This window comes from Allosphingosinicella sp., from assembly GCF_036387615.1.
GTDB lineage: Bacteria > Pseudomonadota > Alphaproteobacteria > Sphingomonadales > Sphingomonadaceae > Allosphingosinicella.
The window spans coordinates 1-114,656 of record NZ_DASVTH010000041.1; the positions used below are offsets into that span (position 1 = coordinate 1).

Here is a 114,656-nt window from a genome sequence, read left to right on the forward strand (position 1 = left end):
CGCCTGCCGCCCGAAGCCGCGTGGCACCACGGGGGTGGACGCAGCAATCGGCACGGCTTCAGTCAAATGGCAGGCCTAGGTTCGTGCGGCGTTTCCGCTGGTGGCTTACCGCGTCCGCAGCCGAATGCCGACCCGGAAAGCCCGCCCGAGCAGATCGCTGTAGGTGCTGTTCGCCGCGAGGCCGGTTTCGGGAAGAATGATCGGGTCCGCGTCGAACACATTGGTGACGTTGACGAAGAACTCCCCGTCGCCGCGACCGAGCGCGTTGAACTTCGAGGTCAGGTTCAGATCGACGTAGAACGCACCGGACACGGTGTTGTCGTCAGTCGTCGGGCGCTGCGTTGTCGAAACCGGGCAGCCGGTCTGACATTCGATCTGGTCGGCCCGATATCTGCCCGCGCTCACGCCGCGTGCCACTCCGGTGATCGAGAAGCTTGGCGCGTCGTAGGTTGCGCTGAAGCGATAGATCCACTTGGGCGTGCTGGACTGGCCGCCATTCACGCCGACCGTATTGAGCGGCACGACGTTCGCGATACCGGTGTCGATGATGTTGTCGATGTAGCGTGTGGCCACGCCGCGCAGCGCGATGCTGCCATCGGCGCCGGCAAAGAAGGTTTCCAGCGGCCGGCGGTAGGACGCGTCGAAGTCTACCCCGCGCACGAGCCGGCTGGCGAAGTTGAACGGCTGATTGCGCAAAAGGATACGCGCCGAACTGTTCGGATCAGGGGTGATGGCGTCGCAATATTCCTGGATGCCCTCGAAGCACCGATCGACGATGTCCTGCGCGGTGAGGAAGTCGATGACGTCCTCCATCTCGATGCGGAAATAATCGACCGAGGCACTGAAGCCGGGCAGGAAACGCGGCGAGACGACGGCGCCGACGTTGAATGAGTCGGCCTTTTCCGGGCGAAGGTTCGGATTTCCCGTAGCGGTTGCCGAAAAGGAAATGCTCGAGCCATAAACGAGGGAACCCGGCCCCGGGTTCTGCTGGCCTTGAACGAAGAACGGGTTGCGTACCGCGTCGGTGTTCGACGAACCCGCCTGGAACAGCTCGTTGAGGTTCGGAGCACGAACGTCCCGCGAGCGAGTGACCCGGAACCGGATGTCGTCGATCGGCTGCCACGTGGCGCCGGCCCGCCAGGTGGTGACATAGCCGGACGTCGAATATTCCGTGGCGCGTACTGCACCGTTGAATTCAAGCCCGAAGCCCAGCGGCACGACCGTCTCGAGATAAGCTTCCTTTACGTCGTATCGGCCCTTGCTCGGCAGGTAATTGCCGACCGACCAGGCGTTCAGGGTCGTGATACCTCCGGTCGGATTGGGTGTGATCACCGGCTGAAACTCGGCGGGAACGAAGCCCCTGATCTTCTCCTCGCGATATTCGCCGCCGACCGCGACGCTCACGTCGCCAGCCCAAGTTGCGAACGGCGTGAACGACAGGTTCGCGCCCGTAACGAACTGCTCGATAACCTGGTCGCGAAAGGGATCGCCGAGAATGTAGTCGATCGCCGCCGGATTCGCGACGCCAATCCCCAGCCGATTGAGCGGCACGCAATTGGGATCATTGTTGCTGGGGTTTGCGTCGGCATTGATGCGACAGACGATCGGGCTGGAGGTATTGCCCGGCACCGAGAACACGGCGTCAACCGCTTGCGCGGTCCGCTGTGTATGCATGATGTTGCGCAGCTGCTCGTGCAGATCGGCACGTCCATATTGTCCGAATACGTCCCATCGCGCCGGACCACGGAACAGGTCGAACTCGCCTTGGGCGCCGAGAACATAGCGCTGCACCTTGCGCACGTTGTTCGCGACACGGAATGGAAGGTCGGCCGCGGTGGTGCCGATCGTGACGGCGGTGATCCCGGCAAGCTGTTGCGGCCCGAGCGCCAGCAGGAGGTAAGCGTTATCGGGCGCGAGCGTGCTGGCCCCCGCAGCACCGGTACCGACATTGTTGCGGTTCGGCGTGGTCGTGGTCGACGCGAGATTTGGGCCAGAATTGAAGAACACCTCCTGCCAATTGTACGAGGCCTCGGCGAACAGCTCGACGTCGTCAGTGACTTCGAAGCTGAGCCGTCCGAAGACGCCATGACGATCATCTTCCGGGTCAAGGCCGATGCGGCGCCCGGAATCGTTGATCCGCCAATCGCCGCCCTGCGTGAGCGTCGGCGGGGAGGCGCCGGTGGGGGATGGAAAGGTCAGCGCGCCGTACTGGAACTGGTTCACCGACCCGCCCTGGCCGAAGTAAATGCCGCGCAGGCGGTTCGCGGTGCCGCCGGCGGAATTCAGAATGATGCTGCCTGGGGTGGAGTTGGTCGGCCCGACCTCGCTCCGGACCAGGAATTGCGGGACGGTGTTGTTCGTCGTCGCATTATAGGCCGGGTTCGTGATCCGGACGATCCCTCGCTGGTTCCACTCGCGGTCCACCTGGAAGATGCCGTCGCGGTGCGCGATCTCGCCGCTGACGATGAAGTGTCCGCGGCCATCCGCAAAGGACAGGCCTGCAGCCACGCCGGCCGAGTAATTGAACGCATCGCCATAAGTGGTGATGCCGCTGTCGGCCTGAACCGTCAGGCCCGTGAATTTCTTGTTGAGGATGAAGTTGACGACGCCGCCGACGGCGTCCGAGCCGTAGCTTGCCGAAGCGCCGCCCGTGACCACCTCGACGCGGTCAATGAGCAATTGCGGGATCGTGTTGACGTCGACCAGCCCGGTGATCGTCGAGGCGACCGAACGCCGCCCGTCGAGCAGGACCAGCGTGCGGACCTCGCCCAGGTTGCGCAGGTTGAGCGCGTTGATGCCCGCTTGGCCGCTGCTTAGGTTGAGCCGCGAGTTGGACGGCCGGGTCGATCCGGCGAGCGCGGGCAATTGATTGACGAAATCGGCAACGTTGTTGCTGGGCGACGTATTCTCGATGTCCTCGCGCGTCAGCACGGTGAGCGGGGTCGGGGCCTGGTAGCCGTCGCGAACGATGCGCGTGCCGGTGACCACGATGCTCTGATCGGCATCCTCGGCGGGCGCCTGGCCTGCGTCCGCGGCGACCGTCTCGGCTGGCTCATCTGCATCGGCCGGCACCGTTTGCGCCAAAGCGCCGCTGGCCATTCCAAGCGCAGCCAGGCTGGAGAAGGCCAGGAACGCGCTCTTGCCGCGTCCAAGCGTCGATCGATTGTTCATGTTGGTCCCCTTACGTGGCCCGGCCTCCTGCTTGCTTGGATGCCCGCCGCCCTCTCGCTTGTTATTGCATGCCCGGCATCTTTCGCGCCGGTTTTTTTCGCATGGTCTCAGCGGAACGTGCCGGGCCGCGCCGATGACCGTCAATGGCTCCTGCGGTACCATTGCTTTGCTAGGTCATAGACGCAGATTATGGCGTGGCCATAGCCTGTATCTATGGCCGGTCGAGCGGTTCAATGGAGCGCATCCTTCGGCGCAAAGGTAGCTTGTCGCCGCACCCCAGGGGAATATGCCGATGCTCAGCCGCCGATCGTTCCTGCTAGGCTCGGCCGCCACCCTGGCGCTCCCGACCACGGGCTGCCGCCAAGCAGGGCACACGGCGCTATCGCCTACGCTCCAGGTATCCGCCGCTGGCCTGTCCGCTCCCGTGGAGATCGTCGACGACCCCTATGGCGTTCCCCACATCCGCGCCGCCTCGATCCCGGATGCCTTCTTCGGTCAGGGGTACGTTGTCGCCCGCGATCGGCTGTTCCAGATCGACTTCTCGTACCGGCGCGAAATGGGCCGGATGGCGGAAGCCTTCGGAGCCGATTTCGCCAGCCACGACGCGCGGGCGCGGCTGCTCCATTTTCGCGGCGATCTGGACGCGGAGTTGGCAGTCGTGCCCGAGAACATCCTGGCCTGCGCGCGCGCTTATGTGGCCGGGATCAATGCGCGCATCGACGAGGTGCTCGCCGAACCTGCGCTGTTGCCCCTGGAATACGGCATTCTGCGCGTCGCACCCCTCAGGTGGGACCTGCGGGACCTGGTTCGCTCGCGTGGCTCCGTAATCGGCGGGACCGTCGAGGACGAGGTCCGCCGCGCCCAGTTAGCGGCCATCGGGCTGCTCGAACTCGACCAGGTCATGGCGCCGCTTCGCCCGGCATGGACGATGCGAGTGCCCGAGGGACTGGACCCTAAAAGCGTGTCGGAGGCCGATCTGGGCGTGCTGGCGCTTGGCGGCATGCCGCTCGAACTGCTTGCCCCGCGCGATCCGGTCGCACGCATGAACGCGCGCGCAAATGCCGGCAGCAACGCATGGACGATCGCGCCGAATCGAACCGCAACCGGCCGGCCGATCCTCGCCAACGATCCGCATCTCGGCATCGGCGGTTTCGGCCCGCGTCACGTCGCGCATCTCAGCGCGCCCGGCCTCGACGTGATCGGCGGCGGCGCGCCGGGACTGCCGGGGATCATGCAGGGGCATACGGACCGCTTCGCGTTCGGCCGAACGAACTTCCATATCGACCAGGAGGACCTCTTCATCCTGGAGCTGCATCCGGAGGATCCCGAGCGTTATCGACACGCCGGCGGTTGGCGGCGTTTCGAGAAGATCGACGTCTCGATACCGGTGAAAGGGAAGGCGCCGACGATCGCCACCTTGCGCTACGCCGTTCAGGGGCCGGTGATCTCCCACGATCCGGCAAAGCGACGCGCCACCGCCCTTGCCGCAGTAGAGTTGCAGCCCGGCGCCAGCGGCGCCTTCGCGATGATCGCGATCAATTTGGCGCGGGATTGGGCAAGCCTGCGCGACGCCTTCCGCTTCCACCCATCGCCGACCAACTTCCATTATGCCGACGTGGAGGGCAATCATGGCTGGCAGGTGATCGGCTTCATTCCGGTTCGGCGCCGGGGCGAGGGGCTGCTGCCTGTGCCCGGCGATGGCCGCTACGACTGGACCGGGATGCGCGACTTTCGCGCGCTGCCGAGCGAGTATAATCCCGCCAAGGGCTGGTTCGCCTCCGCCAATCAGAACAATCTTCCGGCAGGCTGGCCGCGAGAGCGGATACCCGCTTTCTCGTTTCGCGAGCCATATCGTTACAACCGGATCGTCGACGTGCTGTCGGCGCAGCGCAAGCACAGCCTGGCCGACAGCGTCGCGCTTCAACACGATACCCTGTCGACGCCGGCGCGGCAGCTGATTGCGTTACTCCCCATGCGCGGTTCGCAGGGCGCACAGCCGGCGATCGCGATGCTGCGTGGATGGGATGCGCGGATCGAGGCCGGCAGCGCGCCCGCCGCCCTGTTCGAGCTGCTGTGGCGTGAGCTCGGCGACCGCATGCTCGCCGCGATCGTGCCGGAACGGGCGCGCCCGCTCGTCACCGACATCGCGCCGTCGGTGCTGCTTGAGCTGCTCGCCCGCCCTGACAGGCGGCTGGGCGCCGACCCGGCCCGGACCCGCGACGCCATCTTCGATGCTGCCCTGGTCGCCGCCTGGAACGGCGCGCGCGAGCGGCTCGGTCCCGAGCCCGCCGCCTGGCGCTGGGGCACGCTGCATCAGGTGCGCATCGCGCATCCGCTGTCACGTATTCCCGCCATCGCCGCGGCCTTTCCGGCGATCGAGGGCGAAGGATCGGGGGGCGACGCCTACACCGTCATGGCGCGCGGTCTCCGCGAGGGGGCGAGTTGGCAGACGACGAGCGGCGCCAGCTACCTTCAGGTGATCGACGTCGGAGCGTGGGACAATTCGCTGATGCTCAATCTTCCCGGCCAGTCCAACGATCCGCGCTCGCCGCACTATCGCGACCATTACCGCCCTTGGGCCCGCGGCGAGATGCAGCCGCTGCTGTTCAGCCGCCGCGCCGTCGACGCGGCCGTTATCCGTCGCACCACTCTGCGGCCGGCGCGAAGCCTGTCATGACCTGCAGCCGTTCTCAGCCCCCAAAGCTTCTGACCTCCGCGCGAGGCTGGCCAGCCTGTTTCCGATAGCGCACACGCAGCGCGTATTTCACTTCCGTCCCGATGTTCCGGCACATATCAGCCGACTATCGGCAGGCGTCGTCGGCGAGGGACAATGGTAGGGTGAAGTGAAGCGTTCCCGAGCTTCAGGATATGTGGGCGCGGTCCTCGTTGCCGGCGCCGCGGTCGGGCTTCGCCTGGCGATCGATGACTATGTCACCGGTATCCAGTTCATCACCTTCTTCCCGGCGGCCATCCTGGTCGCGTTCATGTGGGGCACCAGGCCCGGGCTGCTGACCGCTCTGCTATGCGGAATCGCGGGATGGTATCTGTTCCTGGAACCGCTGCGCTCGTTTCGCATACAAAGAAGCCGCGAGATCATCAGTCTCCTGACCTATTTCGGCATCAGCGGCTTCATGGCGATCGCCACGGGAGGCCTGGTTGCCGCCCGAGAGCGGGAGCGGCAGACGGCCAAGACCCTGAAGGAAAGCGAGGAGCGCTTTCGCGCTGTCGTCGAGCAGATGCCGATCGGCGTCATTATCGCGAAGGTCTCGGACGGAGAAATCGTCACCTACAATCGCGCTGCCGAAGATCTGATGGGGCATCCGGTGCTGGGAGCGAGGATCGAGGAATATGGATCCTATGGGGCGATCCACGCGGAAGGCGCCCCGTACAACCCTGAGGATTACCCGACCGCGCGGGCCCTGCGGGGAGAAACCGTCTGCGCGGAAGAGATCAGCTATCGGCGCGGTGACGGAACGCTGACCTTCCTGTCCGTGGCCGCCACGCCCGTGATGGGCTCCGATGGTTCGACCGAACTCGCCGTCTGCACGTTCACCGACGTGTCCGAGCGCAAGCGCCAGGAGGAGCATCAACGACTCCTCATCCATGAACTCAACCACCGAGTGAAGAACACCCTCGCCATCATCCAGGCGCTGGCGCAGCAAACGTTCAAGCAGGATGCCGACGTGGCGCAGGCGCGCAGTGCCTTCGAGGGACGGCTTGCTGCATTGTCCAGCGCTCACGATGTGCTGACGGAGCAGCGGTGGGAGGCGGCGTCGCTGGACGAAATCGTGGAACATGCCGTGCGCCCGGTCAGCGTGAGCAACGATCGAGTGGAGATCGCCGGCCCTCGGGTGCTGCTTCCCCCGAAGACCGCAGTTTCGCTGACGATGGCCATACACGAACTCGCCACGAACGCTCTCAAATATGGGAGCCTCTCGACAGCAAAGGGCAGGGTTTCGGTCCGTTGGAATGTCGATCGGGATGTACTCCGGATCGAGTGGCGCGAACGTGGGGGTCCGCAAGTAAAGCCGCCTACGAATCGCGGTTTCGGGACCCGGCTACTTGAGAGCGGACTGGCGTCCGAGCTTCGCGGCACCGTCCGCATGTCGTTCGAACCGGCCGGGCTCGTATGCACCCTGGAAGCTTGCATTCCCGAAGTGACGGAGTGAACCTGCTGGCGGCATGAACAGCCGGCGCCGCTTCATTCGCCCGGCCGGAACCAGCCGGTGATCGACAGGCGCGGCTGCGGGCAGAACGGCGCAACCAGGCTGACGCTGTGGTCCTGCGGGACAGCGAACAGGCTGAGGCTGTTCATGCGGGGGATAAGGCCGCGCGATACGTCGCCGTTCTTGTGGAACAGGAGGAGACCACCCCATTCCGGCCGCCAGGTCTCGGTAAGCCCGAGCACATAAGCCGCGATTCGGCGGCTCCCTTCGCGCTTGTCGTGATGCTCGGTAAGAAAGTGCCCGGCGCGGTAGCGGGTCGCCTGCACGTCGGCGAAGTCGATCTCCGAACTCCCGGTGAGTGCCCGGAATAAGCTGATGACCGGCGCGCTGGACATGAACGCGGAGAATGCTCCCAGCACGGTGTCGCGCTCGGCAATCTGGTCCTGGTGAACGACGGCTTTGATCCGGTCGTAGGCGTATCGAAACCCTTCCGTGTCGAAGGGCTCGGCCGATTTGCTGAACCCCGCGATCTTTGCGCGCCGAGCTTGGCTTGCGCATTTTGGTCGAAGCTCAACTCGGCCTTTGCCGCCGTTCGAAGGGCGAGCGTCCAGTCTTCCCGGCCCAGCAGGTGGTCTCGTAGCGCGAGGGCTGACTCGGAATGGAGGAACGGCTGCAACTGAACGAAACCGTCGGCCTCGTACTTCCTGCGAGCCTGCGCAGGATCGATGTCGGGGTGCAGTCGAAAGTCCACACCGCTTCGTAGCGCGGGCGAACGGCTCCGGCGAGACCCACGGGGCATCCCGAAGCGGCTGCCAGGCAGGCTATACCCCCAATTCCGGCGCCCGCCGCCGATCCCGATAGCTGCCATTGGTTAGCAACAGTCTGGACGTGGGACTGGCTCACGTCGGAGCCGTGCCTTCATAGGGGCGCCCTTTTCGAGTGGGTGAATCTCGGTATGTCGCTGCTGGGGGCTGAGAGGCGCCCTAATCAGGTTGCCTCTCGGCGGAGCGCCTCCGAACTCAGCTTCCGGGGCGCTCTTTCTTTGGAACTTTCCTTGAGGATCAAGGGTATACCCGCACCCCCCCCCGGTGGTCAGCCCCCCCCCCCGCTGATCACCACCAAGCCCCGGCCGGAAACGGCTGGGGCTTTTCAATTTGCGACATGCGTGCTTCGGGACCGCTATGACCGAAGAAGACTTTTTAGCTCAGGCCGCTGCTCATCGTGCCGCAGCGGCCGACACCAGCCTCGCCAATCGTCGCGAGATGCACGAGAGATCGGCAACGTCCTGGGAGGCAATGGCCCGGGGCGCAGCCGATACGGCTGAACGAGCGCTCGTGAATGAGAACGCAAAGGCGCAGGTGAAGAAGGGTGCCGTCTAGAGCTCGCAGGGAGGTCCGTCGGGCCGCCATACGCGAGCAATGCGCTCCAACATCGGCTATCCCGTGTAGGACGGACGAGCTAGGGAAAACGAATGGCTGACCTGTACATGAAGGCGCTTGAATCCGAGCGAAAAAGTCTGTGGGCCGCGTGTCGGCTGAAGGGCCTCGCGCGGGACACGCCAGAACGGCTACGGATAGCCGAGATCGATGTCTTGCTCGCTGATCACAAGCGAAAGAAGAGCGGCTCAGCCGGCGATCAGGGGCGCTAGATCAGGTCGCTGCGATATCAGTCAGAACCTTTCCGGCGCCCGAGCCAATGCGCTGTCTCATCAGCGTTGCTTCTTCGCCGTGGCGGCGGTGAAATCGGGCTCCTTTTTCGCCACCCAATCGACGAATTTGCGCACGTTGGGGTTGGCCAGTAGGCCATCCACATCCATTCCATGGCGTTGCAGCTCGGAATTGCTGAAATTAGCGATCAGCGTCTGCTGGCAAATGGAGTGCATGGGAACAACATCACTCCCGCCCCGGCTTTTTGGCACGGGATGATGCCATATTGTGGTCTTGCCAGTAGGCCGGCCACAGAGCCAGCAGAGGATCACCGCCTCCGGCGCGTCATCCTGCTGATGCGAGCCTTCGTACGGACCATGTCTTGGATGTTTTCGGGCCATGCGTCGATCTGAATGCCTAAACGTGCGGAGACCACCTATAGCCGTGGCGTCAACATGAAATCACCCAGTTCGACCCTTCTCCAGCTCGGCTGGAAGCCGTTTTTCAGCAATCAATTATCTGCCGAGGAGGACGGCAGGTACCGACCTGTGCGCGTGATGTCCGTCCATCGCGGGATGGTGACCGTCCAGGGTGAAGGGCTCGAGGAATCACTGTCGTCCAGCCTACCTGTGTCCAAGGGGGCTGAAGACCGACCCACCGTGGGGGACTGGTTACTGGTGGACCGGGAGAGCCGGAACCTTGTGCGTATTCTGGACCGGACGAGCTTGTTCAAGCGGCCGGCCCCTGGTGACGACCGCAGGCTCCAGCTCATTGCCGCAAATGTCGATACACTTTTCGTCGTCACATCGTGCAACCGGGATTTCAACGTCGCCCGCATCGAGCGCTACCTCGTCGTTGCACGTGAGGTTGGGGTGCGTCCTGTTCTCGTGCTCACTAAAGCCGACCTAACGACGGACCCCAGGAGCTTTCTCGAGACGGCGCGCGCACTTCAGCCAGGGCTGCAGGTCGAACTGATCAATGGGCGCGAGCCTGAGAGCGTGGCTCGCCTGGCTGCCTACTGCGGCGTCGGCGACACCGTCGCGCTGGTTGGATCATCGGGTGTTGGCAAGTCGACTCTCGTCAATACGATGAGGGGGTCCGATAGCATCGCAACGCAGGCTGTCCGCGAAGATGACGGCAAAGGCCTTCACACCACCACCGTTCGAGAAATGCACCGCCTTGGATTCGGCCCAGAAGGAGGCGGCTGGCTGGTGGATACTCCCGGCATGCGGGAACTGCAGATGTCGGAAGTCACCGCTGGCGTTGCAGAGGTGTTCGAGGACATTGTCGCGATCACTCTTCAGTGCCGGTTTACCAACTGCACCCATGCTGACGAGCCGGGCTGCGCAATCAAAGGCGCCGTTGCACAAGGAACGCTTGAACCTGCGCGCCTAGACCGGTGGCGCAAGCTAGCCTTCGAGGATGGGCTGAACACGTCGGTGGCGGAGAGCCGCCGTGCCCGCCCCAAAAAGGTCGCCAAAAAGAAATAAGGGTGGCTGATGCGGCGCGTTCAGGCAGCGCCTGGCCGGGCAGAGCCTAGCGGCAGGTGGAAAATCGGTTTAGGTGTTTCCATCGGACATTCACGGGCTCGGACCATCATGTCCAAACCAACCTTTCGGAGCAACCGTCACGGCACGCAAACCAAATTACGACTTCGAGCGCCGCGAGCGCGAAAGAAGCAAGGCAGCCGATGCCGCTAAGAAGGCGCAGGCGAAGGCAGACAAGAAGGCATCCGGGCAAGGAGAGCCCGGCACTGAACCTGATTCTTGAAGTCTCAACTATTTGCCGGACTTTTGAGATCTCGCGCACGAACCTGTGTGGGTCGGATCGGAACTCCCATGACTAGCGGCCGCCCCCTTTTCCATCTTCGGGACGAGACAGCGAATCAAAGGTTTGTGGAACATCGATCGCACCGCGCTCTTCCTTCGAGCACAGGAGCATGATGACCCCACAATTCCGAGCAAATGCCGACCCGAAACTCAAGGCGCGGGTCACTGGGAGCCGGGCCATGATCTACGAGGAGGGAGCTTCGATCCAAGAGGATCGGCCTGCTCATGTGCGAGCTGCTTCAGGAATGAGCGCTTTCAGGGAGTATCTCGCCGTCATCCAGGATGACGCCAACTGGCTGGCGTTGATCGATGGCGACCAGCGGGTGGTGGCAGTCCCGCTCCCCCCAAGCCCCCACGGAGCCCGGGTGTTCAGCGAGCAGCGGGGAAACAAGCAAGAAAAGTATGACCTCGAAGCCTGCATCACGGTACCCTTCGAAGGAGGGCACGAGTTGATCGGATTCTCGTCCGGATCGCGCAGGGGATGCGAATGGATCCTCCGGGTCAGCGATTCAGGACCATCTACCGACCGCAAAGGTGACGAGGTGCCGGAGAATGCCTTAGCCGGTGATCTGCAAGCGTCATTCCTTGAAGCCGCGCCTTTCTATGATTCGATGAGGGCGAACGCCGCCTTCTGCGGTGCGGGGCTCAATATCGAGGGTGCCCTAACGCTCGACGATGACCGGATCGTGCTCTTCCAGCGTGGAAATGCGCAACCACGGGATGGCTTGCTACCGGTAGACGCGACTGCCGAAGTCTCCTGGGCTGCCCTGGGCCGGCACTTGGCAGATCCGCAGAAAGTCCCGCCGCCGTTGCTTCGGAACATCCGCACCTATGATTTGGGACGGCTGGAGGATGTGCGGCTCACGTTCTCAGACGCCGAGCACCTGGGCGAAGGTCGCGTCCTCTACTCCGCGTCCGCCGAGGACGCGGACAGCGACCGCATTGCTGGGTCGGTTCTGGGCGTGATCGAGGCTGATGGGGCTGCGCGGTGGGCCGAACTCATAGACCTGGACGGCAGCCCCTTCGAAGGCAAGATAGAGGGCCTCACGAGGGACATACGGGACGGGCGCAAGATCCATTTCGTCATCGATGATGACGACGAGGCGGTGCCATCGAAGATCTATGAAGCTCTGCTAAGCGAAACCTTCTTCAGCAGCCGCGGCGCGCAAGTTGCAACAGGATAGCTGCCTTCGAAGTCGCCGAGGCAAAGGCAGGTGGGCCAGAGTGTTAAGGCTCGGTGATCCCACACAAACGCCGACGGGTCAGATCCGATGACAGCGATGTTCGAAGAGATCGATCACCGTGACACGCGGATCGGCGTGCTGAGTTTGCGGAGGCGCCGGCTGACCCGCGACAGCAAGGACATCTGGGAGATCAAGCTCGACGAGGGCTATTTGATGTCGAGCCAGTTCGTTGAAGGGGAAATAGCACTTGCGACACTTGCCCTGAGCATGGTCGCCGGTGACCGGCTCAGGATCGTCGTTGGGGGCTTGGGCTTGGGTTACACAGCCAAGGCTGCCTTGGACGACCCCAGGGTCGCCCATCTTTCGGTGATCGAGTTGATCCCCGAGGTGATTGGTTGGCATCGTGAGCACTTGCTGCCGCTCGGCCAAGCTTTGACGAGCGATCCTCGCTGTACGCTCAAGGAGGGCGACTTCTTTGCGCTGTCACAAGCGGATGAAGGTTTCGGCGATGAGGCGGGACAACTCCAGGATGCGATCCTCGTCGATATCGATCACTCGACGACACATCTGATCCACGAGGCGAGTGCCGCCTTTTACCAGACATCCGCGATCGCATCGATGATCCGCAAGCTTAGGCCGGGTGGCGTCTTCGCGCTCTGGTCATCGGACGAGATCAGCCAGGAGTTCCTGGCCACGATGCGTGCCGCGCTTACGGATGTCCGGGCTGAACGGGTCGAATTCTACAATCCGTATCGCGATGAACCCGGGTTCAACATAATCTACATCGGGCGTAGGGCTTGAGGTCGCAGGTCCACCGGGCCAAGCTTGGATATCTTTGTCATCGGCGCGCAATGACCCCATGAAGGCTCGATCCGACTTTTTTGCAGCCTACTCGGGAGAGCAACGAGAGTGACTTCCGCTACGTCCCAGCCTCATCGCTGGCCCTCCCAGGATCTTCGTCGTGCCGTCGAGGCGGCCGGAATCGCGCTTTGGACGTGGGACGTCGATGACGACAGCTTCACCATGGACGAGCGCGGCTTCGAACTGTGGGGGCTGCCATGGAGAGATCGGGTCACCTTCGAAGAGCTGTCTGCGCATATTCATCCGGCAGATCGAGACCGCGTGCGCGCGGCCTTCTCGGCAACGCGAGGAATAGCGGGGGGTTATGAAACCGACTTCCGCATCATGCTTGGAAGCGAGGCACGCTGGATTGCTTCTCGAGGCCGTGGCGAAGACGTCGGCATCGTCGGAAGGAGCATGTTCGGGATTTTCTTGGACGTGACCGGCCGCAAGCAAGCGGAGGAAGGCCACGAACTGCTCGCCGGTGAGATGAGCCACCGAGTCAAGAACCTGTTGGCAATCGCGACTGGGCTTACTCACATCACCTCGAGGTCAACCTCGACCACGGCCGACATGGCGCGCGAGTTGACGCAAAGGCTGAGCGCGTTGGGCAGAGCTCATGACCTCGTCCGCCCGTTGCCGGGCGGACAGGGCACGGCCGCACTATTGGGTGATCTCCTTTCGGTACTGCTCGCCCCTTATGATGATCTCGGGGCCTTCAGCGGCCGGATCAGAGTCGCCGTCGAACGGATGGGGGTTGGGGAGGCCACGGCAACCAGTCTGGCTCTCGTCATTCATGAACTTGCTACCAATTCCCTCAAATACGGTGCGTTGTCGTCGGGTACCGGGACGTTGGATGTGACCACGGAAACAACGGACACTGAGCTCGCCCTGATCTGGATGGAGCGTGGCGGACCTCCGGTCGAGGCGCCACCTGCGCCAAATGGCTTTGGCAGCAAACTTGTACACCGGAGCGTATCGAAGCAGCTCGGTGGAGCCATAGAGTATGACTGGTCCGTCGATGGACTGATTGCCACGCTTCGGCTCGACCGGGAAAGGCTAGCCTTATAAAGACGGCCCCAGCTGAGCACAAAGCCGCCCCTCGAAACGTAGCGCAGAATTGCCCGTCTTCATGCCACCTGGGCGGACGGGCTACCTTCGATTTGTCTCAGCTCAGATTTGGCTGTCTTCACGGCCAGAGAGTACGGGCGGGAACTCAGTGCGTCGAAAAGCCACTCCGTTCGATTGCGTCCTGCAAAGTCGCTGCCGAGACTGGTTTGCCGAGCATTATCGCGCCTGGCGCCGCCTCTAGAGCGCGCTTTGCTGTGGTTGGGTCAGCATAAGCTGTGATGAAGATGATTTTGGGCGCCTGCTTTGCTCTGAGCTGGCTCGCTGTTTCAATGCCGTCAATTCCCTTGCCCAAATTGATGTCCATGCAGACGACGTCCAGTTCCTGATCTGCGAGACCGGCAAGTGCGTCCTCGCCGTTGGAAAACATGCCGATCACTTCGTGGCCGGCGTCCTCGAGCAGGGCCTCCAGCGTCCAAGCCACGAGAAGTTCGTCCTCAACGATGGCTACTCGCCTGCTTCGAGACGCCGCATGCACGACCCGCCCCGGGCTCGATCGCGATTTCGATGGGTCCTCAGCATTCGTCATCAGGTGCAGAGGGATCCCGGCCGTCCCACTGAGCACAGCCGAGATCATGATTTTGGCTCTTCTGCGGGGAACTCAAGCGTGAAGCAAAGGCCATCACTTTCCCAGTCCAGGCCAGCGGTGCCCGATAGTTCGTGGCCCGCACTCAAGGCGATCATCTTCAGCCCAAAGCCTTTGCGACTTGGCGGTTCGACCCCAGTCATCCCAAGCTCCTTCCAGGTCAGGCGAAGCAAGCCGGGCCCTTCCGCCGTGCTCCAGTTCCAGCTCACCGCCACTTTGCCCGCGGCATGGGCGAAGGCCCCATGTTTAGTGGCGTTAGTGATAAGCTCGTGAAGAACCATGCTGAGGCTCAAGACCTGTTTCGCATTCAAAGCAACGGGCGGCCCGCCAAAGCTTGCCCGCATGTCCCCGGGGAGCGCGTACGGTCCGAGCAGGGCCTCTACCAGGTCCGGGAGGGCCGCGCCCTCCCAGCTGCTGATCGTGAGCATATCGTGACCTCTGGCAAGAGCCTGGAGCCTTCCGGAAAAGGCGACGCCGAAGTCTTCCAGGGAAGAAGACGCTCGCGCAGTCTGGTGAGCCATCCCGGCGACCACCGCCAGCATGTTCTTCACCCGGTGGCTGAGCTCCGCGAGAAGCAACTCTTGCCGCCGGTGAGCCGCCTGTCTTTCGCTGATGTCCCTCAAGAAGCCGAGGAACATGGGTTCGTCGAATTGGCGCGTGAACGTGATGGAGAGTTCGATCGGCACTTCTTCTCCGTCTCGCCTCAATGCGGTGATCTCAAAATGCCTGTCCAGGACGGGCCCTTCGCCGGTGGCTAGGAAGTGGGTGAGACCGCGCTCGTGAGCTTCCCGATGCTGAACGGGAATGATCATCTCACTCATTCGACGCCCGTGTGCCTCATCGAAGGACCAGCCGAAAGTCCGTTCCGCCACGTCATTCCATGCAGCGATGGTGCCGTCAGTCCGCATCACAACAACGGCGTCCAGTGCCGTTTTGAGCACCGCGTTCAGATCAGCCCGTTTGGCAACCTTGGTGTCGGCCATGCCCGGCGCTTAGCTGTGTTAAACTGGTCCTGCCAGCAAAGTCCTTATACCCGCTCGCGCTGATTGCGGCCTACGGCTTGAAAAGACTAGGCAGTAGGACGACGCTGCTGACCTGAGCCGCCCACAGAAACGCAGTTCTCCGACCTCGCGTTTCGGTGTGTCTCTCCGCTCGGTTCGCTCGCGTTGTCGGCTTCTACCATTGCGAGGCGCAAAGCAGATGATCCTCTTACGGCGAGCTCCGGCTGTTCCGCTAAGGCGGAAAGCGACATAGCGGCGGAACATCTGGCGATGGGCCACGCCCCGCGTCAGCCGGGACCCGCCTCCTCGTTGGCGGCAGCCGCGGCGGCGCGGCCACTTCTGTTCGGCGCCGGTTCACGCCATATGCTGAAAACAAGATGTTTCGGAGGACCTATGGCGCGCAGAAAGCCTCTGGTTGTGCCCGGCGGAGAGGCTAACAAACGACGCCGCACCAGGGTGATGTTGCGTAATGGCGAGTATAATGCTGACAAGGTACGGCCGATGATGCGCCTTTTGCGTTTGCTGTTGCTCCTGGGGGGCAGCGCTGCACCGGCGCCGGCCTTGCAAGCGCAGCCCAGCCTGGCCGAGAGCTGCCCCAAGCTGACCAAGGAAGAGATTGCCGGGATCGAGAACTACAAGGGCCAGTTCGCCGAGAATGCGCTTTACGCGCGCGCTTATTGCGTGCCGGTCGAGGAGGCGGAGCGGCGGATGGCGATCCAGCTGCGCGACGCCGTCGGGTCTAAGACGGAACCGGGACCTCCGCCGGCGCCTCCGCAGGACAGTATCGGCGCCGTTGCTCAGGCGCTTGGCGAGAAAGAGGCCGCCACATTCGCCGGGCTGTGGATCCAGCATCAGCCGCGCTATCGTGTCGTCGTTGCCTTCACCAGCAATGCCGCGAAGACCCTTGCAAAATACACGCGCGACGCGCTGTTCGAGCCGCTGGATCGACCGGGCCCAACGCTTGCCGAGCTGACCGAGACTCAGGAGCGGCTTACCAGGATCTTCACGGAGCGGGGGTTCCGCTGGGCCTCGGCCGCCCGGATGGAGCAGCATGGGCAAGTGGTATTCGAGCTGGCTCAGGAGGCAGCGCCGATACGCGCCGCAGCGACTCGCGGCGAGTTCGTCCTGCCGACCTGGGTCGAGCTGAAGGAGCCTCGACCCTTTCCCTATCCAGCACCGCCGTCGCGGCGTCCTGATGACGAGCGGGTAAAGGCGTTCCCGCAGCTCAAACACCGCACCGACATGCAGATAAGCACGCTCGTCGGTGTACCGCCGATTTCCGCGACGCTGGAGCTTCGCAACGGCTGCCTCGTCCTTACCACTGCGACGGATTCGCGGGTCGCGCTGTGGGGCGCGGAGGTGGCTCTCGACCTGTCCGACCCGGCGCGGGCATCGCTCCTGGACCGCCTGAGCGGAGTGCGGATCAGTGTCGGCGAGCGCGTGAGCCTGAGGGGCTTGCAGCCGGGAGTGGAAGAGGCGCGCAACAAGGCGGAGAAAGTAGGGGAGTCTCCAGGCTGTCCCGGCCCGTACCGGGTGGTGAACGGCTTCGAGCCGCAGGCCGCTTACGACGCTCAACGGCGGGAAAGTCGTATCCTGGCGCTGATGAACCAGCATCGGCTAAGCCGCGCCGCGGCGCAGACGCGCTATGCCGAGGAGCGCAGGCGCGTGCCCCTGCTGCAGGCGCTGCGCACGCAGCTTCTGGCAGAGCATGGCGACCTGATCGGCGGGATGTGGATCAACGAAGAGGAAGCCAGCGCGCACCTCTTCCTCCTGCCGCAAGGGCGTTTGGCGAGCCTCGTTCCGGCCGAACTGCGGCCGCACGTGACGAGCCAGACGGTGCCGCGAAGCGGGCGCGAGCTCGAAACCGCCAAGGCAGCTCTGGAAGCGCAACTGGACGCAGCAGGTATTCAGGGGAGCGTGCAGAGCGAAGTCATTGGCGGGCACCTGCTCGTCACCGGCGTCGCCGATCCGCGTGCGCTCTCCGCGGCTGCGGTCGCGGGCAAGGTGACCTTCCCGGCGTTCGCTCGGCTGCAACTGCAGAACGCCATGCTCCTCGGCGGCTATAGCGGCATCGGCATGGAGCAGTTGATGCAGCGCTACGAGCAAAGGCCGGGATTTGATCGGCTTCGCGAGCTGGTCGCGGCGACGCCGGTACTCGGCTATCCGGACCCGAACAACGCTAACATGCGGCCGGCGAACAAGCCGACGCGCGCCCAGTCGCTCGACATCGCCCATTGGCTGGTGGCTTATGGCATCGACGATGCCGATCTGGTGGCGGCGCTGCAGCGGGCGGGCGCGGATCCGATCGACGCGTGGGTCCGACAGAACGGGCTGTCGACGCCCGGCAATCGCGCCATCATCGCCGAACAGGTGGTGGTCGCCGAGCCTGTCGACATCGACATGAAGGATCCAGCCAAGGACGGCTACCGTTCCACCGTCACTTGGCGTGTCGTGGAAACCCTGAAGGGCAGCGCGCGCGTCGGAGACACCTTGAAGCAGCGGCTGATCTCCGGAGAGGATCCGGACGGCAACCTCTCCTTCGGCATGGATGAGCCGCTGCTTCTGCCCGGCTTCCCGGACTCGCTGGAGAAAGGAAGCCGATGGTTGCTCCATTTCTCCCCCGGCCTCTACCGGCATCATTCGCTGCTGGTCGGCGGTCAAGGCGTGGCGCGGCCGGAGATGTTCGTCTCGTGGCAAGCGCCGGCAAGGATCAGCGACGGCAAGGTTCATGCTTCATCGGACCAGCAGCCGGTCACGCTCGACGTGCTCCGGGCCAAGATCGCCCCGGTGCAGCGCGCATTCCAGCACGCGGGCGCCTATCGCAGTGATGCAAGGGCGGGACGCTGATGCACCGCTGGTGATGGGTTGCTGCCCCGCTCGCGATCTTCAAGGCCGCGCCCGGTCAAGGTCAGGCTCGACCGGACGGTTCTTAAGGCAATCCACGGCGAATGGCGGCGCGGGCGAGAATGCTCTGGGCATCGCCTTCAGCGGCTATTCGATCGCCGAGATCGGTCGGATGCGGGGCGCGGGTATCCACTCCAGGCAGGGGGCCGCTCTCCGACCTTGAGCTGGTCCGGAGACTAGCATGAAGCCGCGTGAACTACTTGCAAAAGCCACTGTGCCGGGCGGGGGATATCTCAGCCTGTTTAGGCGCGGGGAGGACTTTATGATCGTGCTCGGCCGCAACGAGCTCATGAACAGTCGGATGAGCGGATCGGAAGAAGCGCTCGCCACGATGACGCTTGAACGTCTGCCCTGGCGAGGAGCGCCCCATCTCCTTATCGGCGGATATGGCATGGGCTTCACCCTGCGCGCGGCACTGGCGGCGCTCCCGACCGACTCGCGGGTTACGGTCGCGGAACTCGTGCCCGAGATCATCGAATGGGCGCGGGGACCGATGGCCAATTTAGCGGCAGGCTGTCTGGATGATCCACGCGTAAGTCTTGTCGAGAGCGATGTCGCAACCCTGATTCGCGAGGCAGACGGATGCTTCGACGCCATCCTACTCGACGTAGACAACGGCCCGGATGGGCTCTCCCGGGTGGCGAATGACGGGCTCTATTCGCCTCAGGGCTTAGCGGAGGCTATGGCGGCCCTCAAGACGGGAGGCACACTGGCCATCTGGTCGGCGGCACCTGACGACCGCTTCACCCGCCGTTTGGTCCAAGCCGGCTTCGCAGTTGAGCAAGCAGCCGTCCGCGCGAGAAGCAACGGAAAGGGGCCACGGCATTTCATCTGGTTAGCCATTCGCCGCTGACAGCGTCTCGGCTCCGTCTCCGAAATTCGTCGCGAAGCCTATAGAAAGCGAGCTTGTCAGGCTCCGGGTGCAAACCAAATCGCTCGAAAAATGGTGCTACGTAGTCCCTCCCGATATTGCCATCGGAGGGGTTTGCACCTCCAGAACCTCGTCCCACTAGTTCACGTCGTCGGGCGGGCTGATCGGCGGGCCTGGGCGTTCGATCTCTCCACCTCGCGAGCGGGAGGCGAATGAGAGACCCGAGTCGGACATGATCCAGTCCGCCTCGCCAGGTTATGCTGCCGACCAGGCCCTCGGAGCAGGTCCACCGCTCGGCAAGCCTAGCCACCGAGAACATGCCTGGAGCGAGGCGTTCCCGACTCGTTTGTACCTCAGCGTTATCGTCGCCTAGGCCAGGTAAGCAGGAATAGCGATAAACTGGCGCGCCCGGCAGGACTCGAACCTGCGACCCCAAGCTTAGAAGGCTCGTGCTCTATCCAGCTGAGCTACGGGCGCCCGTGCGCGATCTTAACGCGGATCGGGCAACGGCGAAACCTCGCGGCGCTTACACCTCCACCCCGTTGAGCAGGGCCCAGATTGCCGCAACGATCTCGTCGACCGAGAAAGGCTTTTGCACAACGATGCTGTTGGGTACGCCGCGCGCGGTCCAATCGCGGCTGGCGAACCCTGTCGTGTAGACGATGGGAAGATTGGGTTTCAGCTCCCGCGCCCGTTGCGCCACGCGCCAGCCGTCCAGTTCCGCGCCCAGATTAACGTCTGTGATCAGCCCCGCGAAATCATGTTTGCCGGCCTCCAGTAGCGCAATGGCTTCGTCGCCGCTCCGTGCGCGAACCACGGTATAGCCGCCTTCTTCCAGAGAATGCTCCGTCATCTTGAGCACAATCTCCTCGTCGTCCACCACGAGAAGTGTCGCATCCTGCTTCAAAACTGGTCTCCTGTTGGAATCCGACGCGCAACTTTTTTGGAGTTTGCGGTCAAAGCGGCGTCCAGCGAATTGCGCAACACCCACTTGTGCGGAGGATCGCGACCGAATGAGGGGCCATGAACGACTTCAGCCGACGCTTTCGAGCAGACCCTCGAAGATTCTGCGCCCGTCGGTGCGTCCATGCGCCGGCTCTACGGCGCGCTCGGGATGCGGCATCATTCCAAGCACATTGCCGGCTTCGTTGACGATACCTGCGATGTCGCGGGCAGAGCCGTTTACTTCGCCCGAATAGCGAAACACGATCCGGCCTTCTCCTTCCAGGCGATCGAGCGTTTCCGGATCGGCCTGGTAGTTGCCGTCATGATGGGCGACAGGAATCGTGATCCGCTCGCCGGCCTCGTAGCGACTTGTGAAAGCAAGCTGGCTGTTCTCCACGCTCAGAGAGACGTCCCGGCAGACGAAACTGATCGTCGAATTGCGCATCAGGGCGCCGGGCAGCATCCCCGCTTCGGCCAGGATTTGAAAACCGTTGCAGATGCCGAGCACCGACACGCCCCGTTCCGCTGCCCGAGCGACCTCGCGCATCACCCGCGATTGTGCCGCCATCGCGCCCGAGCGCAGATAGTCGCCATAAGAAAAGCCCCCCGGGACACCGATCAGGTCAAGGCCCTCCGGCAGATCGGCTTCGCGGTGCCAGACCATGACCGGCTCACGCCCCGTAACCTCGCGAAGCGCAACTGCCAGGTCCCGGTCGCAATTGGAGCCGGGAAAAACCACGACCGCGCTTTTCACGCCCGTTCGATCCGGAAGTTCTCGATGACCATGTTGGCAAGCAGGCGCCGGCACATCGCCTCGATGTCCCCATCCGCGACTCCTTCGTCCAGATCGAGTTCGATCAGCTTCCCCGCACGGACATCCCTGACGCCGTTGAAGCCGAGCCCCTCCAAGGCGTGGTGAATGGCCTTGCCCTGCGGATCGAGGACGCCGTTCTTCAAGGTCACGTAGACGCGGGCTTTCATGGGGCTCCCGTTGCGGTGGAAGGCTGGCGAGCCTATGGCCGGTAGCTGCAAAACGCACAAGCTTCACGGCCCGTTTACTACTCTGGTGGCATGCCTCTGTTCCTGTCGGAGGATCGAAGGCAATGGTGCCGCTCGCGCTTGGCTGTTTCCTGGGAGTGTTCCTGTTCGGCGGGCAGCTGCTCGGCTGGCACGATCCCGACGGCAAGATCAAGCTCGGGCTGTTCATGGTCTTCGTGTTCGGCCTTATCTGCGGCTATCGCGCCCGCTGACGCCAAGCCTTGCCCGGAAGCTCTCCGACGCTTACCTTTCCGGAATGACCGAAGCCCAGGAGATCGCGCTCACCCCCGCCGCTGCGGCCCGGGTCGCCGCCATCGCAACGCGACAGGGCAAGGCGCCGATCCTTCGGCTCTCGGTCGAGGGCGGCGGCTGCGCTGGCTTTCAGTATCGGTTCGGTCTGGCCGACGGCATCGAAGCCGACGATCGTTCAACCAGCCAAGACGGCGTGACCCTGGTGGTCGACGAGATCAGCCTGGATCTGGTCCGCGGCTCGGCCGTCGACTTCGTCGAATCCCTTGGCGGAGCCGCATTCCAGGTCACGAATCCGAATGCCGCCTCAGGGTGCGGCTGCGGAACCAGCTTCTCCGTCTAGCCAATCCGCATCGTCCTCGGCTTTACCGGATCGACCCCGCCGATCGGGCGTTAACCAGGCCGGGCGCACTGCCTTGTTCTGTGGGGACGCGCGATGAAAGGGAGATTGCTGACCTTGGGCCTCTGCGCGGTGCTGCTCGGCAGCGCGACCGTGCCCGATGCAGCACCTGCCGATGTCCACACCTCGGCCGAGCGGCCATCGCAGCCTCAGCTGCCGTACGAGTTCGCTGCGCTCGCCTGGCCTGCGGTCGTTTCCACCCCGAAGGTCGAGCCCGCTTCCACGGCAGCTGCAGAGCCACCGCCAGCTGATCGCGGCGTGCGGATCCTGGTGAGCCTGCCCCAGCAGAAAGCCTGGGTTTTCGACGATGGCAAGCTGGTCGATTCCTCGCCGGTCTCCACGGGTAAGCGTGGATACGCGACCCCTGCGGGAACCTTCCCGATCCTTCAGAAGAAGGTGCATCACCGTTCCAACAAGTACAGCAACGCGCCGATGCCTTACATGCAGCGGCTCACGTGGAGCGGCGTTGCGCTTCACGCAGGGCATGTACCCGGCTACCCCGCCTCGCACGGCTGCATCCGGTTTCCTCGCAAGTTCGCCAAGCGGCTTTATGGCCTGACGGACTTTGGAACGAAGGTCATCATTACGCGCCAGAGCGCCCGCAGCGCGCAAGCGGCGCTGGCGCTGATCGGCGACCATCCGCCGAAACTCCGGCATGACGTGGCCCTGGCCGCGCGCTAAGCGCAGCGGATGAAGATCGTTACCTACAATCTGAACGGTATTCGCGCCCGCCTGCCGCGGCTCATCGAATATCTGGAAGAGCAGAAGCCCGATCTCCTGTGTCTCCAGGAGATCAAGTGCGCCGACGAATTGGTCCCGAACAAGGATATCGAAGCGGCGGGCTATCAGGCGCTCTGGCATGGTCAGAAGGGCTTCAACGGCGTCGCTATACTCGCCCGTGAAACGCCGAAGCTCCGACGCATTGGCTTGCCCGGAGATCCGGACGACCTTCAGAGCCGCTATATCGAGGCCGAGCTCGGCGACGTGGTGATCGCCTCCATCTATCTGCCAAACGGCAATCCGGTCGGGACGGAGAAATTCAGCTACAAGCTCGCCTGGTTTGATCGACTGACCGCCCATAGCCGCGAGCTGCTGGCCGAGGAGCGTCCGGTGGTGCTCGCCGGCGATTGGAACGTGATCCCCACGGATGAGCCTGACGACGTATTCTCGGCAAAGGCGATGGCTCATGACGCGCTGATGCAGCCGGAGAGCCGCGCTGCGTTTCGTCGGCTCTCAAATCTCGGCTGGACCGACGCGATCCGCGCCCGCTACCCGGAAGGCGCGATCTATACCTTCTGGGACTACACGGCCGGCTGCTGGCAGCGCGACGCAGGCTTCCGGATCGATCATTTCATGTTGAGCCCGCAGGCTGCGGATCGCTTGCTCGATGCCGGCGTCCACAAGGATTATCGCGGCCGCGAGAAAGCCAGCGATCATGCCCCGACCTGGGTCAGTCTTGCCGATACAGAGGGCTGACCGGAGCTCCTGCACCGCTTTCTCACAAATTGACCACGGGCGGCGCGATTTCAGATGCATGTGGCTGGATTAGCTGAATGCTCATGCAACTCCGACCCTTGGCGCCGCCCCCGAAAGCGGCCGCTTTCAAGAACCGCAGCTTCCTTGACCGGCTCGGCTATGCCGTTGCTGGCATAACCATCGTCTTCAGCCGCGAGCGGAGCTTTCGGACCCAATCCGCTTTCGCCGCTGGTGTTTTGGTGGTCGGAGCGCTTTTGCCTATCGGTCCGCTCTGGGCGGCATTGGCCGCTCTGTGCGTCGGCATGGTCCTGGCGCTCGAGATGATCAACGCGTCGCTCGAATATTTGATGGACCTGCTGCACCCGGAGGTCGCCGAGGAGATCAAGCATGCCAAGGATGCTGCAGCAGGAGCGGTGCTGATCGCGAGTTGCGCGACGGTGGCTGTGGGGTTGCTGATGCTAGTTGCGTGGTTGCAACTCTCCTGAGCCGCCGATTATTGCGGCTGCGCATCCACCTTGGGTGGCGGCACGGGATCGCCTGGCGCATGCGGCTTTGCTCCCTTGCTGCTGTCGGCCGGGGCTTGTGGGCCGCTCACCGTACCTGCCTGGGCATTGCCGCCGGCCGCTAGCGCCTCCTGGGGGCTTGCGCCGTTGTCGATCGCCTGCTCGACCGCTTGCGCCGCCGCCGGGTCCATCTCAGTCGTCGCTTCCTCGACATCCTCGATCGAGTTGGTGGGGGCGTCCTGGCCGCCGCCGCACCCGGCGAGCAGGAGCAGGAATGGGAAGGCAAAGCCGGCTTTCATGACGCGTGCTCCTGTTCTGGCCGCACCTGAACGAGAAAGCCCGCCAAGGGTTGCCTAAAGCGCCTTCTCGTAGATTCGGTAGACTTTGTTGATCTTGCTCTCGATCGTCTCCGCGATCGAACGCATGCCTTGGTTATCCTCCAGGATCCAGCCGATCTCGCTCCGGGTGGCCCCGTATCGGGCGACAGAGTCGCGGCGAATATATTCTATCATCATGAAAGCGAGCTGACTTGCGAGTCGCGTCGCCTGCAGCCGCTTCACAACCCCCATCAGCGGCACCCGCATCGTCCGGACTTTGGGGTTGCGCAGACGAAGCAGCAGCTTCGCCCAGCCGAACGGGAACAGCCGCCCGTTCAGGTCGCGGGTGAATTCGTTCAGGTCCGGCAGGGTGATCATGAAGGCGACCGGCTCGCCATCCACCTCGGCCACTCGGATCAGGTCCTCGAAAACGATCGGCTTCAACTTCTTGCCGGCATAGGCGATCTCTTCGTCCGACAAGGGGACGAAGCCCCAATTGTCCGACCAGGCATCGTTCAGGATACCGAGGATCAGCGCCGCTTCCTCTTCGAACCTTTTCTTGTCGACATGCCGGATCCGGATGCGCTCATTGCGCTCGCCGCTGGATACGATGCGCTGGATGAGCGGCGGCAGCGGCTGCGTTATCTGCAGCTCGTAGGTGTAGAGATCCTTGACCCCGCTATAGCCGGCAGCCTCGATCCAGTCCTGATAATCCGGCTTGTTGTGCCCCATCATCACCGTCGGAGGATGATCGAAACCGCTGACCAGCAAACCCGGCTCGTCCCAGATCGACAGGCTGTACGGTCCGATCGCGCGGTGGCAGCGTCGCCCGCGCAGGAAATCCTCAGCCCGGGCGATCAGTTCGGCCGCGACTCGGGCGTCTGCCGCCTCGAACATTCCCCAATTGCCGGTTCCAGGTCCGCCCCCTTGCTCCACCGGCATGGCAATCACTTCTTGGTCGATCTGGGCCGAAATGCGCCCGACCACCTGTCCATCCCGCTCGGCAAGGAACAGTCGCGCCTCGGCATGCTCGAACCAGGGGTTGGTACGCGGGTCGATCAGACCATGCACTTCGGTCTTGAGCGGCGGTATCCAGTTCGGGTCGGCTTGGTTGAGCGTCCAGGCGAGATCGACGAACGCTTTTCGATCGGCGGCCTCCTCGACCGGGCGGATGGTCACCGGCGAAGCGGACAGGGCAGGGGACGCGCTCATGTCGCCATCACTAACCGGTCCATCCCGGACAAGTCGAGTAGGCGGCACCGGCTGGTGGCGCACTCCATCCGCCGTGCAACACCTTTTGAGCCGTTTCTCACTTGCGCTTTTCACGTTCAGATGCGTTGAAAGCGACATGCCATCCGGACTTGCAGCCCTGCTCGACGACATCGCCGGTATCACCAAGCTCGCCGCCGCCTCGATCGACGACATCGGCGCCGCCGCCGGCAAGGCCGGGACCAAGGCGGCCGGCGTGGTGATCGACGATACCGCCGTCACCCCCAGCTACGTCACCGGCTTCCATCCGGAGCGCGAACTGCCGATCATCTGGCGGATTGCGCGCGGCTCGCTCAAGAACAAGCTTCTTTACCTTCTGCCGGCAGCGCTGCTGCTTTCAGCCTTCGCGCCTTGGGCGATTACCCCGATCCTGATGATCGGAGGCGCCTATCTCTGCTTCGAAGGTGTGGAGAAGCTCGCTCACCGGCTTCAAGGTCACCATGGCGGCGATGAGGCGGTTCACGCGGCCGAGACCGGCCCGATCGACCATGCCGTAATCGAGGAGCAGAAGATCGGCGGCGCGATCCGGACCGATCTTATCCTCTCGGCCGAGATCATGGCGATCGCCTTGGCCGACCTCACCACGGCGTCAGGCGGTCCGCAAGGCGCGGCCGAAGCGGGCCAGCGCGTCGCCATCACCAGCGCGAATGTCCTGCCGCTGACTGCCAGCCTGGCGCTGGTCGCCTTCGCGGTGACCGTCGGCGTTTACGGCGTGGTCGCTCTCATCGTCAAAATGGACGATATCGGCCTTCATCTCGCGCAGCGCCGGAGCAGTGCTTCGGCCGCTTTGGGTCGCAGCATGGTCCGCCTGATGCCGGTGCTGCTCGGGGCGCTGTCCGCGATTGGCACGGCTGCGATGATCTGGGTCGGCGGCGGCATCATCGTGCACGGCGCGGAAGAATATCACCTAACCCGCTTTCCCGAGTGGCTGCACCATCTCTCGGTGGATGCCGGGACGGCAGCCCCGTTCGCAGGCGGCTTCGTTGAGTGGCTGGTGTTCGCCATCGGTGCCGGCATTGTGGGCCTGGTGGTCGGCGCGTTGATCGTAGCCGCCCTGCACCTGTTCAAACGCGGCAAATCCGGCCACCATTCCCCGGGGAAAGCAGAGACGACATGACACGGTCCGCCACAGATGTGATGCAGGACATCCTGTTCGCCGCCGTGATCGATGGGGTTGTCGCGCTGAAAGCGGCCTCCAAGGGGCTTCCGAACACGCTCCTGCGTGACCTCAATGCTATTCACGCCAATACCACTCTGGCGGACCTGCCGCCGGAACTCCAGGCCAGCATTCAGGCGAGCTTGCGCGCGGCGTTCACGCGTTTGCTGAAGGAAGGCTACAGCGTTTCACCCGGCCAGCCCGCGCCAACGCGCTCGCCTCCCGGCCCGCGGGATGGGCCCCGGGACGGGCCACGTCCCGCGACCCGGGAAGGACCGCGCGACAATCGGCGGCCGCCGCCCCGCCGGGAGCCGGGGGGGCCCAATCGGCCGCAGCGCCCAGGGCCGCGCGGCGGCCGCCCGCCTCGCAAGCCGACTTCCTGAACAGTTTCGAGAGCTTGGCTCAGGCGCCGCTCACGTCCTGAAAACCGACACGTTTCCCGCGCCGTCGAACGCGATCACCTGAAATGATTGAATGGTCCCGTCCGGCACTTCCATGCCGGGCGATCCGATCGGCATGCCGGGGACAGCGATACCCTTCACGCCTGCGGGCCGCTCTCGGATCAGCCGCGCGACCTCCTCCAGGGGTACGTGGCCTTCGATGACAAGCCCGTCGACCTCGGCGGTGTGGCAGGAGGCCAGCGCTTCCGGAACCCCGAGCCGTCTTTTCACTCCAGGCATGTCCTGGTCGTCGCGAACCGACACCTGATAACCCGCGTCGCGCGCGATCTTCGCCCAGTTCTGGCAGCATCCGCAGCTCGGATCCCGGTATACGGTCATCGCCAGACGGGAAGTTGAAGTGCGTGGGGAGTTGTTCTTCGCTTGCTCCTCTTCCGCCTCTGGAGCGCCGGAGGGGGAGCAGCCAAGGAACGTCAGCGCCCCGGATGCGAGCGCCCCCGCGAGCACAAGCCTTCGCGACAGGGACGGCTCGGACCCGGAACCGGCAACTTCCATCATGATGCTCCTCAACCAGCGGGCACGTGCGCCGAAGGTTCAATGGCGGCTGCCTACCTTACCGCCAGAGCTGCAGCGAGCGAATGGCGTTCGGCACCTGCGGATTGTCTTCCGGCCGGGAGAGGACGCGCTCGATCATCCGCCAGCCGCGCCGAACCCCGGTCTTGCGCCAAAGGTCCGTGACCCACAGGCGCCCGGACCAGTCATGGCCGTCCATCGTCGCCTGAACCTCGAGCTCGGATGCAAACAGAGCGACCGAACCCAGATCGCGCGCGTACACGTCGCCGAACCGATAGGATGTGCAAAGGTAGCGGGTCGTCGCGGCTTCGACCCAGCTTGCCGCGTCGAGGATCACGCACGGCTTCGATCCGATGAGCAGCATGAACTTCCGGGAGGTCAATCCCTTCAGGGTGCGGAGGTCACGGCCCACCCACGCCCGCATCCAGCGGTTTTCCATTGTCTCGAGGATGGGGAGGAGATCGGCCATTCTGGAAGCTCGGCACTACAGGAGGCGTGCCGACATGCAAGCACGGGCGGCCCGTTCTACTGCGCGTCGCGCTTCCTTGGGTGTCCGGTTGCCACTCCGCCCGACAGCCGTGCCACATGCGGCCACTTCTCCGCCACCTGGGGCGTGTAGCCGAGGTTGAACACGGTCGGGCTCTTGGTTGGCCGCTCCGCGCGGTCGTAATGGGTCCCGAACAGCTTGTCCCAGAAGAAGGTGGTGATCCCGAAATTGCCGGTCTCGTCGTGGAAATGATGCGCCATGTGGCGCTTCTTCATTTCGGCCAGCCACTTGGACTTGGGCTTGTACGCCAGATGCTGAATGCAATGGCAGAACTCGTAAAAACAGGTGGTGAGCAGCCCGGTCGCGAACGCGATCGCGGCTCCCCCGAAGCCCCCAATGGCATAGCCGATCGGGGCCGTTGCGATCGCGATCGTCGGGAGCGTCGTGTGGAGCGCGCCGAACAGCACTTCCAGGTGATTCGGATCCTGGTGATGATCGTAGTGGATGCGCTTCCAGGTCGATGCCAGCAGCGGCATCTTGAACATCCAGCGGCTGTGCAGCACCCAGCGATGGAGCACGTACCAGACAAGCGGATAGACCAAAGTCGCTACCGTGATCGCGGCAAGCGTGTTCACCAGGGGCGCCGGACGCCAAGCGTAGAGCCCAATCGCCACGGCCGAGAGCGCCAGATAGGCGATAATGGCCGGATAGCTGAAATAGGCCCCGATCAGCTCTTTCAGCGTCATCTTGTCGAGATGATGCGAGCGATTCCAAAAGCCTGTGGATGTCGTGCTCTTCACTGATATTCCTCGACTTTTCCGCCCCGGTGCGGTTCGAGACCGCTGCTGAATATATGGCTCGTCGTCATGAAATCGCAATAAGGCGCTTTTTGGGCCGCTTACCGGAAGAGTGGCGGGCTCAGACGAGCCGCAACCGCCGCGACAACCCGCCCAGCGCTTCCCGATCCCCGCGGGCGAGCCCATGTCGCAGCGCAAGCCAGCTCGTGACCGCCCACACCACCAGCACGGACCCGAACCGGACGGGGCCGCCCGTCAGTGACTCGGCGCTCGCCATGAGAGCGACGCCAACCAGCCCGATTGCAAGGCCGGCGGCAAGGCGGCGGTCGAACGGGGACAGCCCGTCGCTGATCCGCAGTTCGAGCGTCGCGGCATAAGCGATTGCGATGGTTGCCGCCGAAACGGCCAGGCCCATTCCAAGCGGACCCAGCTTCGGGACCAGCAGCCATGCCAGACATGCCCACAATCCCGCGCCGAGGAGGCTGTTGAGTAGCGGCAGCATTCGATGCCCGGTCATCTCCACGATCGGCGTCGCGGGGCCGACCACCGCTTCGGCGGCGCGGGCGGCGACCAGCAGGGTGAGGATGGGCAGCGCGGCCGCGGCTTCGGGGCGGTAGAGGCTCAGGATGTCTGCGCCGGCGAAGACGAGGAGCCCGGAGAGCGGTATCACGAGAGCGGTCGAGACGCGGCTGGCGAAACGATAAAGCGGGGCGATCTGGGCCCGGTCGACCTGGGCCTGCGCCGAGGACAGCGGCGCCATCACATATTGGAAAGCCTGACGGACGATGAGCGGGATGGTGGAGATTTTGCGCGCGATTTCGAACAGGCCGGCCGCGACCGCGCCGCGGGTTCCTGGAAGCATCAGGTTCAGGACGAGCGGCGGAGCATCGATCAAGAGACGCCTGGCGAGCGCAGCGGGCAGGAGCGCCACCCCTGTGCCGAGCAGATGGCGGGCAAGCGGCGCCGAGATCGGTGCACGCAAGAGCAGCTCGAGGTTATAATAGCGCGCCAGCAAAGGGACGCAGAGCAAGGCGGTGAGGGCGAGCGAGCAAAGATGGGCCGCGACAAGCCCGGTGCTGCCCAGGCCAACCGCGAAGAAGCCCAGGGCGAAGCCGATCCGGGCGACCTGCTCCCACAGGATGCGCAACCGGATCTCCGGACCGAACGCGCGGCGGGCGCGGGCGGCGGAGGTCGCAACCTCGACGAACACCCAGAGCGGCAGCGCCGGCGCGAACAGCGCGATCGTGAAGGGCAGGGTCGCGCGATCCTCCGGCGCGGCAGAGATTAGCGGCGCGATCGCGTCCGCCATGACGAAGATGCTTAGAGCCGCGACGGTGGAGGGGATCAGGGCTCCAAGCATCGCGATCTTGACCGCGCCATGCGCCTCGGCCTCGTCCCTTGCCGCTGGCACGACGCGCTGGAGGGCGGCGGTCATGGACAGGTCAAGCAGGTTTGAGAGAAGATTGATCGCGCCCCACAGCACGACATAAAGGCCGTAGCCGGCGAGTCCGAATAGCCAGGTGAAGAGCGGTTGCGCGAGCGCCTCGATCAGCGCGCCGGCCCGGGCGAGTCCTGCCAAGCCGGCGCCTCGGGCCACGTCGCTTCGGCTGACGCTCACTCTTCGGTTCGGATCAGGACCGTCTCTCCAATCAGCAGAAACAGTACGAACGGAGCCCAGGCGGCAAGCAGGGGGGGGTAGGCGCCGAAATTACCCATCGCGAGGGCGAAATTGTCCGCCACGAAATAGGCGAAGCCCAGAGCCATCCCGATTACCGCGCGAAGGGCGAGTTGGCCGGAACGGGCAAGGCCGAAGGCCGCCACTGCCGCCAGCAGCGGCATTAGCACGGCCGAAAGCGGCCCGGAGAATTTGTGCCAAAGCCCTGCCTGCAGCGGCCCGGTGGCGCGGCCCGCCGCCTCCATCTGCCGGATGGAATCCTGCAAGGTCCGAAAATCCTGCTCGTCAGGGTCGACATTGGCCAGCGTGAACTGCGTCGGATCGACGCCTCGCGCGACGAGGAGCGACGGCAGGGCGCGCTCGGCTGTGGTCGAGACGTCGAACAACACGGCCTTCTCCATCAGCCACCCGCCGTCGGCCGCCCTGGCCTGCGGAGCCTCGATCATCCTGACCAGGGTGCCACCCTCCCGATCATATACTTTGACGTTGCTCAGGCGGGTCGCCGGACCACGGCCTGCAACCGTCGCCGCGAAGATCAGGTCATCGCCGTTGCGGACCCAGACATTGTTCGCGACGCCGCTGTTCGGCGGGATCGGCCCGTACTCGACCGCTTGCCAGGCCGCGAGCGTCGCGCTTGCCCGAGTCACGACCCGTTCCTGGAAGACGAAGGTGACAGCTGCGATCAACAGGCTTGCCAAAACAAGCGGGGCGATAATCTGGTGCGCCGAGATTCCGGCCGCCTTCATGCTCACGATCTCGCTATTCTGGTTCAGCGTCGCCAGCGTGATCAGCGTCCCCAGCAGCACGGAAAAGGGGAGGAAGCGCGCGATGAGCTGGGGAATGCGCAATGACACATAGTGCCAGAGCTCAGCATCTCCATTGCCCGCGACCCGCAGGATCTTGCCCGATTCTCCGAGCAGATCCAGCGTCTGGAGGACGATGACCAAGGCTGCAAGAACGGCCAGACTGCGCAATACGAACAGTTTCGCCATGTAAAGGGCGATGCGCCTGGACGGGAAGAATCGCAGGTTCATCATTCGGCGGGAGCAAGCGTATCGCGCCGGCCGAACGGGAGCAGCCGGCCGACCGCCTTGCCCGCCTTGGCGAAGACGCGCTCCAACGCGCCGATCGGCTGGCCGCCCGGTTTGTGCGCCAGTGTCCAGTACATCCACAGGATCAACAGGGCGAACAGCGCGAATGGAGTCCAAAGCGCGATCACCGGATCGAACCGGTCCTGCGCGGCCATTTGCTCGGCATACTGATTGACCTTGTGATAGGTCACCACCATTACGATCGACAGGAAGATGCCGAGGCCGGAGGTGCTGCGTTTGGGCGGGACAGCGAGCGCCACGGCAAGAAGCGGCAGCAGCAGCATCATTGCGACTTCCACCATCCGGAAGTGGAAGTTGGCGCGGGCGGAGTCGCGCAGCTTCTCGGGCGTCGCATCGGATCCGCCAAGCTGGATGAGTTCGGGCAAGGTGAACTCGTCGTTGCCGTCGCCACGCCCGCGGAAGGCCTCGATCGCGGGCAGGTCGATCGGCAGGTCGTGCTGCTCGAAGCTCAGCACTCGCGGCGCCTTGTAGCTGGGCGCGTCATGGACAAGCCGCCCGCGTAGCAGCCTCAGCACGATGGTTTCATCATCCCTGGTGGCGAGAAAGGTACCGAGATCCGCTGTAGCGGCCAGCGAGCGGCCGTCCCGGGTTTCCGCACGCACGAAGACGTTGTGCAGATGCCGGCCGTCCTGGTCGCTGCGTTCGACCCGGAGCACCATGCGCCGGCCGAGCCGGTTGAACTCGCCGACCTTGATGGTCGCACCCAGCGCGCCCGAACGAAGCTCGAAACGCAGTTCCTCGTAGGCGTACCGGGCCTTTGGCTGGACGAACCCGACGATTGCGAGGTTCAGCGCCGCCAGTGCGACCGCATACATGTATGGCACGCGCAGCAACCGTCCGTAGCCGAGCCCGACGGCCCGCAGCGTGTCCAGCTCAGATGAAAGCGCCAGCTTCCGAAAGGCGATCAGGATGCCGAGTATGAGTCCGATCGGAATGCCGAGCCCGAGATATTCCGGGATGAGATTGGCGAGCATCTGCCAGACGATGTTGACCGGCCCGCCCTCGCTGACCACGAAGTCGAACAGGCGAAGCATCTTGTCCAGCAGCAGCAGCATGGCCGCCAGCGTCAGCGTCGCGAGCAGCGGCACGAAGATCAGCCGAGCAAGATAGCGGTCGACGCGAGTCAGCAATCTCAACTTCTTGACGCTCCATGACCATAATTTGGCCGCAACAGCTTCCTAGATGGATGTCATGGGGGCGAACACCACCATGCTGCGCCTAGGCTGGCGTGGCATAGCTCCAGGAGCGTGAAAGGTCATGTCGAAACTGATGCTACCGATCGCAGCCGCCGGGCTTGCGTTCGTCGCGCCGGCGACGCCCGCTCAGGCTGCGCTCGGCCCCGATGCGGCTTCGTGCCGGGCCGGCTCGAGCCAGCCGGCGGTGCTGGTCAATGTGAGCGGGTTCAAGTCGCGCAGCGGCCGCGTGCGCGTGCAGATTTACAATAGCTCGAATTTCCTCGTGAAGGGCCAGCGGGTCCGCCGCATCGATCTTCCGGTCACCGGCGGGTCCATGCCGATCTGCGTCGCTCTGCCCGGCCCGAGCACCTATGCCATCGCCGTGCGCCACGACACGGACGGTGACAACAAGTCGGGCGACTGGTCGGATGGCGGCGGTTTCTCGCGCAATCCGAAGCTGAGCCTGCTCAAGCTCAAGCCGAGCTTCAGCCAGGTCGCGGTTCCGGTCGGCAACGGAGTTCGTTCGCTGAATGTCGTTTTAAACTACCGGCAGGGTTTCTCGGTCGGACCGGTGGCTAAGAGCTGATCGGATGGCCCGGGTCGCGCTTCTTTCAAATCCGCGATCAACCGGGAACAGGTCATTGCTTCCACGGGTGAGGAGCTTTTGCGCCGAGCACCGCGACATCTTCCACTATGAAGTGGAGCAGGTGGATCAGATCGGTCAGGCGCTGAGGACGATCGCCCGGGTCAAGCCGAAGGTGCTGGTGATCAATGGCGGCGACGGCACCGTCCAGGCGGCGCTGACCGAACTCTATCATGGCGGCCATTTCGGCGCGAACCCGCCTCCCGTCGCCGTTCTGCCGAACGGCAAGACGAACCTCATTGCACTCGATCTCGGCGCGGGCGGCGATCCTATTGCCGCGCTCGAGCGGGTTCTGGAGCTCGCGCGCACCGACATGGTTCCGCACATCGTCAGCCGGGAGTTGATCTCCCTTACCCACGGCAGCGCGAGCGGCAGGCCAGTGCTCGGCATGTTCCTGGGCGGCGCCGGCCTTGCCGACACCATCCTCTTTTGCCGGCACAAGATCTACCCGCTCGGCCTGCCTAACGGCTTCAGCCACTTGCTGACTGCGCTCGCGACCCTGATCTCCCTCCTTCTGGGCATCAAGGGCGCTTTCCTGCCGCCCAGTCCGCGGCCGGTTCGCGTTTCCGTCCTGAAGCATGGCGAACACCAGGGCCGCTTCTCGCTGCTGATGGTGACTACTCTGGAGCGGCTGCTGCTCGGGAGCCACATGCCCGACCGCGCGGCCCTTGGCGGCGGCGCTCTACAATTGATCATGGTGGAGCGCAGCCCGATGGCGCTCCTTCGCGCGGTGGTCGCGGCTGTCCTGGGCAAGCTTGGACGCGACAAACTCACTGGCGTCTTCTTCGAACGCGGTGACGAAATCCGCATCGAGGGCGACCGGTCAAGCGTGATCCTGGACGGCGAGTTGTTCGAGGCGAACGTCGACAGGCCGATCGTCCTGAAGCCGACCGCGCCGGTGCCATTCCTGAGGCTTGCGGCTTGAATTGACTTCAGCCGCTTTCGCCGGTCGCTTTGGTGACGAAGCGGGCAACTGCGATAGCCCGTAGCAATGCAAATCGATAAAGTCGCTCCACGTCGGGTTCTTCCAGACCCGTTGTTGGCCAGTTTGCAACCGCGTCGCGCATCCTTCCCACGTCAAGGAGGCCCGCAATCGCCGTGCTGGTCGCCATCTCCTCAAGCCGCGCCGCGAGTTCCTCTCGCGCGGAATCCAGCCCCACATACCACAAAAACGGCCATGTCTGCTCCCCTTGTTCGCAATCCCGCCTAAGTCTCGGGCACGACTTCATTTGAGTTAAAAGTTAATCTGGGCCTCCGGCCCGCGTCAACGGCAAAGACGCGGCCTTCGAAGATCAGCCGAGCGCGTGCCGGAGCGAGGCGGCGGCCGAAGCGGCGCTACTCGCGTCGACATGGGCGTGAATCCAACTCTCGTCCCTGTCGGTGAGCTCCATCAGGAATCCTCCCAGGCCCCGGGCGGAGCGGTCCAGCTGCATCAACAGCTCGACTTGGGAGCCGCGCTGGTTTTCGAACACGATCTCCACTTCATCGAAGCGGAACTGGCCGTGATGAGTGGGTCGGAACTCGAATTCCTGCACCCATTTGCGGCCGAACCAGCTGGAGCGCGGCTCGATGTCCACCTTGGCGAGGCGAAAGCCGAGGCTTTCCATTGCGTGCAGCACATTGGCCTGGGCCTGGTTCGGGAACACTTCGAGCCCGTCGGTGTCGCTGGGGTCGATCGCCCAGGGCACGTCCAGGCCTGAGCGGAGCCAGACGAAATTCTGGCCGCCGATGCTGGTCACAGGCGCGTGCAGCGGCAGCTCGATGCTGAACGGCACTTCATGGTCCCGGCCGAGGGGGAAGGGACCGGGAATTTGAACACCGGCGATGGCCTCGTCGACATGATGCTCGTCGTCGCCCATCCTGTGGACCACGCGGGCGACGATCTCGATCACCGCGCGGCTGGCCGTCTTGCCATCCTCGCCCCCGCGGATGTGGAGCGTGCCGGAAACGGTGTCGCCCGGCTCGATCTGATGGTCGTCGAGGATGGCATCGATCTGCGCGCCGCCGAGCCCGAGCCGCCCCAGAATGGATTTGAGCGCCATCTGATCTCCCCCTCAAGGTGCACGTGCCTTATGGGCCTTCGCGCCCGGGTCTCGCAAGGGCGGAGCGGAAGCGGTTGACGCCCGTTCTCGCGCCATGCTGCTTCGCATCGCCGCGTTCGAACTTCGCCAGCAGCGCACCAGCCACGTCTTCTGGATCGTGTTCGCGATATCGACGCTGATGGTGGTCGGCGCGCTCTCGAACGAGCAGTTGCGGGTCGGCATCGGCGCGGAGCGCGGAGGCGCACTGGTCGTGCGCACGCACCTTCTGTGGTCGCTTTTCTACATGTTCACCGCCGCCGCCTTCGTCGCCGATGCCGTGCTGCGCGACGACATGACCGGGTTCGCGCCGATTATCCGGTCGGCCCCGGTGCGGCGGCGCGACTATCTGCTCGGCCGATTTCTGGGGGGCTATCTCGCGACCGTCCTATGCTATCTCAGCGTGCCGGCGGCCCTGATCGCCAGCCCCTTCCTGCCCTGGACGGACCCGGCATTGACGACAGGGTTCGACGGCGGGAGCTATGTCCGAGGCCTGCTCGTCCTGGCTCTGCCCAATCTGCTGATCAGCGCGGCCTTCTTCTTCGGACTGGCCACGGCGACGCGGTCGATGAATGGCACCCTGATCGGCGCGGTGGTGCTGCTGATCCTTTACGGGGCCGGTCGGGACGGCGGCGTGCCTGCCCTGGCGGAGCCGTTCGGCTTTGCAGCGCTGGAGCAAGGTGAGGGCACGCTGCTCCTGAACCGCGCGATCTGGCTGATGCTGAGCGCCGCACTGATCGCGGCGGCGGCCCTGCGCTTCCGGCCCCGCCAGTCGACGCATCGGCCAGTGCTTGCGGAAGTGTCAGCGGCGCCAGCGCAGGCCGGGCGGCTCCCGGCCCGGCGCTTCGGGCGGACAACCAGGCTCGCGCAATATCGGGCGCGGACGCGGCTGGAGCTCAGGCAGCTGACTGGCAGCCCCGTATTGGCCATCCTGCTCGCCCTGGGCCTTGCCCATGCCGCGCGGACGCTCTGGACCGCACCGGCCGGCGATCCGCTCCGCAACCTCATCGAGGCCTTCCTGCTGGTGCCGACGGTGGTCGCAATCTTCTTCGCGGGCGAATTGTGGTGGAGCGAGCGCGAGCACCGGGTCGAGCCGCTGATCGGCACGACGCCGCTGCCGCGCGCGGCGCTGCTGCTGCCGAAGCTGCTGGCCTTGTCGCTCGTGCTGATCGGACTCGCCGCGGCGAGCGGGGTGGCGGCGCTGATCGTGCCGGCGCTGGCGGGTAGGCCGGCTCCTGGTCTTGGCGCCCTGTTGCTCGGTTATGTGCTGCCCAAGGCGTTCGATTGGATCCTGGTCGGCGTGCTGGCGCTGTTTCTGCAATCGATCAGTGCCAACAAGCTCGCCGGCTGGGGGCTGATGGTGCTGTGGCTGATCGCGAGCCTGGCCATGGAATATACCGGCTATACGGACCCGTTGTATCGGTATGGCGAGACGCCCGTATACCCGCAGACGGAATGGACGGCGGGGGAGAGCTTCTCGCTGTACCGGCTCTATTGGGGCGCGATAGCGATCCTTCTGGTTGCGCTCACTTTGGCGCCACCCTGGGCAAGGGTTCCCCGCCACTCGTCGCCCCGGACATGATCCGGGGCAGGGCTGCTGTCCCGAGCTTCACAACAGTCCTGGCGTCGAGATCAGGCAGCCTCGGCGAGTCCACCTTCATCGACGTCCGGGTCGGTCTCGGCCGCGACACCCTGGTCCAGCTTTCTCTCAGCTGCTTCCAGTTCCGCCGCATCTTCCGGGAAGATACCGAACCGCGCCGCCACATCGGGCGCGAAGCGGAGCAGGTCCGGCTTTAGCTTGAGCAGGCTGAGATCCTTGGACTTCCCTTCCATCATGACGTCGAATTCCAGCCCTTCGGCCATGCGCATGAAGGTCGCGAATTCGAACGGGTTGGTGAAATCGGCGTGGCCGGTCCAGATCGGCGGCAGCAGCACGGTCTTGACCCTTGCGCTTGCCTTGACCGGCGCCTTTGTGACCTCGCCCTTGCGGCCTTTGACCTTGCCCACCTTGGCCGCGGCGCGCTGCTTCGCCGTGATCGCGCGCTTCACCTCGCGCATTTCCGTTCGCGGCGAGGAGAAGTGAATCTTGGGCCGGACGCCTTGGGGCCAGCTGGCGAGGAATTTCTCCAACGTCGGACGCATCTCCAGCCGCTCCGGGTTCAAGCACCAGAAATGCTGGTAGTCGAACACGCAGCGCACCCCGGTCCGCTCATGAATCCAGAGCACGTCGGCGGCCGAGAAGCGGACGTCGTCATTCTCCAGCACTAGCCGCCGCTGCACATGGTCAGGGCATTGCTCCCAGCCCTCGATCCAGCGCGCGCGGCTCGCCTCCCGATCGTCGTAGACGCCGCCTACATGGGTGACGAGCACGCCTTCCGGCCCCATGCCCATCCGGTCCAGCATCTCGGCCTGACTCGATAGGTCCCAGATGCTCTTGCGCGTGAGCTCCGGGTTGGGTGCATTCAGCAACACATATTGCGACGGATGAAAGCCCAGCCGAATGTCGTATTCGCGCGCCTTGGCGCCGAAGGCGGCCAGCTCGGCATCGCTCTCGGCGACCATGTTGTGGAATTGCGGCATGTCCGGATGGGTGGCGTAAGGCGCCAGGTCCGACGACAAGCGGTAGAAGTCGATCCCGACCTTGGCCAGATAGTCGAGAATCCTGTCGACATGCTCGAGCGAGCATTTGAGGTGCGGATTCTTGCGCCAGCCGCGCGTGTCGTTGGACTTGAGGTCCGGCCGGCCCATCACCTTGACGGGGAAGCCGAGCCGGAGCGGGCGGGCAGGGACGGCGTCGGTCATAATTGCTCCTCGGGAAAGCCGAGCTCGCGGACGAACTGGTTCCAGTCGTCCGGGCGCAGCGCGCCGCCTGTCGCCTGAGCGTGGCCGCTGCCGTAATTCTCGTCGGCCCCGCTGGGGCGGCGCTTCGCGAGGAAGTCGATCAGGTTGCGATCGGTGGCCGTGCGGGCGGCAAAGTGGACCCAGCCAGGCCGGTAACCGGTATTGGCGGCGAGCACGACCTTGTCCTTGAGCCGCCCGCGCCATTGCTGCGCAATCAGGGGGTGGATCTGGCAAGGCGAGTGGAACCGGATCAGCGCCACCTCGTCGCGGACCTTGGGTCCGACCCGCTTGGCGATGTCGAGCTCGCCTTTCACCTCTTCCTTGGCGGCCAAGAGGGCGGCCGTTTCCGGATACCTGCCGGAGGTGACGTCCTTGGGGCCGTCGCCCTTCAGCAGCAGCTCAAGCGCCGGGCCGGCATCGGCGGCGGCTGCTCGGCGCGGCGCATTGATCAGCGACACCGCATCGCGAAGCGCCGTCTTGCCGTAGCGCTGCTGCGCTTGCGCCATCTCCGGGAAGCCGGCGGCCTCGGCCATGTCGCCGATCAGCCCGAGCCCCGCGAGCCAGACGAGGTCGTGCGCATCGCCAAGCGCTTGCGCGCACCAGTATGCGAGGAGGGCGGAGGTCGGCTCCGGCTCAAGGCGGTTGCCGCTGATCACGACCGCGTCGCCCGGCGTTCCGCTCGGAACATGATGATCGATGATTATCGTTGGAACACCAGGGGCGATCGCGCCCTCGCGCACGCCTAAATCCACGACGATCAGCCCGCCGGGTCTGCGCTCCTCCAGCTCGCGTCGGATCACGGGCGACCAGGGGTTCTCGCCCTTGCCGACTAGGCGGATGTCGGAGTCGCGCCTGGCGTGGTCGAGCGCCCGCTTCAGGATCGCGACTGCAGAAAGACCGTCCGCATCGAAATGGCCCAGGATCAGGGCCGGACGATTCAAGTCGAAGCGCTCCAACGCGAAACGGAACGCGTCGCGCACAAGCGGTCGCGGGTCGGAAGCTTGTGATAGGTCGGGGCGCATGTCGCCCTAACCGCTAGCGCCGGAAAGGGTTCACCGGCTCAAATCGCTCCGACGAGGGGGAAAACCTCAGCGCTGATCCACCGGCACATAGTCCCGCTGCGTCGGGCCCGTGTAGAGCTGGCGGGGGCGGCCGATCTTCTGGTCGGGGTCCGAGATCATCTCGTTCCACTGCGCGACCCAGCCGACGGTGCGGGCGAGCGCGAACAAGGCGGTGAACATCGAGGTCGGGAAGCCGATCGCGGAGAGGATCACGCCCGAATAGAAGTCGACGTTCGGGTAGAGCTTCTTCTCGATGAAATAATCGTCGCTGAGCGCGATCTGCTCGAGCTCGCGGGCGACGTCGAAGATCGGATCGGTGATGCCGAGCTCGTTCAGCACCTCCTCGGCGGTCCGCTGCATCACCTTCGCACGCGGATCGAAGTTCTTGTAGACGCGGTGGCCGAAGCCCATCAGCCGGAACGGATCGTCCTTGTCCTTGGCGCGCGCGATATAGTGCGGAATGCGGTTGGGCGTCTTGATCTCGCGCAGCATGTTGAGCGCGGCTTCGTTGGCGCCGCCATGGGCCGGGCCCCACAGGCAGGCGATGCCGGCCGCGATGCAGGCGAACGGGTTGGCGCCCGAGGAGCCGGCCAGCCGCACCGTCGAGGTCGAGGCATTCTGCTCATGGTCGGCATGGAGGATGAAGATGCGCCGCATCGCCTGTTCGACGACCGGGTTGACCTCATAGGGCTCGGCGGGAACGCCGAAGGTCATGCGCAGGAAGTTGCCGGTGTAGGACAGGTTGTTCTGCGGATACATGAAAGGCTGGCCGACCGAATATTTGTAAGCCGCGGCGGCGATCGTCGGCATCTTGGCGATCAGTCTGTGACTGGCGATCATGCGCTGCTTGGGATCGGTGATGTCGGTCGAGTCATGATAGAAAGCGGAGAGCGCCCCGACCACGCCGCACATCACCGCCATCGGGTGCGCGTCACGCCGAAAGCCGCGGTAAAAGCCGAGCAGCTGCTCGTGCAGCATCGTATGCCGCGTGATCGTGTAGGTGAAGTTGTCCAGCTCCTGCTTGTCGGGCAATTCGCCGTTCAGCAGCAGGTAGGCGACTTCGGTGAAGGTCGAATGCTCGGCAAGCTGGTCAATCGGGTAGCCGCGGTGGAGCAGGATGCCCTCATCGCCATCGATATAGGTGATCGCGCTCTCGCAGCTTCCCGTCGAGGTATAGCCCGGATCGTAGGTGAACAGCCCCGTCTGTCCGTAGAGCTTGCGAACGTCGATCACGTCGGGCCCGACGGACCCTGACAGGAGCGGGAAGCTGTAGTCCTTTCCTCCGACCTTGAGGCTTGCGCTGTCCGCCATCCTATTGCTCCCCTTTGTTCATATGGTCCGCGATGCGGGCGAGGCTTTCCTCCCGCCCGAGCAGCACCAGCACATCGAAAATGCCCGGCGAGGTCGCTCGGCCGGTGAGCGCCGCGCGGAGCGGCTGCGCCACCTGGCCGAGCTTGACGCCGGCACCAACAGACACCCCACGCACGGCCTGCTCCGTCGCCTCCAGGCTCCATTCGGGCGCTTGGCCAAGCGCCGTATGAAGAAGGGCGAGCAGGTCCCTGGCTGGACCCTGTAGCAGGGCGGCGGCCTTCTCGTCCACGTCCAAGGGGCGTGGCTTGAACAGGAATGAAGCGGCCTCGGCGAGCTCGTTCAGGTCCTTCGCGCGCGGCTTCAGCTCCGGCATCGCCCGGGTGAGGAGCGCGAGGTCTCCGTTCGAGAGCTGTTGGCCCAGCGCGGCCTCGATCCGCGGCGCGACGAGGTCGGCCAGGCGGTCATCCGAAGCCTCGCGTATATAGTGGCCGTTGAGATTCTCGAGCTTCTTCTGGTCGAAGCGGGAAGGGGAGCGGCCCACGCCCGCCAGATCGAACCAGCGCACCGCGTCATCACGCGCGATGATTTCGTCGTCGCCATGCCCCCAGCCGAGCCGGAGCAGGTAGTTGGATAAAGCCTCGGGCAGGACGCCGAGCTCGTCATAGTCCATCACGCCGGTTGCGCCGTGGCGCTTGGACATCTTGGCGCCGTCCGCCCCGTGGATCAGCGGGACGTGCGCATAAGTGGGCTTTGGCCAGCCCATCGCATCGATGATGCCGAGCTGGCGGAAGGCGTTGTTGAGATGGTCGTCGCCGCGGATCACGTGGGTAACGCCCATGTCGTGATCGTCGACAACAACCGCCAGCATGTAGGTCGGGCTTCCATCGGATCGCAGCAGGATCATGTCGTCCAGCTCGCTATTCTGGACGACGACGCGGCCCTGCACGGCATCCTCGATCACCGTTTCGCCCTCACGCGGGGCTTTCAGCCGTACCGCGAACGGCAGCCCTTCCTGTTCCGGCCCGCATTCCCGCTCGCGCCAGCGGCCGTCATATCGCTGCGGCTGCTTGTTGGCGCGCTGTTCGGCCCGCATCGCCTGCAACTCTTCGGAGGTCGCATAGCAACGATAGCCGTTGCCGCTGGCGAGCAACTGGTGTGCGACCTCGGCGTGACGCGTGGCGCGAGTGGATTGGAAGACCGTGTCGCCGTCCCAATCCAGCTCCAGCCAGCGCATCCCTTCCAGGATCGCGTCAATCGCCGCCTGCGTGGAGCGCGCCTTGTCGGTGTCCTCGATCCGCAACAGGAACTTGCCGCCGTGGTGGCGCGCGAACAGCCAGTTGAAGAGCGCAGTCCGCGCGCCGCCGATATGAAGGAAGCCGGTCGGCGAGGGCGCGAAGCGGGTGACAACGGGGGGAATACTTGCGCTCAAGCGCGAACTCTCCAAGGATGGACAGGTGTCGGGTTGCAGCGCCCCTAGCACAGCGGTTCAAGCGGGCAACAGCCGCAGGCCGAGTCGCACCGGCCGGCCTTTCGGAAGGCAAACCGTCGAAGCGGTCTCGCGACGAGAGCCTCGCCGGCCTGACGCAAGAACAATGCGGTGATGGCCACGGCCGCGCAGCCCGGTCTGCCCGCATCCGGCGTAACGTCCGGTATCGTGCGGTGGTGGTCCGGGCTCGTGCCCCGTATCGAGACTCTTTTCGAGGCGGAGCGCGATCAGCTTCCATTGTGGCTTCCGGTCGGCCTCGGTACGGGCGTCGCCGCATGGTTCGCGCTCCCGGACCAGGCGGCCTGGATCGGTTTCCTGCTCACCTGCACAGCGCTGGCCGCCGTTGCCGTTGCGCTCGCCCCCGAAACGCGCTTCGCCCGAGCGTCGGCTGTCTTTTTCCTTGTCGCTTGCCTTGGCTGTGGCCTCGTCTGGTTCAAAGCCGAACGCGCGGACGCACCTCGGATCGAGCGCGCGCGCATGGCCGCGTTCGAGGCCCGGATCGAGACTGTCCAGAAACTGCCCTCGAGAAAGGCCGTGCGCCTGCTTCTCGCGCCCTCGGATTCGGAATTGCCGCCGCGGGTGCGCGTCAACGTCGACGAGAAGAACGCCAGTCCCGCTCTCCAGCCCGGCGCCAGGATACGCCTCCGCACCTGGCTGATGCCGCCCGCGCCGATGGCCGTGCCGGGCGCGTTCGACTTCGCCCAGCATGCCTGGTTCCAGCGGATCGGCGGCACCGGACGCGTTCTTGGCGGGGTCGAGATCGTCTCGCCCGCCGCCGAGCAGGGCTGGCGCGCGCGACTTGCCGCCACCCGCCAGCGCCTCGCCGATCATGTGCGCGAGCAGCTCGGCGGCGGTGAAGGAGCAATCGCCGCTGCCCTCGCCACGGGCGATCAGGGCGCGATCAGCGAGGCGGATGCGGAGGCGATGCGCGCGTCGGGACTCGCCCACTTGCTCTCGGTAAGTGGCCTTCACCTGACCGCCGTCGTCGGGGCGGTCATGCTGCTCGTGCTCAAGCTGCTGGCCCTCAGCCCCACTTTGGCGCTGCGCGCGCCCTTGGTGCTGATCGCAGCCGGTGCGGGGGCGCTTGCCGGGATCGCCTATACATTGCTCACCGGGGCGGAGGTGCCGACGGTGCGCGCCTGCATAGCGGCATTGCTCGTGCTTGCCGGTATCGCGCTCGGGCGGGAGGCGCTCACCTTGCGCCTGGTTGCGGTCGGCGCGCTCGTCGTGCTGCTCTTCTGGCCGGAGTCGCTGGCCGGCGCGGGCTTCCAGCTGAGCTTCGCCGCCATAACAGCGATCGTCGCTCTCCACGAACATCCACGCATCAAGATCCTGCTGTCCCGTCGGGAGGAGGGGCTGGCCCAGCGGCTTGGCCGAGTCCTCCTGGGCCTGGTGCTGACCGGGCTGGTCGTCGAGGCCGCGCTGATGCCGATCGCGCTGTTCCACTTCCACAAGGCCGGCTTCTATGGCGCGCTCGCAAACGTTGTCGCGATCCCGCTCACCACCTTCGTCATCATGCCGCTCGAAGCGCTGGCGCTGTTGCTCGACACCGCTGGCCTGGGGGCGCCGCTTTGGTGGCTCTCCGGGTTGGCGCTGAAGCTCCTGCTCAGCCTGGCTCACGCTGTGGCCGCCGCGCCGGGCGCCGTCGCCACCATGCCAACCATGCCACGCGCCGCCTTCGCCATGATCGTCGCCGGCGGGCTTTGGGTCGCGCTTTGGCGGACGCGGTGGCGCCGGTGGGGGCTGGTTCCGATCGTCGCCGGCACCGCCTGGGCCCTCGCCACACCGGCGCCCGATCTGCTGGTGACGGGGGACGGCCGGCACCTCGCACTGCGCTCGCCCGACGGGACAATGGCCATTTTGCGCGACCGGGCCGGCGATTATGTCCGCGACATGCTCGGCGAAACCGCCGGGGAACAGGCTGAGCTCGGGGCCTTGGAAAACCTGCCAAGCGCCGCGTGCAGCGACGATCTGTGCACCGCACTGGTACAGCGGGACGGCCGAAGCTGGCGCCTGCTTGCTACGCGCTCGCCGCGCCTGGTTCCCTGGCGCGACATGATCCGAGCCTGCGCCGAAGCGGACATCGTCGTCTCCGACCGGCGACTCCCTCCGGGCTGTCGTCCTCGTTGGCTCAAGGCCGATCGCGTCCTGCTCAGCCGGACCGGCGGCCTCGCGATGCGCTTTTCCGATCCGCCGCAGGTCGAAACGGTCGCGGGCCGGGTCGCGCAGCACCCCTGGTCCGCGCAGTCGCCCTGATCAGCCGCTCCGCTGCGCGACAAGCATGTCGATCTCGCGCTCCAGCATGGTGAGGGGACGCGAGCCGCCGCCTACGACGAGGTCGTTGAAGGCGCGCAGGTCGAAGCGATCGCCAAGCGCCTTCTTTGCGCGGTCTCGCTGCCGGTTGATCTCCGTATGACCGACCTTGTAGCCGCAGGCTTGACCGGGCCAGACGGCGTAGCGGTCGATCTCGCCCGCCACGCTCTCGATCGTGCCGCCGGTCGCCTCGGCGAACCAGCTCAGCGCCCGGTCGCGGGTCCAGCGCTTGGAATGAATGCCGGTGTCGACCACCAGCCGGGCGGCGCGGAAGGCCATCGATTGCAAGTAGCCGAGCTGGCCCTCCGGGTTGTCCGCGTAGACGCCCAGCTCGCCCGCCAGCTGTTCAGCATAGAGGCCCCAGCCCTCGCCAAAGGCGCTGAAGCCGCCCCGCGTCACGGTGCGGATCAGCGGCAGGCGCAGCACATATTCGCCCTGCCAGACATGGCCGGGCAGCGCCTCGTGGTAGGTGAGGCTGGGCAGATCGATGCGGCTGTGCATGTCCGGGCTGCGCAGGTTGATCCAGAAGCGGCCGGGGATGGTGCCGTCGATCGAGCCGGCGCCGCCATAAGCGCCTGGCGCGCCCAGTTCCTCGGCCGGCGGGATGCGCCGCACTTCGACATCGCCCTTGACCGGCGTCGCGAAGGCGCGCGGCAGCCGCGGCCGCAGCTCGGCGATCTGCGCCTCGATGAAGGCCATGATCTCGGCCCGTCCCTTGTCGCCCTCGGCAAAGGCGTAACGAGGGTCCTTGACCATCGCCCGGAAGCGCTCGCCGACGCTGCCGTTGGCAAAGCCGAGCTGCCGCATCACCCTGTCCATCTGGGCGGTGAAGCTTGCCAGTTCCTCCAGGCCTTGTTGATGGATTTCGTCCGGCGTCCGCCGGGTCGTCGTCGCGGCCCTCAACGCCCAAGCGTAATAAGCCTCTCCCTTCGGGAGCTTCCAAACGCCGAAATCGTCGCTCGCCCGCCGCCGGTGCAGGGCAAGTTCCGCGATCTGCCGGTCCAGCGCCGGCGCGACTTGCGCGGCGGCGATCCGTTCCGCCCGGGCCCCCCATTCGCCGGGAATGTCCTTGGCTCGCCGGGCAAGCGAGGTCACGATCAGCCATTCGCGCGGGCTGCCCTCGCGCGTCTTGCGCAGCGCGCTCAATGTCTTGTCCAGTACCACCGCCGGCGCGATCACACCGCGCGCACGGTCGGCGCGCAGGCGCGCGGTCTCCCCGTCGAGCTGCCGCGCATGCTCGGTCAGGCGCGAGAGATAGGCCTCCGCATCCGCCGCGCTCTCCACCTTGTGCTGCGAGTCGAGGAAGCGGGGCACGTCCAGATACGAGCCCATATTCTGGGCCACGACATAGGGGCCGTTGCGCCAGCCGGCCGTCGCGACATCGCCATAGCCGAAGGCGGAGCCGTCGAGCGCATTGCGATAGCTTGTCGCCACGATCTCGAGATTGGCTGCGTCCGCCCCGGCGGCGTTCGCCCGCTCGAGCCGGTTCACCGCCGAGCGCAGCCAGGCGATCTCCCTTTTCCGACCCGCCGGCGAGACGTTCGGCAGCCGCGCGCGAAGCGAGGCACGCGCGCCGGTGTCGATGCCGAGCGCGGTGGCGGTTGTAGGCGATTGCTGGAGATGCTCCTCGGCAATCTGGTCGAGCAACGCCGCGGCGGAGCTTGTCGCCCCGCCCTGCGGCGCGGCCGCCGTCCTTGCGGCACAGCTCGGCAGCAGTGCCATGGCCCCGGCGGCCCCAGCCGACTGGATGAGATTGCGACGGCTCAGTGTCATGCCATGCCCTTGTTCGTGAAGAGAACCCGCTCGTTCTGAGTCTGCAAAAGGACCTTCCTTGTTCTTCAGCGGTCCCGAGGAGAACAGGCTTTCGACAGGCTCGCGCCGAACGGGTTGAAGAAGAAGTCTAGTTCACATCCAATCGCGTGCTCGGGCGGTCAATCGGCACCGGCTCCACACGCAGGCAGGTACCGTCCGCGCCCACAACGCGCACCCGACTGCCAACTTCCGCGTCGCGCCCGCGCGCCGGCCAGACGCCGTCGCCAACCTTGACGCGTCCGCGACCGTCCTCGATCGCGCTCACCACCACTACGGTTTCGCCGATCAGCCTGGATGCTCGGTCGTTCAGCCGTGGATCGCCACCATTCTCCTGCGCCCCCGCATAAAGCCGCCGGCCTGCCAGGACGCTTCCGGCGGAGAAAAGCGCGAACAACACGAACTGGAATGCGAGCGGGACGTCCGTGATCAAGGTCGCAACCCCGGTCAGGGCCGCCGCCGCGGCGATCCATATGAGAAAGGAGCCGGGGACGAGCAGTTCGGCCCCGGCGAGCAGGATGGCGGCGAGCAACCACCATAGGTGCGGCTCCAGCTCCACCGTCATTCGGCGGCATTCTCGAACGGTCCTCGCGGCAGGACGGGCTGGGCCGGCGGTGCGGGCATCTGTGCCGCTCCGGCTTTGCCAAGGGCATCGCGGGCAAGCTCCCCAATGCCGCCGAGCGTGCCGATCAGCTGCGTCGCCTCGACCGGGAACAGGATCGTCTTTGCGTTGGGTGAGGAGGCGAACTGGCCGATGGCGTCGACATATCTCTGCGCGATGAAATAGTTAATCGCCTGGGTGTTGCCCCCTGCAATAGCGTCGGAAACGACTTGGGTCGCCTTTGCTTCCGCTTCGGCTGCGCGCTCGCGAGCCTCCGCGTCCCGGAACGCGGCCTCGCGACGGCCTTCCGCCTCCAGTATCTGGCCCTGCTTCTCGCCTTCGGCCCGCAGGATTGCGGAGGCGCGGCTGCCTTCGGCTTCGAGGATCACCGCGCGCTTCTCGCGCTCCGCCTTCATCTGCCGGCCCATCGCGTTGACGATGTCCGCGGGCGGCCGGATGTCCTTGATCTCGACGCGGGTAATCTTGACGCCCCACGATTCCGTGGCCTGGTCGACCACCGAAAGCAGACGCGCGTTGATCTCGTCGCGCTTGGACAGCGTCTCGTCGAGGTCCATCGAGCCCATCACGGTGCGAAGGTTGGTCGTCGTCAGCTGCATGATCGCAAGGTAAAGGTCTGACACCTCATAGGCCGCCTTGGCCGCGTCCAGCACCTGGAAGAACACCACGCCATCGGTCGAGACCATGGCGTTGTCCTTGGTGATGATCTCCTGGCCGGGAATGTCGAGCACCTGCTCCATCATGTTGATCTTGCGCCCGACCCGATAAAGGAATGCCGGGTAGAAGTTGAATCCGGGCCGCGCGATCGTGGTGAAGCGTCCGAAATATTCGATCGTGTAATGATAGCCTTGGCTCACGATCTTCACACTGCTGAACAGGAACAGCAGCACCAGCAGAGCGAAAAAACCGAATACCGCTTCGACCATTGCAACCTCCCCCGATCCGTGAACGCAGCCTATCATGTGGACAAGCGGTTCGGCTTCAACAAAAATCGAGAGATGCTGAACGTGTCCGACCTGCGCCTCTGCCGCACGCTCCTGTTCCTGCCCGCGTCTAACCCCCGCGCGATCGAGAAAGCGCGAGGGCTGGACGCGGACCTGATCGTCCTCGACCTGGAGGATGCGGTGAAGGCGGAGAGCAAGCAATCGGCACGCGAAGCGGCGGTGGCGGCGGTCCGCGAGGGCATGGGCGGGCGACCCGTCGCGGTTCGCGTCAACGTGCCCGGTAGCTCCTGGTATGAAGCGGATGCGGCGGCGCTGCGCGGGATCGGGTTGTCTTTCGCGATCCTCCCCAAGGCTGAAAGCGAGCAGCAGATCCGGGACTTGGGCGAGCGCGTGGACGCTCCCGTGCTCGCTATGATCGAAACCGCGCGCGGCGTGCAGGTCGCAGCGCAGGTCGCGCGCGCGGCGGCAGGGCTGGTCGCGGGCACCAACGATCTTTCCGCCGATCTCGCCATTCCCGCCGGAAGCGGCCGGGCCGGGCTCGCCCTTGGCCTGCAGAGCGTCGTGCTCGCCGCGCGAGCGGCCGGCATCGCGGCTTTTGACGGTGTCTGCAACCGGCTTGAGGATGATGAAGGGCTTGCGGCGGAGTGCCGGGAGGGAAGGGCGTTCGGCTTCGACGGCAAGTCGCTGATCCATCCAAGCCAGATTGCGACCGCCAATCGCATCTTCGGCCCAAATGACAATGAAATCGATGCGGCGCAGCGATTGATCGCCGCCGCGACCGGCGGAGCCGAGCGGTTCGAGGGCCGGATGATCGAAAGCCTGCACGTTGAACAAGCCCGTGCGCTGCTCGCGAGAAGTCGGCAGCAACCCTGATCGTCCGTGCGATACGTAGGCACGACCCGGCGGCGGGTCCCAGCCCGTTGCTTCGCTCTATTACCCGACGACGCACGACGGCTTGCAGCGGACACGTCACCGCCTTAAGCGGCTCCATGCGTAAGAGATTGTTGCTCGGAGCCGCGCCGCTCCTCGCTTCCGCCATCCTGTCCGCCCAACCTGCGCCCGCTCAAGGCGTTCGCCCCGAGGCTTTGCGACGCCATGTCGAGGTCCTCGCCAGCGACGCGTATGAGGGCCGCAAGCCCGGCACACCGGGCGAAGCCAAGGCCATCCAGTACATCGCATCGCAATTCGCCGCGCTTGGGCTCGAGCCTGGCGCGGGGAACAGAAGCTGGTATCAGCCCGTCCCGCTGGTCGACCGCCGCGCCGTCTCCCATCGCGCAAATTTCATCGCCAATGGCCGTCCGATCACGTTCGATCAGAACGATCTGGTGCTGCTCGGCGGACGCAGCTCTGAGCGGGTGACGGACGCCCCGGTCTGGTTCGTGGGGCGCGGCGGCGCGGAGCAACTGGCCGGCGCTGACCTTCGCGGCGCTGTTGTCCTGATGCTGCTCGACCCGGCATCGACCGAAACCGAGCAACGCATGGCGGCCGTACGGAAAGCCGGCGCGGCGGCGATAATCCAGATCCTCGGCAGCGATCTTCCCTGGGGTGCGATCAGCAGCGCCGCGCGGCGCGGCGGCCGCGATCAACTGCAGCGGGAGGGCGGTCCCGAGGGCTTCATGCCGGAGGCAGCGGCCTTGCGTCTGCTAAGCCGCGCTGAGCTCGATGCCGCCTCACAGCCCGGGTCGCGTGCCGCCCGCCTGCCGGTCCGCGCCACTCTGGACGTTTCGACACAGGTCAACGCCTATACGTCCTATAACGTCATCGGGCGTCTGCGCGGGCGCGGCTCGACCGGCGAGAGCGTCCTCTACCTCGGCCATTGGGATCATCTCGGCATCTGCCGGCCGCAGGGCGCGGCTGACCGGATCTGTAACGGCGCCGTCGACAATGCGAGCGGCATCGCCATGCTCATCGAGGCCGCTCGAGGCCTTGCCCGCGGGCAAAGGCCCGAGCGCGACATCCTGTTCATGGCGACAACGGCCGAGGAAAGCGGGCTGCTCGGCGCCGAGCATTTCGTGGCCAACCCGACTGTCCCGCTCCGCTCGATCGTCGCCGCGATCAATGTCGACACGGTGGCGATCGCCCCACGCGGCGAGCCGGTCGCGATCGTTGGGCGCGGCACGACACCGCTCGATCCGATCATCGACGGAACGGCGCGCGAACTCGGGCGCAAGGTCGACCCTGATATCGAGGGCAACGGCTTCATCCAGCGCCAGGACGGTTGGGCGCTGACCCGCGCGGGCGTGCCTGCAGTGATGGTCGGCGGCTCCTTCTCAAGCCTGGCGAAGCTGAACACCTTCCTGTCCGGCGCCTACCACAAGCCGGAGGACGATCTGAAGCGGCCGATCGAGCTGGGCGGGGCCGCCGAGGATACCGATCTCCTGATCGCGCTCGGCCGCAAGCTGGCCAACCCCAAGCGCTTTGGCCCCGCCGCAGCCGCCAAACGCCAGTGACGAGAGACCATATGGACATCCCGCTCGGCCTCACCTTCGACGACGTGCTGCTGCGCCCCGCCGAGTCGAACGTGCTGCCGAGTCAGGCGGATACCCGCACGCGGGTGACGAACGAGATATCGCTCAACATCCCGATCCTGTCCTCCGCGATGGACACCGTCACCGAAGCCGACATGGCGATCGTGATGGCTCAGCTCGGCGGCCTCGGCGTCCTCCACCGCAACCTTTCCGTCGAGGAGCAGGCGGCGGCGGTTCGAGCGGTGAAACGCTTCGAAAGCGGGATGGTGGTAAATCCGATCACCATGACAGCGGATCAGACGCTGGCGGACGCGCTCGAACTGATGGCGCGCCACCGTATCTCCGGCATTCCGGTGACGGACGATGAGGGCCGTCTGCTCGGCATTCTCACCAATCGCGACGTCCGCTTCGCGGAGAATCCTCGCCAGCCCGTTTCCGAGCTGATGACTCGCGACAACCTGGTGACGGTTGGGCCTGGCGTCACGCAGGACGAGGCTAAGCGACAGCTCCACCAGCGGCGGATCGAGAAGCTGCTGGTGGTCGATGACGATCGCCGATGCATCGGCCTGATCACGGTCAAGGACATCGAGAAGGCGGTGACCTATCCCGAGGCAACGAAGGACGGGTCCGGCCGCCTGCGCGTCGCGGCGGCGACCACGGTCGGCGACAAGGGGTTCGAGCGTTCCCAGGCGCTGATCGATGCCGAATGCGATCTCATCGTCATCGACACCGCGCACGGCCACAACAAGGACGTCGCCGCCGCGGTGGAGCGCATCAAGCGCGCATCCAACCGGGTCCAGATCGTGGCCGGCAACGTCGCGACCGCGGAGGCCACCAAGGCGCTGATTGGCGCCGGGGCCGACGCGGTCAAGGTCGGGATCGGCCCGGGCTCGATCTGCACGACGCGCGTCGTTGCCGGCGTCGGCGTGCCCCAGCTTACCGCGATCCTGGACAGCGCAAGCGAAGCGGCGAAGAATGGGACCCCGGTGATCGCCGATGGCGGGCTTCGCACCAGTGGCGATGTCGCAAAGGCGCTGGCCGCGGGCGCCGGATGCGTGATGATCGGATCGCTGCTCGCCGGCACCGAGGAAGCGCCGGGCGAGATCTTCCTGTATCAGGGCCGCAGCTACAAAAGCTATCGCGGCATGGGGTCGGTCGGAGCCATGGCCCGCGGCTCGGCCGACCGCTACTTCCAGCAGGACATCAAGGACCAGCTCAAGCTCGTGCCCGAAGGCATCGAGGGGCAGGTGCCCTACAAGGGTCACGCCAAGGACGTCGTCCACCAGCTCGTCGGCGGCGTTAAAGCCGCTATGGGCTATACCGGTTCGGCCACCATCGCCGATCTACAGGAGCGCGCCGAGTTCGTTCGGATCACCGGCGCGGGCCTGCGCGAAAGCCATGTCCACGACGTCGCGATCACGCGGGAAGCCCCGAACTACCCGACCCGCTAGCGCCTCGCCCGCGCGCTTGCTTCGCGCAGCTTCCCGTACTCGCTCCCCACATTCCATCCCGGCCAACGCCCGCTATTCGCGATCTCGCGGCCAAGATCGTAGGCTACGGTGCCTTCCTGCGCCGCGCCGGCCAGGTCCCAGCGCGCGTCGAACTCGTCGCAGGTCTGGTGGTAGCAGCGTTCGTTGTAAGCCTCCACGATCGCCTCGCCCGACGGGAGCCCGCCTTTCATCAGGTCCTTGCCTGCCCGGAAATAGACGGTCGGGACGCCTTTCTGCGCAAAGGCGAAATGGTCGGACCGATAGTACCAGCCCGCTTCGCTGTTGACCTCCGGGTCGAGCCGAAGCCCGCGCGCCGCCGCGACCCGGGCGAGGTCGCGCTCGAGCGGCGTGCGGCCTGGCCCGATCAGGTCGAGATTGCGCGCAGCGCCCAGCGCCAGATGCGGATCAAGGTTCAGCACCGCCGCCGTGGTCTCCAGTGGACGAAGCGGATGCGCCGCGTACCAGGAGGCGCCGAGCAGGCCTTTCTCCTCCGCAGTCCAGCCCGCGAACAGGATTGTTCGCTGCGGCCGCGACCCGACTGCGAACGCCCGCGCCACTTCGAGCAGGGTAGCAGTGCCGACACCGTTGTCGACCGCGCCGTTGCGTATCCGATCGCGCGGCGGATCGAACCCGTTCTCACCATTGGCGTCCCAGTGGGCGCCGTACAGCACCGTTTCGTCCGCTCGCGAGGTGCCCGGCACCATCGCCACCACATTGCGGCTGGTCACTCGCGAAGCCGAGGTGGTGAAATCGGCTGACAGCGTTGCGCCCGTGACCGGCACCGCGCGGAAGGCTGGCGATTGCGCACGCCGCTTGAGCTCCCGGTAGTCAAGCCCGGCCCAGCGCAGCAACTCGGCGGCGGGCTCACGCCGTATCCAGCCGCGCAGCCCGAAGCCGCTCCTGAGCGGGCCACCCTCATCCAGGCCGAAGGCGGGTAGCGGATCTCCGTTCTGGATCTGGCTCCACGGATAGCTCGCCGCCGCCGTCTCATGGATTGTGATGACCGCCGCGGCCCCGCGCGCCTGCGCGGCCGCGATCTTCTCGCCGGTCCGGCCGGCAAAGGTGAGCGCGCGCCCACCGAAGCCGAGATCGCGGCCCGCCTCGAAGTCGGGATCGCCGGCCAGGACGAGAACCACCTTGCCGCGAAGATCCACGCCGTCATAGCCATTGAAGCCGAGTTCGGGCGCGACCACGCCATAACCGCCGAATACGATAGGCGCGTCGGCAAGCTGCGTGCGGCCCAAGATTCGCGAGGATACGGTGACATCCCGGCCCAGCAGGAGCTCAAGCGGCCGACCGCGCACCGCTGCGCCAATTCGAACCGGTCCGCGATCATAGCGGATCAGCGGCACCTTCTGGAACCAGGAACCGTTCGGGCCGGCCGGCTTCAGCCCGGCCGTCGCGAACTGGCGCGCCAGATAGTCGATGGTCTTGGCCTCGCCCGCCTGGGTGGGTCCACGCCCGCGAAAAGCGTCGGACGACAATATGCGCACATGCTCCTTGATCCGCGCAGCAGAGATCGGGCTGGGCGGCGGCGCTGCGGCGGCGCCCAGGCTCAACAATAACAATGCTGGGATCAGGGCGCGGGTGGGCATAAGGTAGCTCGCAGCTAGGGTGAGTGGCGTCGAGGTGGCAGAAGATGCTCGTTGAAACAACAGCTTGGGCGCGCCACCGGTGACACCGGCCGCACGGGCGCAGGCCGCCATCGAGCTTCTTGATCAGGTGATCGAAGCTGCGCGAAGCGGCGGTGCCGCCGCTGACACCCTGATTGCGCGCTACTTCAAGGATCGCCGTTATGCCGGTTCCAAGGACCGGCGTGCGGTGCGCGAACTCGTCTATGCGGCGATCCGCCGCTCGGGTGAGCGCCCTGCCAGCGGGCGCGCCGCCCTGCTCGGGCTTGCGGACGAGCTGCCGGACCTGCTCGATTGCTTCGACGGATCGCCTCATGCGCCGAGCCCGCGTGTGCCGGGCGAGAATGGGACAGCCCGGACTGCGGTGCCTGCCTGGCTCGCGGCGCGATTCGACCCGGTGATCGACGAGGCTGAATGGCCGGCGCTGCTGGAGCGCGCGCCCCTGGACCTTCGTTGCAATCGCCTGAAGGGTGACCGCGAGGCCGCCATGACGGCTTTACCGGATGCAGTCGCGACGCGACTTTCGCCGATCGGATTGCGCGTGCCCGAAGGCGTGCGGGTCGAGGACTCGGACGCTTGGCGAAGCGGTCTCGTCGAGGTCCAGGATGAGGGGAGCCAATTGCTTGCCCTTGCTTGTGAAGCACGGGCCGGCATGACCGTCGTCGATCTTTGCGCCGGGGCGGGCGGCAAGACACTCGCGCTCGCGGCCGAAATGGCAAATCAGGGCAGCATCGTGGCCGCCGATACGGATCGGGGCCGGCTGTCGCGAATGATGCCGCGACTGGAGCGGGCGGGGGTAAGCATCGTCGGGACTCGCCTGCTCAATCCCGGCGCCGAAAGGGAGGCGCTGGCCGACCTGCGGGGCGCCGTCGATCTGGTGCTGGTGGATGCGCCCTGCTCCGGCAGCGGCACCTGGCGTCGCAATCCCGAGACGCGGTGGCGACTGACCCCGGATCGGCTCGGCCGACTTGTCGCGCTTCAGGCCGCTCTGCTCGACATTGCGGCGGAACTCGTCCGTCCAGGAGGGCTGCTCGTCTATGCGGTGTGCTCCCTGCTGGCGGAAGAAGGACGTAATCAGGCGGCTCGTTTTCGTGAGCATCGTTCAGCCTGGGTATCGGACCCGGCGGCTATGGGGGCGGGACGGACCGCCGGGACTGGGCAGATTCTCACGCCGGCTCAGGACGGAACCGATGGCTTTTTCGTCGCGCGGTGGCGGGCGCCATGCTAAGCCATTCACCTGACGATAGGATGGAGACATTGATGCGCTTGACCCCGATTGCTTTGTCCGTGGCGCTTGCGGCTGCGACTATGGCGAGCGCAGGCCATGGACAGCGCCCTGACGATCAGATCGATCCCAAATCGCAGTCGCTGCTCCAGCAAGGGCAGGCGCAGACCGCGTCAGGTCAGTACAGTCAGGCGATCGACACGCTCGAAACGGCCTTGGTGGTCGATCCGCGCAACCGTGCCGCTTATGTGGCTCTGGCGCGGGTCGCCCAGGCCCAGAAGCTCCCTGGCAAGGCGACTCGGCTCTATGGTGAGGCGCTGAAGCTTGAGCCCAACGACGTCGGCGCCCTGGCCGGGCAGGGTGAAGCGCTCGTGCAGCGCGGCGCTGTCGAGCGCGCCAAGCGCAACCTCGAGCGGATCAAGACGCTGTGCAAGGATCCTTGCCCACAGGCGACGACGCTTGCCGGAGTGATCGCCAAGGGTCCGCCTCCCGAAGTTCTCACCGCCCGAGCTCCGACGGTTGCACCGGGCCCGGACAATGTGAGGGACGCTCTCGAACGTAACGAGCGTGCTCCGGCGACGCCCAAAGACGAGAAGTAGAGGCGCCTACCCAAGTTCTGCATCGGCTGCGGGAGAATGGCGCGCGTCCATCTCCCGCGCAATCGCGACGAACTCGTGGACGCTGAGGGTCTCCGCTCGCCGTTCTCCCTCGATCCCGAGCCGGTCTAGGGCCGCCGGGGCCCCGCCAAGCGCCTGCAGGCTTCGCCGCAGCATCTTGCGGCGCTGTCCGAAAGCCGCTGCGGTCAGCCGCTCTAGCGTCCGAGGCGACACCCCCGCCGGCGCGCTTGTCGGGACGATGTGAACAACGGCCGACATCACCTTGGGCGGTGGCACAAAGGCCGATCGATGGACTTTCATCGCGAGCCTGGGCTCGCTCCGCCACTGCGCGAGCACCGCCAGGCGCCCGTAAGCCGAGGTGTCCGGTCGAGCCACGATCCGCTCGGCCACCTCCTGCTGAAACATCAGGGTCAGCGAAGCCCACCAGGGCGGCCATGCCTCTCCGCTCAGCCAGCGGACCAGCAGCGCCGTCCCGACATTGTACGGCAGGTTGGAGACGATATGCGCCCCTGTTCCAGCTTCGGCGGCGTCATCGATGTCCAGCGCATCGCCCTGGATGACGCGCAGGCGACCCGCCGAAGCGGAAGCGACTTCCGCCAAGGCGGGCAGGCAGCGCCGATCGCGCTCGACCGCTATCACCTCGGCCCCGCGTCCGATCAGGGCGCGCGTCAGGCCTCCTGGCCCCGGACCCACCTCATAGACGCGCTGGCCGGCAAGGTCGCCCGGCACCCGCGCGATCCGGTCAAGCAGCTGGCCGTCGAGCAGGAAGTTCTGCCCCAGCGCCTTGGATGCGCTCAGGCCGTGACGCGCGATCACCTCTCGCAGCGGCGGAAGTTGTTCGAAGATCGCAGTCGAGGATGTCACCGCCCGACCATTGCGAGCAGCGGACCAGCGAAGCAATCCGTTCTCTAGGATTGAGCCGCGATGCGCCGGGCTGAAGCCGCAGCCGTTTGGATAGCGGCGATCATCGCCCCGGGATTGGCTTGTGCGTGGCCGGCGATGTTGAACGCGGTGCCGTGATCCGGGGAAGTCCGCACGATCGGCAGCCCGAGCGTCATGTTCACGCCCTCGTCGAAATACAGCGTCTTGATCGGCACTAGCGCCTGATCATGGTACATGCACAATGCCGCATCGTAGCGGGCTCGGGCGCGTTCGTGGAACATGGTGTCGGCGGGGAAGGGGCCGTTCGCATCCACCCCTTCCGCGCGCAGCCGCTCGATCGCGGGCACGATCACGTCGATTTCCTCGCGGCCCAGCGCGCCGTCTTCGCCCGCATGGGGATTGAGCCCGGACACCGCGATGCGCGGCTGCTGGATGCCGAATTGACGCTGCAGGCCGCGGGCGGTCGCACGGCCCTTTGCCACAATGCGATCCGACGTCAGCATGTCTGGAACGGAGCGGAGCGGGAGATGAACGGTGACCGGAACCGTGCGAAGTGTGGGACCGACCAGCATCATCGCGACCAGATCGCTGGAAACGCCGCAGCGCTCTGCGACGAACTCGGTCTGCCCCGGATGGGTGAAGCCGACAGCGTAGAGCTGCGATTTGGAAACCGGGCCGGTGACAAGCGCCGAGGCCGCGCCGCTGCGGGTCAGTCCGACCGCAATCTCGAGCGAGTCGAGTGCGATCCGGGCGCCGTCAAGGTCGGGCGCCCCAGGCGTGATGGTCGCACCGTCGCCGACGCGGACCAGCGGCAAAGCCTCACGAAAGCAGGCCAGCGCCTCATCGGGGCTGGAGACGGCGCATACGGGGCCTCCCCACACCGCTTGGATTGAAGCGCATTCCCCCACCGCGAAAAATGGCGGCAGGCCGGATGTGTCCCGCCTTTCCCAGGCTTGGGCGACGATTTCAGGCCCCACTCCGGCCGGGTCGCCCAGCGCGATCGCCAGCGGCCCGCGCAGTTCCGGCACCGCGCTAGCGATAATCGACGACCGCGTCGCGTCGAAGGTCGCGAAGGTATCGCCGAGCACGTCGATTGACCCGCTCCTCCTCCAGCTGCGCATAGACTTGTTCGAAGGACGGGCCGCTCGTCGCTTCTGGGTCGTCACGGCCGCACAGGACGAGCACGCGGACGCCTTCGTCTACCGAGCCGAACGGATTGGTCGCCTGGCCGATGTCGAGCTTCAGCAGCATTTCCTGCAAAGCCGGCGGAAGGTCGCGGACGCGCGTCTGATCGTTGGAGACGACCTCAGCCCCGATCCTGGCGCCTGCTTCCTCGGCGCGGCCGCAGCCGCCCATCGACTGGGAAGTGCGGGCGAGTTCGAGCAACTTGGGCTCGACCTGCTCCCGCGTCGCGCCTTTCGGGAAGTTGATCGACATCTGCTTGAGGCTCAGGGTCGCATCGCGCGGATCGGCGGTCAGCACCTGGCGCGTGTCCTGCACCGAAATGACCGAGAAACCGCCCTGGACGGGGATCGGGTCGCTGACCTGGCCGACGCGAAGCACTCGCGCCGCCTCAGACAGGGGTTCGGGCAGCTGTTCGGCACGAACCCAGCCGAGATCGCCGCCCACGGCAGCCGTCGACGCTTCGGAGAACTGGCGGGCATAGGCGACAAAGGAAGCGCCCTGCCGGACCTGGTCGACGATTCGCGCCAGGTTGGCGCGCGCTTCGTTGGCCGTCTCCGGAGTCGAGGCGACGAAAATCTCGCCGATGCGGTATTCCTGGGTCCCCTTGGCCGCGTTCAGCCGATCGATCACCGACTTCACCTCTTCCTCGCCGACGGCGACAAACGGCTCGATCTTGCGGTTGAGCAGGCGCGACCAGGCGATCTCGCCATGGATCTGGCGCTTGATCGAGCGATCCGAAGAGCCACGGGCGCGTAGATATTCCGCAAAGGTTTTCGGAGTTTGCTTGAAGTTCTTCGCATACTGCTCGAAGTATCGATCGATCTCGCTCTGCTCGACCTTGATGTCGCTGGCCGCCGCAGCCTGGATCTGGAGCGCTTCGTCGACGAGGTTGCGCAGAACCTGGGCGCGCAGCACCTGCAGTTCGGCTTCGGGCACCCGGCCGCCATTGGCGAGCACGATGAGTGCGAGTCGCTGGTCCACATCGGTAGCCGTGATCACGTCGCCGTTGACAATCGCCGTCGCCTTGCGCACCGAACCATTGTCCTGCCCGAAGATCTGGACGTTGTTGGTGGTGGGCAGGTTGAGCGGAGCCGCCGAGTTCCCCGTCTGCGCCGCAGCCCCAAATGCCGCAATCGCGCCGCCAAGCACCAGCGCCGCCCTTCCATAAGTGCCGAGCTTCATCATTCCTCCAGTGAAAGCAGACATCTAGCCTGCTCCAAACATGCTGAACCCCAGCTTAGCGGGGGGCCGCCCCAAAATAGAGGCCTTCTTAACGCCCGAGGTTCTTCAACGCCACCCGGAACAGGAAGGTGTTGCCGCGCCGGAAGTCGCCCGTGGTCTCGTAATCGCGTCGCCAGGTTACGCCGATCTCGATGCAATCGTCGTCATAGGCGAAGCCGAGCCGGTGTCGGACGGGTTCGAAATTGTCGGCGTCGGTAGTCGGGTCCTCGCGCTGGCTGGTCAGATCGACCACGGCCGAGCCGAACACGGACCAGTAGCGGGCGAAGCGAACGCGTCCGCCGAGCCGGATTTCCTCGCGGTCGCGCAGATCCTCTATGGCGGGATCGATGTCGCGGTCGAGACGCAGATACCCAAGCGTCGCGTAGGTCTGGCGCCCGCCGAATACGAGGTCGATCTCGTTTCGGCGGAGCGTCGCATTGTCCTTGTCGATCCGGAAACGATGCACCAAGCTCAGACGCCGGCCATATTTGACGGTGGTGCGGCCTACGATGTCCGAGAATTGCTCGTCCAGCCCGGTCCCCGGCGGCAGTATCGCTCGCTTGTCGTCGAGCCTGTAGCTCTGGCCGACCGTGGTCCGGATCGCGATCCGGGGCAGGTCCAGCGCGTAATCGACCCCATAGGTGACGCGGGAGCCGTCCTCCCAGCGATCGTAGCCGGGAAATCGATTGAGCGCGAACAGGTTTGAGTCTTCCAGGTCGACCGAGCGCGCATCCTCGTTGGGTATCTCGAGGTTCTTGGTGGGCGCAGTGGCGACCAGTTGCAGCCGGGGGGTGAGCCGCTGCGTCCCCCCGAACAGCGGGCCTACCAGCGGCCAGCGCAGGTCGGCGGCGAGCGCGCCGATCGCGCGAGCGCTCCAGCCTTCCTCGCCGCGGTAGATGGTTGTCGGCGTCAGCAACGTGTCGTTCGCATGGTAGATATCGCCTCGACCATAAGCCGTCAGCGTGAGCTCCTGCCCCAGTCCGGTGATCGAGCGCCGCTCCCACCGAGCGGCGGCGAAGGCGCGCTGGGTGTCCTGCCCCTCGGTGCGCAGGATGGCGAGGCTGTTCGCCTGCAGCTCGACCCGGCCGCCAAGCAGCGGATCGGCGAAGAGGAATCGAGCGTCGACCGCAGGCAGCACGATCGGCTGCTGCCCGGCGACATCGGTGATCCGCAACCCTTGGAACGCCCAGCCCGCGATCGAGATGTAGCTGTTCTCGGAAATTCGCTCGGCATCGATCACGGAACGAAGCCGGTCGTCGCGGGAGATATCATAGCGGCGCAGGAAAGTGCGGTCGGTCACGTAGCGGCCCTGCGCCGTCACGCTCCAGAGCGGGTTGAGCTGGAAGCGCCCGTTCGCCTCAAGATAGCCCCGGATGCCGCGGTTGCGCAGTTCCTCCTCGCTCGCTTCGGAATCGATCCGGACGCGCGAGCCATGGGTCACAAAGCCGCCGACCTGGAACGCGCCAAGCTCGGTCAGGTGCCGATAGCGCCCCTCCAGCATCGGCAGCACGTCCGAGTAGAGATGCGGCGTAATCGTCGCGTCCCGGTTGGGGGCGAGCTTGAGATAGTAGGGAAAACTCAGCTCCAGGCCATTGGAACGGCTGAAGCGCAGGTCGGGCACGAGCAGGCCTGAGCCGCCGCCTTCCGACCCGTCGGGATGGGAAAGGCCCGGCAAGGCGAGAATAGGAGCGCCGAACAGGCTGAGGCTTGCGCCCTGGTAGCGGATGCGGTTGCGGACGGGATCGTGCGTCACCCGGACGGCGGTGATCTTCCAGGTCGGGTCCTTGGGGCAACCATTCTCGTCGACCACGGCGCATGGCGAATAAGCGGCCCGATTGAGCGTGGTGTATCCGTCCCGCCGCTCGCCGCGCTGGGCCGCGAGACGGCCGCCATCTTCGAGCACCAGCAGCAGGTTGTCGATCACGCCGTCGCGCAGCGTGTCGGTCAGGACGATGCTGTCGCCATAGACCGTGTCGCCCTGCGGGTTCGTTATTCGGACGTCGCTTTCAGCCCGCACCTCACCCGATCTGCGGTTCCAGACCACCCGCTCGGCGCGCAGGTTGTTGCCTTCGCTCAGCATTTGGACATTGCCGGAGACCGTGACGAGATCGCTTTCGCTTTCGTAGATGAGCTGGTCGGCGGTGAAATTGACCCGTCGCTCGGCTGTCCCGGCGCTCACGCCTGCAGCCGGGGGCGCCGGGACAGGCGCAGGCGATTGCGCCAGCGCGGCAGCGGACGCGGAAAGCATGAGCAGCGACAGCGCCGTCCGGCAGATCGATGTGCTGGTTTTCAAGTCAGAACCGAGAACTTCGCCCCGCCGCAAACCGTTTACGCGCGCCAGCCTTAGCCTATCGCACCTGAATCCGTGCGCTGCAATGGCGCAGGAGCAACAACCAGATTAGCCGATCAGACCTTTGCCTGGCCTCGCCGCTTCCCTATCAGGCGCGCGACAGAGGCGGGCTCCGCCCCGCGATCAGGAGGTTACCCGTGAAAGTCACTTTCGCCGAAGCCCGCCCGCAAGGCGCCTATGCGCTCGCTCTCCCGGTGTGGAGCGAATCCATGCTGAACGAGCGGCTGTCCGGGCTTGACGAAAATGCGCGCCGGCTTGCGGCCCGCGCCGCGGAAGCGCAGCGCTTTGAGCGCGAGCCGGCGGCGATCGCAGAGACTTTCTACGCGGAAGGCGAGAGCGCCCGCCGCCTCCTGCTCGCCGGACTTGGCGGCAAACGCGATGACGAAGCCTTGTTCGAGCGGGTTGGCGGTGCACTCACCGCGAAGCTGCTGACCTCGGGTGAGACCCGGCTGGTGATCGATCTAAGCGGGCTCGATGTCAGTGGTGAGGATGCCGCCCGGATCGGGTTCGGGGCGAGGGCCAGGAGCTGGCGCTACGACAAGTACCGCACCAAGCTCGCCAAGAAGCAGAAGCCGAGTCTCGAAGAAATCGTCATCGTCGGGGCGGGGCAGGGCGCCGACGTGGCCTGGCAGCGTCGCTCCGCCTTGCTTGATGGCCTGTTCCTCACGCGCGAACTGGTCACAGAGCCGGCCAACATCATCTACCCGGAAACCTTCGTCGAGCGGGTCCGCGTCGAGCTTGAGGGTTCCGGCGTCGAAATCGATGTGCTCGATGAGGGTCAGATGGCGGAGCTCGGGATGGGGGCTCTGCTCGGCGTCGGTCAGGGTTCGGTGCGCCCCCCGCGGCTTCTCGCGATGCGCTGGAACGGGGCAGGGGACGCAAATCGGAAGCCCGTCGTGTTCGTTGGAAAGGGCATCACTTTCGATACAGGCGGCATCTCGATCAAGCCGGCCGCCGGCATGGAAGCGATGAAGTGGGACATGGGCGGCGCCGGCGCGGTCGCAGGCGCTATGAAGGCGATCGCCACCCGCAAGGCGCGCGCCAACGTGGTCGGCATCTGCGTGCTCGCCGAGAACATGCCCGACGGCAATGCCCAGCGCCCCGGCGACGTGGTCACCTCCATGTCCGGCCAGACGATCGAAGTCATCAACACCGACGCGGAAGGCCGGCTCGTGCTGGCGGACGCGATGACCTGGGCTCAGCGCACTTACCAGCCTGAGGTGATGATCGATCTCGCCACGCTCACGGGAGCGATGATCATTGCGCTCGGCTTCGAATATGCCGGGCTCTTTTCCAATGACGACCAGCTGGCGGACAGGCTGACCAGCGCCGGCGCGGCCAGCGGCGACAAGCTCTGGCGTTTCCCGCTCGGCGAGGCTTACGACAAGCAGATGGACTCGCCGATCGCGGACATGAAGAATGCCGGCCCTCGCGAGGGCGGCTCGATCATGGCCGCGACCTTCCTGCAGCGGTTCGTCGAGGCAGGCACGAAATGGGCCCATCTCGACGTGGCCGGCACCGTTTGGGCCAACAAGCCCGGGACGCTCTACGACAAGGGCGCGACGGGCTATGGCGTGGCGCTGCTGGACCGCTTCGTCGCTGACAATTACGAGAAGTAACGGGCTGAATGCTCGTCGACTTCTACCATCTCGAAGCCTCACCGCTCGAGCGGGTGCTGCCCAGCATTTGTGACAAGATACTGGCTGGGGGCGAGCGGTTGCTGATCGTGGCGGAAACGGGTGAACTCCCGATGCTCGACGAACTGCTCTGGACCTACGCGGCCGACAGCTTCCTTCCCCATGCACGCCGCGAGCGGCCCAACCCCGAGCTGCAGCCGATCCTGCTGTCGGACACGCCGGAGCCGCTCAACGGTGCAACCAACGTCGCGCTCGGCGATGGTCGGTGGCGGGACGAGGCGCTTGGTTTCGCCCGCACCTTTTACCTGTTCGGCTCTACGCAGGTCGGCCCGGCTCGGGCCGCCTGGCGCACCCTCAAGAGCAACGCCGCCGTCCAGCCCAGATATTGGAAGCAGGAGGAGCGCGGCAAGTGGTTCCAGAGCGCCTGAACGGGAGCCGCTAACGGGGGCGAGGCTGGGGCGTTTCGGTTGGGCCGCCGGTCGCCAGGCGCGGCCAACCATCGCGCCAGACGAGGCGATCGAGAAGCATCACTCGTCGGCTGTTGACGTCATCCGTCGGCTTGGAGCGCGGCCGCCTGCTGTCCACCGCATGGTAGAGGATCCATTGATCCCCGTTCCGGTCTTCAGCCACGCTGTTGTGCCCTGGCGCAACCCAGTTTCCGCGTCGCTCGAGTATGACGCTGTTGGGCGCACCGGTCGCAGCGGCGAGCGTTTCGAACGGCCCCGTCGCGCTTCGCGAGCGCGCGACCAAGGTCGCGTAATGCGCCTTCGGCCCGCAGCAATTGTCGCCCGAGTAGAACATGTAATACCAGCCCCCGCGCTTCAGCACCCATGCGCCTTCGATCAGCCGCTGATACTCGGCCGGGTCTTCCGACTTTACGGGCTGGATCAGGTCGATGGGCGCGCTTCCCGGCGCGAACGAAATGCGATCTGGCCCAAGCTCCTGCACCTTGATCGGCTCGAAGCCGGATCCCCAGTAGAGCAGCCGCTTGCCCGTCGCCGGATCGTCATACGCCATTGGGTCGATATTGACGAAGCCCGGCCCGCACTGAAGCGGCCGGCCCATGTCGGTGAACGGACCTTCCGGCCGGCTCGCCGTTGCGACGGCGAGGCATAGGCCACGACTGGTGTCGGTCAGCGCTGCGTCGGGCTTGGCGGAATAGTAGAGATAGTAGCGGCCGCGATCCTCATGCACGTGCGGTGCCCAGAAATCCTGCGTCTTGCTCGCCCATTCGGGCTTGACCGGAAGCACGTCGGCAAGCCGTTCCCAGCCGACCAAATCGCGCGACCGCGCCACCTGGATGTTCGCTCCTCCGCCTTGGGTCGCATAAGCGTAGAAGAAGCCGTCCGACGCCTTCAGCACCGCGGGGTCCGGGAAGTCAGTGTTCAGAACCGGGTTGCTATATCGAGGGGCAGGGCTCGGCGTACCCACGCACCCACCCAGGCTCAGTGCCGCTAGCAAGCAGCCCAGGAGCCGATTTCGAAGGCTGATCGTCATGATCCCAGCATGCCAGTCGAAAAGCGAGCCCGCCAGCCTCTCCGCTTGGTGCGATCTACTTTCGCTTCTTGCGATAATGCTCGGCTGCAAGGGCGGCCCCCAGCAGGAAACCGCCGGGTGCAAGCAGGATCACAGCTGCCAGCCCAACCTTGCCAAGGATCTTCGTGCGCATCGCCGCGCCTTAGCACATCCTTGTGAACGGCCGGTGCACGCGCTTGCCCTTCGATTGTCGCCCGCCTAGAGACCCGGCGAAATCCCACCCACATCAATGGAGCTCTTCCGGCCATGGCGACCGAACGCACCTTCTCGATCATCAAGCCCGACGCCACTCGTCGCAACCTGACCGGCGCCGTCACCCAGATGCTCGAGCAAGCCGGCCTGCGCGTGGTCGCGTCCAAGCGCATCCACATGACGCGGGAGCAGGCCGAGGGCTTCTACGCCGTCCACCGCGAGCGTCCTTTCTTCGCCGATCTCGTGTCCTTCATGGTGTCCGGCCCGGTGGTCGTGCAGGTTCTGGAGGGTGAGGATGCCGTCGCTCGCAACCGCGAGGTGATGGGCGCCACCAATCCGGCCAACGCCGACGAGGGCACGATCCGCAAGGTCCATGCGGAATCGATCGAGGCCAACTCGGTGCACGGCTCCGACAGCGCTGAGAACGCCCGGATCGAAATCGAGTATTTCTTCAAGCCCGAGGAAATCGTCGGCTGACGCTCAGCGGGAACGCTGCCGCCAGATCGCGTCCAGGCGCGCCGCGGCGTCCTTCGCGCTGACCCGCTCGACCAGAGACAGCCCGAGCAGCTCGATATCGTTGTCGAGCAGGCCCTCGTCGATACGGTAGCCGACATCGTAGATCGCCGTGTCGCTATGCGTGGCGCCGCCGCTCAGGAAGCGTGTGGTGATCGCCACCGGCAGGCGCGGGTCGCCAGACGGCCGCCTCGCGCCATCCTTCTTCGGCACCTTCTCGGTGGCGGCTTCAATCCATTTCGCCTCGATGCGGGGATCAACCGTGTCGATCGCGCTGAGGCCAAGCGCCGACGGAAAGGCGATCGCCTGACTCTGGATGACTTGCTCCGGATCGCGCGTGGTCAGGCGCAGATTACGGCCATTCGCTTGCGCCGACAGGGTCAGCGTCTGCGCCTTGGCGCTCTTCGCCTGCTTCTCCGCCGCGCGCTCCGCCTCCGCGCTGCTCCGCTCCTGGTAGCTGTTCCAGAAGGTCAGTCCCGAGATCGCCACCGCGGCCACGGCAAGCACCTCGCCCAGGGTGATCCAGCGGCGCCGGATCGCCGCCGCCTCCGCGGCTTGTTGAGGGCTTTCCTTTTCAGCCACCAGGCGCTCCAACGCTGCTGTCCCGGGCAAGGCGCAACGCCCGGCAGAAATCGTCCAGCGTGCGCGGGTAAAGCTGGTGCTCCGCCTCCAGCACGCGCGCGGCGAGCGTCTCCGGATCGTCGCGCGGCTCTATCCTTACCCGTGCCTGGGCAAGCACAGGGCCATCATCCAGTTCCTCCGTCACGACATGAACCGAGCAGCCGGCATATTCATCCCCGGCCAGCAGCGCGCGCCGGTGTGTATCCAGCCCCTTGTAGAGCGGCAGCAGGGAAGGGTGGATGTTGAGGATGCGGCCCTCCCAAGCACGAACGAAATCGGCCGAGAGCAGCCGCATGTATCCCGCAAGCGCGATCACCTCGACTTGATGGCTGCGCATCTGCTTGTCGACCGATTCGTCGAACTCGGCGCGATCCATGTCCTTGTGGCTCTCTGCCCAGGTCGGCAGCCCGAAGCGCCGGGCGAGCACCAAGCCACGTGCTTCCGGCACGTTGGAGCCGACCAGCACAATCTCGTAAGCCGGATCGGCAATCCGCTTATATTCGGCCAGCGCCTCCAGATTCGAGCCCCGCCCCGACAGCAGCACGGCGACCCGCACTTTGTCAGTCATGGTGGGTGGCGGACCAGTCCCCGCGTGCGCTCCATGTCCCGGCAGCCCCGGAGACGGTGCAGCCGTGCGTTCCGCTTTCGATCCGGCCGATCTCGAACACCGTCTCGCCCGCTTCGCGCAGCGTGGTCGATAGCTCCGCCGCATTGGCGGGGTCGACGATCGCGACCATCCCGATGCCGCAATTGAATGTCCGCGCCATCTCCTCCGGCTCGATATGCCCTTGCGCTTGAAGAAAGGCCATCAGCCGCGGCTGCGGCCAACGATCGGCATCGACATGCGCGTGCAAGCCTTCGGGCAGCACACGGGGGATGTTTTCGAGCAAGCCGCCGCCGGTGATATGGGCAAGCGCTGCGATCCGGCCCGCCCGAACAGCCGGCAGCAGCGATTTCACGTAGATGCGGGTCGGCTCGAGTAAAGCTTCGATCAGCAATTGGTCTTGATCGAACATGGCCGGGCGGTCCAGTTTCCAGCCCTTGTCGGCTGCCAGCCGGCGGACGAGTGAATAGCCGTTTGAATGCACGCCGGACGAAGCGAGGCCGAGGATCAGATCGCCAGCGGCTACTCGGTCTCCGGTGAGCGCTTCGCCGCGCTCGACGGCGCCCACGCAGAAGCCAGCCAGGTCGTAATCCCCTTCCGCATACATGCCCGGCATCTCGGCCGTTTCACCGCCGATCAGTGCACATCCGGCTTGACGACAACCCTCCGCTATCCCTGCGATCACCCGCTCCGCCACTTCCTCATCCAATTTTCCGGTCGCGAAATAATCGAGGAAGAAGAGCGGTTCGGCACCCTGCACGATGAGGTCGTTCGCGCACATCGCGACAAGGTCGATGCCGACGCCGTCATGCCGCCCGGAGTCGATGGCCAGCTTGAGCTTGGTCCCGACCCCGTCATTCGCCGCGACCAGAAGCGGATCTTTGTAGCCTGCCGCCTTTAGGTCGAAGAAGCCGCCGAACCCGCCCAGCGCCGCATCCGCTCCCGGGCGGGCAGTTGACTTGGCGAGCGGCGCGATCGCTTTGACGAGCGCATTGCCGGCAGCGATAGAAACCCCCGCCTGCGCGTAGGTGTAGCTTGCCGGGCGCTCTGGTTCGGACATTGCAGCGGCCTAGCCACAACAGGCTTGGTTTTCCAAGGCCAAGTCGCCAAAAGGCCGCTCGTGACGCTTTCCCGACGGTTCCTTCTCCCTCCCGCGCTGGCTCTGCTCGCCCTTGTCGGTGGCGGCATGCTCTATGCCCAGCTCGAAGGCGGAGATCGCGGCATCCCGCCAATCGACAGCGCCAGCACGCTGGAAGTGACAGGCGTTGAAGTCGACGCCACCGGCAAGAGCAGCGAGGAGGCCCGTTTCGAAGGCTGGCGCCAGGCTCAGTCGAAAGGCTGGAAGATGCTGTGGGCCAGGACCACGGGGCAGCCGATCGAAAAGGCTCCGAACCTGTCGGACGCGGTGCTGAACGCGATGGTTGCGAGCATCGTCATCGAACAGGAGCAGATCGGACCCCGACGCTATATCGCGCGGCTCGGGGTTCTGTTCGATCGTGCCCGCGCAGGCCAGTTGCTCGGAAGCGGCACGGCCTCGGGTCGGCGCTCGGCTCCATTCCTTGTCATCCCTGTCATGGTGACGGGCTCGAGCTACCAGAGTTTCGAAAGCCGGAACGAGTGGCTGCGCGCCTGGAACCGTTTTCGCACCGGCGGCAGCGCGATCGATTATGTGCGCACCAGCGGCTCCGGGATCGATCCGCTCCTGCTCAAGGTAGAGCAGAGCCGCCGGCCGGGACGCGGATGGTGGCGCATGTTGCTCGACAGTTATGGCGCGGCCGACGTGATCGTCCCGGAAGTGCATTTGCGCCGCACCTATCCGGGCGGCCCGGCATTTGCGACTTTCATCGCCCGCTTCAGCCCCGACGATCGAGTGCTCGGCCGCTTCACTCTCCGCGCCGCTCGCAGCGACGCAATTCCGCGCATGCTGGACGAAGGCGTGCGGCGCCTGGACGCCATCTATACCCAGGCTCTCGAAGTCGGGATTCTCACTCCCGATCCGGCCTTGGTTGTGGAAGAGCCGGAGCTTTTGAACGAAGTCGCCGAGCAGATCGAGCGGGCGTCGGCGGGCGTCGCGGCCCCTGCGCCCCGCCCGCAAGCACCCTCTACTGCGATCCTCCCGGTCCCAACGGGGGCGGTGACCCCCGTCACCATCCAGGTCGACACACCGGTGGCCAGCTCCGTCGGACAGGCCGAGCTGGCGGTCAGCCGCGTGCCCGGCGTGAACTCGGCGCTCACGACCAGCACTGCGATCGGCGGCATCTCGACCATGAGAGTGACCTTCTCAGGCGACCCGGCGGCGCTCGCTGCCGCGCTGCAAGCCCAGGGGTGGACGGTCAGCGGCTCGGGAGCGTCCCTCCGCATCTCGCGCCCGGCGCCGGCGCCGGCGCCCACACCGGGCGAAACCAAGGAATAAGGCGTGAACCAGATCGCCCTGCCGCTCGACTGGCCGGTGGCGGACGGCAATGGTGATTTCCTGATCGGCGAGCCCAATCGGCTGGCCTTTGAGCATCTAAAGCGATGGTCGCTTTGGCCCGTGCCGGTGAGCCTCTTGACGGGTCCCCGCAAGTCGGGCCGGAGCTTGCTGGGCCGCATCTTCGTCCGGAAGACGGGCGGGCGATTGTTCGATGATGCCGAGCGCCACGATGAGGAGCGACTGTTCCACGCTTGGAATGAGGCCCAGGCGATGCGCAGGCCCCTGCTGCTCATTGCGCACCAGGTGCCCCCGGCCTGGGATATCAAGCTTCCCGACTTGCGCTCCCGAATCACCGCCACTCCGCAGATACGGATTGACGATCCGGACGACATCTTGCTGGCACAGCTGATCACCAAGCTTCTTGGGGATCGCGGGCTGGTCGTCTCCCCTGATGTGACCGAATTTCTGGTGCCCCGGATCGAACGCAGCTACCTTGCCGTTCAGCAGGTGGTGGACGTGATCGACAGGGCGATGCTGTCCAGCCGCGGCAAGATGGGCCTAGCCACCGTCCGGCGCACGCTCACCGAAGCGGGCCTGATCCGCACAGCCAAGCAGCGAGCCTGACATGGACAATCCCGCCGCAGCTGCCCCGATCGATGCCGATACCGGCGATCACAGCGCGCATGAGGCGCGGCTGCGCTATTTCAACCGCGAGCTGTCCTGGCTAGCATTCAACCAGCGCGTTCTGGAAGAAAGCTGCAACGAGGCTCACCCGTTGCTGGAGCGGCTGCGTTTTCTCTCCATTTCAGGCAACAATCTGGACGAATTCTTCATGGTCCGCGTCGCCGGGCTGAAGGGCCAGCAGCTGCTCGGGGTCGAGGAATTCTCGGCTGACGGGATGACGCCCGCCCAGCAACTCGCGGCGGTCGCGGCCGAGGCGGACCGCCTGGCTGCAAGCCAGCAACTGGTCTGGTCCGACCTGCGCGCGGCTCTTGCGCAGGCGGGCGTCGACGTGATCGGCGAATCCGGTATCGAGGAGGGCGCCGCCGCCTGGCTCGACCAGCACTTTCGCGAGCAGATCTTCCCGGTGCTCACGCCCCAGGCGATCGACCCGGCGCACCCGTTCCCGTTCATTCCGAACAAGGGCTTCTCGCTCATCTTCGATCTGAAGCGTCTCTCCGACGCAGAGCCGATTCGCGAGCTCTTGATGATTCCCGCCACCCTGCCGCGTTTTATCCGGCTGCCAGGCGAGGGCGCGCGCCATATCGCGGTCGAGGCGCTGATCCGCCGCCATATCGGTACGCTGTTTCCCGGCTATCAGATGCTGGGCGGCGGGGCGTTCCGGATCATCCGTGACAGCGACATCGAGGTGGAGGAGGAGGCGGAGGATTTGGTCCGCTTCTTCCGCAGCGCGATCAAGCGTCGCCGGCGCGGACGCGTGATCCGGCTGGAGCTCGAAGCCGGCATGCCGCCCGATCTCGAAGCACTGATCCGCGAGGGCATCGACGCGAGCGAGGCGATCGTCTCCGAATCGACGGGCTTTCTCGGCATCGGCGATCTCGAGCAGCTGGTCGAGGAGGATCGGCCCGACCTAAAGTTCCCACCATATTCACCACGCTTTCCGGAGCGGATCCGCGAGCATGGCGGGGACTGCTTCGCTGCGATCCGCGCCAAGGACATCATCGTCCACCACCCCTACGAAAGCTTCGAGGTGGTGATCGCCTTCCTCCGCCAGGCGGCCGAGGATCCGGACGTGGTGGCGATCAAGCAGACGCTCTATCGCGCCGGCAAGCAGTCGGCGGTCATCAACGCTCTGATCGCGGCGGCCGAGGCCGGCAAGTCGGTCACCGCGGTCGTCGAGCTCAAGGCCCGCTTCGACGAGGAACAGAATCTGCTGTGGGCCAACCAGCTCGAGCGGGCGGGCGTGCAGGTCGTCTATGGGTTCATCGACTGGAAGACCCACGCCAAGGTATCCATGGTCGTCCGCCGCGAGGAGAAGGGCTACCGCACCTACTGTCACTTCGGCACCGGCAACTACCACCCCGTTACGGCGCGCATCTACACGGACCTCAGCTTCTTCACCGCCGATCCGCGCGCCGGCCGCGACGCGGCGCAGATGTTCAATTACGTCACAGGATACGTCGAGCCTCGCGATCTCGAGCTGCTCACCATGTCACCGCACGGGCTACGCAATACGTTGTGCGAGCTGACGGAGAAGGAAATCGCGAACGTCCGCGCCGGCTTGCCCGGGGCGATCTGGGCAAAGATGAACTCGTTGGTCGATCCGACCATCATCGACAAGCTCTATGAGGCCAGCGCGGCAGGGGTGCAGATCGAGTTGATCGTTCGCGGGATCTGCTGCCTGCGGCCCGGCGTGCCCGGCCTGTCGGAGAATATCCGCGTCAAGTCGATCGTCGGCCGCTTTCTGGAACACAGCCGCATCTGGTGCTTCGGAAACGGCGGCGATCTGCCCAATCGCGACGCGCTCGTCTATGTGAGCTCCGCCGACTGGATGCCGCGCAACTTCGATCGCCGCGTGGAATATATGCTCCGGATCGAGAACAAGACGGTGCACACGCAGGTGCTCGACCAGGTGATGGTCGCCAGTTTGATCGACAACGAGCAGAGTTGGCGACTCCACCCCGATGGCCGTTACGAGCGGATCTCGCCGGACGACAAGCCGTTCAACCTGCACCGTTACTTCATGACGAACCCGTCCTTGTCGGGCCGCGGGGCGGCGCTCCGCAGCAGCGACGCCGTACCCGAGCTTCGCCTGCGCCGCCGCAGGTAATATTCTTCCCATGCTGACCGAACCGCTCGCGATCGTCGACATCGGCTCGAACTCCGTTCGGCTTGTCGTCTACGCGGGCTCCGCGCGCGTACCGTCTGCGATCTTCAACGAAAAGGTCATGGCCGGGCTCGGCCGCGACATGCCCGGCGGGATGCTCTCGGAAGAGGCGCAGGAGCGCGCGCTGGCCGCCCTCCGCCGCTTTGCCATCCTGACCCGTCAGATGGGCGTGGGCCGCACGCGGATCGTCGCTACGGCCGCGGTCCGTGACGCCAAGAACGGGACCGCGTTCATTCAGCGTGTCCGAGAGATCGGGTTCGAGCCCGAGCTCCTGTCCGGGGAGCAAGAAGGCATCATGGCCGGGCAGGGGGTTCTGGCCGGCATACCGGATGCCGACGGGCTGGTCGGCGATCTGGGAGGCGGCAGCCTCGAGCTGGTCGATATCCGCGTCGGCCAGGTGCTGCAGAGCGTGTCGCTGCCGTTCGGCGTACTTCGGCTGAACGCAGCAATCAAGGGGGACGGCCTCCAGAAGAAGCTCGCCAAGGCGCTTGATGCCTTCGACCTCGGCAGAGTTGGGCGCAAGCGGACCTTCTACATGGTCGGCGGCTCCTGGCGTGCGCTTGCTCGCCTCGACATGTTGCTGACCGGCTACCCGCTGCCGATCACGCACCAATATGTGATGCCCTCCGGCCGCCCGGCCGAACTCCAGAAGGCGTTGGCGGCGCTGAAGCCCGAGCTGAAGGGGCTCCCTGCCTTGTCGGACTCAAGAATGCCGCAGCTCCCGGCCGCAGCCGCGCTGTTGCGGGCTCTGGTCGAGGAGCTGAAGCCAAGCCGCTTGGTCGTATCCAGTTTCGGGATCCGGGAAGGGCTGTTGTTCGACGAACTCCCCGATCCGGTTCGCGCCCGCGACCCACTGATCGAAGGCGCGCGCGATTCAGGGCGGACTTTGGGGCGCTTCACCGAGCATGGCGCCTTGCTCGATCGCTGGATTGCGCCGGTGTTCGAGGACGATGAACAGGCCGCCCGGCTCCGGCTTGCGGCTTGCCTGCTCGCCGATGTGGCCTGGGCCGCTCATCCCGACTTTCGCGCGGAGCGCGGCGTCGACATGGCGCTGCACGGCAATTGGGTCGGCGTCGATGGGCCGGGCCGAGTCACCATTGCACAGGCGCTTTTCTCAAACTTCGGCGGGGGCCGCGACTTCGCGGACAATCCCGCAGCGCGGCTATGCAGTCCGGAAACGCTCGCGCGCGCATCTCATTGGGGGCTTGCTATGCGCTTGGGCCAACGTCTCAGCGGCGGCGTCGCGGCCAGCCTGGAGCGCAGCCGGCTGATCAGGCGCGAGGGCCGCTTGCGCCTCGAACTCAAGCGCGCCGACGAACCGCTTTACGGTGAAACTGTCGAGCGCCGGCTGCATACGCTCGCCCATGCGCTTGGGCTCAAGCCGGAAGCGGTCGCGGTCTAGGCGTCAGCCGCACTTGATCCCGGTCACGCGATTTCTCCCGTCCAGCTCGATGTTCAGCCGGTCCGTCCGATAGTCCATCGTCACCATCTGCCCGGGCTGGACCCAGCGGATTGTCCGCGCTCCGGTTAGGGCCGACGCGCGGGCGCCAAGCTCGCCCGAGGCGGACTGCCCGACAAGCGCCTGGGCCTTGCCTGCCTCGCAGCGAAAGCCGGGACTGCTGCCATGCTCGGGAACGGCTTCCTCGCTTTGGGCCGGCGTCATGCAGGCAGCCGTGATCATCATCAGCGCTCCGGCGACTATCCTCAAGCCTGCACCTCCGTCCGCGTCATGATCAGCTTGCCGCCCCGGATCGCAAAGGCGAGTCGCCCTTCGACCAGATCGAGCGCATCGCGGCCGAATTCCTCGAACCGCCAGCCTTCGAGGATCGAAAGACCCTCGCGGCGCCCAGCGGCCAGCAGCTCCAGCTCCTCCGATCGCGCGACCAGCCGCGCCGCGACGTTGCTCTCCCGCGCCCGGATCTTGAGCAGGAGTTTGAGCAAGTCCGCGACCAGCGCGCCTTCCTTGCCGAGCCCGGGCTGGCGATCCTCGCGCGGCGGCAGCTCGGACGCGGGGAGGGGATGGGCGGAGGCGAGCGCGTCCATCAGCCGCGCGCCAATGTCATTGTTCTTCCACCCGGCCGAAAGCCCGCGCACCCGCGCCAGCGCCTCCTGGTTCGCGGGAGGGTGGGAGGCGACGTCGGCGAGCGTCTCGTCCTTCATGATCCGGCCGCGCGGGAGGTTCTTCTGCCGAGCTTCGATTTCCCGCCAGGCGGCGACCGCCTTGAGACGCCCAAGCACGTCCGGCTTGCGGCTCGAGACGCGGACTCGCTTCCACGCGAGGGCAGGATCGTTGGCGTAATTGGCAGGATCGCCGAGCCGCTCCATCTCCTGGTCCAGCCAGACGCCGCGTCCGGTCTTCTTCAGGCGCGCCAACATCTTCGGGAACAATGTCGCGAGGTGCGTCACGTCCCCGATCGCATAATCGATCTGGCGCTTGTCGAGCGGGCGGCGCGCCCAATCGGTGAAGCGGGCACCCTTGTCGAGGTTCTTTCCGAGCAGGTTCTCGACCAGGTTCGAATAGCCGACCTGCTCACCCAGCCCGAGCGCCATCGCGGCGATCTGGGTGTCGAACAAGGGATGGGGCGTGCCCCCGGTCAGGTTGTAGATGATCTCCAGATCCTGCCCACCCGCATGGACCACCTTCAGCACATCCTCGTTGTTGACGAGAAGATTGAGCAAGGGCGTCAGGTCGAGCCCTTCCGCCTTCGGGTCGATCGCGGCCGCTTCCTCCAGATTGCCGATCTGCACCAGGCACAGGTCGGGCCAATAGGTGTTCTCGCGCATGAATTCGGTATCGACTGCGACGAAGTCGGATTGGGCGAGACGCTCGCAAAGACTTTGCAGCGATTCGGTGTCGGTGATGAGTGGGTGGATGTGCATTGCAGCGCCTCATAGCCCCGGGCTCCGCGCTTGACAAAGTGGAGCGCAGGCGGCGAAGCGCATCGCCTTTCCCAGCCAGACCAGAAAGCCGCCATGCACGCCTATCGCACTCATACCTGCGCTCAACTGCGCGCGACTCAAGTCGGCGAGGAAGTCAGGCTCTCGGGCTGGGTGCATCGCAAGCGCGACCATGGCGGCGTGCTCTTCATCGACCTGCGCGACCATTACGGCATCACCCAGGTCGTCGCGGACGTGGATTCGCCCGCCTTGCCGGTACTGGAAGCCGTGCGCGTGGAATCGGTCGTCACAATTGATGGCGTGGTGAAAGCACGCGCCGACGGCACGAGCAATCGAGCGCTGGCGACAGGGGAGATCGAGGTGTTCGCGCGCGGCGCGACCGTTCAGTCGGCAGCACAGGAGTTGCCCCTCCCAGTTGCTGGAGAGGCGGAATATCCGGAAGATATCCGCCTTCGCTATCGCTACCTCGACCTTCGCCGCGAGCGCATCCACAGCAACATCGTGCTTCGCTCCAACGTGATCAGCTCGATCCGGCGTCGAATGGTCGATCAGGGTTTCACCGAATTCCAGACCCCGATCCTGACCGCCTCCAGCCCCGAAGGCGCGCGCGATTATCTGGTGCCGAGCCGCGTCCATCCCGGTAAATTCTACGCGCTCCCGCAGGCGCCGCAGATGTTCAAGCAGCTGATCATGGTCGCCGGCTTCGACCGCTATTTCCAGATCGCCCCCTGCTTCCGCGACGAGGACGCCCGCGCCGATCGCTCTCCCGGCGAGTTCTACCAGCTCGATCTGGAAATGAGCTTCGTCACGCAAGACGATGTATTCGCGGCTCTCGAGCCGGTTCTGGGCGGCGTTTTCGAAGAGTTCGCGAACGGCAAGAGCGTGACGCAAGGCGCTTTCCCGCGCATCCCGTATCGCGAAGCCATGCTGAAATACGGGTCCGACAAGCCGGACTTGCGCAATCCCATTCTGATCACCGACGTGTCCGATCATTTCCGCGGATCGGGCTTCGGCCTGTTCGCGAAACTGGTCGAAAGCGGTAATGTGGTGCGCGCGATCCCGGCGCCGAAGACGGCGGAGAAGAGCCGCAAGTTCTTCGACGAGATGAACGACTGGGCGCGCTCCGAAGGAAATGCGGGCCTTGGCTACATCACCCAGAAAGGCGGAGAGCTCGGCGGGCCCATCGCCAAGAACCACGGTGAGGAAGCGACCCGCAGGCTGATCGCGGAACTTGGGCTCGGACCGGACGACGGCATCTTCTTCGCGGCCGGCAAGGAAGGGCAGGCGGCCAAGCTCGCCGGCCTCGCACGAACACGCGTCGCCGAGCAGCTCGGCCTTATCGACGAGAGCCGGTTCGATTTCTGCTGGATCGTCGACTTCCCGATGTTCGAATATGACGAGGAAGCCAAGAAGGTCGACTTCAGCCACAACCCCTTCTCGATGCCGCAGGGCGAACTGGAAGCGCTCGAGACCAAGGACCCGCTCGATATCCTCGCCTATCAGTATGACATCGTCTGCAACGGTGTGGAGCTGTCGTCCGGCGCGATCCGGAACCACCGTCCGGACATCATGTACAAGGCATTTGAGATCGCCGGCTACAGCCGCGAGGATGTCGACACAAATTTCTCGGGCATGATCAACGCGTTCAAGTTCGGCGCTCCCCCGCACGGCGGCTCCGCGCCCGGCATCGACCGCATCGTCATGCTGCTCGCGGGCGAACCCAATATCCGCGAAGTCGTCCTTTTCCCGATGAACCAGCGCGCCGAGGACCTGATGATGGGCGCGCCCTCCGAGGTCTCGGCCAAGCAGCTGCGCGACCTGCACATCCGCCTGATCGAGCAGCCCGGGGCGACGCGGAAGGAGAAAGCCGAGCTGGTCCGGCCGGAATGATCGGGTAGCTCTCAATCCGTCACGCCGGCAAAGGCTGGCATCCATTTTGACTTCACCTTGACCACAGCCTGCGCTGGGGTGACGAAGGTGGGCATGATGAGGCTGGCCAACTACGAATCCGGAGCCCGGTTCAAGGGCGACTACGAAGCCGATCTGGGGGCGCTGCAGGAGCGGCTCGCCCGCATCCTCGTCTCCCATGTCGTCCACGGGCGGCGGAGCATGGTGGTGTTCGAAGGTTGGGACGCGGCGGGCAAGGGCGGCGCGATCCAGCGCCTGACCGCCAACTGGGACCCGCGCGCGTTCCGGGTGTGGCCGATCGCCGCGCCGAGCGAGGAGGAGAAGAACCGCCACTTCCTGTGGCGTTTCTGGACGCGGCTCCCCGGTGCCGGCCAGATCGCCGTTTTCGATCGCAGCTGGTATGGCCGGGTTCTCGTGGAGCGGGTCGAGGGCTTCGCCAGCGAGGCGGAGTGGCGACGTGGCTATGAGGAGATTAACGCGTTCGAAGCGCAACAGGCGGCGGACGGCACGGCGATCGTGAAGCTCTTCTTCCATGTCACGCAAGACGTGCAGGACAAGCGGCTGAAAGCGCGCCTCGAGCACCCCTGGAAGCGCTGGAAGGTCACCGAGGAGGACTTTCGCAACCGTGCTCGCCGGACTGATTATCACCAGGCGACCGAGGAAATGCTGGCGCGAACCGACAGTCGGGAGGCGCCCTGGTGCGTGATCGACGCGAACAACAAGAAGGCCGCGCGGATCGCCGCGCTGACCGTGATCGCCGATGCGCTGGGAGGGGCGGCGCCTGCCGACCCCCCGCCTGCACGGCCAGAGATCGACGCCATGGCGAAGTCAGCCTTCGCAAGACACGGTTAAGGCGCCATCGCGACGCGATCAGACGGAAGCGGGATATTCCACCGCGATCACCTCATATTCCCGCTCACCGGACGGAAGCCGGACAACTCGCAGGTCGCCGACCCTCGCCCCTCGCACCGCTCTGGCAATGGGCGAGTTCCAACTCACAAGCCCCGCGCCTGCGTCTGCCTCGTCTTCACCGACGAGCGTGATCACGCGCTGTTTCTCGTCCTGGTCCGCGAGGGTAACCGTGGCGCCGAACAGGGCGCGGGCGCGATCCTCCTGACGGGAGGGATCGACCACCTGCGCCGACTTCATCCGCTTTGAAAGCCAGGCAAGCCGCCGGTCGATCTCCCGCAGCTTCTTGCGGCCATAGATGTAATCGCCGTTCTCCGAACGGTCGCCATTCCCCGCCGCCCAGCTGATCGTTTCGACCAGTGCCGGCCGCTCGGCGGAGAACAAAGCCTCATATTCCTCACGCAACCGCCGATAGCCGGAGGGCGTGATATAGTTCGGTTGCTGGTCCATTCGTTTCCCGCGGGGCTGAGCGCATTGCCGGCTCCAAGCCGGAGCTTATGCCACTTCGTCCCGCCTGCAAGTGTCCGCTTCCGGTCACGAGGTGTTCACGGGCGGACGATCGGGGCGCAAGCGGGTCAAGCTGCCACCGTGACCGCGATGGCACGGCTCTTGCTGAACCAGCAAGCGTGCCGCATCTGCGCTTGGCGGTTCAGAGGCTTGCCGATACAAGAGTCAGGAACTGTGTTGCGTGGACAATACAGCTGTGCGATCAAGGGCGGGATGACCGAGCATAATTTCGAGCAGATGCGGCGAGCGATGGTTTCGAACAGCCTTCGCACGACGGGCGTCAGCGATGCGCGCGTGCTCGCCGCGATGGGCGCGGTCCCGCGCGAGCGCTTCGTGCCGCCGGAGCGGGCCGCGGTCGCTTATGCCGACAACCCGGTCCCGCTGACGGGCGATCGCGAGCTCAATTCGCCGCTTGCGCTTGGCCGGCTACTGACCGAGGCCGCCCCCCAGGACGGCGAGCGCGCGCTCGTGATCGGCGCCGCGACAGGTTATGCAGCCGCTGTGATGGACCGGCTGGTGGGCTCCGTCGTCGCCGTGGAGGACGATCCGGAGCTGGTCGCGATCGCGCATACCCGGCTGGCCGATACGGGTGTGAAGCTTGTCCACGGGCCCATGACCGAGGGCTATGAACCCGGCGCGCCTTATGATCTGATCCTGATCGACGGCGCGGTGGAGTTCATTCCGGATATGCTGGTCGCGCAATTGCGGGACGGGGGGCGGCTTGCGGCCGCGCTCCTGGAGGAGGGCGTCAGCCGCCTGGCGATCGGGCGCCGCGCTGGCGAGGGATTCGGAATGGCGCCGGTATCGGACAGGGCGGCGGCGATCCTGCCGGGCTTCGTCATGCCGCGCACTTTTACTTTTTGAAGCGGAGTTTGGGCGTCATGCGGGGTGGGTTATTGAGTGCGGCGGCGCTTGGCGCGCTGCTGATCGGAAGTGCGGCCGAGGCCGATACGCTACGCGACGCGCTCAATCGCGTTTATGCGGCGAACCCGACCCTCACCGGGCAGCGCGCACAGTTGCGCGGCCTCGACGAAGCGGTCGCGATCGCCCGCGCGCTCGGGCGACCGCAAGTCTCGGCGACCGCTGGGTTGAACCAGGATCTGACCCGCACAGGCGGCGGCAACGGCCGCAACCTCAACCTCGGCGTCGACGTCAGCTACCCCCTGTTCAACGGCGGCAGCGTCCGCAACCAGATCCGCGCCGCCGATGAACGCGTCCTCGCCGGCCGAGCGCTGCTCCGCGCGGTCGAAGGCGATATCTTCACCGAGGCGGTGGCGGCCTACATGGACGTGATCCGCGACAGCTCCATCGTGGCGCTCAACCGCAACCAGGTTCGGGTGCTCGAAACCAACCTCCAGGCGAGCCGCGACCGGTTCGAGGTCGGAGACCTCACCCGCACCGATGTCGCGCAGTCCGAAGCACGCCTGGAACTGGCCCGAAGCGCGTTGGCGACCGTGCAGGGCCGGCTGACCTCCAGCGAGGAAAATTATCAGCGCGTCATCGGTGACCGGCCCGACAACCTCCAGCCACCGCCGCCGCTCCCGACCCTTCCGGGCACCGCCGATCAGGCGGTGCAGGTCGCGCTGTCCAACAATGCCGACCTGGTCTCGATCGCCGCGCAGATCCGGGCCGCGGAGCGTGACGTCGCGATCGCCCGGGCAGACCGGCTGCCGACCGTCAATGCGATCGGTTCGGGCCGCGGCACGAACTTCCTCGGCACCGCCGACGAGCAGTTCGCGCCCGGCGCAAGCAATACGCAAACGTCGACCAGCGTCGGCGTCCAGGGCCGGATCCCGATCTATCAGGGCGGCCTCGTCGGCGCGCGTGTGCGCCAGGCGCAGGCTTTCCAGGGCCAGCTCATCGAGCAGGGCGTCGCCGTGGAGCGTTCGGTCGTTGCACAGACGCGCGCCGCGTTCGCAACCTACCGCGCCTCGCTGGAAGCCATCGAATCGAACGAAACGGCGGTTGCCGCAAACCAGCTGGCGCTGGAGGGCGTACGGGCCGAGCAGACGGTCGGCACCCGCAACGTGCTCGACGTGCTGAACGCGGAGCAGGAGCTGCTCAACAGCCAGGTCCAACTCGTCTCCGCCCGGCGCGACGCTTATGTCGCGGGCTTCAACCTGCTCAACGCGATGGGCCAGGCCGAGGTCGAGGACCTGAACCTGGACGGCGGGCCGCTTTACGATCCCGTCGCCAACTACAATCGCGTGACCCGCCGGACCGGCGACTGGGGCGACGATCCGCGACCGGGGCAGCCGGTCGCGACCCGCACCGTGACTGTCGGTCCGCCGGACACGTCCGCGCCGGCGCGAACCGTCCCACTGCCGCCGGCCCGCCCTAATCAGCCGACCCAGGGGCAGGGGCAAAACACCCCCGTGACACAGCCCAATCAATAAGCAATAACTTGGCCATGGGGGACATGAACCAAGATCCGTCGATGGAAGAGATACTCGCTTCCATCAAACGCGTCATCGCCGATGACGCTCGCCCGGCGCCGGGCCCAGCGCCGCGTGCCCGCGGTGACGAGGAGCCCATCGAGGTTTCCGACGCGCCGCCTCCGCCCGAACCGGAGGAGGACGTGCTGGAGCTGAGCGAGCCGCTCCGCGAGGATCACGGCCTCATCTCGGCGAACGTGACCGCCACCGCCCGCCAATCGCTGGCGGCGCTCGCGGCGGTCCGCCCAAAGAGCTTTGAGCCGCAGGCCTATGGGGGTGACGGCCCACTCGAGGCTGTCGTGCGCGAGATGCTTCGTCCGATGCTCAAGGATTGGCTCGATACGCGCCTGCCCGAGATGGTCGAGGACATGGTTGCCCGCGAGATCGCCCGGATCACCGGCAAGCGGCTTTAGTCGCAGCTTAGGCTTGTGCTCCTGCCAAAGCAGGAGCCCAGTCCCGCAGGCACTAGCTGGGCTCCTGCTTTCGCAGGAGCACTGGAGGGTTGCTTGACTGGCCTCGTCGTCTAATCGCCTTCGCATGACCGAATTGCCGAAGACGTTCGACCCCGCCGCCATCGAGGCGCGCTGGTATCAGCATTGGGAAGCCAAAGGCCTGTTCCGCCCCGACCGGAGCGAGGCCGAGCCGTTCACCATTGTCATCCCGCCGCCCAACGTGACCGGCTCGCTCCACATCGGTCACGCGCTCGACAATACGCTGCAGGACATCCTGATCCGCCACGCCCGCCTGCAGGGCAAGGACGCGCTCTGGGTGGTCGGAATGGACCATGCCGGCATCGCCACCCAGATGGTCGTCGAGCGCAACCTGGAGAGCCAGGGCGTGAAGCGCACGGACATGAGCCGGGAAGCGTTCGTCGAGCATGTCTGGGAGTGGAAGGCGCAATCGGGCGGCGCGATCACCCGCCAGCTCCGCCGCCTCGGCGCGTCCTGCGATTGGGCCAACGAGCGCTTCACCATGGACGAGGGCTTCACCCGCGCGGTCCTCAAGGTCTTCGTCCAGCTCTATCGCGACGGCCTGCTCTATCGCGACAAGCGTCTCGTCAATTGGGACCCGAAGTTCGGCACCGCCATATCCGACCTGGAGGTCGAGACCCGCGAGGCGCAGGGCAAGTTCTGGCACCTGCGCTACCCGCTCGAGGACGGCTCCGGCCACATCCAGGTCGCGACGACGCGGCCCGAGACGATGCTGGGCGACATGGCGGTCGCCGTGCACCCGGAGGACGAGCGCTATCGCACCTGGGTCGGCAAGCAGATCAGACTTCCGATAACGGGTCGCCTGATCCCGATCATTGCCGACGAACATGCCGATCCCGAACTCGGCTCCGGCGCAGTCAAGATCACACCCGGCCACGACTTCAACGACTTCGAGGTCGGCCGCCGCGCCGGCATCAAGGCGGCGGAAATGCTCAACATGCTCGATGCGCAGGCGCGGATCGCGCAGACGCAGGATGGCCTGATCCCGGCCGAGCTGGTCGGCCTCGACCGCTTCGAAGCCCGCTTGCGCGTGGTCGAGCTGCTGGAGGCCGAGGATCTGCTCGACAAGGTCGAGGATCGCACGATCCAGACGCCTTATGGCGACCGCTCGGGCGTGGTGATCGAGCCGTGGCTCACCGACCAATGGTATGTCGACGCCCAGACCCTCGCCAAGCGCCCAATCGAGGCGGTCCGCTCGGGCGACATCAAGGTCGTGCCCAAGACTTGGGAGAAGACCTGGTTCAACTGGCTGGAAAACATCCAGCCCTGGTGCGTCTCCCGCCAGCTCTGGTGGGGTCATCAGATCCCGGCTTGGTACTTTCCGCCTTTGGATCAAGCTGGGTTGCCCATTTATGGCGATCCGGACCGCCCATTCCAGGTTGTGGTTGCTGAAACTCGTGACGAGGCGATCGCACTCGCACGGTCAACATACTATAAGCAGTTCATAACTACCTCCGAGGCTCGATGGAGAGGTGAGGGCAAGGATAGCTGCGTCGTCTTTGTTGAGGTGGCGTCCTGGGGCGACGCAACGACCTTAATGGATACAGCCAATGTTCCTGAAATCGGGCGCGAATACCCCGATTACCCGATCTACTTCCGGCGGGATGCTGACGTGCTTGACACTTGGTTCTCGTCCGCGCTCTGGCCGTTTGGCACGCTCGGCTGGCCCGAGCAGACGGAGACACTCCGGCGCCACTACCCGAATGACGTCCTCGTCTCGGGCTTCGACATCATCTTCTTCTGGGATGCCCGCATGGCGATGCAGGGCTTCCAGTTCATGGGCGAGAAGCCCTGGAAGACGCTCTACCTCCACGGCCTCGTCCGCGACGCCAAGGGGCAGAAGATGTCCAAGTCCAAGGGCAATACGGTCGATCCGCTCGGGCTGGTCGACCGCTACGGCGCCGATGCCCTCCGCTTCACCCTTGCGGCGATGGAAAGCCAGGGCCGCGACATCAAGCTCGATGAGAAGCGCATCGAGGGCTACCGCAACTTCGCGACCAAGCTCTGGAACGCGGCACGCTTCTGCCAGGCCAACGGCATCGGCGGCTCGCACGGACTGCAGCCGCCCGCCGCGACGCTCCCGGTCAACCGCTGGATCATCGGCGAAACCGTGAAGACGATCCACGCGCTCGATCTCGCCCTCGCCGACTTCCGCTTCGACGAGAGCGCCAACACCATCTACCACTTCGTCTGGGCGACCTTCTGCGACTGGTACCTCGAGCTCATCAAGCCGGTGCTGACCCAAAATCCTCCCCGGGACGGGGAGGGGGACCGCTCGCCGCAGGCGAGTGGTGGAGGGGGCCCCCCACAGGAGACGCGGCAGGTCGCCGCCTGGGTGCTCGACCAGATCCTGGTCATGCTCCACCCTTTCATGCCCTTCATCACCGAAGAGCTTTGGCATGCCATGCCTGCCCTGAGCGGCGTCGGAGGAGGCAAACGCCCCTATGATCTCATCGTCGCCAAATGGCCGATGTCGGATGCGCGAGCGCTCGACGCAGAGGCCGGGCCGGAGATCGACTGGCTGATCCGCCTGGTCAGCGGCATTCGTGCTGCGCGCACCGAACTCGGCGTGCCCCCGGGAGCCAAGCTGGCGCTGCACGTGCGCGACGCGAGCGAGCGTACCTCCGCCCGGCTTGAGCGCAATCTCGCCGCGCTTCGCCGGCTCGCCCGCATCGAGACGGTCGCCACGGGCGACGCGCCGGCCGGCGGCTCGGCGCAGATCGTCCTTGAGGAAGCCACCTTCCTGCTCCCGCTCGAAGGCGTCATCGATATCGCCGCCGAGCGGTTACGCCTCGAGAAGGCCATGCAGGCCGCCGCCAAGGAGCGGGATTCTCTGGCGCAGCGGCTCGGCAATCGGAGCTTCGTTGAACGAGCAAAGCCGGAAGCGGTGGAGAAAGCTCGGGCTGATCACGCCGACAAGGCTGCGGAAGCGGAGCGACTCGAAGCGGCGCTCGCGCGGCTCGCCTAAGATCCTCCCCGGGACGGGGAGGGGGACCGCGACGCGAAAGCGGCGTGGTGGAGGGGGTGGGTCACGGAAGCAGCGTGGGTTCAGGTCCCCCTCCGTCAGGCTTCGCCTGCCACCTCCCCGTCCCGGGGAGGACCTAGGTTGTCGGCACCACCACCTCGATCGCTTTTTGCGCGACGGCGACGGTCACCGGCGTCCGCGCAAGTATCTCGCCGTCGATCGAGATCCGGTGATGCGGCCTTGTGTCGAGGCGCAGGCTCTTGCCGCGGAACTCGACAGTATTGTCGTCGCGGGAGCGCAGCTTGAAGAACTTGGCGTACCAATCCCAGGCGAGCCGGGCCAGGCTGCGCCCGGTCACCGCCTGGATGACGATGTCGCCGCTGTCGACATCGGTATTCTCGGTCAGCTCGACTCCGCCATGGAAGCGGCCGTTGAAGATCCGAACCTCCGTCGACCACAGCCGATGCTCCTTGGTTCCGTCGTCCACGATCAGGCGGAAGGGGCGGAACCGGACGAAGCACCAGGTCGCCCAGATCAGATAGCCGACGCGGCCGAGATAGCGCTTGAGCTTGTGCGGCACGCTATCCCCGATCATCGGCGACAACCCGAGCGCCGCGGCGTTTGCGAAATAATCGCCGTCGATCATTCCCAGGTCGATCCGCCGCCGCTTGCCGGTCGCGATCACCTCGACCGCGCCGTCCAGGTCGAGCGGAATGCCGAGGGTACGGGCGAAGCTGTTGGCGGTGCCGAGCGGGAGCAGCGCGTACACGCAATCCTTGTCGACCACATCGTCGACGGTGCCGGACAGCGACCCATCGCCGCCGCCCACAATCACCATCGGCGCGCCCTTCCGGATCGCGGCGCGCACCTCGTCGTCGAGCAGGTTCGGGTCCTTGACGGCATGGCTGGAGATCAGGCGCACGCCCGCCGCCTCGAGTTTCTGACACGCCTGTTCGAACAGGTCCTGACCTTTGCGCGAATGCGCGTTGACGATGAGGACGGCCTCGCGGGGCACGGGTCGGTTCGTTTCCACAAAGGAACAACACACCGGATCGCAATCCGTGTCCATCCGCCTTGCCGCTTCAAGCGCCACCCGGCTACAGCCGCCTCGATGACTCCCTGTCCTTTTCCCTCGGCGCGCCTTCGCAGAACCCGGGCTGGCGCCTGGTCGCGCGAGCTCGTCGCGGAGACGCGGCTGACCCCGTCCGACCTGATCTGGCCCTTGTTCATCACGGAGGGAGAAGGCGTCGAGGAGCCGATCACGACGCTTCCGGGCGTATCCCGCTGGTCGGTGGACCGCATCGTCGAACAAGCCCGAGAGGCGAGGGCGCTCGGCATCCCTTGTGTCGCGCTGTTTCCGAACACCCCGACGGCGCTTCGAACGGAAGACGCCTCCGAGGCGCTCAATCCGGACAATCTGATCTGCCGCGCGATCCGTGCCGTGAAGGATGCGGTCCCCGATCTCGGCGTGCTCACCGATGTCGCGCTCGATCCCTATACGGCCGACGGTCATGACGGGATCACCGACGAGCGCGGCTATGTCGTCAATGACGAGACCTCCAAGATCCTCGTCGAACAGGCTCTGGTCCAGGCTGCGGCCGGCGCGGATATCGTCGCGCCCTCGGACATGATGGACGGCCGCGTCGGCGCGATCCGCTGCGCGCTGGAGGAGGCGGGCCACCCCAACGTCCAGATCATGGCCTATGCCGCCAAATATGCGAGCGCCTTTTACGGCCCGTTCCGCGATGCGGTCGGCTCGCGCGGGCTCCTCAAGGGCGATAAGAAGAGCTACCAGATGGACCCTCGCAATTCGGACGAGGCGTTGCGCGAGGTCGCGCTCGACATCGCCGAAGGCGCCGATCACGTCATGGTGAAGCCCGGCCTCGCCTATCTCGACATCGTCGCGAAGGTGAAGGCGCGCTTCGACGTGCCGGTCTTCGCTTACCAGGTCAGCGGCGAATATGCGATGATCGAAGCCGCGGCGGCCGCTGGGGCAGGGGACAGGGACGCGCTCGTGCTGGAAACGCTCACCGCCTTCAAGCGCGCCGGCTGCTCGGGGGTGCTCACCTACCACGCGGCCCACGCCGCACGGCTCCTCGGCTAAAGGACGCGCGATGGCGACTGAAGCCGCGATCGCCGGGAACCGGGAGCGTTTCGCCCGGCCGCTGTTCATCACCACCATCATCGCCGGCTCGTTTCTGCTGTTCCTGACGCAGCCGATGGTCGCGCGCATGGCGCTGCCACGGCTCGGCGGCGCGCCTGCGGTGTGGAACAGCGCCATGCTGGTCTATCAGGCACTGCTGCTCGGCGGCTATGCCTACGCCCACTGGATCGGGCGGCTGCGCCCGCGCAAGCAGGCCGGACTTCACCTGGCGCTGTTCGCGATCGCGGCGCTATGGCTCCCGATCGGCCTCCTCCAGACCGACCTGCCCGCAAATTTCGCACCCGCTCTGTGGGTGCCCTGGTTCCTGATCGCCTCGATCGGGCCGCTCTTCTTCATCGTCTCCGCCCAGGCGCCGCTGATGCAGCGCTGGTATGCGCTCGAAAGCAGCCGCGGTGAGCCCTACGCCCTCTACGCCGCTTCCAACCTCGGCAGCTTCGCTGGGCTGATCTCCTACCCGCTGATCGTGGAGCCGTTGCTCACGCTCCAGCAGCAGAGCCTGCTCTGGACGGCGGGCTATGCGCTTCTCGTTCTGCTGGTCGCCGGCTGCGCGCTGACCATACCGCCCCAGGCGATCGAGGCGGACCAGACCGAAGCCTCGCCCGCCCCGAGCCGTCGACGCGTTCTGCACTGGATCGCTCTTGCCGCAGTCCCTTCGGGCCTGATGCTTTCCACCACGACCCACCTCACCACCGACATTGTCGCCGTTCCGCTGCTGTGGGTGGTCCCGCTCGGCCTCTATCTGCTGAGCTTCGTCCTCGCCTTCGCGACCCGCCGCGGACCGACCCAGTTCATCACGCAGGTCGCGCCGCTGATCGTCCTGATCGCCGGCGGGCTGTCATTCTTCGACGGGTCGCAGCGCCCGATCTTCTCCGCCACCCTCGGGCTCAGCCTGCTGTTCGTCATCGCGGTCGCACTGCATGGCGAATTGTACCGCCTCCGCCCCGCGCCCGACCACCTCACCGCCTTCTACCTCAGCATGTCGGCAGGCGGCGTGCTCGGCGGCGCCTTCTGCGCCATCGTAGCGCCGACCATCTTCGACTGGGCCTACGAGCACCCGCTACTGGTCTTGGCCGCCGCCTTTCTCCTGCCCCAACGCAATTATTTCGGCTTCATTGAACGGCTGTGGCAAAGACCACGGCTCGGCCCTGCATTGACCCTACTGCTGCCGACAGCCGTCCTGCTGCTCTCGATCCCCGCCGATCGCTACTTCTGGAGCGGCGCCCCGGAATGGGTGAGATTCGCCGCTCCCATACTGATCGCGACCCTGTCGCTGATCAGCATCGGCCGTCCCGCCATGCTCGCCGCTTGCCTTGCCGCCCTTATGCTGAGCTACGGCGGTTGGTCGACCCTGAAGGTGAGCTGGGGCGACACGCGGACCCGCAGCTATTTCGGCATCTACGAAGTCTCGACCCGACCCAGCGGCTCGGCCCGAGTCCTCACCCACGGCACCACCGTGCACGGCGTCCAGAGCCTCCGCCCCGGGCTGCAGCACGAACCGACCAGCTATTACACCCGCCTGTCCGGCGTCGGGCTGGCGATGGACGCCGCCGCGCCATTTTACGGCGCTCGCGCTCGTATCGGCGTGATCGGCCTCGGGACCGGCACGCTCGCCTGCTACCGCGTGCCGGGCCAAAGCTGGACCTTCTTCGAGATCGATCCGGTGATGGTCCGCATCGCGCGCGACGCCAAGCGTTTCACCTTCCTCTCCGGCTGTGCGCCCGACGCCCGTATCGTGCTCGGCGATGCGCGGCTCACCGTCGGCCGCCAGGCGCCCGCCAGCCTGGACCTGCTCGCCGTCGACGCTTTCTCCTCCGACGCCGTCCCCATGCACCTGCTGACCCGCGAGGCCCTCGACGTCTACGGGCGCGCGCTGCAGCCCTCCGGCCTGCTCCTCGTCCACATCTCCAACCGCTATCTCGATCTGAAGCCCGTGATCGCCGCCAATGCCGCCGCTCGCGGATGGCAGGCGCGCATCCTGAGCTACAGCCCCAAATACGAGGAGACCGTCCTCGAAGAGGCACACCCTTCCGTCTGGGTCGCCCTCTCCCGCGATCCCGCCATCCTCGACAGCCTTGCCCGCACGGGGCCGGACAAGGGCTGGCAGCGGCTGCGCGCCAACCCCGACTTCCCGGTTTGGAGCGACGATTATGCGACCATTCTTCCGCTCCTGCGCGGCCTGACCAAATGATCGAGACCGAGCGCCTGTTGCTTCGTAACTGGAGCCTCGACGACATCGAGCCCTGGCTCGAGCTCAACACCCCAGCCGTGATGCGCTGGCTCGGCGGCGTCCGCACCCGCGAGCAAGCCGTCGCAGCGATCACCGATCGTTTCATCCCCTGGCAGGAGCAGCGCGGCTTCACCTTCTGGGCGGTCGAGCGGAAAGTGGACGGCCGGCTGCTCGGCTTTTGCGGCCTCAAGCTCGGCGACGATCCGGGCAGCCCGGTCGAGGGAATGTACGAGATCGGCTGGCGCTTGCGGGAAGACGCCTGGGGGCAGGGCTATGCCAGGGAGGCGGCGGCCGCCTCGCTTGACCATGCCTTTCGCGCGCTCGGGGCCGAACGCGTGATGGCGCTTACGGTCGAAGGCAACGCATCGAGCTGGGGCCTGATGGAGCGCCTCGGCATGACGCGCCGGCCCGACCTCGACTACCACGGCCCGGAATGGGCGGAGGGGCCGGTGATCGTCTACCTGATCGAGAGGAGCGAATGGCGCAGTTCCTGACATTCGACGGCCACACGCCGCGCATCGATCCCACCGCCTTCGTGGCGCCGGGCGCGCAGCTGATCGGCGATGTCGAGATCGGGTCGGAAGCCAGCATCTGGTACAATTGCGTGCTGCGCGGCGACGTCAACCGGATCCGGATCGGCGCCCGCACCAACGTCCAGGATGGCAGCGTCATCCATGTCGACTCGCCCAAGGCAGGCGACCAGACCGGCCGCCCGACCCTGATCGGCGAGGAGGTGCTGATCGGCCATCTTGCGATGGTCCATGGCTGCATCCTCCACGACCGCGCCTTTGTCGGCCTGAGCGCGATCGTGATGGACGGCTGCGTGATCGAAAGCGACGCGATGCTCGCCGCCGGCGCGATGCTGACGCCGGGCAAGCGCATCCCCTCCGGCCAGCTCTGGGCCGGCCGCCCCGCCAAATATGTGCGCGACCTCAGCCCGCAGGAGCTGGAAGGTCAGCGCGCCGGCGTCGCGCATTACGTGGCGCTTGCCAAAGCGCATGCGGAGGCAATCAGGATGGGCTGAGCTGTCCGGACAGACGGTTCAGCTCGGCCTCCTGCTGCTCGGCCAACGCGCGCGCTTCGCCCTCGGCCTGCAGAATGGCCTGATAATCCTCTTCGTTGATCGTGCGCTCCGCCGAGCGGCGGATGCCCAGCGAGTCCAGTTCGGCGAGCGCATCGATGGTTCGGGCGCGTGCGGCCGAGAGTCGCGAGACTTCCTGTTGCGCCGCGACCCAGGCTTCCGATCCCGCCGCGCCGGCCCCGGCCACGGCCCGTTCGGCCCGAGGCAGGATCGAGGCGAACTCAGTCTGTCCGGCCCGGCCCGCGGCAAGCAACTCGGCGACCCGGGCCCGCAATCCCGGATCACTGGGCGGCGGTGCAGGAGTTCGCGCTTCGCTCCGAGACGCACTTTCCTCGGCATCCGGACAAGGGGCAGGCGCCGACCCCCCGGCCAGCCCTCGCTCCGCCGCTCGCGGGGCGAGTGACGGAAAGTCCCCCTGTCCAGCGCAGGCGGAAACCGAGGCGATCGCGAGCAGCAGCGCGGAGCGGGGAAAGCCGGACATAGCCCCGTCCTATGGACAAGCGCAGGCGCGAGCAACGGGGTTGCGCGGTCGCAGGCTTGCCCCTATGTCCCCCTCTCCCACGCGCCCGTAGCTCAGCTGGATAGAGCACCAGACTACGAATCTGGGGGCCGGAGGTTCGAATCCTTCCGGGCGCGCCATTTCCCTATGAAACCGCGAACTCGGAACTCCGCCGAACCCACGCCCGCACAGGCGACCAAGGTTCGGAGAAGTTCTGTCTTCCATCCCATGATCCGCACCTCCTCACCGTCCACCTCGACGCGCTGGGCAAGCACTCGAAGGTGATCGCGCCGATAAGTGCAATCCTGACTCAGAAGCCGCTTTCGCGCAGCAAGCGCGAAGGCACGCAGTGTCTCCGGCGTAGTTGCCGTGTCAGCCTTCTCCATCGTCCCCGCGTTCAGCACAGCAAGATCCAGATGCGTCCGGACCTGCGGGCGCGCGACGGACTCGCCGCGTCCTGCTGGGCCGCGGTTGAGGATGTCCTGTGCGCGCCGAGCGGGGGCGAGCGGGGTTGCTATGCGCGGCTGGAGATTGCGCCGTAGCTGCATGCACGAAGGCTGGCCGCCTACCCGGCCCTCGGGCTGGGCTGGTTCGCGTCTTCCCACCCGCCGCCGAGCGCGAGGAAGAGGGATACCAGATTGTCCGACAACTGGCCCTCGGCTTGCGCAAGCTCGCCTTGAACTTCGGCAAGGCGACGCTCGGCCTCAAGCACGATCTGGAAGCCTTCGCGGCCCGCCTCATATCTGAGACGTGCGATCCGGGCAGCTTGGGCGCCGCCGTCGCGGGCGCGGCGCAGCGTCTCGACGCGGGTGCGTTGGCTTGAATATCGGGTAAGCGCGCTCTCAGTCTCCTCGAGCGCGCCGAGCCATGTGCCGTCGAACTCGGCGAGCGCGGCCTCCGTCGTCGCCTCGGCCTGGGCGATCCGGGCGCGGACGGCGCCGCGGTTGAGGAACGCCCAGGTGATCAGCGGCCCGACGCTGTAGCGTAGGGCGCCGCCGGTCACGAGGCCGCCGATCGTTGCCGCGGTCGAGCCAAGCGAGCCCCCGAGACTGACATTGGGGTAGAGCTCGGCGGTAGCGACGCCGATGCGCGCGGTCGCCGCGGCGAGGCGGCGTTCGGACGCGCGGATGTCGGGGCGGCGGCGGAGCAGCGACGTGCCGTCGCCGATCGGGATCCGCCGGGTAAGGGCGGGGGACGTGCTGCAAGCGGCCACGACCTGGGGAAACTCCGCCGGCGGCCGGCCGGTCAGCACCGAAAGCTGGTACAGCGCGGTGCGGCGGTCGGCTTCAATCGTCGGTATTTGCGCGCGGGTTTGCTCGAGCAGTTGCGCCGCCTGCCCCGTCTCGAGCGCGGTGCCACGGCCGCCTTCGAGCAGGCGGCGAGTGAGGTCGAAGGTGCGCTGCTGGACAGCGACGCTGCGGGTTGCGACAGCAAGTTGATTGCCCGCGCTGCACGCGTCTGCATATGCGCGGACGGCTTCCGCGGCGACGGTCACGCGGGCGAGGTCGAACGCGGCCTGCACGGCGCCCACGTCGGCACGGCTCGCTTCGATGCCGCGGCGGATGCCTCCGACTAGGTCGACCTGATAGCCGACGTCGAGCCCGACGTCGAAGATCTCGCCGCTTGTGGCGCCGCCGGGCTGTCCCATCGCCGATTGCCGACCGGTCGAGGCGCTGGCGCCGATCGACCCCGCGGGCGACCGGTCGCCGCGCCGCTCGCGCAACGCGGCGCGGGCGCGGGTCAGGTTGGCGGCGGCGACGCGCAGGTCGGTGTTGTTGGCAAGCGCGTCGCGCACGAGGCCGTCGAGCACCGGGTCGGCGAAAAGGCTCCACCACGCCCCGCTCGGCTGATCCCCCGAGAAGACCGGGGAGCTTGCACCGGCGAACGGCGCCTGCGCCGGGGCCTGCGCTTCGGGCGATCGGTAGGTCGGGCCGACGGTGGTGCAAGCCGCGAGCGCGAGGGCGCTGGCGAGGGGAGCGAGGAAGCGGATCATTCCGCGGGCACCCCGGCGAGAGTGGTCGGGGTCGGATCGGTCCGCTTGCCGCGCCACGCTGCGAAGCGTTCGCCCAAGCCCCTCGTGGCGACGTAGAAGAATGGCGTGAACACCAAACCGAAGATCGTCACCCCGACCATCCCGAACGCAACCGCGGTGCCCAGCGCCTGGCGCATCTCGGCGCCCGGCCCCGTGGCGATGGCCAGCGGGATGACGCCAAAGATGAAGGCGAAGCTCGTCATCAGGATCGGGCGCAGCCGGGAGCGCGCGGCTTCGACCGCGGCGTCGAAGCGGCTGAGGCCGTGCTCTTCCTCGCCCTGCTTGGCGAACTCGACGATCAGGATCGCGTTCTTGGCGGCCAGTGCGACCAGGACGATCAGCCCGACCTGCGTCAGGATGTTGTTGTCCTGGCCGCGGACATTGACCCCGACCAGCGCCGCCAGGATGCACATCGGCACGATCAGGATGACCGCAAGCGGCAGCGTCAGCGCCTCGTATTGCGCGGCGAGCACGAGGAAGACGAGAAGCACCGCGAGCAGGAAGACGACCGTCGTGCTGCCCGTGCTCTTCTCCTGAAGCGCCAGCGCCGTCCATTCATAGTCGAAGCCGGGGGGCAGCGTGCGCGCGGCGATGCCTTCCATCGCGGCGAGCGCAACGCCGGAGGCGACGCCGGGCGCGGCCTGGCCCTGCAGCTCGACCGCGGGGAACTGGTTGTAGCGCACGACGCGTGCCGGGCCGCTGTCGGGGCGCAGCGTCGCCACCGAGGACAACGGCACCATGCCGCCGCTGACGGAGCGCACCTGGAGCCGACCGACGTCGGCGATGTCGTCGCGCGCCCAAGGCTCGGCCTGCGCGGTGACGCGCAGCGTGCGGCCGAACATGTTGAAGTCGTTGATGTAGGTCGACCCGAGATAGGTTCCGAGCGCTTCGTAGATCTGCGCCGGCTGGACGCCGAGCAGCTGCGCGCGGTCGCGGTCGATGTCGGCGGCGATGCGCGGCGAGCCGGTGTTGAAGAGGGTGAAGACCTGCGACACTTCCTTGGTCTTCTGCGCCTCTCCCATCATGCCGAAGGCCAAGCCCTCGAGCGCGCCGTAGCCCGCGCCCGATTTGTCCTGCAGCATCATCATGAAGCCGCTGCCGTTGCCGAGGCCGGGAACCGCGGGAGGCGCGATGAAGAACACGTTCGCCTCGTCGATCACGCCCGCGATCTTGCCGGTCAGCTGCTGCGACAAGGCTTCGGCCTTGAGCGCGGCCCCCTTGCGATCCTTTTGATCGGCGAGAAGGAGGAACATCGTGCCCGTGTTCGACGCCTGCGAGAAGCTCGCGCCGTCGAGGCCTGCGAAGACCGCGCTGCCGACGACGCCGGGGGTTGCGGTTGCAAGCTCGCGCGCGCGGTCGAGGATCTCCGTGGTGCGGTCGAGCGAAGCGCCCGGCGGCAGCTGCACCACGCCGATCAGATAGCCCTGGTCCTGTTCGGGTATGAAGCCGGTCGGCGTGCTGGAAAGCTGCCAGCCGGTGAGGCCGACCAGTCCGGCATAGACAACCAGCATGATCGTAGTCGTGCGGACCAGCCGCGCGGTCAGCCGTCCGTAGCGTTCGGCCAGCCATTCGAAACCGGCGTTGAACCGGTCGCCAGCGCTCCTGAAGAAGCGCCCGACCCCTGAGAAGCGGCCGCCCGGACCGGCGGTAGCCTGATGTTCGGCGTATGGCTTCAAAAGGATCGCGGCCATCGCGGGGGAGAGCGTCAGCGACACAAGCAGCGAGATCAACGTCGCGGCGGAAACGGTGACGGCGAACTGGCTGTAGAAAATGCCGGAGATCCCCGGCACGAACGCCGCCGGCACGAACACCGCCACGAGTACCAGTCCGATCGCGATCAGCGCCCCGGACACTTCGCGCATCGTCGCATGCGCCGCCTCGCGCGGAGTCATTCCGGCGCGAATGTGCTTCTCGACTGCTTCGACGACCACGATGGCGTCGTCGACGACGATGCCAACGGCAAGAACCAGCGCGAAGAGCGACAGTGAGTTGATTGAATAGCCGAGCGCGAGCTGGACCGCGAAAGTGCCGACGAGTGCGATCGGAATGGCGAGGATCGGGATCACCGCGGCGCGCCACGTCTGCAGGAAGACGACGACGACCAGGATGACGAGCAGGACCGCCTCCAATAGCGTGCTCTGCACCGCCGAGACAGACTCGGCGACATAGTTGGTGGGATTGTAGGGCACCGACCATGCGATACCGGGCGGGAAGGTCTTGGCGGCTTCCTTCACCTCGGCCTGGACCGCCTCGGCGGCATCGAGCGCGTTGCTTCCCGGCTGCTGAACTACGGCGAGGGCGACACCGCGCTTGCCGTTGAAGGTCGCGCGAAGGCCGTAATCCTGGCTGCCGAGTTCGATCCGCGCGACGTCACGGACGCGGGTGACGGCGCCGCTAACGGGATCGGTCTTGATGACCACCGCCCCGAACTCCTCCGGAGACGTGAGGCGGCCCTGAACCTCGATAGGCTGTTCGAACGCGGGATTGCCGCCTTCGTTGGGCGGGGAGCCGACCGTGCCGCCTGCCACCTGAACGTTCTGCGTGCGCAGCGCCTGGACGATCTCGCCCGCAGTTAAATTGCGTCCCGCGGCGCGATCGGGATCCATCCATACCCGCATCGAATAATTGCCGCCGCCGAACACGTTGACCGCGCCCACGCCTTCAATGCGCAGCAGGCGGTCGCGCAGCGTGTTCGTGGCGAAGTTGCCGAGATAATCGGTATCGAGATTGGGATCCGTCGAAGTCAGCGCGACGATCAGCAGGAAGCCCGAAGACTCCTTGTTGACGGTGACGCCGATCTGCCGAACCTGTTCGGGCAAGCGCGGTTCTGCGAGCGCGACGCGGTTCTGGACCAGCACCTGCGCGGCGTCGAGATCGGTGCCTGGCTGAAAGGTGACGGTGATCTGCGTCGTTCCAGAGGAGGTCGACGACGAGCTCATGTACAGCATGTTCTCGACGCCGTTGATCTCCTCCTCGATCGGCGCGGCGACGGTTTCCGCCATCGTCTCGGCCGACGCGCCCGCGAAGAAGGCCTGGACGCTGATCGTCGGAGGCGCGATCTCGGGATATTGCGACAAGGACAGCTGCGGATAGGCGAGCGCGCCGATCATCGTGATGAAAAGCGCGATGACCCCGGCGAAGATCGGCCGTTCGATGAAGAACGCGGAGATGTTCATCTAACGGGCGATGCGGTGGAGGATGGGGCCGAGGTGATCGCGGTGCCGGGAGTTCCTTCGGGCGGGCCTGGCGGCGGGATGCGGCCGGGCTTGGGCACGACCTTCTCGCCCGGACGCGCGCGTTGCAGGCCGCTGATGATGACGCGGTCCGCCGGCCGGATGCCGGAGCGGATGACGCGCAGGTTGCCGGTCAGTGGCCCCAGCACGACGGGCCGCGCGATCACTGTTCCCACCTTGTCGACCAGGTACACGACCTTGCGCGCGGCGTCGGTGACGACCGCGGTGTCGGGGATCAGCATCGCGCGATACGGTTGCGAGCCCGACAGCTGCATCTGGCCGAACATGCCGGGCTTTATGAAATTGTCTGGGTTGGGGACGACGGCGCGAGCTCGCACGGTGCCGGCGCCGGTATCGATTGTGCTGTCGACGAAGTCGAGCCGCCCCGCGTGGACGTAGGTCGGCTCGTCCTGGAGCTTGATGCGGACGGGTGTGCCGTTCGATGCGCCGGCGCGCTGGCGCTGGTATTTGAGGAGCAGCGCCTCCGAACCGTCGAAAGCGAAGTGGATCGGGTTGGTCGAAACGATCCTCGTGAGCACCGTCGTGTCGGCGGTTACGCTGTTGCCGACATCGACGATCCGCTCGGACACCCGGCCCGAGATCGGGGCGGTGACACGGGTGAAGCCGACCGTCAGCTGCTGCGCGCGCACCGCGGCCCGCGCCGCATTGACGTCGGCCTCTCCCGCCCGAACTCCCGCGCGGCGCTGCTCCACCTCCTCGGTGCTCGCGGCCTGCGAGGCGGCGAGCGTCTGCGATCGGGCGAGCTCGGTACGCGCGTTGATCAGGGTCGCCTCGGCACGGGCGAGCTGCGCGGCGCTCTGGTCCAGCGCGGCCTGCGCCGGTCGAGCATCGATCGTGAACAGGGTCTGCCCGGCGCGGACATAGGCGCCGTCGGTGAACGCAACCGAGCGCAGATATCCGGTGACCCGCGGCTTGACCTCCACGCTTTGAACCGCTTCGAAACGGCCGACATAATCGTCCCAGTCGACGACCTCCTGGACAAGGGGAGCTGCCACTGTGACCGGCATGGGGGGCGGGGGAGCTTCGGATGACTCGGCGGCACCGCATCCGGCGAGAAATAGGTAAACGGCGGCGAGGGCCGGCAAGCGCGTGTCGATAGTCATGCCAAGCCCCTTTGTGCCCTTGGCGGCGCCGGAAAGGGGCCGCCGCCTGCTGCTCAAGTCAACAGGCGATGACGGCCAATTAGGAACGCGTTCATGCCCTGTCAACGGGCGTAGACATAATTAGTCAACAGTCGTTGATAAATCCGCCGAGGCTGCTAGTCCATGTCGATGCAAGCACATAGTCAACCGGCCACGCGCCTGAAGAACGCCGCCGCGACGCGCGATGCGATCCTTGAGGCGGCGCGTCAGCGGTTTCTCCTCGAAAGCTACGACAATGTCGGGCTTCGCGACATCGCGGGCGACGCCGGCGTCGATGTCGCGCTCGTCGGCCGCTACTTCGGAGGCAAGGAGAAGCTGTTCGAGGAAGTGCTCGGCAAATGCGAAGTCGATCTCGTCCCGGCGGACATCGGAGCCGACGAACTGCCGGCGTTCCTCGCCAAGCTGTTCATGGACCAGGATCAGGCCGAGCGGCGCCAGCATATCGAGCAGCTGCTGATCGTCCTGCGGTCGGCTGGCTCGCCCAGCGCCGGGCAGATCGTGCGGGACGCCTTGCGTCAGGACATATTGGGCCCGCTCACCGAGCGGCTGACCGGCGACAACGCCGAGACCCGCGCTAGTCTCGCAATGGGCGTCCTGATGGGCGCGACGGTTATCCGCACGATCATGTCCGTCGGCCCGATGTGCAACGACAAGTGCACCTTCATCGAGGAAAGGCTCGCTCGGTTGTTCGAGGCTGCGCTCTCCCCGCGCTGAGCCCAACGCAACCTCGGCGTACTGCTATCGCGGCGCAAGGGCTATTTTCGTGGGCGCCGGCGCTTCCTGTAGGAGCGTATGAAGGCATGAGCCGAACGCGGCAGGAAAACTTCGACGTCGGCTGAAGGCATTGGCGAGCCTCTCCCCGCCAAGCGCCACGTGGCGGGGAGCTATCGCTTTCATCTGGCGCGGGGCGCCCTTTCCAAGCAGCTCTCATATAGATGTGGCATCGCCGGGCGGGATCCGGAAATTCTCACCGCTTCCTGGTGAACTGTTCCTCCAGAAAAGCCGCGATCCTGCGATAGGCGTGGATGCGGTTGGCGAGCTTGGAGATGCCGTGGCCTTCGTCCGGAAATCGGAGATAGGTGACTTGTCCGCCGGCATCCCGGATCGCTTGGACGAAATGGTCGGACTCAGTCACCGGATCGCGCGGATCGTTGGCGCCGTGAAGGACCATCAGCGGCGTCTTGATCTTGCGCGCGTTGTTGATCGGCGAGAGCTGGGAGAAGAAGGCCCGCACCTTCGGGTCCGAAATGTCGCCATATTCGATCTGGTCGGAGGCCTTCAGCCCCGGGCTGGCGCCCTCCAGGGCCTTGACCCAATCGGACACGCCGACGGAGGAAACGCCTGCGACGAACATGTCGGGAAAGGTGCCGAGGGAAAGATTGGTCAGGTAGCCGCCATAGGAGCCGCCGCCGATCGCGATCCGATCGCCGTCCACGCGGCCTGATGCGCGCAACCAGGCGACCGCGTCCGCAATGTCTCCGGCCTCGTTGACCTTCAACTCGCGATCGTTGAGCTCGGCGAATTTGCGCCCCTGACCCGTCGAGCCGCGGTAATTGAAATCCAGCACGGCAATGCCGCGCGCGGCGTAATATTGCGTCTCGGCGTCGAAGCCGGGGGTCGCATGGGCGCTCGGCCCACCATGCACCGCAAGGAACACCGGCGGCCTCGAACCGCCGAGCGGCCGCCGGGGCATGTAGAGCAGGCCGCTCAGCGTCGTCCCGTCGCGCGCCTTGAACGAGACCGGCTCGGGCACGACCATGCTCGCCATGTCGATGCCCGGCGCGTCGGTCGGGACCGCGAGCGAGAGGCGGTTGGTCGCGAGATCAAGGACATGGACCTCCCGGCCAGCCTTGGGGCTGTTCGCCAGGATCCCGAGCACCGGCGCCGCTTCGGCGAACTTGATGGAAAGCGTTCCCGACGGAAGCGCCGGGACCGGCAAATCTTGCCCGGTGCGGAGGTCGCGCAGGTGAAGCTTGTTGAACCCGGTCTCGATGGTGGTCCAGGCGAGATGACGGCCGTCCGCGCTCAAGGCGACCGTCTCGACCTCGTGCGGGGGCGCCGCGATCGTCCGCAGCTGGCGCTTCCCCAGATCGTAATAAACGACGCGACTCAGATCGGATCCCTCGTCGGTCGCCAGATAGAAGCCGGACCCGTCGGGCGCCCAGGCGATGCTGCCATAGGCCGCGGCCCGCGTCGGCTTGAACAAGGTGGTGAGGGCGCCGGTCCTGGAGTCGAGCAGGTACAGATTGTTGCCGTTCTCGCCGCGGGTTTCCGAGACGACCAGGAGCGGACCGCCGGGCTGCCAACTCTGCACGAAGAAGCCGTAGCGGCCTTCGTAGAGGCGGCGCGTCTTGCCCGTCGCGACATCGGCGAGGTAGATGTCGAAGTCGGTGCCGTTGCGCTCGGTCGATGAATAAGCGAGCTGCGAGCCGTCCTTCGAAAAGGCTCCGAACGTCCGGAACGCTGGCGACTTCTGCACCACGACCCGCTCACGGCGGCCATCTAGGCTGAGCAGATTCATCGAGACGCGCTCGTCCCCGCCCGTGTCCGCGCCGTAGAGGAGTTCGCCCGCGCGCGGAGAGGCCTCGATCCAGTCGACGCCGAGACCATAGCTGAGCTGCTCCGGCCACCCGCCAGTGGCAGGAACGGCCCAGACCTGCGGCTCGCCGGTGACGTCGCTCAGGTAGGCGACGGTCTTGCCGTCCGGAGAAAGTTCGAAGTCCTGCGGCCCCCGCACCAACAGGTAGCGGGTGATATCCGGAGCGGCCTCACCGGCTAGCCCGAGCGCCACCGGCTCGGGCTTCACGATGTTCGCCTGGTGAGGCCACTGGGGAGCGGCCAGCGCGATCGCCGGGATTGCGACGGTGAGAAGGATGAATTTCTTCAACGGCATGGGCACCTCAAGATGGAGAGTGCCGACCCTAATCCTACCGTTTGGAAGTCCATAGGACGCGACCCGGCGGCACCTCGAGCCGCGTGGCCGCTGGGTCGAACACCCAGGATCCGGAGCTTCGATCGAAGTAGTGCCTTCCATGATGAGCGGGCGGGCCGAGAGGAGAGCCCGGATGTGCCTTGCCCTGATCGCTTTGTCCTTCGCGACAGCGCCCTGTGCCGAGCAGGCTCAAGGCACGCCGGCTGACAATTTGCCGCTCGAGGTCTCGCCGATGGACACCTTGCCGCTCGCGGTGGTCGCCCATCGACCGCCGGAAAGCACGGGCCCGCTGAGCAATCCGGAACTCAGCCGCATCCGCGGCGGGGATGGCTACATCGCCAGGACCGGCCCAAACGGCACCGTTCGTCTGATTCAGGGCGCCAACGCCAGGGAGATGAACTTTGCATCCGCACCGACCTGGCAGCAGATGGACTCCTGGTAGGGCGAGATCGGCTCCGCTTACGTCGCGGCGAGCCTCGCCAGGCCTTGATCCCGCGCTAGAGCAGGAAATCCGTTGAAGAGAGCGACAGCGTCGTGGAGAACTCGATCTGGAAGTCCGCGACGCGGTCTCCATTGAGATCCCCTTCGATCACGGTCAGGCCATTCAGCCGGATTTGATGAAGCTCGCCGGCCCGTCCGCTGAAGCTCGACGTACCGATCCAGATGAAGCTCTGATCGCCATCCGCGGCGCTGTTGGCGTCGATCCTGGTCAGATCGATCTTGTCCATGCCGCGCTGGAAGTCCTGGATGCGGTCGCGGCCCGTTGTCGCCGGGCTGTCGCTCGCCGCTTCGAAGAGGAAGATGTCCGAGCCGGTTCCGCCGGTCAGCCGATCCTTGCCGCCGCCGCCGATCAGGATGTCATTCCCCGAGCCGCCGTTCAGCGAGTCGTCGCCCAGGAGCCCCCGCAGCGTCTGAATTCCCATTCCGCCGTCGATCACGTCGTTGCCGTCGGTTCCGGTGAACGGGTCGGCAGGGGCGGGGCTGGCAGGTGCGCTTTGGGCGAGGTTGTTGAAATCGGCGGAGGAGAGGGTCTGTGTCCCGCTCAGCTCTATCAGGAGATCGACGTTGCGATCGCCGTTTGCGTCAACGCCCACGAATGTGCTCGAGCCCTCGTTCCAGTAACGAAGCTCGTTCGCCTTGCCTGAGAAAGCGGCGTTTCCGACGAAGCTGAGCGCGCCGAAGCCTTCGAAGCTGATCTTGTCCTGACCGCTGGCGAAATCGGCGATCACGTCGCGAGCGCCCGGTTCGCTGTCTCCGGTGCGGAAAAGGAAGGTATCCGCGCCCGCGCCGCCGGTCAGCTGGTCTGCGCCGCGGCCACCATCGAGCAGGTTGGCGGCTTGGTTGCCGATCAGGATGTCGTTCCCGGCGCCGCCGCGAGCATTCTCGATTAGCGACCGAACTTCGCCGTTGACGAGAAGCGAATTGGCGACATTGCCGCGCGCCGAAAAGCCGTTGCCGAGGTTGGCAAGCTGGACCGCCGAAGTCTTGGTCCACTCGCCGGGGCGCAGGTCGATCGTAACCCCGTTCGCATAGTTGGACAGATCGTAGGTGTCGTTTCCGCCGCCGTCCCAGACGGTCATGAACACGCGGTTGGCGATCGGCGCCGCGCCCGCCGTGCCGTTGACCGACATGGCGCCGGTGAGGGGATTCCAGCGATAAACGGTGTCGCTCGCATTGGTGCTGTAGTTGGCGCCGTAGAGATACTGGAGCGCGGCGATGTCCAGCATCATGTAGCTCTGCGCAAAGCCGCCGGTCTCGTTCGGGTATGAAGTACCGTTGTCGCCGATGTGGGCGCGGTAGCTCATCAGAGTATATTCCATCGTGTCCTGGGCTTCCGGCACCGCATGGTCTTCATGGCTGTGCTTCAGGCCGAGCGAATGGCCGATCTCGTGGAAAATGGAGTGGAAGGCGTAATTGCCGGCATGGGGCGCATCGTATGCGCCGCTGCTGTTGTTGAACCAGGAATCGCCGCCCTTGCCGAACCCGCTCGGATAGTAGGCATGGGCGGTCGGTGTCGCATCCGTCATTCCGAAGCGCAGCGCGCCTTTCGCGCCGGCTACTTCGCTGAACGACAGGTTCGCGAAGCTCGAAATCTGGTCGTAGGCCTGCCGAACCACCGCCCGCTGCGTCGAATTGAACGCTTCGAAGTTGTTAAACGCCTCCTCCTTGCGCGTATAATCGCCTGCATAATCCCAGCTGCTCGTGCCGAAGCTGTAGGTAAGAGCGGTTGTCGACCACTTCATGCCGCCAAGAAGGCCATCGATTGCGTGATTACCGGACGGGTCGACGGTACGGGAAGAAGGCATAGGCTGTCTCTCAGTCTTGACGAACGCAAACAAACGCCGCGCGCGAAAGCGCGGCGGCGTGGGTAACGTCGCGTGAAGGAAAAGGTGCCGCACCCGAAATGATTAACGGGCGGGACCGGGGCAGTGCCGGGCGGAAATCGGGGGCTTTGGAACGGCTCATGGGAGCAAGCTGGTCCGCCTGCCCCCGCAGAGTCAATCAGGTTGCGCTACCGCAACGAGCGCTGTTCCAGCAGGAGACTCAAGCCGCCGCACAAGTTAACGGCGGGTAAAGCGCCGGTTTCAGAGCAGAAAATCGCTCGTCGTCGGCGTGATCCCGCCCGCGACCTCGATCTGGAAGTCGGCGATGCGATCGCCGTTCACGTCGGCTTCCACGATCGTGGTGGTGCCGCTTTTGAAGTACCGCAGCTCGCCCGCGGCGCCGGAAAAAGCGTTCGCGCCGACGAAGCGGAACGAGTCGTTCGCCGCCGTGCCGCTGATCGCATCGATCTCGCTGAGGTCGATCTTGTCGGACCCGCGCGAGAAATCCATGATGCGGTCTCGTGCCCCGCTCAGGCTGTCGAGCACGCTCTCGAACTGGAAGATGTCCGCACCAGAGCCGCCGGTCAGCTTGTCCTGGCCGAGGCCGCCGATCAACGTGTCGGTACCGCCACCGCCGGAAAGCTGGTCGTTGCCGGCCCCACCATCGAGGACGTTGGCGCCCGAGCTGCCGGTGAAGATGTTGTCGCCGCTGCCGCCGATCAGATTCTCGATCGAGATCAGCTTGTCGTTGCCCGCCCCATAGGTGTTCTGCACCGAGGTGGTGGTCAGGCGCACCTGGATGTCAGCGTCGCTGTGGGCATAGCTCGCGGTGTCGTTTCCAGCGCCGCCGTTCAACGTATCATCGCCCAGCAGCCCGATCAGGACATCATTTCCGCCGAGCCCGTCAAGGATGTCGTTGCCATCCGTTCCGGTCAGCACGTTGTCGCCCTCGTCAGCCACCGGCACCGGGGGCGGCGGCGGGGGAGGGGGCGGCGGAGGCGGCGGCGGGGGAGGAGGGGTGGCCCCGCTGCTGACGTTGGTGAAGTCGGTGGAAGCAAGCGCCATTCCACCGCTCAGCTCGATCTGGACGTCGGCGACGCGGTCGCCGTTCAGGTCGACCTCGACCAGCGTCGTCGTGCCGTTGTTGGTGTATCGCACCTGACCGGCCGAGCCGGAAAATGCGTTGGTCCCGACGAACGCGAGCGCGCTGAACGCGTCGAAATTGATCTTGTCCTCGCCCGCGGTGAAATCGGTGATGACGTCCCGGGCCGTGCCATTGCTGTCCGACGCCGCCTTGAACAGGAAGCTGTCCGCGCCCGCTCCACCGGTCAAGCGGTCGGCGCCGCCATTGCCGGTGAGGACGTTGGCAGCCTGGTTGCCGATCAGCACGTCGCTGCCCGAACCGCCGCGGCCATTCTCGATCAGCGAGCGGCCGTCGCCATTGTAGAGCAGGGCGTTGGCGACGTTGCCGCGGGCGTAGTTCCCGTTGCCGAGATTGGCGAGCTGCACGGCCGAAGTCTTGGTCCACTCGCCGGGGCGAAGATCGACGGTGACGGCGGTCGTGTAGTTCGACAGATCGTACGTGTCGTTGCCGCCGCCGTCCCAGACCGTCATAAACACGCGGTTGGAAACAGGCGTCGAGCCGGCAAGGCCGTTGATCGACATCGCGCCGGTCGACGCGTTCCAGCTGTAGGTCGTGTCGCTGGCGTTGGCGGTGTAGTTCGCGCCGTAAAGGTGCTGCAGGGCCGCGATGTCGTACATCATGTACGTCTGCGCGAAGCCGCCGGTCTCGTTGGTGTAGACGTTGGAAGTGCTGCCCGCATAGCTGCGGTAGGTCATCACCGTATATTCCATCGAGTCATGCGCCGGGCTCATGCCGGGCGCCTCGTGGCCGTGCTTCAGGCCGAAGGTGTGGCCCATCTCGTGCAGGAAGGTGTGATAGGAATAGGTGCCGACGAGGGGATTGTCGAACTTGGCGCCGCTGTTGTTAAACCAGCTGTCGCCGCCCTTTTCGGACGAACTCGGATAATAAGCGTGCGCCGTCGACGTGTTGTTCGTCATTCCGAAACGCAGGTCGCCGGCCCCGCCACTCACTTCGGTGAAGGTGAGGTTGGTGAAGGCCGAAAGGCCCGAATAGATATTCTTCACCACCGCGCGCTGCGTCGCGTTCAGCGTTTCGAAGCCGTTCGAGGGCTCCTCGCCGGCCAGGTAGCCGGTCACTTCGCCGCTGCTCGTCGGAAAGCTGTAGGTCAGGCTCTGCACCGCCCATTTGCGGGCGCCGAGCAGGCCATCGATGTCCTGATTGCCGGTCATGGTGATCGTGGTGGTGCTCGGCATGCTGGTAGGCTCCCTCAGCGGGCGCGAGCGCCCGACGAAACACGACTAGACTACAGGGTATAAATGAGATGTGAATCCGGCGCGGAACCGTTCGCCGCGCCCAAATCCTCAGCCGTTGCCAGCTCCGGATGACATCTCTCATACAGGCTAAGTGATTAACCTGCAATGAAAACTGTGTTCAGCAACCGGTTCAGCGCGGCAGTTTGGCCCGCTCTGCTCGGGCCGTCTCCGCGAGGGGGTGTTGCGGGTGCCGGGCGATGAAGAGATCATAGGCCGCGATCGTGCCGGCTCTGCGCGCCGCATCCAATTCTTCCTGGATCGCGATGTTGCCGTCACGGGCCGGGATGATCTCCTTCTCGGACACGCGCGTCTCCCGCTGGCCGGGCTCCACACATGCGCCCGCCAGCAGCGGCAAGACAGCGGTGAGAGCGAGGACCTTCATACCGGAAAGGGTGGGGAGCGCCGATCCTCAAGTCAAGTTTGCCGCCCCGGAACGGGCGACGGCGGGATGGGTTGAAAGTGGAGCATTGGAGGCAGGGATGCAGGGTTCGGAGAAGACAGGCGACGGGCCGCTCAGTTCGGAAGAGCTGGAGCACGACGCTGAGCAGGGTGGAGCGACACTCTCGCAGGAGCAGGCGGCAGGCCACACAATCCCCAAAAGCGAACGCGATGCAGCGGATGCGGAAGGCGGGGCCGCGGGACCCCGGCCAATCTCGGGCACCATGCTGCCGCCGGACTGAGGACGACAAATGGGCGAGCTTCATTCGTACAGGGACGGCGAGCTGGAGCTCCGGGGCATCCTCGAGCGTCCCGCGGCGCCGAACGGCCGCGCCGTGCTGGTCGTGCACGAAGCGCCCGGCCTCGGGGACAATGCGCGGCGCCGCACGCGGATGCTGGCCGAACTTGGTTATGTCGCATTGGCTGCCGACCTTTACGGCGGCGGTCGCACGTTCAGCGGCACGGAAGCGATGGACGGCCTGCGGGCGGACACGGGCCTGTTCCGGCGGCGCGTTCGGGCCGGGTTCGACGCCTTGCTTGCGCTCGACGGGGTCGATCCGGCGCGCGCTGCGGCGATCGGCTATTGCTTCGGCGGCATGGCGGTTCTCGAACTCGCCCGCAGCGGCGCGCCGGTCACGGCGGTCGTCAGCTTTCATGGGCTGCTCAGCAGCGGCCAGCTCGCGCGGCCCGGCGAGGTTGGCGCAAAGGTGCTGGCCTGCACCGGCGCGAGGGACCCGCTGGTGCCGCTCGACGATGTCGACGCGTTCGCCCGCGAGATGGACGCGGCCGGGGCGGACTGGCAGCTGATCGTCTACGGACGCGCGCTGCACAGTTTCACCAACCGCAACGTCGCCGGCGGCGCGGACCCGCGCATGGATTACGATCCTTCCGCCGACCGGCAGAGCTGGGCAGCCGCTTTGCTCTTCCTTGACGAGGCGCTTGGCGGCTAAGGCGCGCGGGAAGCGAGGGATCGGAGCGACATGGACGAGATTGAATGGTGGGAGTTCGACACGCTCGCCGAACTGGCCGAGCAGGTTTCCGGCGACATCGGTTTCGTGATCGAGAGCGCGGTCGAAGCGCATGGCGGCGCGCGCGTCGCATTGCCCGGCGGGCGCATGATCGAGCCGCTCGCAAAGGCGCTGCTCAAGTCGAAGGGGATTGTCTGGCCCAAGGTCACGATCCTGCCGACGGACGACCGCTTGGTGCCGGCAAGCGACCCGCTCAGCAATTTCGGCAAGCTCCACAAGCTGTTCGGGTCCAAGGGCGCCCAGCTCCACGCGCTGACCGATGACGCGTCGCTGGGCGATTATCAGGCCGCAGGCCGCGCCGCCGAGGCCAGGCTGAACGAGCTGGACGGTCCGCTCGACCTCGTCTGCCTGGGGATGGGCGAGGACGGCCACACGGCTTCCATCTTCCCCGGACCTGACATGGAACGCGCGCTATCCGGCCCCAAGCAGCGCCTCGCCGTTGGCGTTCGGCCCGACCCGATGCCGGCGGATGCTCCCGTCGATCGGGTGACGCTCACCGCGGCCGCGCTGACGGCGGCCCGCACCGTCATGGTCGTGATCAGCGGCGCGGACAAGCGCCAGGTGCTCGAGCGGGCGATCAAGGACGGCCCCCTGTCTCAGCTTCCGATCGGGCGCGTCATCGCCGCAATCGTTGCGCCGATCGACATCTTCTGGAGCGCCGAATAGCTCAGGTCAGGTCGGAGAGTTCCAGCCCGTCCAGCAACGCCTCCCGGGCGCTCTCCAGCTGTTCCCAAAGCTCGGGGTTGGTGAGGTCGTCCGGGGCGATCCGGTCGGGCCAGTGTTCCTCGATGATCTCGGACACGTCGTCCAGCTTCTGCTGGTCGGCAATGAAGCGCGGATCGACCGTCTCGGGATCGGCGACCACGCGCAGCCTGAGGCAGGCCGGGCCGCCGCCATTCGCCATCGACTGTCGAACGTCGACCACGAACAGCTCGCCGATCGGTCCGTTGCCTGACGCCATTTCCTCCAGCCAGCGCCAGACGGATGGCGTTTCGCGCGCTTCTTCGGGCAGGATCAGGCCCATCCCGCCCTGCGGCAGCGTGACCAGCTGCGCGTTGAACATGTAGCTCTTGATTGCGTCGCCAAGGCTGACCGCGCTGGCCGGCACTTCGATGATCTCGACGTCCGGCAAGAGGCGCCGGAGCGCGGCGTAGAAGCTTGGGCGGTCCTCGAACGCGAGTTCGTGACAGAAAAGGACGTTCTCGTTCGCGACGGCGACCACGTCGTTGTGGAAGGCGCCCGCCGCGATGGCTTCCTCCGATTGGGCGACGAACAAGGTGCGCTCCTCATCCAGCTGGTGGTGCCGCGCGATCGCCCGGCTCGCCTCGACATGCTGGCGCGCGGGGAACGCGCCGCCCCGCTGGCCATAGACGAACACCTCCACCCCGGCAGCGGCGTGCGCACTGCCGAGCCGCATGTGATTGGCCGCACCCTCGTCGCCAAAGGTCGGCGGGATCGGCCGATGCACCCGGAAGTGCTCGGCATTGCCGAATGCGCAGCGCAACTGGCTGAACGTGTCGGGCCATTCGTGGCTGCGATGAGCCATGGTCCGCAGATTGGCGACGGTGAGGTGGCAGCGTTCGTCGGCCGTGTCCGGCGCGGGCGAGACGGTCGCCGCATTGGCCGCCCACATCGCCGAGGCCGAGAATGCGGCGGGACGCAGCGACGCCGGCACGTCCTGCACCGTTGTGCCGAGATCGGCTAGCCAGTCATGGTCCGGGCGGGGGAGGGGAACGAAGAAGCCCTGCGCCAGGCCGAGGTCCAAATTGTGCCGCATCTTCTCGACGCCCTGCAGCGCCGCGGCCTTGGGATGCGAGACGTTCCCCTTGTTGAGCCCGGAAGCCAGATTGCCGAAGCTGAGGCCGGCGTAATTGTGGCTGGGACCGATGATCCCGTCGAAGTTGATCTCGCGCAGCGTCAACGTTCAGCGCCCCATTGAAACGAAGTGATCGCCGGGCCGTAGGCCGAGCAGCTCGACGCTCTGCCGATCGAGCGAGGCCGACCCATCGGGCGCTTCCGCCAGGCGGCCGTAGCACACCGCGAAATTCGACAGCCGGCCCGCGGCAAGCATGACGCGCTGGCCGCCCGGGACCTCTTCCGCGACGCTGGCCAGGACGTGCTCCCTCGAGTCCCGTACGGTTCGGATCTGGTCAGTCGGCGCCTGAACCGTGGGGCCGCCGTCAAAGATGTCCACGTAGCAATCGAACGTGAAACCCTCATGCTCGAGCATGCGCAGCGCCGCCCGCCCGGTCGGGTGCGGGACGCCCATCACATGTCGGGCGCTCTCTGGAAGCATGGCCGTGTAGACGGGCGTCTTGGGCATCAGATCGGCGATGAATTGCGTGCCGTGCATGGCGTTGAACTCGTCAGCCTCCTGGAAGGGCATGCCGAAGAACTTGCCGGCGATCGCGTCCCAGAAGGGGGAGCCGCCGGATTCGTCGATCACGCCGCGCAATTCCGCGATGACGCGGCGGCCGAAGCGCTCGCGGTGGAGCTTGATGAACAGGTAGCGGCTGCGCGCGAGCAGCAGGCCGAGCCCGCCGGCCCGCTCACCGGGATGCAGGAAAAGCCCGCCTACTTCCGACGAGCCTTCCAGGTCGGTGGTGAGGGTCAGCAGCTCGGCGCGAAATGTCTTGCCCAACGCCTTGGAGGTCTGAGTGAGCGTGCTGATGCGGTAGCTGTAGAAAGGATGCTCGGTCCCGACCATTCCGAAGATTTGGCAAGTGCCGCGGATTTGGCCCGTTTCGATATTCTCGAGCACCATCAGGAATAGGTCGTCGCCAGGCTCCGAACGATCCGCGCTCAGTGCTTTCTCCGAGTTGATCAGCTTCTGGACGAGAGCGCCACGGTCCGGAGGGAGGTTGGTGAAGCCGCCGCCGGTTAGCTTGGCCATCTCGTAGATCGATTCGAAATCACTGTTGGCGGCGGGGCGGACTCGGAAGCTCACGCGAGCGCTCCGGAAGCGAGGCGCAGGATGGTGAGCGCGGAAAGGGCGGCGCGCTCGGCGAGGCTATCCACGATCAGATACTCATCCCGCGAATGGATCGCGCCGCCGCGTACGCCCATCGTATCCACCACCGGCACGCCGCAAGCCGCGATATTGTTGCCATCGCACACGCCGCCGCTAGGTCGCCAGCTGATGGATTGGCCGAGATCGGCGCCGCAGCGTGCGACCAGCCGGAATAACTCTTCCGCTTCCGGATTGACCGGCTTCGGCGGCCGGCCAAATCCGCCGTGCATGTCGATTGTGACCTCGTGACGAATCGTTACATTTGTGAGTGCTTCCTCAAGCGCCTCTTTCCAAAAGCGCATCATCCGCTCATTCTTCGGGCGGACGTTGACCCGCAGGATCGCCAAGTCGGGCACCACGTTATTTGGGCCGCCCCCATCTATCTTTGCCGGGTTGATGGCCAGATCTCCCCGATTAGCGCTCCAGAGTTGCTCGGCTAGACTCGCTGCCGCGACCACCGCGTTGCGCCCGTCCTCTGGATTGCGCCCGGCGTGAGCGCTGCGGCCCTTTACCAGGAACGAGAAGTTGCCGCTGCCCGGTCGCGAACCGGCGAGCGTTCCATCAGGGAGTGCGGAAGGCTCGTAGGTCAATGCGGCGCGCTTCCCTTGAGCAGCCTCCGCGAGCAACACCGCCGAGCCCGCGGAGCCGACCTCCTCGTCACTGTTGATCACCACCTCATATCCCAGCTTTTCGGCGCCGGGCGAGACTTCCACGGCCTTGAGGGCAGCCAGCAGAACGGCGATACCGCCCTTCATGTCGGCGACCCCGGGCCCGTTCAGAACGCCCGGCTCGGGCCAGGAGAGGTCTTGGAACGGGTGATCGGCTTCGTAGACCGTGTCCATATGGCCGGTGAAGAGAAGCTGGACGGCCGCGTCCGGGCGAACGGTCAGTCTCAGGTTCCGCCCGTGCGCGACGGGTTCGACCGCCCCATTCGGCCGCATCGCATCGACCGGGGCTGGATCGAGCAACGCGAGATCGCCCGGCAGCGCCTCGAAAGCATCGGCGAGCAGCGCGCCGATGTGGGCGAGCCCCGGGAGATTGCGCGAGCCGCTGTTGATCACCGCCCACGCCTGCACCTGATCGAGCATGGGCTCTACGGCGATACGCTCGATCGCAGCCGCTTCGATCCTGGAAAGCCCCCCCATGAACGGGCCTTAGCCGGAGTCCCTCGCGCAAGCCAAGTGTCGCATCGGCTCAGCCGAGCCAAGGGCGGAACGCAGCCAGCACATCCTCGTACAGCTTCTTCTTGAACGGCACGATCATCTGCGGAAGCTCGTCCGGTTCAGCCCATTTCCACGCACGAAACTCAGGGTGGGCGGTCTCAATGTCGATGTCCTCGTCGCGGCCGAGGAACCGCGCAAGGAACCAGGTCTGCCGCTGCCCGCGCCAGCGGCCCTTCCACAGCTTGCCGACCAGATCCTCCGGCAGGTCGTAGAAGAGTTCGTCCCGGCAGCGCGCGACGATCTCGACCTGATCGGCGCGGATGCCGGTCTCCTCCTCCAGCTCGCGAAGCGCCCCGGTCTGGGCATCCTCGCCCTCGTCGAGACCGCCTTGCGGCATCTGCCAGGCCTCCAGCGTGCTATCGAGCCGCTGTGCGACGAAGACCTTGCCGTTGCCGTTGAGCAGCATCACGCCCGCCGCGGGGCGATAGGGAAGTGTGGCGGGATCCGTCATGCGCTCGTCCGTTCAGCTATCAGGAGTTTCAGGATCTCGGTGCAGCCCTCGATGTCCGCTTGCGAGGAGGGGATCGCCTTTCGCAGGTTGATGAAGCCGTGAATGTTGCCCCTGGCCTCCCGGAACACGGTGGGGACGCCGGCTTCCACACAGGCAGCGGCGTATGCGCGGCCCTGGTCCCGGATCGGATCCAGGCCCGCCGTCACGACAAGGGTGGGCGGCATCCCAATCTGGCTCTTCACCATGGGCGAGTAGCGCCAATCCTTCGGATCTGGGGCGTAGCAGTCGTCAAACCATCGCATTGCATCGTGGGTAAGCAGGTATCCTTCGCCGAAATCCTGGAACGACGGATAGCCTTTGGCGGGGTTTGCGGCGGGATAGATCGGCCATTGCGCGAGCACCGGCACGGCGGCCGGCTCGTCGCGGAGCGCCAGGCTGACGACGATCGCGAAATTACCCCCGGCACTGTCGCCGCAGGTGACCAGGCTGGTGACGGCAAGCCCGAGCGCGTCCGGGCTGCCCGCTACCCAGCGCGCCGCCGCAATCGCGTCTTCGACGCCGGCGGGCCAGGGATGCTCGGGCGCGAGCCGGTAACCCACAGCTATGACGGGCAGGTCGAGCAGGCGCGCGATCTCGGCGCAGAACGGATCGTGCGTGTCGAGATCGCCAAGCACGAAGCCGCCGCCATGCATGAACAGCACCACCGGACCCGGCCCACGCTCCGCGCGAGCATCGTACAGCCGAAGCGGGATTTCCCCCGCGGGTCCGCGCGCGCTCAGGCCCCGGATAGTGGCGAGATCGCCGACCGGCGCGTCGGCGACTTGCCGCGACTTGTGCATCAGGATGCGCGCTTCGGCTGGGCCGACTTCGTGGCTGCGCGGGCCCGGCATGTTGTTGAGGTAATCGAGGAAGACGCGAACGTCGGGACGGACAAAGGGCTCGGGCAGAAGCGTCTCCTGTACTCCGGTTGGCGCGGGGCGGGGGTCGCGCTTAACTAGGGGCGGTGATCCCGGTCGTCCATCATCCCGATTATGTCGCGCAGCCCCGTTCCAGCGGGCCCTATCAGCCGAGCAAGAATGCCTGGATTCGTGACCTCCTCAAGGAGAGTGGCCGCGCGATCGAGTGGGTCGAGCCGGAGCCGATGCCGCTCCGTTGGATCGAAGCTGTGCACGATCCCGCTTATGTCGCCGAGGTCGTGGAGGCCCGCGTCCCAGCGCTCAAGGAACGGCGCATCGGCTTCGGCATCACCGAGCCGGTCGCCCGCCGGGCCGAACGGGTGCCGGGCGGGACGTTTCTCGCCGGCCTGCTGGCGACGGAGCGTGGTTTCGCCGCCAATAGCGCGGGCGGCAGTCACCATGCGCTGGCCGATACAGGCGCGGGCTATTGCGTGTTCAATGACCTTGCGATCGCCGCCGTTCGGCTGGTCGAGGAAGGGCATGTCCGGCGCGTGCTCGTCGTCGATTGCGACGTCCACCAGGGCGACGGCACCGCCGCGCTGACCGCCGGGCGCGCGGAAATCGCCACTTACTCCATCCACGCGGAGAAGAACTTCCCTGCTCGCAAAGCGCGCTCGACGCTCGATGTCGGCCTCCCCGACGGAACCGGCGATGACGACTATCTGGAAGCGCTCGAGCGATCGCTGGCGCCGCTGCTCGACCAGGTTCGGCCAGACCTTATCCTCTACCAGGCTGGTGTTGATCCTTTCGCCGGAGACCGGCTTGGGCGGCTCGCGCTCACGCAGCACGGGCTGGACGAGCGCGAGCGGCTGGTGGCGCGGCTGGCGCGGGACCGGAGCGTCGGTCTCGCCAGCACGCCCGGCGGCGGCTATGGGCCCGAGCCACGCGAGATCGCGGCGCGGCACGTGCGTTCGATCCTCACTCTGGCCGATAGTCTTGCCGGCTTTTCCCCGCGTACCGCTTCATGCGTTGAAGCCGCGTCCGGGCGGGTCTAGTTGCGTGATGAAGCGTTGAAAGGATTGGAATGGCGACGGCCACGCATCTGTTAACTCCGGAGGAAGCGCGAGCGGACGTGCCGCTCGAGGCGGTGGTTGTGCGCTTCGCAGGCGACAGCGGCGACGGGATGCAATTGACCGGAGGGCAGTTCACCTTGTCCACCGCGCTGGCCGGCAACGATCTCGCCACCTTCCCTGATTTCCCCGCCGAGATACGGGCGCCGCAGGGGACGACGTTCGGCGTCTCCGCCTTCCAGATCAATTTCGGATCGGAGGCGATCGAAACGGCTGGCGACTCCCCCGACGTGCTGATCGCAATGAACCCGGCCGCCCTTAAGGTGAATGTCGATCAGCTGAGGCCGGGCGGCCTGATCATTGCGGACGTCGGCGAGTTCGGCGCGCGCAATCTCGCCAAAGCGGGCTACGAGCGGAATCCCCTGGAGGATGACTCGCTCGCCCGGTGGCAGGTGGTGACGCTCAACATAAGCCAGCTGACGCTGGATGCGGTGAAGCCGTTCGGCCTTGGCAACAAGGAGGCTCTGCGCTGCAAGAACATGTGGACGCTGGGCCTCGCGCTCTGGATGTTCGATCGCGAGCGTGCGCCGATTCAGGACTGGCTCAAGACCAAGTTCGCCAAGGCGCCCGAACTCGTCGAAGCCAATATCGCGGCGCTCAATGCCGGCCACGCCTATGGCGAGACGGCGGAGATTGGCGGGCAGATCCCCCAGCACCAGCTCGCCCCGGCTCCGGCCGAGCCAGGCCTGTACCGCACGGTCACGGGCGCGGAGGCGATCTCGATCGGGCTGGTCGCCGGCGCTCAACTCGCCGGCTTGCCGATATTCTTCGGTGGTTATCCGATCACGCCGGCCTCCGCGATCCTGCACCATCTCTCGCGCCTCAAGGAATATGACGTCACCACCTTTCAGGCGGAGGACGAGATCGCCGCGATCGGCTCGGCGATCGGCGCCAGCTATGCGGGCTCGCTGGGCGTCACCTCCTCGTCGGGGCCGGGGATCGCGCTCAAGGGCGAAGCGATGGGCCTGGCGATCATGACCGAGCTGCCGCTCGTCATCATCAACTCGCAGCGCGGTGGACCCTCGACGGGCCTTCCAACCAAGACCGAGCAGTCGGACCTCTACCAGGCCGTCTATGGCCGCAACGGCGACGCGCCGATGCCGGTGATCGCCGCCCGCTCGCCGGCCGACGCATTCGACTGTGCGATCGAAGCGGTTCGTATCGCCACGCAGTATATGACGCCCGTCATGCTTCTCACCGACGGCTATATCGCCAACGCCGCCGAGCCCTGGCGCGTGCCGGACATGAGCGAGTACCAGCCGTTCCCTGTGAGTTTCCTGGAGGAAGGACCCGACCAGACAGAAGGCTTCAATCCCTATGCGCGCGACGAGAGGCTGGCGCGGCCCTGGGTGCGGCCCGGAACGCCGGGCCTGACGCATCGGATCGGCGGGATCGAAAAGAATACCGGCACCGGCCACATCGATTACGCGCCTGCCAACCACCAGGCGATGACCGACATCCGGGCGTCCAAGGTGGCCGGGGTGAGCGTGCCGGACCAGGAGGTGACGCTTGGCGAGGAGCGCGGGCAACTCGTCGTGCTCGGCTGGGGATCGACCTTCGGGCCGATCCACCAGGCTGTCCGCCGCGCGCGTTCGCGAGGGCTCGACGTCAGCCACATTCACCTGCGCCACATTTGGCCGCTGCCGCGCAATCTCGCTGTCCTACTCAGCAGCTTTCAGCATATCCTCGTTCCCGAGATGAACAACGGCCAGCTCAAGACGCTCATCCGCGACCAGTTTCTGGTGGACGCCCGTCCGCTGACCAAAGTGTCGGGACAGCCGTTCATGATCGCCGAGATCGAGGCTGCGATCGAGCGGACACTGAGCAAATGATTATCCTCCCTTGGGAAGCTGAACTTTGTGAACCTTATGAACCTTTGGACCTGAGATGAACGATCTGACCCCGATCAAGACCACCGCCAAGGACTGGGCGACTGACCAGGAAGTGCGCTGGTGCCCCGGCTGCGGCGATTACGCCGTGTTGAAGGCCGTGCAGCGGACCATGCCGGAGCTGGGGGTCAGGCCGGAAAACGTCGTGTTCGTCTCCGGCATCGGCTGCTCGAGTCGTTTTCCCTACTACATGGAAACCTACGGCTTCCACACGATCCACGGCCGCGCGCCGACCTTCGCGACGGGCATCAAGCTCGCCAATCCCGAGCTCGACGTCTGGATCATCACCGGTGACGGCGACGCGCTGTCGATCGGCGGCAATCACACGATGCACATCCTGCGCCGCAATCTCGATTGCCAGATCCTGCTGTTCAACAACGAGATATACGGCCTCACAAAAGGCCAATATTCGCCGACCAGCCGGGTCGGAACGCGATCGCCCTCGACGCCATTCGGCTCGGTCGACCGTCCGGTCTCGCCATGCGCCTTCGCGCTCGGTTCCGGCGCGCGCTTCGTCGCCCGCGCGATCGACGTCAACAAGTACCTGCCCGACGTGCTGAAGGCGGCGCACCGGCACAAGGGCGCGTCCTTTGTCGAGATCTTCCAGAACTGCATCGTCTACAATGACGACGTGTTCGCGCCATTCACGGCCAAGGAGCATGCCGGCAAGCAGCTCTGGCTGGAAGCCGGAAAGCCGATGCTGTTCGCCGGCGGCGAGCGAGGCCTGACCCTCGACCGCGAGGCTTTGCGGCTCAGCGTTGTCGACGTTGAAGGGGGAGACTGGCACGGCGCGAACGTTCTGCTGCACGATCCCAGCAACAAATCGGTCGCGCATATGCTGGTGGAGATGCCGTTCGGCCCATTCCCAATGGCGCTGGGCGTGCTCTACGAGGACCCCGCTCCGACCTTCGAGAGCGCCGTCGTCCGCCAGAATCGTGAGGCGAGCGCGGGCAAGAAGGCCGATCTCCAGAAGCTGGTCGGCAAGGGCCAGA

At 65.8% G+C, this 114,656-nt stretch carries 102 protein-coding genes and 2 tRNA genes (1 of these 104 running past the window's edge); 52 read left to right on the plus strand and 52 right to left on the minus strand.

Going from position 1 to position 114,656, the window contains the following annotated elements; translation table 11 throughout:
* Positions 1–105 precede the first annotated feature (105 nt).
* Positions 106–3,171 (minus strand): TonB-dependent receptor plug domain-containing protein, encoded by a 3,066-nt coding sequence (locus VF631_RS08535; protein WP_431849866.1) that lies wholly within the window; start codon positions 3,169–3,171, stop codon positions 106–108.
* 292 nt (positions 3,172–3,463) lie between these two features.
* On the opposite strand from VF631_RS08535, the gene VF631_RS08540 reads away from it, so the two are divergent.
* A complete protein-coding gene (locus tag VF631_RS08540) occupies positions 3,464–5,848 on the plus strand; it encodes a penicillin acylase family protein (RefSeq protein WP_431849867.1) in 2,385 nt (794 codons plus the stop codon).
* A 193-nt stretch (positions 5,849–6,041) separates the two neighbouring features.
* Positions 6,042–7,340: a sensor histidine kinase gene (locus VF631_RS08545; RefSeq protein ID WP_431849868.1), complete on the plus strand. Its 1,299-nt coding sequence runs from the start codon at positions 6,042–6,044 to the stop codon at positions 7,338–7,340.
* Between the two features lie 32 nt (positions 7,341–7,372).
* On the opposite strand, the gene VF631_RS08550 is transcribed toward VF631_RS08545, so the two are convergent.
* A complete protein-coding gene (locus VF631_RS08550; RefSeq protein WP_431849869.1) occupies positions 7,373–7,756 on the minus strand; it encodes a 2OG-Fe(II) oxygenase family protein in 384 nt (127 codons plus the stop codon).
* 762 nt (positions 7,757–8,518) lie between these two features.
* Here VF631_RS08550 and VF631_RS08555 point away from each other — a divergent pair.
* Positions 8,519–8,716 (plus strand): hypothetical protein, encoded by a 198-nt coding sequence (locus VF631_RS08555; RefSeq protein WP_431849870.1) that lies wholly within the window; start codon positions 8,519–8,521, stop codon positions 8,714–8,716.
* 329 nt (positions 8,717–9,045) lie between these two features.
* Here the strand turns inward: VF631_RS08555 and VF631_RS08560 are convergent, their stop codons facing one another.
* Complete coding sequence (locus tag VF631_RS08560; RefSeq protein WP_431849871.1) at positions 9,046–9,384, minus strand: hypothetical protein; 339 nt, start codon at positions 9,382–9,384, stop codon at positions 9,046–9,048.
* A gap of 12 nt (positions 9,385–9,396) precedes the next feature.
* On the opposite strand from VF631_RS08560, the gene rsgA reads away from it, so the two are divergent.
* From rsgA to VF631_RS08580, 4 genes are all read left to right on the plus strand, one after another.
* Positions 9,397–10,473, plus strand: a complete 1,077-nt coding sequence (gene rsgA / locus VF631_RS08565; RefSeq protein ID WP_431849872.1) for a ribosome small subunit-dependent GTPase A — start codon at positions 9,397–9,399, stop codon at positions 10,471–10,473.
* Positions 10,474–10,991: 518 nt separating this feature from the next.
* Entirely contained in the window at positions 10,992–11,996 is a 1,005-nt protein-coding gene (locus tag VF631_RS08570) for a DUF6929 family protein (RefSeq protein ID WP_431849873.1), read from the plus strand.
* Between the two features lie 87 nt (positions 11,997–12,083).
* Positions 12,084–12,797, plus strand: coding sequence for a hypothetical protein (locus VF631_RS08575; protein ID WP_431849874.1), 714 nt, complete (start codon positions 12,084–12,086; stop codon positions 12,795–12,797).
* 108 nt (positions 12,798–12,905) lie between these two features.
* Positions 12,906–13,907, plus strand: coding sequence for a sensor histidine kinase (locus VF631_RS08580; protein WP_431849875.1), 1,002 nt, complete (start codon positions 12,906–12,908; stop codon positions 13,905–13,907).
* A 145-nt stretch (positions 13,908–14,052) separates the two neighbouring features.
* Here VF631_RS08580 and VF631_RS08585 read toward each other — a convergent pair whose 3' ends face one another.
* Positions 14,053–14,541, minus strand: a complete 489-nt coding sequence (locus tag VF631_RS08585; RefSeq protein WP_431849876.1) for a response regulator — start codon at positions 14,539–14,541, stop codon at positions 14,053–14,055.
* A complete protein-coding gene (locus VF631_RS08590) occupies positions 14,538–15,533 on the minus strand; it encodes a sensor histidine kinase (protein WP_431849877.1) in 996 nt (331 codons plus the stop codon). The genes VF631_RS08585 and VF631_RS08590 overlap by 4 nt, the downstream gene beginning before the upstream one ends.
* Before the next feature lie 579 nt (positions 15,534–16,112).
* On the opposite strand from VF631_RS08590, the gene VF631_RS08595 reads away from it, so the two are divergent.
* Together VF631_RS08595 and VF631_RS08600 are read left to right on the plus strand one after the other, a co-directional pair.
* Positions 16,113–18,398: a hypothetical protein gene (locus VF631_RS08595; protein WP_431849878.1), complete on the plus strand. Its 2,286-nt coding sequence runs from the start codon at positions 16,113–16,115 to the stop codon at positions 18,396–18,398.
* 238 nt (positions 18,399–18,636) lie between these two features.
* Positions 18,637–19,308 carry a spermidine synthase gene (locus tag VF631_RS08600; protein WP_431849879.1) on the plus strand — a complete coding sequence of 224 codons (672 nt, stop codon included), beginning with the start codon at positions 18,637–18,639 and terminating at the stop codon, positions 19,306–19,308.
* A 418-nt stretch (positions 19,309–19,726) separates the two neighbouring features.
* Here the strand turns inward: VF631_RS08600 and VF631_RS08605 are convergent.
* The 4 genes from VF631_RS08605 to purS all read right to left on the minus strand — a co-directional run bounded on the left by VF631_RS08605 (position 19,727) and on the right by purS (position 21,252).
* Positions 19,727–19,803: transfer RNA gene (locus VF631_RS08605), tRNA-Arg, on the minus strand.
* Positions 19,804–19,852: 49 nt separating this feature from the next.
* Positions 19,853–20,233, minus strand: coding sequence for a response regulator (locus tag VF631_RS08610; protein ID WP_431849880.1), 381 nt, complete (start codon positions 20,231–20,233; stop codon positions 19,853–19,855).
* Positions 20,234–20,359: 126 nt separating this feature from the next.
* A complete protein-coding gene (purQ, locus tag VF631_RS08615; RefSeq protein ID WP_431849881.1) occupies positions 20,360–21,025 on the minus strand; it encodes a phosphoribosylformylglycinamidine synthase subunit PurQ in 666 nt (221 codons plus the stop codon).
* The gene (gene purS, locus VF631_RS08620) at positions 21,022–21,252 is read right to left on the minus strand and encodes a phosphoribosylformylglycinamidine synthase subunit PurS (protein ID WP_431849882.1); all 231 of its coding nucleotides are present in this window, start codon (positions 21,250–21,252) and stop codon (positions 21,022–21,024) included. Before purS ends, purQ begins: the two co-directional genes overlap by 4 nt.
* A gap of 122 nt (positions 21,253–21,374) precedes the next feature.
* On the opposite strand from purS, the gene VF631_RS08625 reads away from it, so the two are divergent.
* From VF631_RS08625 to VF631_RS08645, 5 genes are all read left to right on the plus strand, one after another.
* Complete coding sequence (locus VF631_RS08625) at positions 21,375–21,521, plus strand: hypothetical protein (protein ID WP_431849883.1); 147 nt, start codon at positions 21,375–21,377, stop codon at positions 21,519–21,521.
* A 44-nt stretch (positions 21,522–21,565) separates the two neighbouring features.
* Complete coding sequence (locus VF631_RS08630; protein WP_431849884.1) at positions 21,566–21,901, plus strand: HesB/IscA family protein; 336 nt, start codon at positions 21,566–21,568, stop codon at positions 21,899–21,901.
* A gap of 129 nt (positions 21,902–22,030) precedes the next feature.
* Positions 22,031–22,639 (plus strand): L,D-transpeptidase family protein, encoded by a 609-nt coding sequence (locus tag VF631_RS08635; protein WP_431849885.1) that lies wholly within the window; start codon positions 22,031–22,033, stop codon positions 22,637–22,639.
* A 9-nt stretch (positions 22,640–22,648) separates the two neighbouring features.
* Entirely contained in the window at positions 22,649–23,434 is a 786-nt protein-coding gene (xth, locus tag VF631_RS08640; RefSeq protein ID WP_431849886.1) for an exodeoxyribonuclease III, read from the plus strand.
* A 98-nt stretch (positions 23,435–23,532) separates the two neighbouring features.
* Positions 23,533–23,919: a diacylglycerol kinase gene (locus VF631_RS08645; protein WP_431849887.1), complete on the plus strand. Its 387-nt coding sequence runs from the start codon at positions 23,533–23,535 to the stop codon at positions 23,917–23,919.
* Positions 23,920–23,927: 8 nt separating this feature from the next.
* On the opposite strand, the gene VF631_RS08650 is transcribed toward VF631_RS08645, so the two are convergent.
* Together VF631_RS08650 and VF631_RS08655 are read right to left on the minus strand one after the other, a co-directional pair.
* Positions 23,928–24,236 carry a hypothetical protein gene (locus VF631_RS08650; RefSeq protein WP_431849888.1) on the minus strand — a complete coding sequence of 103 codons (309 nt, stop codon included), beginning with the start codon at positions 24,234–24,236 and terminating at the stop codon, positions 23,928–23,930.
* Between the two features lie 54 nt (positions 24,237–24,290).
* Positions 24,291–25,466, minus strand: coding sequence for an N-acetyltransferase (locus VF631_RS08655; RefSeq protein WP_431849889.1), 1,176 nt, complete (start codon positions 25,464–25,466; stop codon positions 24,291–24,293).
* Positions 25,467–25,602: 136 nt separating this feature from the next.
* Here VF631_RS08655 and VF631_RS08660 point away from each other — a divergent pair, with 136 nt between their 5' ends.
* Both VF631_RS08660 and VF631_RS08665 read left to right on the plus strand, forming a co-directional pair.
* Positions 25,603–26,640, plus strand: a complete 1,038-nt coding sequence (locus VF631_RS08660; protein ID WP_431849890.1) for a DUF808 domain-containing protein — start codon at positions 25,603–25,605, stop codon at positions 26,638–26,640.
* Entirely contained in the window at positions 26,637–27,062 is a 426-nt protein-coding gene (locus VF631_RS08665; RefSeq protein WP_431849891.1) for a hypothetical protein, read from the plus strand. The genes VF631_RS08660 and VF631_RS08665 overlap by 4 nt, the downstream gene beginning before the upstream one ends.
* A gap of 30 nt (positions 27,063–27,092) precedes the next feature.
* Here the strand turns inward: VF631_RS08665 and VF631_RS08670 are convergent, their stop codons facing one another.
* The 6 genes from VF631_RS08670 to lptF all read right to left on the minus strand — a co-directional run bounded on the left by VF631_RS08670 (position 27,093) and on the right by lptF (position 32,851).
* Positions 27,093–27,584, minus strand: a complete 492-nt coding sequence (locus VF631_RS08670) for a DUF411 domain-containing protein (protein ID WP_431849892.1) — start codon at positions 27,582–27,584, stop codon at positions 27,093–27,095.
* A gap of 106 nt (positions 27,585–27,690) precedes the next feature.
* Positions 27,691–28,119 (minus strand): DUF4440 domain-containing protein, encoded by a 429-nt coding sequence (locus tag VF631_RS08675; protein ID WP_431849893.1) that lies wholly within the window; start codon positions 28,117–28,119, stop codon positions 27,691–27,693.
* Positions 28,120–28,175: 56 nt separating this feature from the next.
* Entirely contained in the window at positions 28,176–28,883 is a 708-nt protein-coding gene (locus VF631_RS08680; protein WP_431850040.1) for a sterol desaturase family protein, read from the minus strand.
* Between the two features lie 172 nt (positions 28,884–29,055).
* Positions 29,056–30,513 carry a lipopolysaccharide biosynthesis protein gene (locus VF631_RS08685; RefSeq protein WP_431849894.1) on the minus strand — a complete coding sequence of 486 codons (1,458 nt, stop codon included), beginning with the start codon at positions 30,511–30,513 and terminating at the stop codon, positions 29,056–29,058.
* A gap of 35 nt (positions 30,514–30,548) precedes the next feature.
* Entirely contained in the window at positions 30,549–31,643 is a 1,095-nt protein-coding gene (gene lptG / locus VF631_RS08690; RefSeq protein WP_431850041.1) for an LPS export ABC transporter permease LptG, read from the minus strand.
* On the minus strand, positions 31,643–32,851 hold the full coding sequence (gene lptF / locus VF631_RS08695; protein ID WP_431850042.1) for an LPS export ABC transporter permease LptF: 1,209 nt from the start codon (positions 32,849–32,851) through the stop codon (positions 31,643–31,645). Before lptF ends, lptG begins: the two co-directional genes overlap by 1 nt.
* A 139-nt stretch (positions 32,852–32,990) precedes the next feature.
* Here lptF and VF631_RS08700 point away from each other — a divergent pair, with 139 nt between their 5' ends.
* Positions 32,991–33,482, plus strand: a complete 492-nt coding sequence (locus tag VF631_RS08700; protein ID WP_431849895.1) for a DUF2141 domain-containing protein — start codon at positions 32,991–32,993, stop codon at positions 33,480–33,482.
* 4 nt (positions 33,483–33,486) lie between these two features.
* The gene (locus VF631_RS08705; protein ID WP_431849896.1) at positions 33,487–34,464 is read left to right on the plus strand and encodes a diacylglycerol/lipid kinase family protein; all 978 of its coding nucleotides are present in this window, start codon (positions 33,487–33,489) and stop codon (positions 34,462–34,464) included.
* Positions 34,465–34,471: 7 nt separating this feature from the next.
* Here the strand turns inward: VF631_RS08705 and VF631_RS08710 are convergent, their stop codons facing one another.
* On the minus strand, positions 34,472–34,699 hold the full coding sequence (locus VF631_RS08710; RefSeq protein WP_431849897.1) for a hypothetical protein: 228 nt from the start codon (positions 34,697–34,699) through the stop codon (positions 34,472–34,474).
* Positions 34,700–34,831: 132 nt separating this feature from the next.
* Positions 34,832–35,581 carry a sporulation protein gene (locus VF631_RS08715; RefSeq protein WP_431849898.1) on the minus strand — a complete coding sequence of 250 codons (750 nt, stop codon included), beginning with the start codon at positions 35,579–35,581 and terminating at the stop codon, positions 34,832–34,834.
* 94 nt (positions 35,582–35,675) lie between these two features.
* On the opposite strand from VF631_RS08715, the gene VF631_RS08720 reads away from it, so the two are divergent.
* The gene (locus VF631_RS08720) at positions 35,676–37,199 is read left to right on the plus strand and encodes an ABC transporter permease (RefSeq protein ID WP_431849899.1); all 1,524 of its coding nucleotides are present in this window, start codon (positions 35,676–35,678) and stop codon (positions 37,197–37,199) included.
* Between the two features lie 50 nt (positions 37,200–37,249).
* Here VF631_RS08720 and uvsE read toward each other — a convergent pair whose 3' ends face one another.
* The 4 genes from uvsE to gltX all read right to left on the minus strand — a co-directional run bounded on the left by uvsE (position 37,250) and on the right by gltX (position 42,259).
* Complete coding sequence (uvsE, locus tag VF631_RS08725) at positions 37,250–38,419, minus strand: UV DNA damage repair endonuclease UvsE (protein WP_431849900.1); 1,170 nt, start codon at positions 38,417–38,419, stop codon at positions 37,250–37,252.
* Complete coding sequence (locus tag VF631_RS08730) at positions 38,416–39,399, minus strand: DHH family phosphoesterase (protein ID WP_431849901.1); 984 nt, start codon at positions 39,397–39,399, stop codon at positions 38,416–38,418. The genes uvsE and VF631_RS08730 overlap by 4 nt, the downstream gene beginning before the upstream one ends.
* Positions 39,400–39,546: 147 nt before the next feature.
* Positions 39,547–40,830 (minus strand): citrate synthase, encoded by a 1,284-nt coding sequence (locus tag VF631_RS08735; RefSeq protein WP_431849902.1) that lies wholly within the window; start codon positions 40,828–40,830, stop codon positions 39,547–39,549.
* A 1-nt stretch (position 40,831) separates the two neighbouring features.
* A complete protein-coding gene (gene gltX, locus VF631_RS08740; RefSeq protein ID WP_431849903.1) occupies positions 40,832–42,259 on the minus strand; it encodes a glutamate--tRNA ligase in 1,428 nt (475 codons plus the stop codon).
* A 171-nt stretch (positions 42,260–42,430) separates the two neighbouring features.
* On the opposite strand from gltX, the gene VF631_RS08745 reads away from it, so the two are divergent.
* The gene (locus VF631_RS08745) at positions 42,431–44,572 is read left to right on the plus strand and encodes a ComEC/Rec2 family competence protein (protein WP_431849904.1); all 2,142 of its coding nucleotides are present in this window, start codon (positions 42,431–42,433) and stop codon (positions 44,570–44,572) included.
* Here VF631_RS08745 and VF631_RS08750 read toward each other — a convergent pair whose 3' ends face one another.
* The 3 genes from VF631_RS08750 to VF631_RS08760 form a co-directional block, all read right to left on the minus strand.
* On the minus strand, positions 44,573–46,402 hold the full coding sequence (locus VF631_RS08750) for a DUF885 domain-containing protein (RefSeq protein WP_431849905.1): 1,830 nt from the start codon (positions 46,400–46,402) through the stop codon (positions 44,573–44,575).
* A gap of 127 nt (positions 46,403–46,529) precedes the next feature.
* Positions 46,530–47,003, minus strand: coding sequence for an NfeD family protein (locus VF631_RS08755; RefSeq protein ID WP_431849906.1), 474 nt, complete (start codon positions 47,001–47,003; stop codon positions 46,530–46,532).
* A complete protein-coding gene (locus tag VF631_RS08760) occupies positions 47,000–47,983 on the minus strand; it encodes an SPFH domain-containing protein (RefSeq protein ID WP_431849907.1) in 984 nt (327 codons plus the stop codon). The genes VF631_RS08755 and VF631_RS08760 overlap by 4 nt, the downstream gene beginning before the upstream one ends.
* Positions 47,984–48,055: 72 nt before the next feature.
* On the opposite strand from VF631_RS08760, the gene VF631_RS08765 reads away from it, so the two are divergent.
* From VF631_RS08765 to guaB, 3 genes are all read left to right on the plus strand, one after another.
* Positions 48,056–48,874, plus strand: coding sequence for an HpcH/HpaI aldolase/citrate lyase family protein (locus VF631_RS08765; protein ID WP_431850043.1), 819 nt, complete (start codon positions 48,056–48,058; stop codon positions 48,872–48,874).
* Between the two features lie 116 nt (positions 48,875–48,990).
* Complete coding sequence (locus VF631_RS08770; RefSeq protein WP_431849908.1) at positions 48,991–50,451, plus strand: M20/M25/M40 family metallo-hydrolase; 1,461 nt, start codon at positions 48,991–48,993, stop codon at positions 50,449–50,451.
* 11 nt (positions 50,452–50,462) lie between these two features.
* Entirely contained in the window at positions 50,463–51,920 is a 1,458-nt protein-coding gene (guaB, locus tag VF631_RS08775) for an IMP dehydrogenase (RefSeq protein WP_431850044.1), read from the plus strand.
* Here the strand turns inward: guaB and VF631_RS08780 are convergent.
* Positions 51,917–53,554: a M28 family peptidase gene (locus VF631_RS08780; RefSeq protein ID WP_431849909.1), complete on the minus strand. Its 1,638-nt coding sequence runs from the start codon at positions 53,552–53,554 to the stop codon at positions 51,917–51,919. The two genes, guaB and VF631_RS08780, sit on opposite strands and share 4 nt — an antisense overlap.
* Positions 53,555–53,633: 79 nt before the next feature.
* On the opposite strand from VF631_RS08780, the gene VF631_RS08785 reads away from it, so the two are divergent.
* Both VF631_RS08785 and VF631_RS08790 read left to right on the plus strand, forming a co-directional pair.
* Complete coding sequence (locus VF631_RS08785; RefSeq protein WP_431849910.1) at positions 53,634–54,818, plus strand: RsmB/NOP family class I SAM-dependent RNA methyltransferase; 1,185 nt, start codon at positions 53,634–53,636, stop codon at positions 54,816–54,818.
* A gap of 32 nt (positions 54,819–54,850) precedes the next feature.
* A complete protein-coding gene (locus VF631_RS08790) occupies positions 54,851–55,414 on the plus strand; it encodes a hypothetical protein (protein ID WP_431849911.1) in 564 nt (187 codons plus the stop codon).
* Between the two features lie 6 nt (positions 55,415–55,420).
* Here the strand turns inward: VF631_RS08790 and rsmA are convergent, their stop codons facing one another.
* From rsmA to VF631_RS08810, 4 genes are all read right to left on the minus strand, one after another.
* The gene (gene rsmA, locus VF631_RS08795) at positions 55,421–56,296 is read right to left on the minus strand and encodes a 16S rRNA (adenine(1518)-N(6)/adenine(1519)-N(6))-dimethyltransferase RsmA (RefSeq protein WP_431849912.1); all 876 of its coding nucleotides are present in this window, start codon (positions 56,294–56,296) and stop codon (positions 55,421–55,423) included.
* Between the two features lie 44 nt (positions 56,297–56,340).
* A complete protein-coding gene (gene pdxA / locus VF631_RS08800) occupies positions 56,341–57,333 on the minus strand; it encodes a 4-hydroxythreonine-4-phosphate dehydrogenase PdxA (protein WP_431850045.1) in 993 nt (330 codons plus the stop codon).
* A 13-nt stretch (positions 57,334–57,346) separates the two neighbouring features.
* On the minus strand, positions 57,347–58,705 hold the full coding sequence (locus VF631_RS08805) for a peptidylprolyl isomerase (RefSeq protein ID WP_431849913.1): 1,359 nt from the start codon (positions 58,703–58,705) through the stop codon (positions 57,347–57,349).
* A 64-nt stretch (positions 58,706–58,769) separates the two neighbouring features.
* On the minus strand, positions 58,770–60,968 hold the full coding sequence (locus VF631_RS08810; RefSeq protein ID WP_431850046.1) for an LPS-assembly protein LptD: 2,199 nt from the start codon (positions 60,966–60,968) through the stop codon (positions 58,770–58,772).
* Between the two features lie 239 nt (positions 60,969–61,207).
* On the opposite strand from VF631_RS08810, the gene VF631_RS08815 reads away from it, so the two are divergent.
* Positions 61,208–62,689 carry a leucyl aminopeptidase gene (locus VF631_RS08815; RefSeq protein WP_431849914.1) on the plus strand — a complete coding sequence of 494 codons (1,482 nt, stop codon included), beginning with the start codon at positions 61,208–61,210 and terminating at the stop codon, positions 62,687–62,689.
* 8 nt (positions 62,690–62,697) lie between these two features.
* A complete protein-coding gene (locus VF631_RS08820) occupies positions 62,698–63,135 on the plus strand; it encodes a DNA polymerase III subunit chi (RefSeq protein ID WP_431849915.1) in 438 nt (145 codons plus the stop codon).
* 10 nt (positions 63,136–63,145) lie between these two features.
* Here VF631_RS08820 and VF631_RS08825 read toward each other — a convergent pair whose 3' ends face one another.
* Positions 63,146–64,138, minus strand: coding sequence for a glycoside hydrolase family 43 protein (locus VF631_RS08825; RefSeq protein ID WP_431849916.1), 993 nt, complete (start codon positions 64,136–64,138; stop codon positions 63,146–63,148).
* Between the two features lie 351 nt (positions 64,139–64,489).
* On the opposite strand from VF631_RS08825, the gene ndk reads away from it, so the two are divergent.
* On the plus strand, positions 64,490–64,912 hold the full coding sequence (gene ndk / locus VF631_RS08830) for a nucleoside-diphosphate kinase (RefSeq protein WP_431849917.1): 423 nt from the start codon (positions 64,490–64,492) through the stop codon (positions 64,910–64,912).
* Positions 64,913–64,915: 3 nt separating this feature from the next.
* On the opposite strand, the gene VF631_RS08835 is transcribed toward ndk, so the two are convergent.
* From VF631_RS08835 to purM, 3 genes are read right to left on the minus strand one after another with little or no spacing between them, the layout of a single operon-like run.
* A complete protein-coding gene (locus VF631_RS08835; protein WP_431849918.1) occupies positions 64,916–65,530 on the minus strand; it encodes a hypothetical protein in 615 nt (204 codons plus the stop codon).
* Positions 65,523–66,137 carry a phosphoribosylglycinamide formyltransferase gene (purN, locus tag VF631_RS08840; protein ID WP_431849919.1) on the minus strand — a complete coding sequence of 205 codons (615 nt, stop codon included), beginning with the start codon at positions 66,135–66,137 and terminating at the stop codon, positions 65,523–65,525. Before purN ends, VF631_RS08835 begins: the two co-directional genes overlap by 8 nt.
* On the minus strand, positions 66,130–67,233 hold the full coding sequence (gene purM, locus VF631_RS08845) for a phosphoribosylformylglycinamidine cyclo-ligase (protein ID WP_431849920.1): 1,104 nt from the start codon (positions 67,231–67,233) through the stop codon (positions 66,130–66,132). The genes purN and purM overlap by 8 nt, the downstream gene beginning before the upstream one ends.
* 60 nt (positions 67,234–67,293) lie before the next feature.
* On the opposite strand from purM, the gene VF631_RS08850 reads away from it, so the two are divergent.
* Genes VF631_RS08850 through VF631_RS08865 form a run of 4 tightly spaced genes read left to right on the plus strand, consistent with a single transcriptional unit; the run spans position 67,294 to position 72,836 of the window.
* Complete coding sequence (locus VF631_RS08850) at positions 67,294–68,586, plus strand: heavy-metal-associated domain-containing protein (RefSeq protein ID WP_431849921.1); 1,293 nt, start codon at positions 67,294–67,296, stop codon at positions 68,584–68,586.
* A 3-nt stretch (positions 68,587–68,589) separates the two neighbouring features.
* The gene (locus VF631_RS08855) at positions 68,590–69,210 is read left to right on the plus strand and encodes a chromosomal replication initiator DnaA (protein ID WP_431849922.1); all 621 of its coding nucleotides are present in this window, start codon (positions 68,590–68,592) and stop codon (positions 69,208–69,210) included.
* A 1-nt stretch (position 69,211) separates the two neighbouring features.
* Entirely contained in the window at positions 69,212–71,377 is a 2,166-nt protein-coding gene (locus VF631_RS08860; protein ID WP_431849923.1) for an RNA degradosome polyphosphate kinase, read from the plus strand.
* A 10-nt stretch (positions 71,378–71,387) separates the two neighbouring features.
* A complete protein-coding gene (locus VF631_RS08865) occupies positions 71,388–72,836 on the plus strand; it encodes a Ppx/GppA family phosphatase (RefSeq protein ID WP_431849924.1) in 1,449 nt (482 codons plus the stop codon).
* Positions 72,837–72,839: 3 nt separating this feature from the next.
* Here VF631_RS08865 and VF631_RS08870 read toward each other — a convergent pair whose 3' ends face one another.
* Both VF631_RS08870 and rnd read right to left on the minus strand, forming a co-directional pair.
* Positions 72,840–73,142, minus strand: coding sequence for an I78 family peptidase inhibitor (locus VF631_RS08870; protein ID WP_431849925.1), 303 nt, complete (start codon positions 73,140–73,142; stop codon positions 72,840–72,842).
* Positions 73,139–74,314 carry a ribonuclease D gene (gene rnd / locus VF631_RS08875; protein WP_431849926.1) on the minus strand — a complete coding sequence of 392 codons (1,176 nt, stop codon included), beginning with the start codon at positions 74,312–74,314 and terminating at the stop codon, positions 73,139–73,141. Before rnd ends, VF631_RS08870 begins: the two co-directional genes overlap by 4 nt.
* A gap of 93 nt (positions 74,315–74,407) precedes the next feature.
* On the opposite strand from rnd, the gene aspS reads away from it, so the two are divergent.
* The gene (aspS, locus tag VF631_RS08880) at positions 74,408–76,222 is read left to right on the plus strand and encodes an aspartate--tRNA ligase (protein ID WP_431850047.1); all 1,815 of its coding nucleotides are present in this window, start codon (positions 74,408–74,410) and stop codon (positions 76,220–76,222) included.
* Between the two features lie 93 nt (positions 76,223–76,315).
* Positions 76,316–77,092, plus strand: a complete 777-nt coding sequence (locus VF631_RS08885; RefSeq protein ID WP_431849927.1) for a polyphosphate kinase 2 family protein — start codon at positions 76,316–76,318, stop codon at positions 77,090–77,092.
* A gap of 18 nt (positions 77,093–77,110) precedes the next feature.
* Here VF631_RS08885 and greB read toward each other — a convergent pair whose 3' ends face one another.
* Positions 77,111–77,599 (minus strand): transcription elongation factor GreB, encoded by a 489-nt coding sequence (gene greB / locus VF631_RS08890; protein ID WP_431849928.1) that lies wholly within the window; start codon positions 77,597–77,599, stop codon positions 77,111–77,113.
* 270 nt (positions 77,600–77,869) lie between these two features.
* On the opposite strand from greB, the gene VF631_RS08895 reads away from it, so the two are divergent.
* From VF631_RS08895 to VF631_RS08910, 4 genes are all read left to right on the plus strand, one after another.
* A complete protein-coding gene (locus tag VF631_RS08895) occupies positions 77,870–78,520 on the plus strand; it encodes a protein-L-isoaspartate O-methyltransferase family protein (protein ID WP_431849929.1) in 651 nt (216 codons plus the stop codon).
* Between the two features lie 17 nt (positions 78,521–78,537).
* Positions 78,538–80,052: a TolC family outer membrane protein gene (locus VF631_RS08900; protein WP_431849930.1), complete on the plus strand. Its 1,515-nt coding sequence runs from the start codon at positions 78,538–78,540 to the stop codon at positions 80,050–80,052.
* A gap of 23 nt (positions 80,053–80,075) precedes the next feature.
* Positions 80,076–80,504 carry a DUF2497 domain-containing protein gene (locus VF631_RS08905; protein ID WP_431849931.1) on the plus strand — a complete coding sequence of 143 codons (429 nt, stop codon included), beginning with the start codon at positions 80,076–80,078 and terminating at the stop codon, positions 80,502–80,504.
* Positions 80,505–80,628: 124 nt separating this feature from the next.
* Positions 80,629–83,550, plus strand: a complete 2,922-nt coding sequence (locus tag VF631_RS08910) for a valine--tRNA ligase (RefSeq protein ID WP_431849932.1) — start codon at positions 80,629–80,631, stop codon at positions 83,548–83,550.
* A 133-nt stretch (positions 83,551–83,683) separates the two neighbouring features.
* Here VF631_RS08910 and VF631_RS08915 read toward each other — a convergent pair whose 3' ends face one another.
* Positions 83,684–84,616, minus strand: coding sequence for a diacylglycerol/lipid kinase family protein (locus VF631_RS08915; RefSeq protein ID WP_431849933.1), 933 nt, complete (start codon positions 84,614–84,616; stop codon positions 83,684–83,686).
* A 42-nt stretch (positions 84,617–84,658) separates the two neighbouring features.
* Here VF631_RS08915 and hemB point away from each other — a divergent pair, with 42 nt between their 5' ends.
* Genes hemB through VF631_RS08935 form a run of 4 tightly spaced genes read left to right on the plus strand, consistent with a single transcriptional unit; the run spans position 84,659 to position 88,962 of the window.
* The gene (gene hemB, locus VF631_RS08920; protein WP_431849934.1) at positions 84,659–85,651 is read left to right on the plus strand and encodes a porphobilinogen synthase; all 993 of its coding nucleotides are present in this window, start codon (positions 84,659–84,661) and stop codon (positions 85,649–85,651) included.
* A 10-nt stretch (positions 85,652–85,661) separates the two neighbouring features.
* Complete coding sequence (locus VF631_RS08925) at positions 85,662–87,899, plus strand: spermidine synthase (RefSeq protein ID WP_431849935.1); 2,238 nt, start codon at positions 85,662–85,664, stop codon at positions 87,897–87,899.
* Complete coding sequence (locus VF631_RS08930) at positions 87,896–88,432, plus strand: GNAT family N-acetyltransferase (RefSeq protein WP_431849936.1); 537 nt, start codon at positions 87,896–87,898, stop codon at positions 88,430–88,432. The genes VF631_RS08925 and VF631_RS08930 overlap by 4 nt, the downstream gene beginning before the upstream one ends.
* Positions 88,417–88,962: a gamma carbonic anhydrase family protein gene (locus VF631_RS08935; protein ID WP_431849937.1), complete on the plus strand. Its 546-nt coding sequence runs from the start codon at positions 88,417–88,419 to the stop codon at positions 88,960–88,962. Before VF631_RS08930 ends, VF631_RS08935 begins: the two co-directional genes overlap by 16 nt.
* On the opposite strand, the gene VF631_RS08940 is transcribed toward VF631_RS08935, so the two are convergent.
* Positions 88,949–89,293, minus strand: coding sequence for a hypothetical protein (locus VF631_RS08940; RefSeq protein ID WP_431849938.1), 345 nt, complete (start codon positions 89,291–89,293; stop codon positions 88,949–88,951). The genes VF631_RS08935 and VF631_RS08940 overlap by 14 nt on opposite strands.
* Positions 89,294–89,581: 288 nt before the next feature.
* On the opposite strand from VF631_RS08940, the gene VF631_RS08945 reads away from it, so the two are divergent.
* Both VF631_RS08945 and VF631_RS08950 read left to right on the plus strand, forming a co-directional pair.
* Positions 89,582–89,658, plus strand: a tRNA-Arg gene (locus VF631_RS08945).
* Positions 89,659–89,934: 276 nt separating this feature from the next.
* Positions 89,935–90,060, plus strand: coding sequence for a hypothetical protein (locus tag VF631_RS08950; RefSeq protein ID WP_431849939.1), 126 nt, complete (start codon positions 89,935–89,937; stop codon positions 90,058–90,060).
* Positions 90,061–90,083: 23 nt separating this feature from the next.
* Here VF631_RS08950 and VF631_RS08955 read toward each other — a convergent pair whose 3' ends face one another.
* From VF631_RS08955 to VF631_RS08965, 3 genes are read right to left on the minus strand one after another with little or no spacing between them, the layout of a single operon-like run.
* Positions 90,084–91,511, minus strand: a complete 1,428-nt coding sequence (locus VF631_RS08955; RefSeq protein ID WP_431849940.1) for an efflux transporter outer membrane subunit — start codon at positions 91,509–91,511, stop codon at positions 90,084–90,086.
* Complete coding sequence (locus VF631_RS08960; RefSeq protein WP_431849941.1) at positions 91,508–94,726, minus strand: efflux RND transporter permease subunit; 3,219 nt, start codon at positions 94,724–94,726, stop codon at positions 91,508–91,510. Before VF631_RS08960 ends, VF631_RS08955 begins: the two co-directional genes overlap by 4 nt.
* Positions 94,723–95,907: an efflux RND transporter periplasmic adaptor subunit gene (locus VF631_RS08965; RefSeq protein WP_431849942.1), complete on the minus strand. Its 1,185-nt coding sequence runs from the start codon at positions 95,905–95,907 to the stop codon at positions 94,723–94,725. The genes VF631_RS08960 and VF631_RS08965 overlap by 4 nt, the downstream gene beginning before the upstream one ends.
* A gap of 162 nt (positions 95,908–96,069) precedes the next feature.
* On the opposite strand from VF631_RS08965, the gene VF631_RS08970 reads away from it, so the two are divergent.
* A complete protein-coding gene (locus VF631_RS08970; protein ID WP_431849943.1) occupies positions 96,070–96,660 on the plus strand; it encodes a TetR/AcrR family transcriptional regulator in 591 nt (196 codons plus the stop codon).
* Between the two features lie 253 nt (positions 96,661–96,913).
* Here VF631_RS08970 and VF631_RS08975 read toward each other — a convergent pair whose 3' ends face one another.
* Complete coding sequence (locus VF631_RS08975) at positions 96,914–98,833, minus strand: prolyl oligopeptidase family serine peptidase (protein ID WP_431849944.1); 1,920 nt, start codon at positions 98,831–98,833, stop codon at positions 96,914–96,916.
* A 178-nt stretch (positions 98,834–99,011) separates the two neighbouring features.
* Between VF631_RS08975 and VF631_RS08980 the strand changes: the two genes are divergently transcribed.
* Positions 99,012–99,320, plus strand: a complete 309-nt coding sequence (locus VF631_RS08980) for a hypothetical protein (protein WP_431849945.1) — start codon at positions 99,012–99,014, stop codon at positions 99,318–99,320.
* A 55-nt stretch (positions 99,321–99,375) separates the two neighbouring features.
* Here VF631_RS08980 and VF631_RS08985 read toward each other — a convergent pair whose 3' ends face one another.
* The 3 genes from VF631_RS08985 to VF631_RS08995 form a co-directional block, all read right to left on the minus strand.
* The gene (locus tag VF631_RS08985; protein ID WP_431849946.1) at positions 99,376–101,184 is read right to left on the minus strand and encodes a M10 family metallopeptidase; all 1,809 of its coding nucleotides are present in this window, start codon (positions 101,182–101,184) and stop codon (positions 99,376–99,378) included.
* Positions 101,185–101,463: 279 nt separating this feature from the next.
* On the minus strand, positions 101,464–103,539 hold the full coding sequence (locus VF631_RS08990) for a M10 family metallopeptidase C-terminal domain-containing protein (protein WP_431849947.1): 2,076 nt from the start codon (positions 103,537–103,539) through the stop codon (positions 101,464–101,466).
* Positions 103,540–103,729: 190 nt separating this feature from the next.
* Complete coding sequence (locus VF631_RS08995; RefSeq protein WP_431849948.1) at positions 103,730–103,981, minus strand: hypothetical protein; 252 nt, start codon at positions 103,979–103,981, stop codon at positions 103,730–103,732.
* 97 nt (positions 103,982–104,078) lie between these two features.
* Between VF631_RS08995 and VF631_RS09000 the strand changes: the two genes are divergently transcribed.
* From VF631_RS09000 to pgl, 3 genes are read left to right on the plus strand one after another with little or no spacing between them, the layout of a single operon-like run.
* On the plus strand, positions 104,079–104,279 hold the full coding sequence (locus VF631_RS09000; RefSeq protein WP_431849949.1) for a hypothetical protein: 201 nt from the start codon (positions 104,079–104,081) through the stop codon (positions 104,277–104,279).
* 9 nt (positions 104,280–104,288) lie between these two features.
* Complete coding sequence (locus tag VF631_RS09005; protein ID WP_431849950.1) at positions 104,289–104,987, plus strand: dienelactone hydrolase family protein; 699 nt, start codon at positions 104,289–104,291, stop codon at positions 104,985–104,987.
* Between the two features lie 30 nt (positions 104,988–105,017).
* Complete coding sequence (pgl, locus tag VF631_RS09010) at positions 105,018–105,731, plus strand: 6-phosphogluconolactonase (protein ID WP_431849951.1); 714 nt, start codon at positions 105,018–105,020, stop codon at positions 105,729–105,731.
* A 1-nt stretch (position 105,732) separates the two neighbouring features.
* Here pgl and VF631_RS09015 read toward each other — a convergent pair whose 3' ends face one another.
* Genes VF631_RS09015 through VF631_RS09035 form a run of 5 tightly spaced genes read right to left on the minus strand, consistent with a single transcriptional unit; the run spans position 105,733 to position 110,639 of the window.
* A complete protein-coding gene (locus VF631_RS09015; protein ID WP_431849952.1) occupies positions 105,733–106,986 on the minus strand; it encodes an N-succinylarginine dihydrolase in 1,254 nt (417 codons plus the stop codon).
* Positions 106,987–106,989: 3 nt separating this feature from the next.
* Complete coding sequence (locus VF631_RS09020; protein WP_431849953.1) at positions 106,990–108,012, minus strand: arginine N-succinyltransferase; 1,023 nt, start codon at positions 108,010–108,012, stop codon at positions 106,990–106,992.
* Positions 108,009–109,220 (minus strand): hydrolase, encoded by a 1,212-nt coding sequence (locus VF631_RS09025; RefSeq protein ID WP_431849954.1) that lies wholly within the window; start codon positions 109,218–109,220, stop codon positions 108,009–108,011. Before VF631_RS09025 ends, VF631_RS09020 begins: the two co-directional genes overlap by 4 nt.
* Before the next feature lie 49 nt (positions 109,221–109,269).
* On the minus strand, positions 109,270–109,749 hold the full coding sequence (locus tag VF631_RS09030; protein ID WP_431849955.1) for an RNA pyrophosphohydrolase: 480 nt from the start codon (positions 109,747–109,749) through the stop codon (positions 109,270–109,272).
* The gene (locus VF631_RS09035) at positions 109,746–110,639 is read right to left on the minus strand and encodes an alpha/beta hydrolase (RefSeq protein WP_431849956.1); all 894 of its coding nucleotides are present in this window, start codon (positions 110,637–110,639) and stop codon (positions 109,746–109,748) included. Before VF631_RS09035 ends, VF631_RS09030 begins: the two co-directional genes overlap by 4 nt.
* A gap of 113 nt (positions 110,640–110,752) precedes the next feature.
* On the opposite strand from VF631_RS09035, the gene VF631_RS09040 reads away from it, so the two are divergent.
* The 3 genes in view from VF631_RS09040 to VF631_RS09050 are tightly spaced (at most 55 nt apart) and all read left to right on the plus strand, a layout consistent with a single transcriptional unit that may run on beyond the window.
* Positions 110,753–111,700: a histone deacetylase family protein gene (locus tag VF631_RS09040; RefSeq protein ID WP_431849957.1), complete on the plus strand. Its 948-nt coding sequence runs from the start codon at positions 110,753–110,755 to the stop codon at positions 111,698–111,700.
* A 29-nt stretch (positions 111,701–111,729) separates the two neighbouring features.
* Positions 111,730–113,607 (plus strand): 2-oxoacid:acceptor oxidoreductase subunit alpha, encoded by a 1,878-nt coding sequence (locus tag VF631_RS09045; RefSeq protein ID WP_431849958.1) that lies wholly within the window; start codon positions 111,730–111,732, stop codon positions 113,605–113,607.
* A 55-nt stretch (positions 113,608–113,662) separates the two neighbouring features.
* Positions 113,663–114,656 carry the 5' portion of a 2-oxoacid:ferredoxin oxidoreductase subunit beta gene (locus tag VF631_RS09050; protein WP_431849959.1) on the plus strand. The gene runs 35 nt beyond the window's last position, so only the first 994 of its 1,029 coding nucleotides appear in the window; it begins with the start codon at positions 113,663–113,665; its stop codon lies beyond the right edge, outside the window.

Coding starts and splice junctions, on each gene's coding strand:
- VF631_RS08980 (WP_431849945.1), top strand. CDS start 99,012: ATGTGCCTTGCCCTGATCGCTTTGTCCTTCGCGACAGCGCCCTGTGCC.
- hemB (WP_431849934.1), top strand. CDS start 84,659: ATGACTCCCTGTCCTTTTCCCTCGGCGCGCCTTCGCAGAACCCGGGCT.
- pgl (WP_431849951.1), top strand. CDS start 105,018: ATGGACGAGATTGAATGGTGGGAGTTCGACACGCTCGCCGAACTGGCC.
- VF631_RS08990 (WP_431849947.1), bottom strand. CDS start 103,539: ATGCCGAGCACCACCACGATCACCATGACCGGCAATCAGGACATCGAT.
- VF631_RS08915 (WP_431849933.1), bottom strand. CDS start 84,616: ATGGACACGGATTGCGATCCGGTGTGTTGTTCCTTTGTGGAAACGAAC.
- VF631_RS08660 (WP_431849890.1), top strand. CDS start 25,603: ATGCCATCCGGACTTGCAGCCCTGCTCGACGACATCGCCGGTATCACC.
- VF631_RS08555 (WP_431849870.1), top strand. CDS start 8,519: ATGACCGAAGAAGACTTTTTAGCTCAGGCCGCTGCTCATCGTGCCGCA.
- VF631_RS08735 (WP_431849902.1), bottom strand. CDS start 40,830: ATGGCGGACAGCGCAAGCCTCAAGGTCGGAGGAAAGGACTACAGCTTC.
- VF631_RS09030 (WP_431849955.1), bottom strand. CDS start 109,749: ATGACGGATCCCGCCACACTTCCCTATCGCCCCGCGGCGGGCGTGATG.
- VF631_RS08960 (WP_431849941.1), bottom strand. CDS start 94,726: ATGAACATCTCCGCGTTCTTCATCGAACGGCCGATCTTCGCCGGGGTC.
- VF631_RS08820 (WP_431849915.1), top strand. CDS start 62,698: ATGCTCGTCGACTTCTACCATCTCGAAGCCTCACCGCTCGAGCGGGTG.
- VF631_RS08655 (WP_431849889.1), bottom strand. CDS start 25,466: ATGAGCGCGTCCCCTGCCCTGTCCGCTTCGCCGGTGACCATCCGCCCG.
- VF631_RS08540 (WP_431849867.1), top strand. CDS start 3,464: ATGCTCAGCCGCCGATCGTTCCTGCTAGGCTCGGCCGCCACCCTGGCG.
- VF631_RS08900 (WP_431849930.1), top strand. CDS start 78,538: ATGCGGGGTGGGTTATTGAGTGCGGCGGCGCTTGGCGCGCTGCTGATC.
- VF631_RS08985 (WP_431849946.1), bottom strand. CDS start 101,184: ATGCCTTCTTCCCGTACCGTCGACCCGTCCGGTAATCACGCAATCGAT.
- VF631_RS08780 (WP_431849909.1), bottom strand. CDS start 53,554: ATGCCCACCCGCGCCCTGATCCCAGCATTGTTATTGTTGAGCCTGGGC.
- VF631_RS08575 (WP_431849874.1), top strand. CDS start 12,084: ATGACAGCGATGTTCGAAGAGATCGATCACCGTGACACGCGGATCGGC.
- VF631_RS08700 (WP_431849895.1), top strand. CDS start 32,991: ATGCTACCGATCGCAGCCGCCGGGCTTGCGTTCGTCGCGCCGGCGACG.
- VF631_RS08955 (WP_431849940.1), bottom strand. CDS start 91,511: ATGATCCGCTTCCTCGCTCCCCTCGCCAGCGCCCTCGCGCTCGCGGCT.
- uvsE (WP_431849900.1), bottom strand. CDS start 38,419: ATGACCGACGCCGTCCCTGCCCGCCCGCTCCGGCTCGGCTTCCCCGTC.
- VF631_RS08935 (WP_431849937.1), top strand. CDS start 88,417: ATGGCGCAGTTCCTGACATTCGACGGCCACACGCCGCGCATCGATCCC.
- VF631_RS08765 (WP_431850043.1), top strand. CDS start 48,056: ATGCTGAACGTGTCCGACCTGCGCCTCTGCCGCACGCTCCTGTTCCTG.
- greB (WP_431849928.1), bottom strand. CDS start 77,599: ATGGACCAGCAACCGAACTATATCACGCCCTCCGGCTATCGGCGGTTG.
- VF631_RS08950 (WP_431849939.1), top strand. CDS start 89,935: ATGCGTCCGGACCTGCGGGCGCGCGACGGACTCGCCGCGTCCTGCTGG.
- VF631_RS08570 (WP_431849873.1), top strand. CDS start 10,992: ATGATCTACGAGGAGGGAGCTTCGATCCAAGAGGATCGGCCTGCTCAT.
- VF631_RS09000 (WP_431849949.1), top strand. CDS start 104,079: ATGCAGGGTTCGGAGAAGACAGGCGACGGGCCGCTCAGTTCGGAAGAG.
- VF631_RS08625 (WP_431849883.1), top strand. CDS start 21,375: ATGGTGCCGCTCGCGCTTGGCTGTTTCCTGGGAGTGTTCCTGTTCGGC.
- aspS (WP_431850047.1), top strand. CDS start 74,408: ATGCACGCCTATCGCACTCATACCTGCGCTCAACTGCGCGCGACTCAA.
- ndk (WP_431849917.1), top strand. CDS start 64,490: ATGGCGACCGAACGCACCTTCTCGATCATCAAGCCCGACGCCACTCGT.
- purN (WP_431849919.1), bottom strand. CDS start 66,137: ATGACTGACAAAGTGCGGGTCGCCGTGCTGCTGTCGGGGCGGGGCTCG.
- VF631_RS08995 (WP_431849948.1), bottom strand. CDS start 103,981: ATGAAGGTCCTCGCTCTCACCGCTGTCTTGCCGCTGCTGGCGGGCGCA.
- VF631_RS08675 (WP_431849893.1), bottom strand. CDS start 28,119: ATGGCCGATCTCCTCCCCATCCTCGAGACAATGGAAAACCGCTGGATG.
- VF631_RS08970 (WP_431849943.1), top strand. CDS start 96,070: ATGTCGATGCAAGCACATAGTCAACCGGCCACGCGCCTGAAGAACGCC.
- VF631_RS08905 (WP_431849931.1), top strand. CDS start 80,076: ATGAACCAAGATCCGTCGATGGAAGAGATACTCGCTTCCATCAAACGC.
- xth (WP_431849886.1), top strand. CDS start 22,649: ATGAAGATCGTTACCTACAATCTGAACGGTATTCGCGCCCGCCTGCCG.
- VF631_RS09005 (WP_431849950.1), top strand. CDS start 104,289: ATGGGCGAGCTTCATTCGTACAGGGACGGCGAGCTGGAGCTCCGGGGC.
- VF631_RS08755 (WP_431849906.1), bottom strand. CDS start 47,003: ATGACGGTGGAGCTGGAGCCGCACCTATGGTGGTTGCTCGCCGCCATC.
- VF631_RS08535 (WP_431849866.1), bottom strand. CDS start 3,171: ATGAACAATCGATCGACGCTTGGACGCGGCAAGAGCGCGTTCCTGGCC.
- rsgA (WP_431849872.1), top strand. CDS start 9,397: ATGCCTAAACGTGCGGAGACCACCTATAGCCGTGGCGTCAACATGAAA.
- VF631_RS08860 (WP_431849923.1), top strand. CDS start 69,212: ATGGACAATCCCGCCGCAGCTGCCCCGATCGATGCCGATACCGGCGAT.
- VF631_RS08665 (WP_431849891.1), top strand. CDS start 26,637: ATGACACGGTCCGCCACAGATGTGATGCAGGACATCCTGTTCGCCGCC.
- purM (WP_431849920.1), bottom strand. CDS start 67,233: ATGTCCGAACCAGAGCGCCCGGCAAGCTACACCTACGCGCAGGCGGGG.
- VF631_RS08910 (WP_431849932.1), top strand. CDS start 80,629: ATGACCGAATTGCCGAAGACGTTCGACCCCGCCGCCATCGAGGCGCGC.
- VF631_RS08705 (WP_431849896.1), top strand. CDS start 33,487: ATGGCCCGGGTCGCGCTTCTTTCAAATCCGCGATCAACCGGGAACAGG.
- VF631_RS08630 (WP_431849884.1), top strand. CDS start 21,566: ATGACCGAAGCCCAGGAGATCGCGCTCACCCCCGCCGCTGCGGCCCGG.
- VF631_RS08760 (WP_431849907.1), bottom strand. CDS start 47,983: ATGGTCGAAGCGGTATTCGGTTTTTTCGCTCTGCTGGTGCTGCTGTTC.
- VF631_RS09045 (WP_431849958.1), top strand. CDS start 111,730: ATGGCGACGGCCACGCATCTGTTAACTCCGGAGGAAGCGCGAGCGGAC.
- VF631_RS08925 (WP_431849935.1), top strand. CDS start 85,662: ATGGCGACTGAAGCCGCGATCGCCGGGAACCGGGAGCGTTTCGCCCGG.
- VF631_RS08600 (WP_431849879.1), top strand. CDS start 18,637: ATGAAGCCGCGTGAACTACTTGCAAAAGCCACTGTGCCGGGCGGGGGA.
- VF631_RS08770 (WP_431849908.1), top strand. CDS start 48,991: ATGCGTAAGAGATTGTTGCTCGGAGCCGCGCCGCTCCTCGCTTCCGCC.
- guaB (WP_431850044.1), top strand. CDS start 50,463: ATGGACATCCCGCTCGGCCTCACCTTCGACGACGTGCTGCTGCGCCCC.
- VF631_RS08720 (WP_431849899.1), top strand. CDS start 35,676: ATGCTGCTTCGCATCGCCGCGTTCGAACTTCGCCAGCAGCGCACCAGC.
- VF631_RS08930 (WP_431849936.1), top strand. CDS start 87,896: ATGATCGAGACCGAGCGCCTGTTGCTTCGTAACTGGAGCCTCGACGAC.
- VF631_RS08885 (WP_431849927.1), top strand. CDS start 76,316: ATGATGAGGCTGGCCAACTACGAATCCGGAGCCCGGTTCAAGGGCGAC.
- VF631_RS08810 (WP_431850046.1), bottom strand. CDS start 60,968: ATGCTTTCCGCGTCCGCTGCCGCGCTGGCGCAATCGCCTGCGCCTGTC.
- VF631_RS08750 (WP_431849905.1), bottom strand. CDS start 46,402: ATGACACTGAGCCGTCGCAATCTCATCCAGTCGGCTGGGGCCGCCGGG.
- VF631_RS08965 (WP_431849942.1), bottom strand. CDS start 95,907: ATGACTATCGACACGCGCTTGCCGGCCCTCGCCGCCGTTTACCTATTT.
- VF631_RS08560 (WP_431849871.1), bottom strand. CDS start 9,384: ATGGCCCGAAAACATCCAAGACATGGTCCGTACGAAGGCTCGCATCAG.
- purS (WP_431849882.1), bottom strand. CDS start 21,252: ATGAAAGCCCGCGTCTACGTGACCTTGAAGAACGGCGTCCTCGATCCG.
- VF631_RS08680 (WP_431850040.1), bottom strand. CDS start 28,883: ATGACGCTGAAAGAGCTGATCGGGGCCTATTTCAGCTATCCGGCCATT.
- lptG (WP_431850041.1), bottom strand. CDS start 31,643: ATGAACCTGCGATTCTTCCCGTCCAGGCGCATCGCCCTTTACATGGCG.
- VF631_RS08895 (WP_431849929.1), top strand. CDS start 77,870: ATGACCGAGCATAATTTCGAGCAGATGCGGCGAGCGATGGTTTCGAAC.
- rnd (WP_431849926.1), bottom strand. CDS start 74,314: ATGCACATCCACCCACTCATCACCGACACCGAATCGCTGCAAAGTCTT.
- VF631_RS08745 (WP_431849904.1), top strand. CDS start 42,431: ATGGCCACGGCCGCGCAGCCCGGTCTGCCCGCATCCGGCGTAACGTCC.
- VF631_RS08865 (WP_431849924.1), top strand. CDS start 71,388: ATGCTGACCGAACCGCTCGCGATCGTCGACATCGGCTCGAACTCCGTT.
- VF631_RS09025 (WP_431849954.1), bottom strand. CDS start 109,220: ATGGGGGGGCTTTCCAGGATCGAAGCGGCTGCGATCGAGCGTATCGCC.
- VF631_RS08585 (WP_431849876.1), bottom strand. CDS start 14,541: ATGATCTCGGCTGTGCTCAGTGGGACGGCCGGGATCCCTCTGCACCTG.
- VF631_RS08590 (WP_431849877.1), bottom strand. CDS start 15,533: ATGGCCGACACCAAGGTTGCCAAACGGGCTGATCTGAACGCGGTGCTC.
- VF631_RS08790 (WP_431849911.1), top strand. CDS start 54,851: ATGCGCTTGACCCCGATTGCTTTGTCCGTGGCGCTTGCGGCTGCGACT.
- VF631_RS08715 (WP_431849898.1), bottom strand. CDS start 35,581: ATGGCGCTCAAATCCATTCTGGGGCGGCTCGGGCTCGGCGGCGCGCAG.
- VF631_RS08650 (WP_431849888.1), bottom strand. CDS start 24,236: ATGAAAGCCGGCTTTGCCTTCCCATTCCTGCTCCTGCTCGCCGGGTGC.
- VF631_RS09035 (WP_431849956.1), bottom strand. CDS start 110,639: ATGCCGGGCCCGCGCAGCCACGAAGTCGGCCCAGCCGAAGCGCGCATC.
- VF631_RS08805 (WP_431849913.1), bottom strand. CDS start 58,705: ATGTCTGCTTTCACTGGAGGAATGATGAAGCTCGGCACTTATGGAAGG.